The organism is Calothrix sp. FACHB-168 (genome assembly GCF_963889195.1).
GTDB classification, from domain to species: domain Bacteria; phylum Cyanobacteriota; class Cyanobacteriia; order Cyanobacteriales; family Nostocaceae; genus Aulosira; species Aulosira anomala_A.
Map to the genome: position 1 here is coordinate 57672 of NZ_CAWPNJ010000017.1, position 111389 is coordinate 169060.

General features: G+C 40.0%; 80 protein-coding genes, 1 tRNA gene and 2 pseudogenes (1 of these 83 only partly in view). 33 read left to right on the forward strand and 50 right to left on the reverse strand.

Going from position 1 to position 111389, the window contains the following annotated elements:
- Positions 1–777: the 3' portion of a tetratricopeptide repeat protein gene (locus tag AACW45_RS09690; protein ID WP_190632784.1), read on the forward strand. 249 nt of this gene lie to the left of the window's left edge; 777 of the gene's 1026 nt are visible here — the last part of the coding sequence; its start codon lies beyond the left edge, outside the window; its stop codon occupies positions 775–777.
- 437 nt (positions 778–1214) lie between these two features.
- Here AACW45_RS09690 and AACW45_RS09695 read toward each other — a convergent pair whose 3' ends face one another.
- Positions 1215–1679 (reverse strand): CYTH domain-containing protein, encoded by a 465-nt coding sequence (locus tag AACW45_RS09695; protein WP_190632785.1) that lies wholly within the window; start codon positions 1677–1679, stop codon positions 1215–1217.
- 399 nt (positions 1680–2078) lie between these two features.
- On the opposite strand from AACW45_RS09695, the gene AACW45_RS09700 reads away from it, so the two are divergent.
- From AACW45_RS09700 to AACW45_RS09710, 3 genes are all read left to right on the forward strand, one after another.
- Positions 2079–2741 (forward strand): bifunctional 4-hydroxy-2-oxoglutarate aldolase/2-dehydro-3-deoxy-phosphogluconate aldolase, encoded by a 663-nt coding sequence (locus AACW45_RS09700; protein WP_190632786.1) that lies wholly within the window; start codon positions 2079–2081, stop codon positions 2739–2741.
- Positions 2742–2764: 23 nt separating this feature from the next.
- Entirely contained in the window at positions 2765–3277 is a 513-nt protein-coding gene (locus AACW45_RS09705; RefSeq protein ID WP_190632787.1) for a L,D-transpeptidase, read from the forward strand.
- 93 nt (positions 3278–3370) lie between these two features.
- Entirely contained in the window at positions 3371–4495 is a 1125-nt protein-coding gene (locus tag AACW45_RS09710) for an amidohydrolase family protein (RefSeq protein WP_242045501.1), read from the forward strand.
- 115 nt (positions 4496–4610) lie between these two features.
- On the opposite strand, the gene AACW45_RS09715 is transcribed toward AACW45_RS09710, so the two are convergent.
- Both AACW45_RS09715 and AACW45_RS09720 read right to left on the reverse strand, forming a co-directional pair.
- Positions 4611–5072, reverse strand: a complete 462-nt coding sequence (locus AACW45_RS09715; protein ID WP_190632788.1) for a hypothetical protein — start codon at positions 5070–5072, stop codon at positions 4611–4613.
- Between the two features lie 468 nt (positions 5073–5540).
- A complete protein-coding gene (locus AACW45_RS09720; RefSeq protein ID WP_190632789.1) occupies positions 5541–6395 on the reverse strand; it encodes a DUF72 domain-containing protein in 855 nt (284 codons plus the stop codon).
- Positions 6396–6819: 424 nt separating this feature from the next.
- Here AACW45_RS09720 and AACW45_RS09725 point away from each other — a divergent pair, with 424 nt between their 5' ends.
- The gene (locus AACW45_RS09725; protein ID WP_242045500.1) at positions 6820–7146 is read left to right on the forward strand and encodes a PadR family transcriptional regulator; all 327 of its coding nucleotides are present in this window, start codon (positions 6820–6822) and stop codon (positions 7144–7146) included.
- Positions 7147–7149: 3 nt separating this feature from the next.
- On the opposite strand, the gene AACW45_RS09730 is transcribed toward AACW45_RS09725, so the two are convergent.
- From AACW45_RS09730 to AACW45_RS09760, 7 genes are all read right to left on the reverse strand, one after another.
- Entirely contained in the window at positions 7150–8235 is a 1086-nt protein-coding gene (locus tag AACW45_RS09730) for an AI-2E family transporter (RefSeq protein ID WP_190632790.1), read from the reverse strand.
- Between the two features lie 326 nt (positions 8236–8561).
- The gene (locus AACW45_RS09735) at positions 8562–9995 is read right to left on the reverse strand and encodes a bifunctional orotidine-5'-phosphate decarboxylase/orotate phosphoribosyltransferase (protein WP_190632791.1); all 1434 of its coding nucleotides are present in this window, start codon (positions 9993–9995) and stop codon (positions 8562–8564) included.
- A gap of 198 nt (positions 9996–10193) precedes the next feature.
- Positions 10194–10916: a molybdopterin-dependent oxidoreductase gene (locus AACW45_RS09740; protein WP_190632792.1), complete on the reverse strand. Its 723-nt coding sequence runs from the start codon at positions 10914–10916 to the stop codon at positions 10194–10196.
- 640 nt (positions 10917–11556) lie between these two features.
- Positions 11557–12027 (reverse strand): response regulator, encoded by a 471-nt coding sequence (locus tag AACW45_RS09745; protein WP_190632793.1) that lies wholly within the window; start codon positions 12025–12027, stop codon positions 11557–11559.
- A gap of 267 nt (positions 12028–12294) precedes the next feature.
- A complete protein-coding gene (locus AACW45_RS09750; protein ID WP_190632794.1) occupies positions 12295–12888 on the reverse strand; it encodes a chemotaxis protein CheB in 594 nt (197 codons plus the stop codon).
- Entirely contained in the window at positions 12888–13718 is an 831-nt protein-coding gene (locus tag AACW45_RS09755) for a CheR family methyltransferase (RefSeq protein ID WP_190632795.1), read from the reverse strand. Before AACW45_RS09755 ends, AACW45_RS09750 begins: the two co-directional genes overlap by 1 nt.
- A gap of 472 nt (positions 13719–14190) precedes the next feature.
- Positions 14191–17814, reverse strand: a complete 3624-nt coding sequence (locus AACW45_RS09760; protein WP_190632796.1) for a response regulator — start codon at positions 17812–17814, stop codon at positions 14191–14193.
- A gap of 506 nt (positions 17815–18320) precedes the next feature.
- On the opposite strand from AACW45_RS09760, the gene AACW45_RS09765 reads away from it, so the two are divergent.
- The 3 genes from AACW45_RS09765 (at position 18321) to AACW45_RS09775 (ending at position 24088) form a co-directional block, all read left to right on the forward strand.
- Positions 18321–18890: a heme NO-binding domain-containing protein gene (locus AACW45_RS09765; protein WP_190632797.1), complete on the forward strand. Its 570-nt coding sequence runs from the start codon at positions 18321–18323 to the stop codon at positions 18888–18890.
- Positions 18844–22797: a response regulator gene (locus AACW45_RS09770; RefSeq protein WP_242045499.1), complete on the forward strand. Its 3954-nt coding sequence runs from the start codon at positions 18844–18846 to the stop codon at positions 22795–22797. The genes AACW45_RS09765 and AACW45_RS09770 overlap by 47 nt, the downstream gene beginning before the upstream one ends.
- Positions 22798–22891: 94 nt before the next feature.
- The gene (locus AACW45_RS09775) at positions 22892–24088 is read left to right on the forward strand and encodes a PP2C family protein-serine/threonine phosphatase (protein ID WP_190632798.1); all 1197 of its coding nucleotides are present in this window, start codon (positions 22892–22894) and stop codon (positions 24086–24088) included.
- Here AACW45_RS09775 and AACW45_RS09780 read toward each other — a convergent pair.
- From AACW45_RS09780 to pssD, 5 genes are all read right to left on the reverse strand, one after another.
- Positions 24063–24386, reverse strand: coding sequence for an STAS domain-containing protein (locus AACW45_RS09780; RefSeq protein WP_190632799.1), 324 nt, complete (start codon positions 24384–24386; stop codon positions 24063–24065). The genes AACW45_RS09775 and AACW45_RS09780 overlap by 26 nt on opposite strands.
- Before the next feature lie 149 nt (positions 24387–24535).
- Positions 24536–25006: an ATP-binding protein gene (locus tag AACW45_RS09785; protein ID WP_190632800.1), complete on the reverse strand. Its 471-nt coding sequence runs from the start codon at positions 25004–25006 to the stop codon at positions 24536–24538.
- On the reverse strand, positions 25007–26017 hold the full coding sequence (locus AACW45_RS09790) for a sugar transferase (RefSeq protein ID WP_190632801.1): 1011 nt from the start codon (positions 26015–26017) through the stop codon (positions 25007–25009).
- Positions 26014–26529 (reverse strand): glycosyltransferase, encoded by a 516-nt coding sequence (locus tag AACW45_RS09795; protein WP_190632802.1) that lies wholly within the window; start codon positions 26527–26529, stop codon positions 26014–26016. Before AACW45_RS09795 ends, AACW45_RS09790 begins: the two co-directional genes overlap by 4 nt.
- Positions 26526–26981 (reverse strand): PssD/Cps14F family polysaccharide biosynthesis glycosyltransferase, encoded by a 456-nt coding sequence (gene pssD, locus AACW45_RS09800; protein WP_190632803.1) that lies wholly within the window; start codon positions 26979–26981, stop codon positions 26526–26528. Before pssD ends, AACW45_RS09795 begins: the two co-directional genes overlap by 4 nt.
- Before the next feature lie 429 nt (positions 26982–27410).
- Here pssD and AACW45_RS09805 point away from each other — a divergent pair, with 429 nt between their 5' ends.
- From AACW45_RS09805 to AACW45_RS09820, 4 genes are all read left to right on the forward strand, one after another.
- A complete protein-coding gene (locus AACW45_RS09805) occupies positions 27411–28442 on the forward strand; it encodes a glycosyltransferase family 2 protein (protein WP_190632804.1) in 1032 nt (343 codons plus the stop codon).
- A gap of 231 nt (positions 28443–28673) precedes the next feature.
- A complete protein-coding gene (locus tag AACW45_RS09810) occupies positions 28674–29603 on the forward strand; it encodes a glycosyltransferase family 4 protein (RefSeq protein ID WP_190632805.1) in 930 nt (309 codons plus the stop codon).
- 31 nt (positions 29604–29634) lie between these two features.
- Positions 29635–30930 (forward strand): lipopolysaccharide biosynthesis protein, encoded by a 1296-nt coding sequence (locus AACW45_RS09815; RefSeq protein ID WP_190632806.1) that lies wholly within the window; start codon positions 29635–29637, stop codon positions 30928–30930.
- 21 nt (positions 30931–30951) lie between these two features.
- Entirely contained in the window at positions 30952–31983 is a 1032-nt protein-coding gene (locus tag AACW45_RS09820; protein ID WP_190632807.1) for a glycosyltransferase family 2 protein, read from the forward strand.
- An 82-nt stretch (positions 31984–32065) separates the two neighbouring features.
- Here the strand turns inward: AACW45_RS09820 and AACW45_RS09825 are convergent, their stop codons facing one another.
- Positions 32066–33271 carry a glycosyltransferase family 61 protein gene (locus AACW45_RS09825; RefSeq protein WP_190632808.1) on the reverse strand — a complete coding sequence of 402 codons (1206 nt, stop codon included), beginning with the start codon at positions 33269–33271 and terminating at the stop codon, positions 32066–32068.
- A 779-nt stretch (positions 33272–34050) separates the two neighbouring features.
- On the opposite strand from AACW45_RS09825, the gene AACW45_RS09830 reads away from it, so the two are divergent.
- From AACW45_RS09830 to AACW45_RS09840, 3 genes are all read left to right on the forward strand, one after another.
- Positions 34051–35070, forward strand: coding sequence for a polysaccharide biosynthesis/export family protein (locus AACW45_RS09830; protein ID WP_199331106.1), 1020 nt, complete (start codon positions 34051–34053; stop codon positions 35068–35070).
- A gap of 197 nt (positions 35071–35267) precedes the next feature.
- On the forward strand, positions 35268–36683 hold the full coding sequence (locus AACW45_RS09835) for a GumC family protein (protein ID WP_190632810.1): 1416 nt from the start codon (positions 35268–35270) through the stop codon (positions 36681–36683).
- Positions 36684–36690: 7 nt separating this feature from the next.
- Positions 36691–37974, forward strand: a complete 1284-nt coding sequence (locus AACW45_RS09840; RefSeq protein ID WP_190632811.1) for an O-antigen ligase family protein — start codon at positions 36691–36693, stop codon at positions 37972–37974.
- Between the two features lie 170 nt (positions 37975–38144).
- Here AACW45_RS09840 and AACW45_RS09845 read toward each other — a convergent pair whose 3' ends face one another.
- From AACW45_RS09845 to AACW45_RS09880, 8 genes are all read right to left on the reverse strand, one after another.
- Positions 38145–38546 carry a phosphomannose isomerase type II C-terminal cupin domain gene (locus AACW45_RS09845; RefSeq protein ID WP_190632812.1) on the reverse strand — a complete coding sequence of 134 codons (402 nt, stop codon included), beginning with the start codon at positions 38544–38546 and terminating at the stop codon, positions 38145–38147.
- Between the two features lie 90 nt (positions 38547–38636).
- Positions 38637–39986, reverse strand: coding sequence for a PQQ-dependent sugar dehydrogenase (locus AACW45_RS09850; protein ID WP_190632854.1), 1350 nt, complete (start codon positions 39984–39986; stop codon positions 38637–38639).
- A 193-nt stretch (positions 39987–40179) separates the two neighbouring features.
- On the reverse strand, positions 40180–42486 hold the full coding sequence (locus AACW45_RS09855; protein ID WP_190632813.1) for an NACHT domain-containing protein: 2307 nt from the start codon (positions 42484–42486) through the stop codon (positions 40180–40182).
- A gap of 244 nt (positions 42487–42730) precedes the next feature.
- A complete protein-coding gene (locus tag AACW45_RS09860; RefSeq protein ID WP_190632814.1) occupies positions 42731–43924 on the reverse strand; it encodes a two-component system response regulator in 1194 nt (397 codons plus the stop codon).
- A gap of 5 nt (positions 43925–43929) precedes the next feature.
- Positions 43930–46992: a PAS domain S-box protein gene (locus tag AACW45_RS09865; RefSeq protein WP_190632815.1), complete on the reverse strand. Its 3063-nt coding sequence runs from the start codon at positions 46990–46992 to the stop codon at positions 43930–43932.
- Between the two features lie 1479 nt (positions 46993–48471).
- Positions 48472–51318, reverse strand: coding sequence for a family 10 glycosylhydrolase (locus AACW45_RS09870; protein ID WP_190632816.1), 2847 nt, complete (start codon positions 51316–51318; stop codon positions 48472–48474).
- 586 nt (positions 51319–51904) lie between these two features.
- Positions 51905–53227 (reverse strand): TIGR03279 family radical SAM protein, encoded by a 1323-nt coding sequence (locus AACW45_RS09875; RefSeq protein ID WP_190632817.1) that lies wholly within the window; start codon positions 53225–53227, stop codon positions 51905–51907.
- Positions 53228–53354: 127 nt separating this feature from the next.
- On the reverse strand, positions 53355–54320 hold the full coding sequence (locus AACW45_RS09880; protein WP_190632818.1) for an undecaprenyl-diphosphate phosphatase: 966 nt from the start codon (positions 54318–54320) through the stop codon (positions 53355–53357).
- A 418-nt stretch (positions 54321–54738) separates the two neighbouring features.
- On the opposite strand from AACW45_RS09880, the gene AACW45_RS09885 reads away from it, so the two are divergent.
- Both AACW45_RS09885 and AACW45_RS09890 read left to right on the forward strand, forming a co-directional pair.
- On the forward strand, positions 54739–55518 hold the full coding sequence (locus AACW45_RS09885) for a DUF3120 domain-containing protein (RefSeq protein ID WP_190632819.1): 780 nt from the start codon (positions 54739–54741) through the stop codon (positions 55516–55518).
- Positions 55519–56198: 680 nt separating this feature from the next.
- Complete coding sequence (locus AACW45_RS09890; protein WP_190632820.1) at positions 56199–56954, forward strand: hypothetical protein; 756 nt, start codon at positions 56199–56201, stop codon at positions 56952–56954.
- A gap of 439 nt (positions 56955–57393) precedes the next feature.
- Here AACW45_RS09890 and thrC read toward each other — a convergent pair whose 3' ends face one another.
- The gene (gene thrC / locus AACW45_RS09895) at positions 57394–58485 is read right to left on the reverse strand and encodes a threonine synthase (RefSeq protein WP_190632821.1); all 1092 of its coding nucleotides are present in this window, start codon (positions 58483–58485) and stop codon (positions 57394–57396) included.
- 316 nt (positions 58486–58801) lie between these two features.
- Between thrC and AACW45_RS09900 the strand changes: the two genes are divergently transcribed.
- Positions 58802–58993 (forward strand): hypothetical protein, encoded by a 192-nt coding sequence (locus AACW45_RS09900; protein WP_190542514.1) that lies wholly within the window; start codon positions 58802–58804, stop codon positions 58991–58993.
- 139 nt (positions 58994–59132) lie between these two features.
- On the opposite strand, the gene AACW45_RS09905 is transcribed toward AACW45_RS09900, so the two are convergent.
- The gene (locus AACW45_RS09905; protein WP_190632822.1) at positions 59133–61499 is read right to left on the reverse strand and encodes a hypothetical protein; all 2367 of its coding nucleotides are present in this window, start codon (positions 61497–61499) and stop codon (positions 59133–59135) included.
- 197 nt (positions 61500–61696) lie between these two features.
- On the opposite strand from AACW45_RS09905, the gene AACW45_RS09910 reads away from it, so the two are divergent.
- The gene (locus tag AACW45_RS09910; protein ID WP_242045509.1) at positions 61697–63346 is read left to right on the forward strand and encodes an iron uptake porin; all 1650 of its coding nucleotides are present in this window, start codon (positions 61697–61699) and stop codon (positions 63344–63346) included.
- Between the two features lie 264 nt (positions 63347–63610).
- Here AACW45_RS09910 and AACW45_RS09915 read toward each other — a convergent pair whose 3' ends face one another.
- From AACW45_RS09915 to AACW45_RS09945, 7 genes are all read right to left on the reverse strand, one after another.
- Positions 63611–65272, reverse strand: a complete 1662-nt coding sequence (locus AACW45_RS09915) for an iron uptake porin (RefSeq protein ID WP_190632823.1) — start codon at positions 65270–65272, stop codon at positions 63611–63613.
- Between the two features lie 846 nt (positions 65273–66118).
- A complete protein-coding gene (locus AACW45_RS09920) occupies positions 66119–67852 on the reverse strand; it encodes a diflavin flavoprotein (protein WP_190632856.1) in 1734 nt (577 codons plus the stop codon).
- A 110-nt stretch (positions 67853–67962) separates the two neighbouring features.
- A complete protein-coding gene (locus AACW45_RS09925; protein ID WP_190632824.1) occupies positions 67963–68475 on the reverse strand; it encodes a phosphate-starvation-inducible PsiE family protein in 513 nt (170 codons plus the stop codon).
- A gap of 193 nt (positions 68476–68668) precedes the next feature.
- Positions 68669–70399: a diflavin flavoprotein gene (locus AACW45_RS09930; protein ID WP_190632825.1), complete on the reverse strand. Its 1731-nt coding sequence runs from the start codon at positions 70397–70399 to the stop codon at positions 68669–68671.
- Between the two features lie 901 nt (positions 70400–71300).
- The gene (locus tag AACW45_RS09935) at positions 71301–72326 is read right to left on the reverse strand and encodes a 2-hydroxyacid dehydrogenase (protein WP_190632826.1); all 1026 of its coding nucleotides are present in this window, start codon (positions 72324–72326) and stop codon (positions 71301–71303) included.
- A gap of 365 nt (positions 72327–72691) precedes the next feature.
- Complete coding sequence (locus AACW45_RS09940) at positions 72692–73372, reverse strand: PAS domain-containing protein (protein ID WP_096646305.1); 681 nt, start codon at positions 73370–73372, stop codon at positions 72692–72694.
- Positions 73353–73808 carry a hypothetical protein gene (locus tag AACW45_RS09945; protein WP_190632827.1) on the reverse strand — a complete coding sequence of 152 codons (456 nt, stop codon included), beginning with the start codon at positions 73806–73808 and terminating at the stop codon, positions 73353–73355. The genes AACW45_RS09940 and AACW45_RS09945 overlap by 20 nt, the downstream gene beginning before the upstream one ends.
- Positions 73809–74341: 533 nt before the next feature.
- Here AACW45_RS09945 and AACW45_RS09950 point away from each other — a divergent pair.
- The 3 genes from AACW45_RS09950 to AACW45_RS09960 all read left to right on the forward strand — a co-directional run bounded on the left by AACW45_RS09950 (position 74342) and on the right by AACW45_RS09960 (position 75701).
- Positions 74342–74653, forward strand: coding sequence for a hypothetical protein (locus tag AACW45_RS09950; RefSeq protein WP_190632828.1), 312 nt, complete (start codon positions 74342–74344; stop codon positions 74651–74653).
- Positions 74654–74880: 227 nt separating this feature from the next.
- A complete protein-coding gene (locus tag AACW45_RS09955; protein ID WP_190632829.1) occupies positions 74881–75429 on the forward strand; it encodes a GAF domain-containing protein in 549 nt (182 codons plus the stop codon).
- 2 nt (positions 75430–75431) lie between these two features.
- Positions 75432–75701, forward strand: coding sequence for a Precorrin-3B methylase (locus AACW45_RS09960; RefSeq protein WP_190542543.1), 270 nt, complete (start codon positions 75432–75434; stop codon positions 75699–75701).
- 4 nt (positions 75702–75705) lie between these two features.
- Here AACW45_RS09960 and AACW45_RS09965 read toward each other — a convergent pair whose 3' ends face one another.
- The 3 genes from AACW45_RS09965 to AACW45_RS09975 all read right to left on the reverse strand — a co-directional run bounded on the left by AACW45_RS09965 (position 75706) and on the right by AACW45_RS09975 (position 78311).
- Complete coding sequence (locus AACW45_RS09965; protein WP_199331107.1) at positions 75706–76308, reverse strand: class I SAM-dependent methyltransferase; 603 nt, start codon at positions 76306–76308, stop codon at positions 75706–75708.
- Between the two features lie 143 nt (positions 76309–76451).
- Positions 76452–76904, reverse strand: coding sequence for a response regulator (locus AACW45_RS09970; protein WP_190542553.1), 453 nt, complete (start codon positions 76902–76904; stop codon positions 76452–76454).
- Between the two features lie 441 nt (positions 76905–77345).
- Positions 77346–78311, reverse strand: a complete 966-nt coding sequence (locus AACW45_RS09975; RefSeq protein ID WP_190632830.1) for a cobalamin-binding protein — start codon at positions 78309–78311, stop codon at positions 77346–77348.
- Positions 78312–78546: 235 nt separating this feature from the next.
- Between AACW45_RS09975 and AACW45_RS09980 the strand changes: the two genes are divergently transcribed.
- From AACW45_RS09980 to AACW45_RS09990, 4 genes are all read left to right on the forward strand, one after another.
- Positions 78547–80562: a PAS domain S-box protein gene (locus tag AACW45_RS09980; RefSeq protein WP_190632831.1), complete on the forward strand. Its 2016-nt coding sequence runs from the start codon at positions 78547–78549 to the stop codon at positions 80560–80562.
- A gap of 426 nt (positions 80563–80988) precedes the next feature.
- On the forward strand, positions 80989–81201 hold the full coding sequence (locus AACW45_RS09985) for a hypothetical protein (protein WP_190632832.1): 213 nt from the start codon (positions 80989–80991) through the stop codon (positions 81199–81201).
- A gap of 6 nt (positions 81202–81207) precedes the next feature.
- Positions 81208–81381, forward strand: coding sequence for a DUF6888 family protein (locus AACW45_RS38400; RefSeq protein ID WP_373462020.1), 174 nt, complete (start codon positions 81208–81210; stop codon positions 81379–81381).
- Positions 81378–81572, forward strand: coding sequence for a DUF6887 family protein (locus AACW45_RS09990; RefSeq protein WP_190632833.1), 195 nt, complete (start codon positions 81378–81380; stop codon positions 81570–81572). Before AACW45_RS38400 ends, AACW45_RS09990 begins: the two co-directional genes overlap by 4 nt.
- 126 nt (positions 81573–81698) lie before the next feature.
- On the opposite strand, the gene pruA is transcribed toward AACW45_RS09990, so the two are convergent.
- A complete protein-coding gene (pruA, locus tag AACW45_RS09995; RefSeq protein WP_190632834.1) occupies positions 81699–84674 on the reverse strand; it encodes an L-glutamate gamma-semialdehyde dehydrogenase in 2976 nt (991 codons plus the stop codon).
- Positions 84675–84802: 128 nt separating this feature from the next.
- On the opposite strand from pruA, the gene AACW45_RS10000 reads away from it, so the two are divergent.
- Positions 84803–85690 carry a class I SAM-dependent methyltransferase gene (locus AACW45_RS10000; RefSeq protein ID WP_242045498.1) on the forward strand — a complete coding sequence of 296 codons (888 nt, stop codon included), beginning with the start codon at positions 84803–84805 and terminating at the stop codon, positions 85688–85690.
- Positions 85691–86722: 1032 nt separating this feature from the next.
- Positions 86723–87391, forward strand: coding sequence for an HD domain-containing protein (locus tag AACW45_RS10005; protein WP_190632835.1), 669 nt, complete (start codon positions 86723–86725; stop codon positions 87389–87391).
- Here the strand turns inward: AACW45_RS10005 and AACW45_RS10010 are convergent, their stop codons facing one another.
- Positions 87392–88357, reverse strand: coding sequence for an RluA family pseudouridine synthase (locus AACW45_RS10010; protein WP_190632859.1), 966 nt, complete (start codon positions 88355–88357; stop codon positions 87392–87394).
- Between the two features lie 1438 nt (positions 88358–89795).
- Between AACW45_RS10010 and AACW45_RS10015 the strand changes: the two genes are divergently transcribed.
- Both AACW45_RS10015 and AACW45_RS10020 read left to right on the forward strand, forming a co-directional pair.
- The gene (locus AACW45_RS10015) at positions 89796–90893 is read left to right on the forward strand and encodes a response regulator (protein ID WP_190632836.1); all 1098 of its coding nucleotides are present in this window, start codon (positions 89796–89798) and stop codon (positions 90891–90893) included.
- Between the two features lie 84 nt (positions 90894–90977).
- Positions 90978–91388, forward strand: coding sequence for a response regulator (locus AACW45_RS10020; protein WP_190632837.1), 411 nt, complete (start codon positions 90978–90980; stop codon positions 91386–91388).
- 74 nt (positions 91389–91462) lie between these two features.
- Here the strand turns inward: AACW45_RS10020 and cobA are convergent, their stop codons facing one another.
- The 6 genes and pseudogenes from cobA to AACW45_RS10050 form a co-directional block, all read right to left on the reverse strand.
- Positions 91463–92242: a uroporphyrinogen-III C-methyltransferase gene (cobA, locus tag AACW45_RS10025; RefSeq protein WP_190632838.1), complete on the reverse strand. Its 780-nt coding sequence runs from the start codon at positions 92240–92242 to the stop codon at positions 91463–91465.
- On the reverse strand, positions 92239–92949 hold the full coding sequence (locus AACW45_RS10030; protein ID WP_190632839.1) for a sirohydrochlorin chelatase: 711 nt from the start codon (positions 92947–92949) through the stop codon (positions 92239–92241). Before AACW45_RS10030 ends, cobA begins: the two co-directional genes overlap by 4 nt.
- A 53-nt stretch (positions 92950–93002) precedes the next feature.
- Positions 93003–94229 (reverse strand): RNA-guided endonuclease InsQ/TnpB family protein, encoded by a 1227-nt coding sequence (locus AACW45_RS10035; protein WP_190632840.1) that lies wholly within the window; start codon positions 94227–94229, stop codon positions 93003–93005.
- A 578-nt stretch (positions 94230–94807) separates the two neighbouring features.
- Positions 94808–95440 (reverse strand): annotated as a pseudogene (locus AACW45_RS10040) (GUN4 domain-containing protein).
- Positions 95441–95871: 431 nt separating this feature from the next.
- Positions 95872–96603, reverse strand: a pseudogene (locus tag AACW45_RS10045) (protein kinase domain-containing protein); the annotation flags it as partial.
- Positions 96604–96657: 54 nt separating this feature from the next.
- Complete coding sequence (locus tag AACW45_RS10050) at positions 96658–97038, reverse strand: DUF4359 domain-containing protein (protein ID WP_190632842.1); 381 nt, start codon at positions 97036–97038, stop codon at positions 96658–96660.
- A 117-nt stretch (positions 97039–97155) separates the two neighbouring features.
- On the opposite strand from AACW45_RS10050, the gene AACW45_RS10055 reads away from it, so the two are divergent.
- Positions 97156–97228 (forward strand) — tRNA-His (locus AACW45_RS10055).
- A gap of 176 nt (positions 97229–97404) precedes the next feature.
- Here the strand turns inward: AACW45_RS10055 and AACW45_RS10060 are convergent.
- Positions 97405–99771: a hybrid sensor histidine kinase/response regulator gene (locus AACW45_RS10060; protein ID WP_190632843.1), complete on the reverse strand. Its 2367-nt coding sequence runs from the start codon at positions 99769–99771 to the stop codon at positions 97405–97407.
- A complete protein-coding gene (locus AACW45_RS10065) occupies positions 99768–101156 on the reverse strand; it encodes an ABC transporter substrate-binding protein (protein WP_339381962.1) in 1389 nt (462 codons plus the stop codon). The genes AACW45_RS10060 and AACW45_RS10065 overlap by 4 nt, the downstream gene beginning before the upstream one ends.
- A 471-nt stretch (positions 101157–101627) precedes the next feature.
- On the opposite strand from AACW45_RS10065, the gene AACW45_RS10070 reads away from it, so the two are divergent.
- Entirely contained in the window at positions 101628–104048 is a 2421-nt protein-coding gene (locus tag AACW45_RS10070; protein WP_190632845.1) for a sucrose synthase, read from the forward strand.
- Between the two features lie 463 nt (positions 104049–104511).
- Here the strand turns inward: AACW45_RS10070 and AACW45_RS10075 are convergent, their stop codons facing one another.
- The 3 genes from AACW45_RS10075 to cax form a co-directional block, all read right to left on the reverse strand.
- Positions 104512–105042 carry a peptidoglycan-binding domain-containing protein gene (locus AACW45_RS10075; RefSeq protein WP_190632846.1) on the reverse strand — a complete coding sequence of 177 codons (531 nt, stop codon included), beginning with the start codon at positions 105040–105042 and terminating at the stop codon, positions 104512–104514.
- A gap of 438 nt (positions 105043–105480) precedes the next feature.
- A complete protein-coding gene (locus AACW45_RS10080) occupies positions 105481–105876 on the reverse strand; it encodes a peptidoglycan-binding domain-containing protein (protein WP_242045497.1) in 396 nt (131 codons plus the stop codon).
- Positions 105869–106960, reverse strand: a complete 1092-nt coding sequence (cax, locus tag AACW45_RS10085) for a calcium/proton exchanger (protein ID WP_190632847.1) — start codon at positions 106958–106960, stop codon at positions 105869–105871. The genes AACW45_RS10080 and cax overlap by 8 nt, the downstream gene beginning before the upstream one ends.
- A gap of 647 nt (positions 106961–107607) precedes the next feature.
- On the opposite strand from cax, the gene AACW45_RS10090 reads away from it, so the two are divergent.
- On the forward strand, positions 107608–110337 hold the full coding sequence (locus tag AACW45_RS10090; RefSeq protein ID WP_190632848.1) for a DUF3536 domain-containing protein: 2730 nt from the start codon (positions 107608–107610) through the stop codon (positions 110335–110337).
- 244 nt (positions 110338–110581) lie between these two features.
- On the opposite strand, the gene psb34 is transcribed toward AACW45_RS10090, so the two are convergent.
- The gene (psb34, locus tag AACW45_RS10095) at positions 110582–110752 is read right to left on the reverse strand and encodes a photosystem II assembly protein Psb34 (protein WP_190542618.1); all 171 of its coding nucleotides are present in this window, start codon (positions 110750–110752) and stop codon (positions 110582–110584) included.
- Between the last annotated feature and the right edge of the window lie 637 nt (positions 110753–111389).

The window sequence follows — 111389 nt, forward strand, 5'->3', positions numbered from 1 at the left end:
TTTGGCAATTTGCGAGCTGAAGCCACAGCAATGAGTAATTTAGGCTCTACCTACAGCCGTTTAGGCATGTTTTCGCCCGCACTAGAGTATTTTGAAGGTGCGCTGCAAATTTTCCGCAAATTAGAAGATCCTCAAGGTGAAATCTCCACACTCAATGATGTGGCGTTGATTTACACCAAATTAGGAGAACCAAAGCGATCGCTATTACTGCAAAACCAAATTTTAAGAATGCGGCGCTTGCTGGGAGATTTTTCTGGTGAAGCCACTACACTTAATGGAATTGGCTTTGCCTACAGTACTTTAGGCGATTATCAGCAAGCTCTAGAATATTTTGAAGCTGCGTTACCAATTCAACGCGCCGTCAAAAATTTAGTTGGCGAAGCTACCACCATGAATAATATTGCTTCTATGTATAACGATTTAGGAGAACCTAAACAAGCATTGTTGATTTACCATCAAGTGCTATTAACACGTAGAGCATTAAAAGACAGAGCCGGAGAAGCTACAACCCTCAATAACCTTGGTTTCGCCTACAATAATGTCGCAAATCATTGGCAAGCACTGAAATGCTATAAACAAGCTGTAGCCATTTATCAAGAATTAGGCGATCGCTTAGGGGAAGGTTCTACTTTGTTAAATATGGGTAGCCTGTACGCTAAAAGAAGACGCAAAAAATTGGCTCTCTCTTGCTACAACAACGCCCAGGAACTAGCTAAACAAATCGAATATCAACCATTGCTCGAAAAAGTAGAAAAGTTTATTCAGGCTTTATCTTAGATTTATCGCCAACCTAAAGGGATTTCCTAGTCATACAGCAGATTGCCCGTTGGTGAGGTACAGATTATCGTTGATTGTAGGGGCACTGGCACTGCCATGCCCTGAAGCGCGTACCTCATTTACGGGAAATATTCTGTAACTTTAGTCCTTAAATCAAAAACTAAAGTTCTGACTATGAATTCACCCAAAAAATTGTCTAACAATTTAAATATTGTTGGCGGTAAGTCGATATATTCTAGAGGGCATGGCAGTGTTCAAATTAAGCAAAAAATAGCCTCTTTCTTAGCTTTGTCATCCGCCTGAGAATAAATTCTCAGGCTAATAGCCCAAGTCTACTAAAGTAGACTCAAGATTTTGAGGATGGCTAATGGGTAAAGAAATTTATTCCCCAAAAAATCTGTATTTCCAGTCAACCGTCAACCGTCAACAGTCAACAATTACCATTGAGAAAAAGGATGTTTGACTAAATTACTGTTGTAATACTTGGGATTATCGGAAACCTCTTCACCAATCCAATCTGGTAGTTCAATTTGTTGTTTTTCGTCAGTGAGTTCAACTTCTGCAATTATTAGCCCTTTGTTGACACCTTCAAATTCATCGATTTCCCAAATCAAATTACCGTATGGAATTTTGTAGCGCGTTTTCTCAATTAAAGGGCGATCGCATAAAGTATCGAGCATTTCTTGCGCGTCTTCTACAGGGATAGGGTACTCAAACTCCGATCTGCTATATTGGACAGTCGCCCCTTTAATTGTCAAGTAACCTTGATTACCAACGATGCGAACGCGAACAGTAGCTTGTTTGGCTGTCGAAATATATCCCTGAACATATCGACTACCTTCAGCTAGCTTTCTCCAGCTATCGCCTTTGACTAAAAATTTGCGCTCTATCTCTGCTGCCATTGTATTTTAAAGGGACAAGGAGGACAAGGGAGACAAGGAGAGAAGTCTGAGCGCCGGAAGCCGGCGCTCAGAACTTCGGAGGGACAAGGAAGATAAGTATTTGTGGCTAATAAACGGATTGTTATATATCGCAATCCTAATTTAATACTAATTTGCAAAAATAATGCGACAAGTATACTACTAAAACCTGATGATAGGGACATCCAATTTTTTAAATACCCAATCAATTTGTAGTGCGAGCAGCGCTCAGTCGAACGCTGCTCGCACTACGGAATTTTGGTAATTTATTTTTTGTAAGTCCCATATCTAGCTTTGTTAATTTTGAATACTACCCTTCGGGAACGACTTCGTCGAACGACAGGCTCAGTACAAGTTTTGAATTTTGAATTTTGAATTGTAATGTCTAATCTAGTTTGGTTATCACAATTGCAACAACACCGGGCGATCGCAGTTATCCGGGCGTCAAAGTTAGAATTGGCAAAGCAAATGGCTTTGACTGTCGCATCTGGGGGAATGCAGCTGATTGAGATTACTTGGAATAGCGATCGCGCTGGGCAATTAATTAGCCAACTGCGTCAAGAATTACCACATTGTACAATTGGTACGGGTACTCTCTTTAATGTCACTCAGTTAAAAGATGCGATCGCATCTGGGGCGCAATTTCTCTTTACACCCCATGTAGATTTAGCGATGATTAAAGCCGCAGTGGCGCAAGATGTACCGATTATTCCCGGTGCGCTGTCGCCTACAGAAATTGTTACCGCCTGGAATTATGGCGCTAGCTGTGTCAAAGTCTTTCCCGTAGAAGCAATGGGTGGCGCTAATTATATCAAAAGCCTCCAAGGGCCATTAGGCGAAATTCCTTTAATCCCCACGGGAGGAGTTAATATCGATAATGCTAAAGAATTTTTACAAGCAGGTGCGATCGCGATCGGTTTAAGTAGTCAATTATTTCCCAAGCATTTAGTTACCGAAGGCGATTGGCTGGTGATTGGCGAAAAAGTGCAAAGATTGATACAACAGTTAGAATACTTTAGGGTAAAAACAGAAACTTTATCCTAAGCTTTCTCTTAAGTGTATTTACGATGAAAAGCTTAATTGATCGTCAATTGATGCGCCGTCTAGGTATAATTTTTGCCAGTATATCTATCACAGTAGGCGTAGCAAATGTAGGACTGTGTGGAGTTTCCGCCAAAGCAAAAGATAATACCACTACCCAAAGCATCGACACACTCAAAAAATCTGCGGAACGTTGGATTCAAATCGATTTGACAAAACAAAAGCTAATTGCTTGGGAAGGTAAAACGCCTGTTTATGCAATTATTATTTCCACAGGTAAAAAATCTACTCCTACCCGCGTAGGTACTTTTAAAATTCAAACCAAACTGAAATCTACCAGAATGCGTGGTAGAGACTACGATGTACCTAACGTTCCCTATGCCATGTTTTACCAGGGTAATTACGGAATTCACGGTGCTTATTGGCATCGCAGATTTGGTACTCCCGTTAGTCACGGTTGCGTGAATGTTGCCCCAAATCATGCAAAATGGTTATTTGATTGGGCATCAGTAGGCACAGCAGTATTTATTCATAGGTAATGGGCATTGGGCATGGGGCATTGGGTATGGGATATTAGACTTGAAAGCCTTTGTACAGAGGCGATTAATCGCGTCTCTAACAACTGACAAATTATGATGAATTTGGCTGACATTCCCTTAATCGATCAACATGCCCATAATGTGTTACGCCCGGAGGTAGCGGCGCGTTATCCTTTTGCGGCTGCTTTTACAGAAGGATATGACGAGGAAATAGTTAATTATCATGCGCGTCATACTTTATTTTATCGGCGCAGTCTGAGGGAAATTGCCGCGTTATTAGAATGTGATGCTACAGAAAGTGCGATCGCAGCGCGACGAAATAATTTAGGCTTAGAAAAGCTTACCCAGCTTTATTTTCAAGCGGCAAATTTAGAAGCAATTTATCTCGATGATGGTTTAGAAACTGAAAGTATTTTACCTATCTCCTGGCACGAAAAATTGATTCCTGTCCGCAGAATTCTGCGGTTGGAGGTGCTAGCAGAACAATTAATTCCCCAAAGCGAAGATTTTGCTTCTTTCCTCGCTAGATTTCACAGCGAAATCGATCCCCCACCATCGGGGGTTATTGGCTTTAAGAGTATTGTTTGTTATCGTACTGGCTTGAACGTGCAACCTGTAACTTTTGAACTGGCTGCATCTCGCTTTGACGAAATTAAACAACAGTTAAATAATCAACCACTACGCTTAGTTGATAAACCTCTGATTGATTTTTTGTTACAACAAGCTTTATTAATTGCGGCGAAATATCGCTTACCAGTACAATTACATACAGGCTTTGGCGATCCAGATTTAGATTTACGTTTAGCTAATCCTCTCAATTTGCGATCGCTTTTAGAACAACCCCAGTATCGTCATGCACCATTAGTCTTACTACACGCTTCTTATCCCTACATGCAAGAAGCTGGATATTTAGCTGCTGTCTATCCTCAAGTTTATTTAGATTTTGGTTTGGCAATACCTTCTTTAAGTGTATCGGGAATGCGAGCAGCCATCGGTCAATTACTGGAATTAACGCCAACTACTAAACTAATGTATTCTTCCGATGCACATTCAATACCCGAATTATATTATTTAGGGGCTAAATGGGGGCGTCAGTTATTAAAAGAAGTGCTAGAACAAGCAATTCAAGATGGGGATTTAACAGGGGATGAAGCTTTTGCGATCGCTACAGCAATTTTACGCGAAAATGCTTTATCTCTCTATAATTCTCAGTTGTGAAAAATATCAATTTTGGCTGTCAACAGTCAACCGCGCCGCACTGCGATGCCCTGAGCTTGTCGAAGGGAGCTTGTCGAAGTGTCAACAGCCAATAGAATTTTCCTAAAGAGTATTGTTAATTTACTCTTGGTCTAATATACTGGCGGTCAACTCCTTTATATTGACCTTCTAGACCTTGTTTAATCCAATTGATGCATTCAAATTCGGATTTGAATAATTTTGGTGCTGCAATATTATTCAGCAACTCTGGTGGGTAGTGGTCGTAAAAATATTTACCCTCCTGTTGAGAGATAATTATCAAATTGTAGCGGTAAAGATAGCGAGATTGAAAACTATCCCCGCAATTGATGAAATCTGCATTTTTGTTAATATGCTCCTTGGCAGTCTCAATAATATTATTGATGCTACTGCCGTAAATTCCTGCTGGATTCTCTGCTTTATGAAATTGGCTCTTATCTCCAATTTCTGCCAATAATTTATAGGAATAGATTTCGTAATTATCGGCTTTACCAAAAACGAATGGAATGATGAGATATCCTTTATATGACACTGAATTTTCATAAAGAAGACGACTCATCTCAACCTCCTTTGGTGTAACTGCTCCCTGAGTTTTTATGGCATTCTTTCTATACTAACAGATGATATTTTTCTGTCAGTTAATGTTAGGATGCATATAACTATGTCATCCTTTTGCAAAGGGGGTTATCACCCCTTTTTTTGGAAAAAATAGAAAGAATAGTGTTGGAACACAAAAATGTATAACTACCATTATCCATCTTATTGAAAATAAGCAAGCATGAGATATATTGCAAAAGTCAAAAAATCCTGAATTGAATTCCTTAATATTAATTAATAACTCTGAAAAGCCGATCTAATATAGGTTGATTGATTTAAAGATGTTACATTTTTGTCAAATATTGGTATAATATCTCATCGCAATTTCTTAATTAGCTAGGGGAAATGCTAATTTATTTTGCGCATCTCGATAGATGGCATAAAAAAACTTAATATTTGATTTAAAGCTAGACAATTTAAATTTGAAAAATCACCATAAACTTAACTGGTTTGGTGGTTGTTCCAGGTTATTCCACGGTAGAGGCGGAACTGCGACACCATGCTGTTCTAGTAAATTTTGAAAATGACGGGCAGTGTTAGGCGATCGCTCTTCTATAGGACAATGAACAAAGAAGTAAATTCGCACTCCCGCCTGTAACCATTGCTGAATCTGCGTTACCCACTCTTCCATAAAAGGTTGATTCACAGCTAAATTCGGATGAGAAATAAACCGAATCAAGCTAAAAGGCGCAGTAACGCTAAATTGTACAGGTAATTTCGGCTTGCGTCGCTCCGATTGCAACTGCGGATCGTCATCTCCCGTATAGATAGGGCGTGAATCTAACAGCACTCTCCCCACATTTAACTTTTCTAACAAAGCTGTCAAATTACTGGCGTGGGGTTCTGTAAACCAGTCAGGATGGCGAACTTCTAAAGCCAGAGGTGCTACACTATGCGGCCAAGCTTCTAAAAAACTCACCAAATCTGTCATCAATGTAGGTGCATAACTTGGTGGTAATTGGGCAAATATCGGCCCTAAACGCCCACCTAAAACTTGCATTCCCTCAAGAAATTTTAAAGCCGCCGGAATCTGCGGTTGCAATAAACCCTCATGGGTAATAATTCGCGGTAATTTCAAACAAAATTCAAAACCTGCGGGCGTTTCTGTGCGCCAACGAGTGACAGTTTCTTGATTAGGGATAGCGTAAAAAGTGGTGTTACCCTCAACAGTAGTAAACCGCCGACTGTAAAGAGAAAGAAACTCAGCAGTGCGAGTACCTTGGGGGTAAAGTTCCCCCACCCATCCTTTATAAGCCCAAACTGCACACCCAATAAAAAAATTCACCAGCCTTACGCCCAAAGCATTGATGTATCACGATTAATTGTACAAGGGCATGGGGCATAGGGCATGGGGCATTGGTATCAACTTAACGTGAAACCCTGATTTCATCTAGCTCCCATGCTCTGCGTGGGAGCGAAAATCTGTGGGCTGCTGCCTCAATTTATCAGCTTTCGAGGCAGCAGCCGACGAATATGCATTTCCAGGCAGAGGCTGGAAACGAGATAGATACAGGTTTTAAGCTTAAGTTGACACGTATGGGCACTGCCATACTCCGAAGTGCGTACCTCATACCTCATTTACTACTTGCCTCATTAACCAAACTACCAACTAGCTTTCTCTAACCAATGCCCAATGTCCAATGCCCAATGCCCATTTACCAACTTTTCTGAAAGTCTCTCAATATAGGGGAAAATGAAATCTTAACTGATTGTTACCAAAGCCTTGCGTGATGGATGGTAGAGAGTTCTATTCAAGTTTGATTCGGCTGCATATTCTACATCATGCAGTTAAGGAGCCAATTTTTGGTCTAGGTATTATTGAAGAATTGGCGCGTCACGGTTACAAACTTAGTGCGGGAACACTCTACCCGATGTTACACGATATGGAGCGCAAGGGATACCTGTATTCTGTTGAGGAGCGAATAGGGCGACAAAACCGAAGACTTTACCAAGCTACCGATTTAGGCAAAGTGACTCTAGAAACTGCTAAAGAAAAAGTACGAGAATTATTTGGCGAATTATTCGAGGAATTGTAACCCCTAACCCCTAGCCCCTATCTCCGGTACAGCTTCCCCATCAATCGCCTTGCTGGAAACATTAGATACAAAGCCATCTGCTGCATCTTTAATTAAACCAGCTAAGGGTACAGCAATTAACAAACCCAACAATCCGCCTATATAAGTGCCGATGAGTAAAGAAATGATAACCCAAATCGGTCTCAGTCCTGTGAACTTTCCTAACAACCGAGGCGCGATCGCCTGATCGATTAACTGGTCAATTACAATAGCTACAGCAAACACCTTCACTGCTAGCCAAAAATCATGAGAGGCGATAATTAAAGTCACTACAATCAGACTGACAACATCGCCAAAAGGAATCAAGCTTAAAACGCCAATTCCCAAGCCAAAAAGTAATGCAAACTGCACGTGAAAGGCTAAAAACATTAAAGTTTCGGAAACTCCCATCAGCAACCCTAAACTAACTTGACCAATTAAGTAGTTTTGAAAATTTTGTTGCACGGAATTTTTAATTTTTTGCGCAAAATCCCCAGGTAATTTTTTAAATATTCCTTCCCAAATTCTTTGACCATCTATTAATAGATAAAAAGTTAGCACTACTGTCACTATGGCTTCAGAAATACTATCAATTGTATCAATAATAATACTTAAAAGATGTTTAAATAAATATTGCAACTCATCAGGTAAGTGATTATTTAATTGCGTTAATATTTGCCCAATATTTACTTGCAAATTTTCGCTTACATTCCAAGCGGTTAAACTTTGAAATTTAGCCTCATTCGCATCAATCCATTGGGGTAGTAATTTAGCAATTTCATTAAACTGCTCTAAAACAATCGGTACTAATATCGCAGCTAACGCCAGTATAATTACCAAAGCAGGTATAAATACAGATGCGATCGCATAGTTACGTTGCAGTCCGCGTTTTTCCAAAATAGAAACCGGATAGTTTAAAATAAAAGCAAACAAACTTGCTAAAACTAAAATAATTACTATTGGTTCAAAATAATGGAAAAACTTAAATGCAAGCCATAGATTCAGAAAAATTAAAGGAAATATTAGCGTAAAAATTAATATTTTAATTAGTTGATTGAGAGAAGCATTCATAATTAGTCAGCATTGGTGAGGTAAAATTTCAACCCAAAAAGCATGTCAAATTACAAGAAATTTATCTATGCAACTAACACACTCTTCAATAATATAATGTAATGGATATGAAAAAATATAAAATATGCGTAGGGTGTGTTATGCCATAGGCTAACGCACCTTTAATTATAGAAATTCTTAACAGTACTTTGCGCTAAACTATAGCAATACTATTTGAAATGCAAACAAAAGGGACAAGGAAGACAAGTATTTATAATTCATTTAGGATTGCTATACATCCCTTTTGACTATTGACTATTGACTATTGACTATTGACTGTTGACTTACTACCCTTCTTTAAAAGCTAATAATTGTCCCTCATTAATCCGTCCTGCTTGATACAGAGTTTCTGTAATTTCCGAAAGAGTTAAAACCGCATAACTATTGTAACCATGTTGGCTTAACCTATTTTTTACACCCTGTTCGTGGTCGATAAATACAACAATATCTTGAACATTTAGCCCCGCAGATTTTAATTTCTCCGCGCCTTCCATCACACTTTTACCACTTATCAAAATATCATCCACAACCACAACAGTTTCACCTGGATTATAGTTACCTTCAATTACCTTACGAGTTCCATGTGCTTTAACTTCCTTGCGGGGAAAAATCATCGGACAATGAAGGCGTAAAGCTAAACCAGTAGCTGTAGGTAAAGAACCGTAGGGAATACCCGCAATCCGATCAAAATTGAGTGTTTCTAAAATACTTGCATAGCCACTCAAGACTTGATTAAAAACTTGCGGATTGGAAATAATTTTACGTAAATCGATGTAATAAGGAAAAGTTGCTCCTGATGCTTGCACAAAGCTACCAAACATAATGCAGCCAATATCGTACAATTGTAAAATTAAATCTTGCTGCGGATGTATATTGGAAACACTTACATCTGGTAACCACACATTACAAGTAGAATTCTCATCATTAATATTATTTTTACATTCATTAATTTCTGTGCATAAAGCTGCAATTTCTTGAGATAATTGGGGACTCGATAGCATATCTTGAGGCACAGGAATTATCAACCCCGTACCATTATCATTCAACCCAGCAGCGACAATTTGATTGAGATTGCTACCCTCTACCCAAATACTACGAGCCATAATCAATCTTTCCGGTGCAATGGCGCGAATTAACGCCAAAACTTCTGGATTATTAGTCCCAACTTCTAATCCTAATTGTTCTGGAGTTCCCCAATTTTTTGATTCTTTAACTACTTGCAAATATAAAGGTGTTTCGGTGACTGGATATTGCTGTAAACTCTCCGCACCAGGATTAGATGTACAACATAAAATAAATACTGCATTATCAGGATAAACTAGAAATGGTGCCACATGATCTTGTCCGGTATAAGGACTGAGTGTAATAGCATCAACACCCCATTCTGTAAACACAGTCCGCGCCAAAATAGTACTAGTATTTAAATCGCTATGTTTAGCATCCAAAATAATAGGAATGTGTGGCGGAATAGCTTTTAAAGTTTTGTGTAATAGTTCTAAACCGGGAATACCTAAAGCTTCATAAAACCCGAAAGTTGGCTTATAAGCACAGACATAATCTGCCGTTTCGGCAATAATAAATTGCAACCAATTCCACAAACCATCCATAATATCTAAAGATGCATAACGTTCGGGCATCATCTCAGGATTGGGATCGAGTCCTACAAATAGTAGACTTTGATTGCGGGCAATATTATCATGTAGTTTATCAAAAAATTTCATAGATAATTGGTCATTTGTCAATGGTCAATAGTCAATGGTCATTTGTTAGAGACGCGATTAATCGCGTCTGTACAATTGTCAATAGTCAAGAAGGTGATATTTATTTGTCCTCCTTGTACCCCTTGTCCCCCTTCCCTTGTCTCCGTTGTCTCCCTTGTCCCTTTTTCTTGTTATGATTGTTCAATTAGCCTGACTTTTTCACAGTCCTGCATACCATTCATAACCTTGGTCTTCCCAGTAACCTTTAAAAATTGATAACTGATTAGTCAGGGTAATTTGAGTTACCCACTTACTTTGCTTATATCCTAATTTAATAGGTGAAGCTAAACGCAAAGGCGCACCGTTATCAACTGGTAAAGGTTCACCGTTTTTTTGATAAGCTAATAAAGTTTGTGGATGCAAAACTGATGCTATATCCCAACTTTCATAGTAGCCATCGGCTGATTTAAAATAAGCATACTTGGCATTAGCTTTAGGTTGAGCAAGTGCAATTATTTCTTGCAGACGTACACCACCCCACTGTACAATTGCTGCCCAGCCTTCTACACAAACATGGCGAATAATCATTGAAGTCAGAGGTAAAGCAAAAATTTCTGGCAAACTCAAACTTAAGGGATTATTTACCTCACCATCAACAATTAAACGATACTTTTGCGGATCGATAATTGGCGTACTGCGAAAAGTATTAACTATTAGCGCCTTTGGTTCAATTTGGCTAGGGGAAAATTCTGGTACAGGCTTTTGGGGATTAAATATCAAAGTTTCTAAGCTTTGATTTAGCGGTTCGGAAAGTTTACCTACCAAATCTTCAAAACTTGGCGTACCGCACCCACCAAGTAAAAAACTCGCACCAGACAATCCAGAAATTTGGAAAAATTTACGTCTTGTCAATTGCAGACTATGACTGCGAATTAAACCCATATAGCACCAAAATACATTTTTCTACAGCCAGCGCAGCTAGTCTACCGAGATTTTGCAACATTCTCAATTACCATAGCCAGAGAATGCACACAATTTAATAATTAGGCGCTAGAACATGAGGAGACGCGATTAATTGCGTAATTGTAGAGACGCGATTAATCGCGTCTCTAAAAATAAAAAAAGGTTTGGTTGCGAGCCAAACCTCGATCATTGCTGTGCTTAACAACGTACTAAAATAATTTATACCTACTCTTATGACAGATCATCATCCTATGGGATGTATGCAAATAAGTCACAACCTGCTATCGCTCTAATTGTGCCAAATATTATCTGTTTTCCCAACTTTGCGAAGTAAATTATCATTACAGTATAATTATATACGATTAAAAGATGAAAAAGGCTTGGTTGTGCCAAGCCTCCAGATATACCAGGTGTTTACCATATATATAGATAATTTAGACATACTCTGCTTAGAGATCATCTTTCTCTTTGTAGTGTACAAATATGCTTAAACCTGATATGATATGTGCCAATTAAAATGGGAAAACTTTGCTGTTATCAATCCTGATTTGCTGGCTTTTTCGGTTGTCAATAGCCAAATTCTGATGAAAGTTGAGATTTATCATCACTATCCTTGACATCAGATTGCAGTAGGCGACATGCAAGCAGGATGAGCTTGGTAGCTGTTATTCAGCACGTTTACCACTGAATTAACAAATTCCATTGGTTCTATGGGCTTGACAAAGTAAGCCTGAAATCCTGAAGCTAGTGCTTCTTGTTCAACAGTTTCTTGGGCATAAGCAGTCAGAGCGATCGCCGGAATATGCTTGAATTGATTTGTATACATGGCTCTAATTTTCCGCATCAGAGTACAACCGTCTATTTCCGGTAAGCCAATATCGCACAGCAATACATCCGGTTGCATTTGTTCTAACACTGCTAAGGCTTCATAGGCTGATCCTGTGACTACTACATTTGCACCTGCATCCTCTAGTAAAAAAGTGAGTAAGAGCTGTGTATCCTCATTATCTTCCACTAGCAAAACTCTTAAACCTTCTAAAACTAGAGAATCTTCCGGAATGGTAGGATTAAGGCTTTTTTCGGAAAGCATATTTTATTCTTATCTCCAAATTTTTTTCCGAAAGTTAATAGTTTCTTCAGGATTCTAGCAGATAAAAAAAATATGAGCAAAGTGTGGCAATTGATCTGTGAATATCTCCAAAACTCTGGTTTTGAACGCAAATTTTCTACCCTGGGGTAGATGAAATTTATTATTGGTAATACCATATCCCGAATTTCTTAAAGAAGTCGGGGATCTAATTTTTCATAATTGGTAACTGAATATTCCAGAGAAAATTACAAAATATTTTGTTAAAATTTACTGACCTTTGCATAGGGAACATTGACCCGCACGATGACAAAGGTAAATTAATTTCTGGGCAATGTCTTCTAGGGGTAAAATCCAGTCTACAGCCACAGCATTCATAGCTGCTTTTGGCATCACAGAGCATTCAGCAGTTTTTGGGTCTTGAACAATAGCAAGGCCAAATTTTAATTTTACCATTTTTAAACCTTGCATTCCATCTTCATTTGCGCCTGTTAAGATCACACCAATAACTTGCTCGCCATAAATATCAGCCGCAGACTCAAATAAAACATCTATTGACGGTCGAGCATAGGAAACAGGCTCATCTGTAGACAGTGCAAAAAAACCAGATTCTACCAACAAATGATAATCAGCCGGTGCTAGATAAACATATCCTGGTAAAATTTCGTCTTTATCTTCCACTTCTCGGATTGTTAAAGCTGTATTTTCTTGTAAGATATCTCTCAAGCGATCGCGCGAATCTAGATGGCGATGCTGCACAACTATAATTGGACATGGGAAGTCATTTGGTATATTGTGGAGCAAGATTTTCAGCGCAGATAATCCGCCAATAGATGCACCAATAACCACAACTTTAGCCACCACTAATTCAACCTCCGATAAAGCTTTTCACCTTTGACAAGCTCTTGGTATTGTTGATCGTGAGTGGTAAAACGAATTGATTCTTGCTTGCCTAACCCTAAGATACCAAAAGGACAAAGGCTATGATAAAACAGTTCATGTACGCGCTTTTGTAAATCTTGGTTGAAATAAATTAAAACGTTACGACATATAACGATATGAAACTCATTAAAAGAGCTATCAGTCGCTAAGTTATGTTGAGCAAATATCATATTTTCTCGTAAGGATGCGCGAAAAATAGCATTATCATAAGCTGCCGTGTAATATTCAGAAAAAGAGGCTTTACCACCAGCTTTTAAATACAGTTGGGTGTAATCTTGCATGAGTTTTAAAGAATAAATCCCACTTTTTGCTGTTTGCAGTACTTTTTCATTAAAGTCAGTGGCATAAATCCGGCAACGTCGGTAAAGATTTTCTTCTTGTAGTAAAATTGCCATTGAATATACTTCCTCTCCTGTTGAGCATCCAGCGTGCCAAATGCGAATAAAAGGATAGGTGCGTAATAGGGGAATGACTTCATTTCTCAAGGTGAGATAAAAGCTAGGATCGCGAAACATGGAAGTTACATTTACTGTGAGATTCAGTAAAAATCTTTCTAAACATTCTTGATCGTGCAATACCCGCGCTTGTAAATCGGAAACGCTGCTAAAATTCTCTTTTTTTACAAAATGATGAATGCGACGTTTGAGAGAAGATAAGGCATAATTGCGAAAATCATAACCCCAATAACGATACACTCCTTCCAGTAGTAACTGGATTTCGATATCCTCTAATTTGATTTTTGGTAAACTCATAACAGGCACAACCAACTATTAATTAGTGATTTTGCTGTGAATATAGCAAAGTCAAAATCTCACAGTTGTTGGCTATTTCTAAAGTAATAGACATTAATATAGACCCAATTTCTTTAATAAAACTCATTTTCAATTTATAATTTTTACCGTAGTGTCACGACTGCCTCAAGTCAGATCGCTAAATCCTCTAATAGTTATATGTTTTCAGTTTTTCAACTTTAATATAAATAAAATCTAAAAATATTGAATATTTCGGACAATCAAATGTAAAATCACGACCAATTTACAATTTTTTTAATCAATAGACAAGTTTTAAAAATGGGCATAGGGCATGGGGCATGGGAAGACGTAGGTTGGGTTGAGGAACGAAACCCAACACCAAAGCGGCTTTGTTGGGTTTCGCTGTCGCTCTACCCAACCTACAATTATCTACAATTATCCTAGACAGGCTTCGTATTTATGAAAGAGTATCTTACCGATATAGCCAAACCCGTAATAAAGAAAGTAATTGCTCTGTATCTACAGGTTTAGTAATATAGTCTGAAGCTCCGGCGGCGATGCATTTTTCTCTATCGCCTTGCATAGCTTTTGCAGTTAAAGCAATTATGGGTAGAGAACGGAATTGTACCTGTTGACGGATAGCGCGAGTTGCTTCATAACCGTCCATTTCTGGCATCATTATATCCATCAATACGGCGTTAACATCAGGATTAGCTTGCAATATTGCTATGCCATCTCTACCATTTTCGGCAAAAATTACTTGCATTTGGTAACTTTCTAGCAAGCTGGTGATAGCAAAGATATTGCGGACATCGTCATCAATAATTAAAATCTTTTTATGTGCCAGGATAGTGTCAGAATTGCGAAGTTGCTCTAAAATTTGTCGCTTTGACTGCGGTAAATTAGCCTGGATACGATGGAGAAATAAGGCAGTTTCATCAAGTAAACGTTCAGGCGATCGCACATCTTTAATAATTATAGTCTCCGCTAGCCGTCGTAATTGGGTTTCTTCTGGGCGGGAGAGTTCCTTTCCGGTATAGACAATGATGGGAATCTTGACTAAATCGGGTTGTTGTTTGATTTGCTCAATTAGTTCTAACCCGTTCATATCCGGTAGACCTAAATCTAAGACAATACAATCAATCCGTTGCGATCGCAGTGTCGCTAAAGCCTCAGCTGCTGTATTAACTGCGGTACTTTGCACATCACCATTACCAATCAACTCTATAATACTGCGGGCTTGCACTGGATCGTCTTCGATGATGAGTAAATTTTTAACTTTTCGTTCCAAAAAAGCTTTAATATCAGTTAACGCCCCTGTTAATTGTTCTTTAGAAACAGGTTTTTGTAAATAAGCGATCGCGCCTAACTCTAAACCGCGTTGTTGGCGATCGTCAATAGATAATATATGTACGGGAATATGGCGCGTTTCTCCATTATGCTTGAGACGATCTAACACCATCCAGCCATCCATATCAGGCATACATACATCTAAAGTAATCGCATCTGGTTTAAACTGTTGTGCTAGCGCCAAACCTGCTTGCCCATGTAAAGCTAGCAAAACTTTAAACCCTTGTTGTTGCGCCATATCTTGCAAAATCCGCGCAAATTTTACATCATCTTCAATCACTAGCAATACTTTATCACCTACGCGGATATTTTCTCTATCATCAGGAATTTCTGGCTGAGAATTAGGGAGATTAACTACTGACAAAGAAGGAGAAACTAGAGGAAGAGAAGAAGTTAGTTGTGTAGCTTGCAAATTTTTCTGCTTGACAATTTCACTTGCTTTAGCTGTGACATTGGTTTGCATTTCTTGTAGCGGTAAATAAAGCGTAAAAGTGCTTCCCTCTCCTAGTTGACTTATTAATTCAATTCTCCCACCTAACAAATGAGCTAGTTCTCGACTAATAGATAAACCTAAGCCTGTACCGCCATATTTGCGGCTGGTGGTACCATCTGCTTGTTGAAAGGCTTCAAAAATTAACTGCTGTTTTTCTTTTGCAATGCCAATACCTGTATCGCTAACAGCAAAAGCCACTGTATCGGGAGATATTAACCTCACTTCTAAGCTGACTCTACCTTGTTCAGTAAACTTAAAAGCATTCGCCAATAAATTATTTAATACTTGTTGTAAACGTTTGGGATCAGTATAAAATTCTGGTGGTAAGTTTTGGTCAAATTCTAGATTAAAATTTAATCCTTTATTTTCTGATAATTGGCGAAAGTTAGCTTGCAAGTATCTTTGTAAATCAACAAAATTAACTGGCTTATTTTCTATAGTGAATTTACCAGATTCAACTTTTGCTAAATCTAAAACATCGTTAATTAAGGCTAATAAATCTGTGCCAGCATTATAGATAGTTTGACTATATTCGATTTGTTTTGCAGTTAAATTACCCTCAGAATTTTCCGACATTAACCGCGCCAAAATTAATAGACTATTAAGCGGCGTTCTTAACTCATGAGACATATTGGCTAAAAACTCCGACTTATATTTAGAAGATAAAGTTAATGCTTGAGCTTGTTCTTCTAAAGATAGTCTTGCTTGTTCAATTTGTTGATTTTTAACTTCAACTTCTCGCTTTTGTACCGCCAATAATTCGGCTTTTTCTTCCAACTCTTCATTTAAAGCTTGTAATTCCTCGTTAGATTGTTTTAATTCCTCCTGCTGTTGCTGTAAAAGTAGTTGGGATGCTTCTAAATCTTCTGCTTGTTGTTGTAATAACTGGTTGCTATTTTGCAGTTCTGCTTGTTGCGTTTTTAATTCTTCCGTTAATTCCTGAGATTGCTGGAGGAGTTGCTGAGTTAGCATATCAGCATTAATGGCATTTAAAGCAATACCAATAACTTCACTAACTTGTTCTAAAAAAATTAAATGTAGTTCGCTAAAAGCTTGCAATGATGCTAATTCAATTACAGCATTTACCTGCTTTTCAAATAATACAGGTAAGACTACAATATTTAATGGTGGCGTTTCTCCTAAGCCCGAACTAATGCGGATATAATCAGGCGGTACTTGGGTGAGTAAAATTCTTTGCTTTTCTAAAGCACATTGACCAACTAAACCTTCTCCCAAGCGAAATTGATTGGCTAAATTTTTCCGTTCTTTGTAAGCATAGCTACTAAATAACTTTAATATTGGCTGATTTTCGCGATTTTCCATTAAATAAATTACACCATGTTGGGCGCTAACCAAAGGTGCTAACTTAGATAAAATTGACTCAGTGACATTTACTAAATTTCTTTTTCCTTGCAAGCTATTACTAAATTCAGCCAAGTTAGATTTTAACCAATTTTCCTGTTCATTTTTTTGCTTAGTTTCTTGTAAATTAGCAATCATTTGATTGAAACTGCTTGTCAATATCCCCACTTCATCTTGCCGTTTTGTATCGGGGAGTTTAGCTGATAAATCGCCATCAGCAATTTTCGCAGCTACACGAGAAAATTTTTCTAGAGGTTGGGAAATATCACGAGATAATAAATAGCCAATCAAAGCTATCAAGATAAAAGAGATAGGAATTCCATAAGTAATAGTAGAAATAGTAGCTCTAGCCGCAGATTTTGCTTGGTTTGAACGCTGAATTAATAATTCATTCTCTTCTAATTTCATCTCCTCAGTCAGGTTACGGATTCTATCCATCAACCGCTTACCTTCATCGGTAAGAATGAGCTTTTTAGCTGCTTCTAAGCCTTGACTATCTCGCAATTCCAGCACTTTTTGCATGATAGTTATTCTTTCAGCAATTAGTGGCTGTAACCGTTCGAGCCGATGTTTTTGATTGGGATTATCAGCAGTAAACTCACGGAGTTTTGTTAGAGGTTGGTCTATAGATTCAATCGCTGCTTGATATGGCTCTAAATAACGCTTTTCACCAGTAATTATATAACCGCGCTGTCCTGTTTCCGCTTGTTGTAGCTTGCTATTTAAATCTTGCAGCAATCCTAAAACTTGGTATGTATGGTTTTCTAGGTATGATGTAGCGATCAATTCGTTAGTAGTGCGATGAGAAATGAATCCCAACGCAGTTAAAATGGTCAGGCCTAGAGCGAAACTAGTGCCAATTTTGCTGCCAATCTTCAAACGGTTTAACATTGCTAATGTCAATTATGACTATGTCAGCTTCAACAAATCAGGCATTCTCATGAGCTTACCATCTTTTCTCACTATAGGATTCTTGCCTGATTTTGGAAATATTCCCAGTGGATGCGATCGCCAAAATTTTGGTATGTCAGCTATTGTCTAGCCTACTCTATTGACGATTGACGTTTCATCGTAACGCGATCGTTGCCAAAATCAAATCGGATCTCCAGCAGAACTTAGGTCATGACCATCATGGCTTTAATCTTATTTTATTCCTGATAGCCAAGCAAAATAACGTAACATATATTACTCAAAATTATTAGGCTAATTTTTAATTAAAAGATATATTTTATACTAACAACTTGAAGAAAATATAAAATAAGGTTTGGAGTAATATTTTAATGGCTTGCCAAGCTTAGTTTATGTTAAATTACCTCAAAGAGTTATAGTTAAAAGAATACAATTATTATCTATATTTTCTTGCGTATTAATACTGAAAATAATCAGGAGTTCAGCCAATGTACGGACTAGTCAACAAAGCAATTGAAGACATGATTTGCAAATACCACGGTGAAGATACCTGGGAAACAATCAAGGAAAAAGCGGGACTTGAGGATGTTGATTTTTTTTTGGCGATGGATGCATATTCTGATGATGTTACCTATCGTTTAGTGGAAGCGGTTTGTGAAGTCTTAGGAATGCCTGCACATGAAGTACTCAAAGCTTTTGGGGAATATTGGGTAACCTATACTGCAGAAGAAGGTTATGGAGAACTTTTAGCCACTGCGGGAAATTCCTTACCCCAGTTTATTGAGAATTTGGATAACCTCCATGCGCGGGTGGGTTTGAGTTTTTCCGAGCTGCGCCCCCCATCTTTTGAATGCGAACACACCAGCGATCAATCTCTGCATCTTCATTACCAATCTAGCCGCCACGGATTAGCACCGATGGTAATTGGTTTACTCCACGGATTGGGGAAACGCTTTCACACTGAAGTAGATATCACCCAAATTAGTTTTCGCGATCGCGGTGATGCTCACGATGTCTTCTCGATCAAGTACAACGATTCTCACGCCGATGACAAATAATCAGGTTACTGAGTTCAGAAAATTCAGTCTTAGTGCCGACCAATTTGCAGCTTTGTTTCCCTTCCATCTGGTGATAGATCGCCAACTGAAGATTGTCCAGATGGGTGAGGTACTACAGCGCATTTTAGAACCGATTAAAATTCTTGGTAGTTCCTTAGATGAACATTTCCGGATTAATCGGCCTAGCTGTCCATTTAGCTTTGAAGCGATTAGTCAACAAACGCGATCGCTATTTCTGTTGCAATCTCAGCATAAAGAAATGCAGCTCAAAGGACAAATGGTAAATCTAGAGGATGGCGATCATCTGATGTTTCTTGGCTCTCCCTGGATTACAGAGATTAGCGATCTCAAAAAACTCGAATTGAGCATCGATGATTTTCCTCTCTATGACTCTGTTTCCGATTATTTATTTCTTTTACAAGCAAAAAATTCTGCCCTTGCAGATGCCAAAAAATTAACCACCAAACTCACACAACAACGTTCCGAATTAAGAGCCACAGCTTCGCGACTGCGAACGCTGATTGAAAGTTTACAGGTAGGTATTTTATTGGAAGACGAGAACCGACATGTGATTCTCGCCAATCAAGAGTTTTGCGATCTATTTAGTATTCCCCTGAAGCCAGAAGCTTTACAAGGAACGGATTGTCGCCAATCAGCCGAGATAAGCAAGCAACTTTTTGCTGAACCGGAACGCTTTACACAGCGCGTCCAGGAGATGTTGAGCAACGGTGAAATAGTTATGAATCAAGAATGGCCACTCCAAGATGGACGCATTTTTGAACAAGACTATATACCCATTATTGTCGATCATAAATTTTATGGACATTTGTGGAAATATCGCGATATTACCCAGCGCAAACAATCAGAAAATGCTCTGAGGTTAAGCGAAGAACAGTTAAAATTAGCTCTGGATGCAGTAGATGAAGGACTTTGGGACTGGAATTTAGCGACTGGAGAAGTTTATCGTAGTCCTCGCTGGTTCACCATGCTGGGGTACAATCCACAGGAGTTGGCAGACGATATTAAAGTTAGAAATCAATTAATCCATCCTGAAGACCAAAAGATAGTACAACAACGGCTGATCGATCACATCAAAGGTAAAACACCTTATTATGAAGCCGAAGTCCGCTTACTCACCAAATCTGGGGAATGGAAGTGGATTTTGGATCGGGGTAAGTTGGTGAACCGCAATTTTTCAGAAAAATATTTGCGGATGGTAGGAACCCATCTAGATATTACCGCCCGCAAACAGTCAGAAGCCGAGCTACACCAACAGTACCAACGCGCTTTACTACTCAAGCAAATTACTGAAGAAATTCGTCAGTCTTTGCAGCTGGAAAAAATTCTCCAGACAACAGTAACGGAAGTACAGCGAATTTTGCAAGCCGATCGCGTTTTGATTTACCAAGTTCATGCTGACGGTTCTGGTAAAGTTGTCCAGGAAGCAGTAATTCCTGGCTGGTTAGTTACTTTAGACCAAGATATTTACGATCCTTGTTTTCATAAATACCAAGGCTTGTATCGTCAGGGAAGGATTACAGCCATTTCTGATGTAGAGGAAGCGGGTTTACAACCTTGCCATGTAGCATTTTTACAGCAGTTTCAGGTGAAAGCGAATCTGGTTGTACCGATTATGGTACGGCAAGATTTGTGGGGGTTATTAATTGTGCATCAATGCGATCGCCCCAGACAATGGACGGAATTAGAGTTAGATCTCGTCAAACATCTCGCCGATCAAATGGGTATCGCCCTGACTCAAGCCCAATTACTCACCCAGGAAACCCGCCAAGCCCATTTGTTAGCCCAGCAAAATAAAGAACTCAGCCAAGCTAAACAAGCAGCTGAAGCAGCCAATATGGCTAAGAGTAACTTCCTCGCCACTATGAGCCATGAAATCCGCACGCCGATGAATGCGATTATTGGCATGACAGGATTGCTCTTAGATACTCCCCTACAACCGGAGCAACTTGATTATGTCGAAACCATCCGGAACAGTGGGGATACATTATTAACGATTATCAATGACATTCTCGACTTTTCTAAAATTGAGTCTGGCAATTTAGAACTAGAAGAACAGCCTTTTGATTTGCAAGTTTGTGTGGAGGAAGCCTTAGATTTACTGGCTCCCCAAGCAGCCTTGAAAGGCATTGAACTGATGTACCAATTCCAACCGCGTATGCCAACGCTAATTATTGGTGACATTACCCGCGTGCGCCAAATTCTCTGGAATTTAGTCAGTAATGCCGTTAAATTCACCCAACAAGGTGAAGTTGTCATTACTGTCACCGTACAGCCGCAAATTATCGCCCAGAAAGCCAATAATAGCGATCATGTATATTATGAATTTCTGTTTGCCATCAGCGATACAGGTATTGGCATCCCACGCGATCGCTTAAATCGATTATTTAAGCCCTTTAGTCAGGTTGATGCTTCCATGACTCGACGTTATGGCGGTACCGGCTTAGGATTAGCCATCAGCAAGCGCCTCAGCGAGATTATGGGCGGCAAAATGTGGGTAGATAGTCAACCCGGTCAAGGCTCTACCTTTTATTTCACAGCCACCCTCCAAGTCGATCCTTCTGCCATTGAGAATGCTTGGAATATCTATCCCGAACTGCTGGGTAAGCGATTGCTCTTCGCCACAGGTAACGCCAATTTACGCAAATGCTTAACTTGTCAAATTCAAAGCTTGGGAGTTTATGTCAAACCAGTAGAATCTAGTACAGCAGTTCTACAGTTAATGGCAGAAAATAGTTTTGACATCGCTATCTTAGATATTGATAGTCTCGACTTGCATATTGCCGATTTGACAGCTAAAATCCGGGCAATACCAACACAACAGGATTTACCTTTGGTCATGTTGAGCTTTAAAGGTAAGCAAACTGTAGAAATTAAAGAGGTAGCTACTGAATTTGCTGCCTTTTTGCAGAAACCTGTGCGACATTACCAATTGCACAACACCCTATTACAAATAGTGCGTGGTAACTGGTCTACTCGACGCATCAGTCAGAAAATTACCCTTCCTTCTTATTCCCGCTTGCCAACACCAAATTTACCCAACATTGATGCTCAGATGGGACAAACTTTGCCCCTGAAGATTCTCTTAGTTGAGGATGTGTTAGTAAATCAAAAGATTGCTTTGAAGATGTTGCAGCGCTTAGGTTACCGCGCCGATGTGGCTAATAATGGGCTGGAAGCTCTAGAAGCCTTGCAAAGGCAACTTTATGATGTTGTGTTTATGGACATCCAAATGCCAGAAATGGATGGTTGGGAGACTACTATCCACATTCGTAAGGAATTGTCTGAAAACACCCAACCTTGGATTATCGCCATGACAGCCCATGCGCGTCCGGAGGATCGGCAAGAATGCTTAACTGTGGGTATGGATGATTACGTCAGTAAACCCATTAGTTTAGAAGCTTTAGAAGCAGTGCTGAAAAAGTTTGATATTGCCGCACATCTAGCAGCAGCACCCCCAGAATTGACAGATGTACCGGAATCTGCATTGATTTCTACATCTCCAGAACCGGATCTAGAATCGGATGTTCCAGAGCTAATTGAGGTCATCGATGGGCGTTTTCTCCAAGAACTGCGTGCTATGGCGGGTAGTGATGGCGACGCTTTAATTGCTGAGTTGATCCAGGTTTATTTAGAAGATACTCCAGATAAAATCCAGACAATTAAGGATGCAGTTACCAAGGACGATCGCTCAACCATAGAAAAAGCAGCTCATGCTTTGCGATCGCCTAGCGTCAGTATTGGTGCTGTGCGTCTAGGAAATATTTGTGAAACTCTAGAGAATGGTGCCAAAGAGCGATCGCTAGATCAACTTACAGGACTAGTTAATCAGCTAGAGAAAGAGTATAGTAATGCGATCGCGGCTCTCCAAAGCCGGAATTTCCTCTAATCAACCCGCCCCTAATAAAAATTGTACAGACGCGATTCATCGCGTCTCTGAAAAATAAAAATTGTACAGACGCGATTCATCGCGTCTCTGAAAAATGACAACAATATCTAATTCACCAATAAAAATTTTAGTAATTGATGACGATCGCGTTATTCAACTAGTTTTAAAGCAAACTCTCCAAGCTCAGGGATATGAAGTAATTCTCGCTAACAATGGTCTGCAAGGCGTAGAACAAGCTTATAAACACCAGCCAGCCTTGATTATTTCTGATTGGCAAATGGAAGAAATGGATGGTTTAGAAGTATGCCGCAAAATTAAATCTGAACCTTCTTTATCAACCACATTTTTTATTCTCCTCACCTCACGTAAAGCTGTGGAAGATAAAGTAGAAGGTTTAGATACAGGTGCAGATGACTTTTTAAATAAACCGATTGAAGTCAATGAATTAAAAGCTAGAGTTCGTGCAGGACTGAGACTATACCAAACAAATCAAGAACTGAAAAAAGTAGCCCAAGATTTACAAATCCAAAAACAGCTGCTCGAAGCAGAATTAAATGAAGCTGCGGATTATGTCAAATCTATTCTTCCCGCACCCATAACAGGAGCAGTGACCATCAATTCTCAGTTCTTACCCTCCCGTCAATTGGGAGGTGATTGTTTTGATTACTATTGGTTAGATAGAGATAATTTAGTCATCTATCTTTTAGATGTTTCTGGTCATGGATTAGCCGCAGCCCTACCTTCCATTTCCATCCATAATTTATTGCGATCGCATTCTCTCCCCACAGCCAGTCTTTATAATCCATCTGAAGTGCTACAAGACTTAAATCAAGTCTTTCAAATGGATCAACATAATTCTCAATACTTTACTATTTGGTATGGGGTTTTTAATCTCAGTTCCTCTCAATTAACTTACTCTAGTGCCGGACATCCTCCAGCTTTGTTATTTTCACCCTCAACTGACTCTAGTTTAGAGGTAAAACAATTAGTCATCCGGGGTTTACCCATCGGCGCATTTACTCAAGCTCAATATCACAATGCTGTATGTGATATTCAAGCTGGAAGTAAACTGTATGTTTTTAGCGATGGCGTTTATGAGGTAGAAAAAGCTGATGGTAACATGTGGAATTTTAATGGCTTCATTAATTTATTAACTGTGTGCAATCAACAATTTCACACTAGTGTTAATCAGATTTCCGAAGCAATCAAAAATGTCACAGGTAGTCAAATATTTAACGATGACTTTTCTTTATTAGAAATTGAATTTAAGCCGGAGTCATCTGTTCCATAAACGCAGCTTGGTCAGGTAAAACCTCAAAAATAGTTGTTGTATTGCTGAGTTCTAAAATCATTCTAATTTGTTCGTTAATCGAACAAAGTACTAGCCTACCTTGTTCTTGTTGTACTGTCTTTAGCATTGACAGCAGAGTGCCAAATCCAGAACTATCCATAAAAGTAACAGCTTGAAAATCTAGCAAGAATGTTTTGGCACCCGCCGCCATCAATTTACTCATCTGTTCATAGGTTTCTCGACCTTGTTTACCATTAAAAATTCCGGCTGGCTGAATAACTTTCACTTGCTTTTCCATGAGTTTGATTGCAAAGGTAAGATCCAATAATAGAATAAGATGCAAAAACAAAGTTAAAACGCAAACAGTAAGCTATAGCAATCCTAAATGAGCCATCAATACTTACTCCTCCTTGTCCATGTTGATAAAAACTAATACCAACTCAAAATTTACCGAGTAATATCTTTCTTTAATAACAGGCAGTTTTTATCCCCCGCTTCCCGCGTATAACTAACAGTCCAACCGTAATCTCTTTTAAGCCGTAAAAGAAAAATACAGCCCCAGTGAGCTTCCCGATCTAAAGGGTTAAAACTGCCATTACTCGTTTGTTGATTAAGCTCTTCTAAAACTGCTTCTAGGTCGAAAATATCACCGCAATCCCAAATATAAATCTGGAAAGATTTGGAGTCAATTGTCGCTGCTAAGTCAACAGGAGTTTGTGAACTCAGGTGGCTGTGAGCGTGACGTACCACATTGGTAAAGCCTTCAAGCAAGGCAGTTTGACCTTCTATCCACATTTGGTATGGTAGATGCTTACTGTTAAATTGATCAAACCATTCTACAACTATTGCCATTTCATCTAAATCGCTGGCAACTTGTAAAGCAGAATGATGCAGAAATGAATTTGTTTGCAGTGACATTTAGACTGCCCCAGAATCTTTTTGGAAAAATACAGTAATTGTCTTGAAAATTAACTTTAAATCATAAAGTAAACTCCAATTATTTTGATAACGTAAATCGAGTTCGATTACATCCTCAAAGTTACGGATTTTTGAGCGCCCATTAACTTGCCACTCACCGCTAAGTCCAGGTTTGACATCTAATCTTTGCCAATTAGCAATTTCATATTTTTCCATTTCATCAGGAGTAGGGGGACGAGTACCAATTAAGCTCATATCGCCGATGAGAATATTCCAAAATTGGGGAAATTCATCTAAGCTAGTTTTGCGTAAAATGCGTCCAACACGGGTGATGCGTGGATCGGCATCATTTTTGAAAAAAGCACCAGATGCTTGGTTAGGAATAGTTGCTTTCAGTGCTTCTGCATTTGTCACCATTGAGCGAAACTTCCAAATGCGAAACCGTCTCCCCATCCAGCCACAGCGAGTTTGGCTAAATAATACAGGCCCAGGACTATCGAGTTTAATCGCGATCGCAATTGGCACAAATAAAACAGCAGTGAGCATTAAGCCCAAAATTGCACCGATAATATCAATAGCGCGTTTAATTGGCGATCGCACCGACGGATGGGTTAAGGGGGGACGCTGCTCAACTTTGCGGTTTAACGTCGGGATAATCGCCTCTGTATTAGCTTCAATCTGAAATATCTCTTCTAAACCTACCAAAGAAAAAGCCAGTTGTACCTGGGGTTGCACGCTCCAAAAGACTAATTCAATATTTTTGGCCTGTGCAGATTTATGGTTCGTGATCAATGCACCAACGCCACTACTATCAATCAGTGCAGTCTGGCCAAAGTCTAAGATAATTTTTTTGATTGTATCCTCTTCCAACCAAGTCTGAAACTGCTTACGGAAGGAAACAGCCTCAATCACAGTTAATCTGGCAGGTAGCTGGACTAAGAGCAGACTACCTTTACGAGTCGTCTTGAGAGATGCTGTAGTTGTAGTTTTCGTATTAGTTTGAGAACTCATAATTTAGACACACCTACTGACAATTCGGGAAAACTTTCACCAAAGCGAGCTTGTAGACTATTGCAAAGTGCGATCGCACTCGCTGTAGACACATCTGCAATCGATATCTGTTCGGGAGCCTCAATAAATCGCACCAAATCTCCCGGCGACCAAGCTATAGGTACATTCAACTGCGAAAGTGCTAACGCTAGTTCTACTTGATGATCGTCAACATGTTCCCCATATCTCTGGCTGCGAGGTACCAAAATATAAGGTTTATCCAAAGAATCCAATAGCAGTAAAGTTCCTTCGCCACAATGAGCAATCACGATTCGCGCCTGCTGTATCAATTCCTGAAATTGCTCTTCTTTGACAAAACGATAAACCCTCGCACCAGCAGGTAAAACGGCGTTAGAACTGCCATACTGCACCACAACTTCCTCATCAATGAGTTGTGTTTGCAGTAAAACCTCAATCCAAGACATCAAACGGTTGAAAGGATACTGTTCCGAACCAACTGTGACAAAAATCATAGACTTTCCTGGGGAATTATCAGTTCAGCTTGGGGATAACGAGCTTGTAGTTGAGGCCATTGCACATATAAGACGCTCAAAAAAGGCAAAGTTAACCTCGCAGATAAACTTAACGTCTCAATTCGCGTCACAGATTCAATAAACGCTGTTTTACAACCTAACAACTTACCCAAAATCAAAAAAGGTACAGCAACTCCTGCACCTGTAGAGATAATCAAGTCTGGTCTAGTTTGGTTAATAACTTGAAAAGCTAACAGCAAATTCCGGAAAAAATTCGGTACATTGCGATTAGTTGGACTAAAAGCCCAATACACATTTTCTTCGGACAAAGCTGCTTGTGTAGTTGCGCTTTTAAAAGTTACCCAAACCCGCTCATGCGGTTCCCAAAACGGACGCAATTGCTGCAGACCTTTAAAATGTCCTCCAGAGGAACAAACTAATAATACCTTCATAGATAAAGATAAATTTCCCTGAAAATGCTATTTTGTGGTGATAAAAGTCAGATTCTACCAATTTCTACAAAAATCTTGGTGCAAAATTATTGAACACCTTTTTTGAGAAGTTATAAATTGCTTCCTAACTTCTCACTTATATACCTTTATATACTATTTCACAACTTTCTAGTATTATCCAGAAAATTTTAGACATATTTGCTACAAATTTTTCTGGAAAATATAGCAAGTATTTACTCTTGAGGCGGGATAAACCTTCTGTATTTAGACAATCCACAGATAAACACACTTAATGGAAAACAATATATTTATTTAGGTAAAAAGTACTAAATAAAACGTTGTCAATTACGCAAAGATAAGTGTATGCACCGATGTAGATAAACATGATTTTATTTAATCTGTAGAGACATTAGTGTTATTAATTTGACAATGAGTGGTCATGCTAAAGTTTCTGTGATTGTGCCTGTCTATCAAGTAGAGAAGTACATCCAAGAAACAATTAGTTCAATTTTGCAGCAGACATGGCAGGACTTTGAGCTATTAATTATAGATGACGAATCACGCGATCGCAGTATCGAGATTTGTCGAGAATTTACCGATAGTAGAATCAAAATCATTAGCCAAAAAAATCGCGGATTAGCAGGAGCAAGAAATACAGGGATTCGCCATGCTCAAGGGCAATATTTAGCTTTCCTAGATTCTGACGATTTATGGCTACCACAGAAATTAGAAAAGCATCTACATCATTTAGAAAATAACCCAACTATCGGTGTTAGTTTTAGCCGCTCTGCCTTTATTGATGAACAAGGAAAGCCATTAGGTATCTATCAAATGCCTAAACTCAAAAATATCAGTGCTAGCGATTTATTCTGCCGCAATCCTATCGGTAACGGTTCAGCCGTAGTTATTCGCCGGGAAGTTTTGCAAGAAATTAAATTTGCCAAGACTGTTGATGGCATCTTCGAGGACTGGTATTTTGATGAAAGCTTCCGTCAATCTGAAGATATAGAATGCTGGTTGCGCATCATTCTGCAAACTCAGTGGCAAATTGAAGGTATTCCCGAAGCTTTGACTTTATATCGTGTCAATTCTGGCGGTTTGTCTGCCAATCTCCTCAAGCAACTAGAATCTTGGGAGCGAATTATTGATAAAGCCAAAGTATACGCCCCAGAGTTTATTGCACAATGGGAAAATCCGGCTAGAGCTTATCAACTAAGATATCTAGCGCGACGCGCCGTCAGACAACGCGATAGTAAAGTTGCAGTAGAGCTAGTCAATCGTGCATTGATGACTCATTGGCAAATACTGTTAGCAGAACCTCATCGCACAATCTTGACTATATTGGCAGCTTATTTGCAGCGCTTTCTCCCGCAATCATTCTATTCGCAGATAGAAGCTCTCACTCTGCAAATTACAGGCGCTAACCAAAAACGCCAAATTAACCAAGACCAATTTGTTTAATTGCGTTCATCTTTATTCGTTAAATCTAGCAATTTTCACTCATCTTCTCTTCAGTTTCGCTTTTTTTCAATATTAGCCTAAGCGAAGTCGAAGGCTAACTCCATTTTTAGTCTTGGCTGTTAACTGCTGAGTTAACAGTCAAATTTTGAATGGTTAATTAATAATATCTGAGTTTTCACAATGAAGCCAAAAGTATTCAATTTGATCAGCGACACAAAAATGGGTGGAGTTATGTCTGTCCTCAAAAGTTTGACTGATTCATACTTAAAAAATAAATGTGATTTTGTTATCGGCTCTAGTGAAAAATTATCCGAGAGTAAATCATCATTTCCAGCCATTATCGTTCATGATTCCTGCAATTGGCAACGCTTACTCAAGTTATTAATCATCAAACTTAAAAACCCCCAAAGCAAAATAGTTATTCACGAACATCATTATTCTGAAGGCTTTGTGCAATGTAATGTGCCTAACAAATTTCGATTTTATTTGATGCTCAAGTTATCTTATGGTCTTGCTGACTGGGTAGTAGCTATTTCTTCTGGTCAACAAAAATGGTTGCAAGAAAACCACTTAGTTTCTGCGAAAAAACTAGTTTTAATTCAGCCGTGTCGAGCGCTGAATGATTTTTTCACAGTTCCACCAAAACCTATCGAAAAACCGTTAATTGTCGGAGCATATGGGCGATTTCATCCGCAAAAGGGATTTGATACTTTACTAGAAGCCATGAAATTAATTCCCGATTCACCGATTAAATTACGCATTGCTGGTGAGGGGGATGAAGAATCCAAATTAAAACAATTAGCTCAAGGATTGAATAACGTTGAATTTATTGGCAGAGTTGATAATGTACCTGAATTTCTCCAAACCTGTGATGCGGTAGCAATTCCCTCACGCTGGGAGCCAATGGGACTAGTTGGTATAGAAGCTAAAGCTGCGGGTAGGTTTGTGATTGCTACCGAAATCGATGGTTTAACTGAACAAGTCTCCCACTGTGGCGTTCTGGTTCCCCCGCAAGATCCAGAAAAACTCGCTCAGGCGATCGCCTCTATTCCTGAGCAAGATCTAGAAGCACTAGGTAAAATCGCTCGTCAATCAGTAGAAGGCGCTTGGGAGAAATATTTAGACGAATGGGATACTTTTCTCAGCCAAATAACTCAATAACTTCCCTCATATTTTTCAGGAATAAATCAAGATGAATTTGGCTAAAGATTTCACCAGCAAAATTAGATATAAACTCTCAGATAAATTTATTCAAAATTTTAGTTGGCTAGGGGGAGCGCAAATTGTCTATCGCTTTTTTCGGTTAGCAACTACAATCACATTAGCTCGGTTATTAAACCCTGTTGACTATGGTTTAGCCGCACTCGTATTAACTACCAATGAATTTGTTAATGTATTTGCCCAATCTGGCATTGACGTTAAGCTAATTCAAGCAACAGAAACAGAACTCAATGAATTATGTAACACAGCCTATTGGTTAAATTGGTTGATGTATAGTGGGATTTTTATCATCCAATGTATAGTTGCTTTTATTATTGGCTGGGCTTATGGCGACATGCAACTGATTCTGCCAATTTGTTTAATGGCAACAGTTTATTTAACCATCCCCATTGCCTTAGTACAATGTGTGTTAATTCAGCGCGAAAATCGTATGAGCGTTATAGCTGTAACTCACATGTTGCAGCTCTGCATTGATTGCGTATTAACCATTATCCTGGCTTTTATGGGTTGGGGAATGTGGGCGATTATCTTACCAAAAATCTTAGTAGCTCCTATTTGGGTATGGCGATGTTATGCTCATCATCCTTGGCGAGTCAATAGTAAATTTACATTAAAAAACTGGCAAGAAATAGTCAAATTCGGTCGAAATATATTAGGTTCTCAATTGCTAGGAACTCTCAGGAATAATATTGATTATTTCTTGGTCGGTACATTTTTAGGAGTTGAGCAATTAGGAGTATATTATTTTGCTTTTAATGCAGGATTAGGTATTAGCCTGGGTATTATTACAGCCTTTGGCTCGGCTTTATTTCCTTATTTATGCTCTGTCAGCAATAATCTTGAACGGTTAAAAGAACGATTCTTTAAAGGTTTGAAAACCGTTGCTTTAATTACAATTCCGCTCATCTTACTGCAATCCACTACATCACCTTTTTATGTACCCTTAATCTTTGGCCAAAAGTGGGTAACAGCAGGTGCAGTACCCATTTTAATTCTTATTTGTTTATCTGCTATTCCTCGTCCTTTTGGAGATGCAGCTTCCCAAATTCTGCGTGCAGTTAATAAACCAGATATTGATTTTAAATGGAATGTAATTTTTACAGCCATTTTAGTATTTGGTTTATTCGTAGGTTTACAGTGGGGTTTAGTTGGTGTCGCCGCCGCAGTTTTAATTGTCCATGTTGTCACCATACCTATCTTCACCCTTTGGTCGAGTAGATACGTCATCACCACCCATCCCGATACAATCTTTAAAACATCAATTTAAATCTCAAATGGGATAAATTATATGACGAAAATTTCGGTTATCGTACCAGTTTATCAAGTCGAAGCTTACATTGCAGATACAATCTCTTCAGTTTTGGCGCAAACATACTCAGACTTTGAATTATTACTTATCGATGATGGTTCCCCAGATAAAAGTATAGATATTTGTCGGCAATTTACAGATTCTCGAATTAAAATTATCTCTCAACAAAATAGAGGATTAGCGGGAGCTAGAAACACAGGTATTCGCCACGCACAAGGCGAATATTTAGCATTTTTAGATTCTGACGATCTTTGGACACCCGAAAAACTAGAAAAACATCTCATTCATTTAGAAAACTCACCTTCTGTCGGCGTTAGTTTTAGTCGCTCTGCTTTTATCAATGAGACTGGAGAGTTCATGAATGAATATCAAATGCCGCGACTCAAAGACATTACCCCATTCCATTTACTTCAAGGTAATCATGTTGGTAATGGCTCCGCACCAGTTGTGCGCCGAAAAGTGTTTGAGGAAATTAAATTTACTGCAAATTTGCATGGTACTGTCGAGGATTGTTATTTTGATGAAGCCTTTAAACGTGCAGAAGATATTGAATGTTGGCTGCGTGTAGCTATTCAAACCAATTGGCAGATTGAAGGCATCCCAGAGGCTTTAACATTATACAGAGTCAATTCTCAAGGTCTTTCAGCTAGTTTATTACAGCAATTTGACTCTTGGAAACAAGTATTAGAAAAAACTCGTTCTTATGCACCTGATTTAATTGCTCAATGGGAAAATTTATCTCAAGCATATCAGTTACGATATCTAGCAAGAACATCTGTAAGGTTACGCATGGGCGCTCTCGCCGTCAAATTGATTCACCAAGCAGTAAAAACACATTGGCCTATAGTATTTGAAGAACCTCGATTTACAATTTCTACTTTAGTTGCAGCTTATTTGCTCTGGCTCTTACCAAATAATCTTTATAATAAAATTGAGGTTTATGCTATCGAAAAAATGCGAATTTTACGCAGACAGCCCATTTTTTCAGATAAGCCAGGACTCATACAATAAACAGATTTATCCCATTAATGTCAGAAACGCGACTTTTTGAAAAAGTCGCGTTTCTGATAGAGCGAATTAATGCAATAGATTACTAAACGCTCATTTCTTTCACAATAGCTAATAATTTTTGAGTATCAACAATCATATCTGCATCATGAGTTCTTAAGTCACCTTTAGGAGAATCACCCAGCAACGCCGCATATTCAAACCCCAAGCCGCCGCATAGCTCATAATAAGATGCAACAGGTACAGTTTTAGCAAATAGTTCAATCAGTTTTAAGTTTTTAGAGAAGATAATATTAGTCAATCCTGCTCCATGAGGAGATATGATCATCTTGGCATTAGCAAATAAATGAACTTGTTCGGCAAAACTTAGATCCTCTGTCACATAATCTACAAAACCCAATTTTGCTAATTCTTCAATGACTTCTTGCTCGTTCACAACCTTTCTAACTAACGTATTGCGTCGTGAAACATAAATATGGGTAGGAGTTGGTTTAGCTTTAATATCTGCTGGGAGATTACTAATTATCTTTTCTGCTAACCAACGACAAGAAGCCGGAGAAACATGACAGTAAAATCCATCTTCATCTTTTACAGAACGACGAAAAGAAGGAACTAGTAAATTATTTACTAACATCCTTTTGCTATTCCATACTTGATAATCTGCTTCGCTATAGCCCAATAATTTTAAGCTATCTATCTGATACTGTTGTAAATTTGGGCGAATGAGTAATTTGATTTTGACACCAAATTTTCTTTCATACTCCATTACCCCTTCTAATCTGGTGAGACAATCGATGAGCCAATGAAAATAATTATTATCCCAAGGGCATACTAGAGAAAAGACTGTATCTTGATGTGTACAAGGAAAGAATTTTTTGAGTAACAGAGTTCTCAAAGATAAAATTCTGGATAAATGGTCTGCTGTATATTGAGGCCAGCTTGTTTCTAAAATAACTCTACCTTGACTATCAAACCCAGTAGCATCTTTTCCGGCTAGCTCCCCATTTTTGATACTGGCTACAAATGGTTGAGGAAATACCAGATTTTCAAATTCGGTAAATTTTTCGTGTTCTCTTACATTCTTTCTTTTGAGAGAACTAACCTCATCTGCGTCTTGAAAGAAAAATGGATTAGCCTTTAGTAAATCATTGCGATCTACTACCTGCATTCCTAATAATTGCAATAAATTAATAATAGGCTGACGTAATTTATATTTAAAACCACTCCGATACAAGGCTCTGTAAACGACTCTGAGAGGAACTATTTTCTTGAGTGTGGATTTTAATGACATTTGTTTTTCAGGTTAATTATACGATTGGTAAAGAAACTATATTTAAATTGCATAGCGGAAAACAATCAAGCTCTTATGCTAGGAGACATTTTGACCGCCAAAATTATGCAAAATAAATGTTGCAAAAACTTTCACCAGCTTCTGCATGATAATGTAAACAAAGAATGATATTTTCATTACACGATAAACTTTGAAGCGGCAAATGCTACTTTGATTAATGATTAGCTTACAGCACTATATTTATTAGCCTAAGCTGACAGAAAGACCATTCAAGTTAAGATGCCTTATCAGCACAAGTTAACTATTTTTGCTAACTTATCGCTAACTTATATAGGTCAATTACTATATATAAAATAAAGAAAATCCTCTCAAAATACATCAGCATTTTTACATAACTCACTGTATAATAAATAAAATTTTTGAAAATCTATCAATATAATTAGCTGATTAAATCTGATATGTGATTTATGTCTAATTAGTAGCTACTGCAAATTGCGCATTTATTCATCAAATTAAAATTACCGTAAATTTACGGTTATAGATATTAAGCATCCGCTTTTATAGTTATTATTACCGATGGCTGTTGGCTATGCTTTGTTTATTCTAAGAATTTTCTGGATATATAGAAGGATTTATAGAATAATCAGTGCATATAAATTTTAATAATATTCCGATTAATAATGTGATTCAATTCAATCTCATTAATTGAGTGAAATATTATTTATAGCCAGTTTATTATGCTTGATGATTTTTGTAACAAAGCCCTAAGGATTATCAATGTGGCTTTAACAACTCTGGCTTTAGGAACACCTTGTTGTGCCTTACCTCTTTCTAGAGGCGATCGCCTGAATATATTCATGATAGAGGGAGAAGGATTTAGCGGTAGTTACGTAGTTAATCTAGACGGCACGCTAAATATACCCTATCTCCAGCCTTTACTTGTAGAAGGTTTAGAACCGCCACAAGTAGAACAAGCGATTTCTCAGGCTTTACTGGCGGCGCGGATATTTAAACCTAATGTTCTTCAGGTGAGCGTTCAAGTTGTTTATTGGGCACCTGTGCAAGTTAGTGTTGCAGGCGAGCTGTTTCAGCCTGGTACTGTGTTAATTAATGCTGCCTCTGATGCTCAAGCTTCTCTGGCTCAACAATCGACTCAAATATCTGGTAATTATCCAAGCGATCGCTATCTCACTTCTGCTCTACGTTCAGCTGGGGGAGTGATGCCAGATGCAAATATCAAAGAAGTTCGCCTAATTCGTGGTAATCAAGAAAAAATTATTGATGTATCAGCTGTATTTACTGGTGAATTCTTTGATGATGTACCGTTGATTTCTGGGGATAAAATTATAGTTCCTAAAACTGAAAAATTTCAAAATGAGCTAATGCGTCCATCTCGCATTACTCCACCAGGAATTAAAGTATATATGTCTAATTTAACAGTTCCAGCTACTAGTAATTCAACTGCTTCCATTAATCAAGATTCTAGTAGCTTTCCTTATGGTTCTCGCTTCTCTCAAGCTGTAATTGCCGCAAATTGTGCCGGAGGAACTCGTTCTACTAATGCCCATAGACGAGCTACTTTAGTCCGCACCGATCGCATGACTGGTGAGACAAAATATTTAGATCGTCCTGTAGAAGAACTGTTGCGAAAGTCCCACAATGATATGGATAATCCATTCTTAATGCCTTACGACGGTGTTATTTGCTATGATTCAAGGTTTACCAATATTAAAGATTTTCTAAATACTATTGGTGGGTGGATATCACCATTTTTATTACCATTTTCTATTTTTAAATAAGCTTAATATATTAAAATTTATGAAAAATATGTAAAAAATGCGATTTTATCCTAATTGTGAACACAAACAACAAAACCGTTGTATTTATTATTCGTTTTCAGGAAAAGAGCGAAAAATAAAAATGCTTCTACCAGTCATACAAATAACAAAAATTTTATGCTTATTATTCGATTCGATCAAGAGAGCGAAAGTTAAAAATGAGTACGCAGAAGACAGTTTATTCTTCTCATTGGATCTTGAGAATAAATCTATGGCGACAATTTCGTTACATAGGTTTAGGTTTAATTTTTAATTCTTTAATCTGGGGTTTGGCGATAACTTCTTTAAAAAAAGCAAAGCCAGTGTATACCAGCGATTGGGCTTTGATTGTACCAGGTTCGGGAGCAGGAGTGAATTTTAACATACCTGATATTGGTCAAGCTTCATCTTCTAGTGTCTCTGCATTTGGTAGTTCTTCATCAGATCCTAGAGCTAACTACAACTACATCATCACTAGTGAACCTCTTTTAAATGCAGCTGCTGCTTCTCTAAAACTACCTCCTGATAAATTTGGTAAACCACATATCAAATTAATCGATAACACAACAGTGATTCAACTTGAAGTTACTGGTTCTAGTGCAAAAGAAGCTCAACAAAAATCCTGGGCTATTTATAACGCTTTAAACAATAGACTTAATAAGCTAAGAACTGAAGTAGCTGCTAGCCGTGATGAAGGAACTAAATCGGCCTTATTAGCTTCTCAAACTAAGCTAAAAGAAGCTCAAAACCGTCTCTCTCAATATAAGGCGCGTTCTGCTTTAACTTCAGTTGAACAAATTAAAGACCTTTTAACTAATATAGAACAACTGCGTAAACAACGCTCTGAAACATTAGCGCAACAAAAATCAATTTCTAATCGTCTTCAACAGTTATCTACGAACTTGCGTTTATCACCCCAGCAAGCGGCTGATGCTTTAGCTCTACAATCAGATCAAGTTTTTCAACAATATTTAAAAGACTATAGTGAAAGCAGTGGAGCTTTAGAAATTTTGCTGTCTAAATGGGGGATGAATCATCCCCAAGTTATTAGCGAGCAGGCTAAGTGGATGGGTATTCAAGATGCTATAATTACCCGCGCTCGTTATATCTTAAAAAGAAATATAGATAAAGAAAGCATAGAACAATTATATTTAACAACTGGTTCTGGTAGAGTCTCTTTATTTGAGAGTTTAGTAGGATTAAACGCAGAAATGGAGGGAGTAGCTGCTGAAGCTCAGGCTTTAGACGAGCAAATTAAATTGTTAGAAAAAAGACAAAATATCTTGTCGCAAAAAGAAGTGACTTTAGATAGTCTTGAGAGAAATGTCAAAATTGCTGAGGCTGTTTTTAGTTCTACTTTAGCTAAGGTAGATTTGAGCAAAACTGATATTTTTGTTGACTATCCATTATTGCAAATGTTAGTAGAACCGACCTTACCTGATAAGCCTAGTTCACCGCGACCTCCTTTTGTCTATGCAGGAGCATTATTCGGTTCTATATGTACTACATCTGCACTGGTTATATTATGGTGGCGGAAAAAATTAAAAGAGAGAGTTTCCCAAATGATATCTAAAACTAAACCAGAACCCGAGTAATTTAATTATGGCTAAAAACGAAGAAATAACTCCTCGTAATTTTGAGGAACGTGTGGTTTGGTACACGATAACTTGGACATATGGCTTGTATGTAGTTGGTGGACTTTATATTGCTGCACCAGTTGTTGCTTGGATATTAGTATTTTATTTGTGCAAAAAACTTATCCTCCAAAATTCTCAAACTCCTGTGGAAGAGCGAATCACAATTCCCTTTGGAGTTTGGGTTTGGATAATCAGCATGATAGTAATGTTAGTGGCATTATTTATGGGTCACTTTGATTATAATTTGAGTAATGGAGAGATAATTAAATCAGCCATAGGTTGGGCTAAGGGTTGGGCATTGTTAGCAATATTTCCCCTCATTGGCTGCTTAAATATTCGTCCTGAGTTGGTATATCGTGCTGGTTGTGTTGTTTGTTATCAAACGTTGCTATACTTTCCGATATTTTATATAGCCTATATTGCACGTTTACCTGCAACCTTGTATGTTTCTCCCTTGAAAGCTGTGGGAGGCCCCGGGCCAGACTTTTTTGCGATGAATCTTTATGAAGTTGATCCGGAAGCGGGTTCAGCTCGATGGCGACTATTTACGCCTTGGGCCCCAGCTGTAGGATTTGTAGCGAATATCTACTTTATTTTTGCTTTTCAAGAAAAGTCTAAAAAATGGCGTCGGTTGGGAATAATTGGTAGCCTACTCATGTGTCAGGTTTCTGCTTCCCGATTGGCTCTAGTTAATTTGATAGTGGTGTCATCTTTAACCTGGGTGTTATCTAGGATGACTCGACCTAGAGTTTTAATGATATTAGGTTTTGCTTCGCCTGTAATCGGTCTAGTTGCGCCATCAATTATCAAAGCAATTCAAAACTTCAACGATGCTTTTAAAGCGGCTCGTGCTGGTTCATCTAGGGTACGTGCGGCTTTAGGGCGAATTGCTTATGACCGATGGGAGAGTGAAGCGCCAATTTGGGGACATGGAGTTGTGGAAAAAGGGCCCCATGTGGCAGAACACATGCCAATTGGTTCTCATCACTCTTGGTTTGGGCTACTATTTGTCAAAGGAATTGTCGGCTTTTTCGCTTTGGCTGTGCCAATGTTTTGGACTTTTCTTGAATGTTTAATTAAATGCCAAACAAGCAGTGTAGCTAAGTCAGGATTAAGTATAATTTTTACATTATTTCTGTATACATTTGGTGAGAATTTAGAAATATTAGCTTATCTTTTTTGGCCAGCTTTAGTCATTTTAGGAATTGCATTTAAAGAAAAGGTAGGTAATCCTTTTAATCAGATATGATAGGGCGTTGCAATTAAAGATAACTAGCGATTGGTCATTAGTCAGAGACGCGATGAATCGCGTCTGTACAAGGGTCATTTGTCATTAGTCATTAGTCATTTGTCATTGGTAAGGGTTGCAAGGGTGTAGCCTTGCAGATATAGTTTGATTGATTTCTACCTATTTACTAATTAAATTTCGTTGACAGGTTTAACTAAATTTAAATCGTAAGGGCGTTCAATATCGTCTTCACCTAAATACTCACCATTTTGAATTTCTAAAATTACTAAAGGAATGGAACCGGGATTTTCTACTTTATGGAGTGTTGCGGCGGGAACATAGGTAGATTCGTTGCGATTCAAGAATATTTCTTGTTGTCCACAAGTTATTTTAGCTACACCAGAGACTACTACCCAATGTTCATTACGGTGATAATGAATTTGTGGTTTAATACTATGTCTTGGCTTGATTTCTACCCGACTAATTCTATAGTTATCGCCTTCTTCCACAACTTCTACATTTCCCCAATATCTTGCACCAGAATGGGAAGATTGGCTGCTATTTGATTGATTATCGCGTTCTTGGTCTGTCATATCTAATTTTTATACCCGCTCGCTTTAACTAGATGTTTTTTCCTAATTTAGCTTACAAGCATGAGAAACATCAAAACCATTTCTCAATCCTTAATCTTTAATGCCTGTATATTGAATCCTGTAGATGCGATTATTGGCTTCTTCTGTGACTAATAAACTACCATCAGGTAATACCAGTAAACCGACAGGTCGCCCCCAAGTAGTTGGTACTGATGGATTGAGTAAGAAGCCTGTGAGGAAGTCTTCATAGTAATTTTGCGATCGCCCATTTTGATCGAAAGGCACAAATACTACTTTATAACCTGTACCGCGATCGCGGTTCCAAGAACCACGAAAAGCTACAAAAGCACCATTACGATATTTTGCAGGAAAGGTTTTACCATCGTAAAACTGCAAACCCAATGCGGCTGAGTGGGCTTGAAACAATACATCTGGTGTTTTGGTTTGGGCTACTAAATCGGGGCGTTTACTTTTGTTATTGGTTGTCTGGCGCGGATCGAGATTATTTGGTGCAAGATAAGCATAAGGCCAGCCGTAAAATTCTCCTTGTCGCAGGCTTGTCAAATAATCTGGTACTAAATCATCGCCAATCCCATCGCGTTCGTTAACCGTAGCGTACAGTTCTTTGGTTACCGGATGGAAATCTAATCCCACTGGGTTACGCAAGCCATAAGCAAAAGTCTGCTGTTGCGAACCATCCAAATTCATCTGCTGTACTGAAGCTCTGGGTAGGGATTCTTCATCTACATTCGATTGTGAACCTACAGAAACATAGAGTTTGTTACCATCCGGTGAAACTACTACGTTACGTGTCCAATGTTGGTTATAACCACCGCCAGGTAAATCAGCAATTTTTTTACCAGTACCGCTAAGTTGCTGTTGACTGGGATTATAGGGAAACCGTAGCACAGCGTCAGTATTCCCCAAAAAGAAGGAATTACCCGCAAAAGCCATACCAAAAGGAATATTTACGCCATTTTTCTCATCTGCAAAAGTCTGGCGGACATCAGCTACCCCATCACCGTTGTTGTCACGTAACAGCAGAATGCGATTTTGTCGAGTTTCGGTTACCAGCACATCACCATTAGGAGTTAAAGCCAGCCAACGAGGTGCATTTAAATTTTCAGCAAAGATATTCACTGTAAACCCCGGTGGTACGCGCAGCACTGGATTTTGGGGAATTGTTACAACCTCTGGGCTTTTGGAAGCGCTATCTGTAGCAAACGGCGCTGGTAAGTTCTTGAGGTTAATCCGGATTGGTGTGGGTAATAGTGGTTCAGTTGGGATGATATTTTTGGCTGCTGTGGAATTCTGTGCTACCGGAACCGGAGATGTAGATGGTTGCGGTGTGAACTCATCTAAGGAAGCGCGAGTCTGGTTACAAGCTGTCAGTGCAGTCCATAACAATAGCAGGGGAAAGAAACGCTGTGGGAATGTCATCATGAAACGCTTCCAAAAGTAGCAACACAATCACAACAAGCGATCGCTATTTTTGAGTTTAGCGAAAACACCCTAATTATCTATCCCTCTCAGGAAAGGCAATTCAGAATTCAAAATTCAAAATTCAAAATTCAAAATCAATATAATATTGTTATCCCATGCCCAATGCCCCATGCCCAATGCCCCAAAACTATTAATTCCCAGGCAACAGCAAACTATTCTTAATCGCTTCCCGCACCTTGGGTGTAATTTCCGCAGAACTATTGAGACAATCTAATAATAGTTGATTAGCGTACCAATACTGTTGTAACTGTTGCCAATCTTGTTGATTAAATTGCCAATCATGGCCAATTTTGCGCTCATCAATCATCAATTTTCGTAGGTTTTCAATCCACGCTTCTCCATGATTCTGCCACCAAATTTTTAGGGTTTCTCTACTTTGTTTTTGTGAGGGTAGCTGTTTTTTTAAATCTTGCAGCAATGTTTGTAAAGCTGGCTTTTCCTTCAACAAATGTTTTAAATCCAGGGCTAAACTTAAAGCAAACAACCGTTGAAAAAATATCTCTGCCGTCATGGTTAAGCTGACAGCTAAAGCGTGAGTTAAGGCTAAATCTAAGGCTAAATCAGTGCAGAGATTTCCGGCTAAACGCCCATCTAAAGATATCGCAAAAATTTGGTTACGAGCTAGAGGATGCTCTGGTGGTAAGGCTATGGTAAAATAAAATGCCCGGATACTGGCTGGATGATAAGATGCTTGAATATCAACAGATTTTTCTGTTACCCAATTCATAAAATCATTTAATTGACCCTTGACACTGGCTAAAGCCGCAATTTTTTGCTGCATGAGCTGCAATAAATCATCAGCAGGCTTTAACATCCCAACAGTGAGTAAAAATATTTCTCGCCAACGTTCTTCATGAATATGACTAACTAGTTCTTGCAGTGTTAAGCTATTGGCATTCGCAAAAATTTCTCTGGCTGTAAAATATTCTTGAAATGTTAAATGAGAAAAAGAATAAATTCCTCTAGCTCTTTCAATTAATAATCCATGTTGCGCTTCAATTGCTTTTAATACTGCTTCGCTTTCTAATTCCAAAGCATCTGTATCTTGTATGGCTTGGGGAAGCTGAGATAAATAGTCAGCAATCAGTTGGCGCATTTTATTTTCTGGTAGAAAATACTGCCCTTGGGTAAAGGTAACTGCTGCTACGTGACTCAGGAGTTTAATTTTTTGCAGGAGTGATAAATTGCGATAAAGGCGATCGCGTTTAATTCCTCTAGCTTCATCCCAACGGACTAAGAGTAAGTCTAACCCTTGTTTATATAGTTCAGCACGTTGCGAGGGAAAATCTTCGGCAAATTGAAATAACAAACAGGTGAGATTTAATAAAATTGGTGTAGCTGCCAATTCGAGAATGGGGGCATTTTCTGGCAGTTCCAATTTTTGCATAAACTTCTGTGCCAATTCCTGAGCTTTAGCTGGGGTTTTCTTGGCAATGACTAAAAACCATTTGTAGGCAAAGGTGATAATTTGTAATTTAGTAAAATCAGCTATTTCAACTTCTGTAAATCCTTGGAATCTATAATGTTGGGCAGCAATGCGGCAACTAATAATAATTTTATTTTGATGAAATATTTCCAAAAATTGGCGGATAATTTTGGTGATTCTTTCGCTATCCTTTTCGGCAACTTCATCTAAAGCATCTAACAAAATTAAAGCTTTACCGTGAGATAATATGGTAATTATTTGCTGTTCGCTAATATTAAAATGAACAAAGCTGTTATGAATATAATTTACTAAATTAGTTTGCGGTGTATCTTTAGTGTCTTCCGCCAAATTTTTTAAATTAATAAAAATTGGCAAGCAGTCCGCTTGAAATAATCCTTGATTACAGCTAATAGCCACTGACTGTAAAAAGGTCGTTTTTCCTGAGCCTGGTTTACCTAATATCATCAGCTTAGAATATTGGACAACTGCTTCTAGTCCGCTTACCCGTTGTTGTTGGACTTGACCTAAGCCGAAGCGCTCAAATTTATCAGATTGACAGTTTTGTAATTCATTAATATCTATCCAAGTTTTACTACTCATTTCCTCCAAAATATTCACATCTACATATAGTTCATTTAAGGCGATGGGACGAGCGATATCTAAAAGATGCAAGGTTCCGCACTGGGCTTGAATTTTCCCATAGTGCAGAGACCTTAGCCTGTCTACTAAATTATTAATATCTAAAGTCGCCTGAGTTGGTTTATCTGCTGGGACTGCTTCTTCTTCTGTAGACTGTTGCAATATTTCTGCTGGGTCTAATTCTAACGCCAAGCAAATTTCATTAAAAGCTTGGCGATCAATAGGTTTACCAGTGAAGAATTTCCAAATTGGTTGGCGGGTTTCCAAACCAACAGTTGCGGCTAAATATTCTTGTGTCCAGCCTTTACGTTTAAAGGCTTGTTTAGCTTTTCTAATACCTTCTACAGATGCTTGTAGCGATCGCTTTGCCATTAGTTTTATTAAAAAATAGATATTGTTTTAGTTTTTCGTATACAAAATATACAACTTATACAAATTGGACGTAATCTTATACTGAAAACATAACACAACTAGGAAGACGACTTATTTATAATAGTCTCAAGTCAGCCAATTCTACATACCCAACTAGCTTATGGCATTGCTAAACAATATTTTGCCTTGTAGAGCAATGCCGAAGCTTTTATTTTAAACAAACTGGTGTTATCTAGAAAAAATTTTAGAAGAAATTTTCTAACTCTGCTGCTGGTAATGGACGACTTAAGAGAAATCCTTGCATAGCATCACAGTTATTTTGGCGTAAGAAATCTAGTTCTGCTTCTGTGTCCACACCTTCAGCTATGACTCGCAAATTAAGATTATGAGCCATTTTCATGACAGCTATTGTCAGTGCGGCTTTTTCTTGATTGGAGTTGACATTATGAATGTAGTATCTGCCTATTTTTAAGGTATTAAGCGGTAATTCTTTGAGATTGGTTAAGGAAGAATAGCCGATACCAAAGTCATCTAGGGCAATTTTCACACCTAAAGCACTGATTTTTTGCAGAATTGCGATCGCTCTATTTAAATTCTGCATAACTATACTTTCACTAATTTCTATTTCTATCCGTTCTGGTGCGACTTTCTTTTGCAGGAGAATGGCAGAGATATCTTCAATAAACTGGGGACAGTAAAATAAACTGCTGGAAACATTGATATTAATAGTCAATGACAAGAAATCTAGATTGTACTGCCACATTTTAATTTGTTCGCAGATGCTAGTGAATACCCAGTTTTCTAGGGGGAGAATTAAACCTTTAGCTTCGGCGACTTCGATAAATTCTAAAGATGGGACTGAACCTAGTTCTGGACTTTGCCAGATCAGAACATTTTCGGCAGCAATAATTTTACCTGAGCCAATATCTACTATTGGTTGATAATATAATTCAAATTCTTGAAATTTATCTTGTTTAACTACTCGCTGTAAATAAACTTCTAACAATTGCATTTTGGGTGAGCTAGCCGTTGTTGCTGACTGAGTTGATAGCAAGTGCTTTTTCAAAGCCGCCTGTTTTTCTAGGCGATTCACAATCGCACTTAATAATTCAGCCCTGGTAAATGGCTTGGTTAGGTAGTCATCTGCTCCCATATCCATTCCTTGACGAAAATCGGCTTTAGCAGATTTAGCGGTGAGAAAGATAAAGGGAATTGTCGCCGTTGAAGGATCTTGACGTAATGTGGTTAACACGCCATAACCATCCAATTCGGGCATCATCATGTCACATAAAATTAAATCGGGAATTTCTGATAATGCTAAATTTAGCCCAATTTTGCCATTAGCAGCCGCAAGGGTATCAAAATCTTCGGCTTCTAGTAAATCTAAAATATTTTCTCTGACTAATTCTTCATCTTCAATTACTAAAATTTTCGTCATAATTTTTAACCTATGGTAATTTGATTATTTAAGGGGATAGTAACTTTAAATTTTGTGCCTACTCCTAATGTGCTGTCAACAGAAATTTTCCCATTATGGATATCAACACACTTTTTCACAATAGCCAGTCCTAATCCTGTACCCAGGATATTATCTACATTGCTGGCTCGATGAAATGATTCAAACAAATATGGTATATCTTCAGGAGGAATACCAATGCCTTGGTCTTGAATTTCAAATATTACTTGCCCTCCTTGAGAATTTAGCGTAAATTCGACGAGGCGATTAGATGGCGAATATTTGATAGCATTGTTCAGTAAATTACTGAGGATATATTTCAGTAATTTTTTATCCATCAAACATGATATAGTTTCTAACTGACTAGTAAAAGAGATCAGATGGGGATTGTTGTGTTCTATGCCCACTTCTTCTACAAGTTGATGGCAGTATTGCACTAAATCAAAGGCTGTGGGTTTTAGTTCTAAGATTCCAGCTTCAGCGTTACCAATAAACAAAACATCGTGCAACATATCGGTCATGCGCTTCACAGCAGTTTGAATCCGTTGCAAGTGTGTAATTTGTTTTTCTTCAGTCCATTTATGGCGATAATGTTCTAATAATTCCGCAGAAGACAGGATAGTGCTTAAAGGCGTGCGGAATTCATGGGAAGTCATGGAAATAAACCGCGATTTGAGGTCGTTGAGTTCTTTTTCTTTTTCTAAGGCTAGGATCAGTTCTTGCTCTAATTGCTTTTGTTCGGTAATATCTGCGCAATATCCAACAAATTCTACAAGCTCACCAGTTTTATCTCGGACTAATCTACCTGTATCATATATCCAACGATAGCTGCCGTCTTTATGTAGAAAACGGTATTTTAATTTATAGTAACCTCGCTCTACGGCAGATGAAAGTTGAGTTGACACCTGGGGTATATCGTCTGAGTGAATATGACTCATCCAAAAACTGCTATCTTCAAGAAATTCCCTGGCTTCATAACCCATAATTGTTTTGACGTTTTCGCTGAGAAAGGTAGTGCCAAAATCTCCTGATGTTTTGCAAGTATAGATGACGGCGGGGGTAGAAGAGAGTAGGTATTGCAGCCTTTGTTGACTGACAAGTAGTGCTATTTCTGCTTGCTGGCGTTTGGTAATATCTGTTTGAATGCCGATGTAGTGAGTTAGATTACCTGTAGCATCATAAACAGGAGAAATATTTAACTCATGCCAAGCTAGTTCTTTATCTCTGCGATAATTACGGAGAATCACGGTACAATCTTGACCGGCTTGCATTGCAGCATTCAATTCTTGTAAATCTTGCGGATGAATTTCATCATTTTGGAACAAACAAAAGCTTTGTCCTATGACATCGGCGGCGCTGTAGCCTGTCATTTGTTCGTAAGCCGAATTAACATAAATGATGGGGCCGTTAGGGATGCTGGCATCAGCAATGATAATACCATTACTACTGGCAGCGATCGCGCGATCGCGTAGTCTTAAACTTTCCTCTGCTAGCTTACGTTGGGTAATATCTGTATATATACAAACTGTACCCACTGTTTTGTTTGTAGCATCTTTAATCGCATCAGCACATAAATATACCTGCACCATCTGACCGCTACGGACTTGCATTGTGACTTCACCACGCCAAGATTCACCCTGTTGGAGACTATGCATTACCTGTTGATAGTCTGCTAGTTCGGTAAAAATTGCAGATAGGCCGCCAATGGTTTGTAGTTCCTCTAAACTGTATTCATAGAGTTTGATAAATGCGGGGTTAATATAAGAAGTTTCCCCAGCAATATTACCCATAGAAATAGCATCGCTGGCGCTTTCAATCGCTTTGCGAAAGCGTAATAAAGATTCTTCTTGTGATTGTCGCTCGGTAATATCTGTACAGATACCACATACAGCATAAGCTACACCACACTCATTTTTTAAAGGGAAATTAATTGTTAAATAATTATGTAATCTATCCGACTGGGGAACTACTTCTTCTACAGTGATGGCGATGTCATTAGTAATTACCCGATGGTGATTACCTGCAAATTGATCGGCAATTTCTGGACTCCAAATTTCGTAGATGCTTTTGCCCAATATTTCTGCTTGCTGAATATTAAACAGTTGTTCGTATTGGCGATTAATGAGTAAGTATTTATTGTCAGTATCGACAATATAAATCACTGTTGAGGAATTATCTAAAATTGCTTTTAGCAGCTGTTGACTGTTTTGCAATGATATTGCTGCTTGTTGTTTTTGGGTAACATCACGACTGATACCCCGATAGCCTTGGAATTCACCTGCTGAGTCAAAGAAGGGTATACCAGTAGTTTCTAGCTCTACTAGACTACCATTTTGATGAATTTGGGTATTTTCTAAACATTGGAATGCTTGGGGTGTCACAAAAATTTTGGCAAAATCTGCACTCAGATGCGATCGCCTTGGCAATAGCATAAACTCTAGAGGGCTTTTTCCTAAAACTTCCTCTGGTTCATAGCCTAAAATATCTCGTATTTTCGGACTAACATAGGTATAGAGTCCGTTTTTATCTACTTCCCAAATTAAATCGCTGCTGGTTTCTACTAAGTGGCGAAACCGTTCTTCACTATTTCTTAGTGCTTCTAGGTTAACTTGGCGATCGCTATTTGCTGGTTGCTGTTGGTTAAGATCGCTATCTAACAGTTGATAACTGCTTTCTTTTGTGATTGTACCAATGAGTCGCTCTTGTTCATCTACAACTAACAGCAAATTCAACGGTGATTGACGCAACTGAGTCAGCAATATTGCTAAATTCTCTAGTTGAGACTGCTTAACAGTCATTGTTACCGGATGCATCACTTGAGAAATTTTTGTGTCTTTGAGGTCAATTTCTGAAGCTAACAGCCTGACAATATCTTTTTCGGTTAAGCAGCCGAAGATTCTTGCAGATGAGGCAACTACAGCAATTTTACCTTGCTGCGACATCAAGGCGATCGCATCTAATAATGATGTTTCTGGTTCAACTGTTAAAGGCGAAAAATCAATTATTGACTCTAAGCATTTTATCCACAGCAGCTGCGGTATGGCTTGCATATGTTATTTCAAGCAAATCCTGGTTGTATGTTTTGTATTTTTTTAAGTCAACTCAATCTCATATTTTGGATATTTACAGGCTATGAAGATAAAAATCATCATTCTCAAGCAGTAAATCTGGCAAATTTGGGCAGGCAATAAAATTGTCATGAACCATCAATGATGTTTTTAGAATTTAGCATTTTTTTCCTCAGAAAGTGTCAATCTTTATAAACTTAAATAGGAACAGATCGTCAATCATCTCGTCTTTGCATCACTAATGAACGTCAAAGTAGCAGAACAAGCCAAGCAAAAGGTAGACTAGTGGCACAAGAGAGGTAAGCTAATCTGCTTTTAAGTTGCACAATCAATTGTGAGGGCTGTTGACTGTTGACTGTTGTACGGGCGGGTTCACAAATATCTTCGATTGTTAACGAGAATCTCGGTTAACCCGCCTCTACAGACTGTTGACAGCCCTGATTAGTAGTTATGCAATTTAGATGCACATTAGTTTATGACTAATTAACCGCACTCTAGTAGTCTGTCAAGGGAGCATCCCAGTTTTGACGCAATACCCTAGAAGGGTATTGCTATAGCAACAAAGCCTGCCTACCCTTCGGGAACGTCTTCGACGAACGCAGGCTATCAAACTTTTAGCCTGCTCAGGCAGGCTTCGTATTTCTAGCCCCACCCTTATAGGGTGAGGGCGTTTTTGCACATTTGGGATGCTCCCTCTGTCAATTTTGTTTTGAGGGGTTTTTGGTAGTGCGGGCAGCGTTCGACTGAGCGCTCACGCCGAAGTCTTGCCCGCGTGAGCGAGACGCTCACACTACTGTCCCTCATTTCAACCCTGACAGACTACTAGGACTCATATTTGATTTGGAGAAAAAAACCAGTACACTTTTATTCCTTCTTACCTGTTCCCTGTTTCCTGTTCCCTGTTCCCTGTTCCCTCCCTACGCAAATAATGTCAGTAATCAAAGCGGATTCCTATAGATACGAATAATTATCTATTGCAATCTTCTTTCAATTATGAAAAATATCGGTTTTGACTCTTGACTGCTAACAGTCAACGACAATATATGTAATATTTCACAAATCCAGAAACGGATTGCCATAGTAATTTTATGACATGCTGAAGTTAACCATAAAGTATGGTTATCAAGAAAAAAACGCCTGTATTGCTTGATTTCCGAGATAGTCAATTAAATATAAATCTACATACACACAGATAAATACTAGCGTTTGTTCGCGTCGATCGGCAGTAATTGAACCATCAATAATTCAATTGCATCATCAATAGAGAAATCAAGCCCCTACCAATATATTTGTATTTTTTTTACAGAAATTGGTACAGTAAATTCACTGTATAAGTGTAGCCAATTGATATAAGTATGGCAAGGGGCAGGGGGACAAGGAGGACAAGGAGGACAATTGTACAGACAAGGGTTCATCGCGTCTCTGACAATTGACAATTGACAATTGACCATTGACAATTAACTATTTACCAATACGCGATAACATGTGACGTTCGCCGTAACGCAATAGTCTTTCAATAGTTGCTAGGCGATTTTCCCAAACTTTGACTTGATAGGGATTGTCTGTAGCTTCTTGGCGCATCCAGATTCTAAATTGAGATTGGAAACGAGTTAGGGAAGCCTTAGCCGCAATAAATCTACTGGCTGAAGGTGCATCTGCAAGCTGAGTTAATGCTGTTTGTAAACTTTGTGCTTGCTTATTAAATTCAGCAATTTCTGTTGCAGACATGCTTAATTGTTCATTTTGTGACATCATCTGCCATTCTTTTTGTAAGGCGGCGTAACGCACAGCCGCAGTTTGAAAAGGTTGGCGGTGGGGAATGGGTTCGTTAGTTCTCGGTTGTACTTTACCTTGGGTATTACTAAAGACTTGGTGTAATTCATTATTTAAGTTTTCAACCGCAAAGAGTGCATAACCGCTAACTGGTAAATCCCTAACTAATTGCAGCTGATCGAATGCGCCAACTGTGGGTAAGGAAAGTAGGCGAATTCCTGGGACTAGTAAAGTTGCGCCTAATTTGGTAGAGATAATCCAAGGTTGGGCGAGGCGTTGGAAACGTGGGGTATCTAAGGCGTAAGTCATGGGTACAACTAAATCGATATCTCCCTGTCTCGCCCAAACTTCCCAATTTTGTTGAATTTTCTGTACCCGTTCGATTTCTGGTAGGGGAAAGACGGCGACTGAGATGATGAGATTCGATCGCTTTTGGCGTAATTGTTGAGAAACTTGGGCGACAAAGCTATTGACTTGTTCGGTGCGAAATGCTGTCCATTGTTGCCACAAATCGCGATCGCTTGGGGAAATTTTCAACGGATCTACGCCTGTCCGTTGCTGAAACTGCTCTCTAGCAGCTTTACCATAACCGTAAACCCGCCCTGCTGCTGGATCTTGGAAGGGATAGCGAATGTAGTCTAGCTGAATTCCATCGACTTGATAACGAGTAACAATTTCTTCGTAGAGTTTGAGTAAATACTGCCGCAGTTGGGGATTGGCTGGATCGAAAAATGGCTTGGTTTGCCCTGGGGGAATGATGTTACCGCGATTATCGTAATTTGCCCAATCGGGATTAGCTGCTAAAACTGGGCCGAGATAATTAGACGGTTGGTTGAGAATTTGGTTATGGCGTTGATTACCCGCCGCAAATACCCATACCCAAGCGTGTAATTCCATACCTCTGGCGTGAGCTAATTTCACTGCCGAGGCTAACGGGTCCCAACCGCGAACTAAGGGGTTTTGTTGGGGTGCTACTTGGCTGGGATAAATGGGATAACTGGCGTTGAGTGTTTCAAAAAATACAGTGTTAATGCCTGCTTGTGACAGTCGATCAAAAATTTGTGCCAGTCCTTGTTCGCTACCTGCGCGGATAATTGTGCCTCGATCCAACCACACAGAACGGATTTCAGGTTGAGCTAATGGGCGATCGAGGGGAAACTGTTTCCATAACAAAGCTTTGGCTTTCAACCACTGCTGACGGGCTAAAGCGTAGTTTCCTTGGGCGACTAATTGGGGTAAATTTTTGGCGATTTCTCTAGCTTGGGCGATCGCTTGCTCGCTATCGGGAATGGTAACACCAGATCTGCTGGCAATAAAACCCACCCGGTCTACCTTCAATCCTGGGGGGTTACTGGCTGTGCTTTCAGGGTTACCACTGGCGGAAACAACGGCGGCGGCGATATGGGCACTTTGGACGCGCCCAATCAGATTTTCTAACTCTTGCTGTAAGGCGATCGCTTCTCCTCTCCCAATAGGTGCATTAGAATTGGGCACAACATCCAACCTGACTGTGTCTTCTAATTGGTCAATTGCTTCCCGGGAATTTTGGGGGATGACGTTTATTAGGGGTCTAGGTTGGGGCGCAGTGGCGATCGCTCCTGATGTGGGGGGATTATTCGGTGGTGAGGTTTGGGGGCTGGGTGTGGGCGATTTTGGCGTGGTTGGTTGTAAAGCTGTGGGCGATGGCGCTGGTTTAGGGATGACTGGTTGTAAAGCTGCGGGTACTCCTGGTTGGGGATTAGTTTTCAGAGCAACTTCGGCAGAATTAGCGCAGCTAGGTGCGCCACCTTCAACTTTGCGGCTAGCGCTGGGGGGTAATTTTGTATGACGCTGAATCGCCGCTTGTAACCACGCCCGATCTAATTCGGCTGAGGTGACTGTATTCACTCCCCAACGCCAACCTAATAAGGTAGAACGATCGGTTGTAACAACGGCGGCTGGTTTATCTTGAGCATTCCACACTGCGGCTGGTGCGCTCAAGCTTTCGGCGACGAGAACACCGCCATAAACTTTACCAAACAGTCCATCTTGATTGAGCCAATCTTCGGGGAGTTTGGTTTTGGTGGGTTGTAACTGCTGAGTTTGACTGAGGCTAAATCCCCAATAACCGCCTAACAGCGTCCGCAACAATTGTCTTACCCCTGGTGCTGACAAACTCCCCACAGGGCCGCTAGCTATTAAGCGTCCACCTTTACTCATCCATTCTTCTAAGGCGATCGCTTGGGCTGGTGTTAATGTCTCCACATTCGGCAAAAATAACACCCGGCGATCGCCCCAATCTGCCGGACTTCTAACATTATCTAAAGCAATTACACAATATTTCACCCCTGCTGCTTGCAAGCGGTTAGTAATTGTTGACCATTGATTACTATTATCTTGACTATAAACAATACTCAATATAGGTTCTTCATTTGCGGCATTTGCTGGTAAAATGCCCAAACTATTTAATAGTAAAAATTGCAAATTAAAAATGAGGAATCCGGCTTTTTTAATTTTTCGCTGTATATTCTTAAATCGCTCTTCCTGATGCTTCACTCCCCACTCCTCACTTTATTAGTTAGTTATGAACCGTCAACCAGCAACGCTTCAGCTTGGCAGCAATCAAGCGTAGTTGAAACTAAGTAACTAGTAGTTAATAGTTACTTTTTATACTGTTGACGTTTAAATTTTGACCTTAGCAATTTGAGATTTTCGATTTTAGATTTTAGAATATTTAGGTTCCTGCGAAGGCTTTTGTCGAACAAATCCTTGCAGGGGAAAATTTTCGATTTATAGCTGTAGTAGTCTGTCAATTTTATGTTGAGGGGTTGGTAGTGCGGGCAGCGTTCGACTGAGCGCTCACGCCGAAGTCTTGCCCGCGTGAGCGAGACGCTCACACTACAGTCCCTCATTTCAATCCTCACAGACTAGTAGCCAGATAGATTAGGATATTCAGCTAAGATAAAACCCTAACAACAAAAGGCTTTCTAGTCTGTCAACAGTCAAAAGTCTGTAGGGGCGGGTTAACCGAGATTTCCGTTAAAAATCGAAGATATTTGTGAACCCGCCCGTACAACAGTCAACAGCTATAAGATTTAGGCATGTTTCAGCCACAATCCAAAATCGCTGGATTAGTTATCGTTTAAGCAATACAGGTATCGAGCAATTCTGCAATTCCGGCTACAGGAAAGATTTTAGTTCCGAGTTTGCTGGCGACTTCTGCAATACTCATATCATCTAAAAATAACGATTCACCATGTTTTAGCATGACACTTGGCAACAAAATGCCATCACCTAAATCTTGGTCTTGTAAATTTAAAAGTAGATCGTGCCCTGTCAATAAACCTGTAACGCTAATCTGCTGTCCCCAGTAATCGCTAGCTAATGCTCGCATATTTACCTGCAAACCTCTCACAGCATTTAACTGTTGGAGAAGCGGTTGAAATGCTTTTTCTACTGCATTACCAACTACCCAAGTTAATTTTTTATTGGGAGAAATTTCTGACGGTAATGATTGAGCCGCAGCAGTGAATTGCTTAATAAATAACCGAATCGAACCAACACCATTATCAATTTGGGGATATTCTTCATATTCTTCTTCACTAGGCAATTCCTCACCTGCAATTAAAAACCATTCATCAGCTAACCAAACCACACTGGAACCGAACTTCTGCCGCAAGTCAACAGAAAGCGATCGCACTTGGGAAATCACTTCTTGAGCTTTTGCTGGGGTTACCGGGATGAGTTCATCTTCTTGGGGACGAAACTTTGTTAACCCTACTGGTACCACCGCCACGGATGCGATCGTTGGGACTTCACCAGTATAAAATGACGCTAAATCCCTGATTGTGTGTTCCAAATGTATACCATCATTTATACCCGGACAAACGACAACTTGGGCATGAATTTGCAATCTTCTTGCTTGAAACCACTTAAGTTGTGACAAAATTTGCCCAGCGCGGGGATTTTTTAATAATCTAGTTCTAATTTCTGGTTCTGTAGCATGAACCGATACATATAAAGGAGACAGGCGCATTTGTTCAATTCGCTGCCATTCTTTTTCAGGTAAATTAGTCAGAGTTAAATAAGAACCATATAAAAAGCTTAAGCGGTAATCGTCATCTTTAAAATACAAGCTAGAGCGCTTACCCGGTGGTTGTTGATCGATAAAGCAAAATGGGCAGTGGTTATTGCACTGAATTAACCCATCAAATAAAGCCGATTCAAATTCTAGCCCTAAATCATCATCGTAATCTTTTTCAATTTCCAGGTGATGAGTTTTACCAGCAGCATCTAAAACTTCGAGTTCGAGAACTTCATCTGCACATAAATATTGATAATCAATTAAATCGCGGGGACGAGTACCGTTAATTGCAACGATCGCATCTCCCGCTTCAAAGCCAATTTCAGCAGCGATGGAATCTGGTAATACTTTGCTAATTCGGGCGGGATGGATTGTACTCATGAGTTAAGAGTCAAGGATCAAGGATCAGAGACGCGATTAATCGCGTCTGTACTAGGGGTGGGTTTAACTAACATATCTGTTTTTTTGTGAAGATTTCACACAACCCACCCCTACGGACTAGGGACTATTAACTATTTTTCAACAAACCGGCACTAATTGCCCCTAAGATGACGATACCAAATACCAATCGATACCAAATAAACACCCAGGTGCTACGAGTTTTCAGGAAGCGCAGCAAGCCGGCGATCGCAATATAAGAAAAAATCCCCGCCGAAATTACACCTGCAACTAAGGGAATGATTTGATCGTTGCTTAATCCGGCTTCCACAACACTTTTTAACTCAACCAAGCCGGCTAAGGTAATGGCGGGAATACCCAGCAAAAACGAAAACCTGGCGGCGGTTTCCCGTTCTAATCCCATAAATAATCCCCCCGTCAGGGTAGAACCAGAACGGGATACACCAGGAATTAAGGCTAAAGATTGGGCTAAACCCATCAATAAGCCATCTTTCATCCTCAGTTTCTCAAAATTGCGTTCCCGCTTACCGATTTGTTCCGCCAATCCCAATAACAGCGACATCACTATAGAAGCAATGCCAATTGAACCTAAGCTTCTAATGGGAGAATTATCAAAATCAGGAATAAATTTTTTAATTAACAGTCCAAAGAAAATAATCGGTACAGTGCCTAAAATTATTCCTAAAGCCAAGCGTAAGTCATAGTCATGATAATCTTTTAAAGCGATCGCTCTCACCGAACCTTTAACAATCCGTGATAAATCCGGCCAGAAATACCACAGTACCGCCGCAATACTACCCAGTTGAATAATTGCTGTAAAAGCTACCCCCGGATCGCCCCAACCCAGTACCACAGGCACAACTTTTAAATGAGCGGTACTACTAATTGGTAGAAATTCGGTCATTCCTTGGACAAAACCTAAAATAATCGCTTGCAATATATTCATTTGTTGCACCCCTTCACCCACCACTGGGGTAGGCTGGGTGCTGAGAACTTGCAGAGGAAATGCAGCTACCGAGAGGCTAGCAGATAGCGCACTCAACATTAAGAATTTTTGACGTTTCACTAAAGCCATTACGTTACCTGAGATCGCTGAAAATACAACCAATTACACAAATCAACCACCTGGGAAACCTACCAGGATAATCACAAAACACAGTTATAGGGTTATACATTTATCCCCACCAAGACGCGCCATTAATTTAGCACTCTCAAAGAGATTAGCGGTTAATAGCTAGAGTTTCCCTGAATTAGATTAAGTCTTGACGACAATCTTTTAAAGTTTTTGCGATCGCTAATTAATCAATAGTCATTTCTTAGAGACGCGATTAATCGCGTCTCTACAATTTTCATTTGTCCCCCTGCTCCCTGCTCCCTGCCCCTGCCCCTCACCCATTTCTCGCAAAATCATGTATGATAAATATGCCCCAGGGGGGGATTTTTCAGTGTGATATCTTAAGTAAGATAAAGTTTAGTAACAATTATTAAAAACGTTGATTAATAATACATTGTCATCTTACGGTACTTCTACCAACTCTATAGATACTGAGTTACACAGCATTACTCAGGGGCGTAATAGCATCGGTGAGTTAGAAACAACACTCGCGCAATCGCCCAATCTGCCAATTACACCTACTTCCACAAAGCTTTGGCTAGTATTAGCGGCGGCGGTATTTTTGGTATCAGTACCGGTATTTATTGAAGCGCCATTAGTGCGATCGCTTCCCAGTTTGAGTTTAGCGATGACAGGATTGTGGGTATGGCTGAGTTTTACCTTAATGTCACGTTCTGCAACTTATCTTTGGGGCGATTTGTTGTTGGGTTTTAGCTGGAGTTGGCTAGCAGGGGCAATTTATTGGGGATGGTTCCGTTGGGAACCCTTATGGCATTTACCAGTAGAATCTATTGGATTACCCTTTGCTTGTTGGTGTCTGGCGCGAAATTGGCACAAAGTTGGTAGCTGGTTTTATTTAGGTTCTTTATTCGGTACAGTCTTAACGGATGTGTACTTTTATGTAGTAGATTTAATGCCCTATTGGCGTCAAATCATGCGCGTAGAGCCTGAAGCTGTCCCCGCAATTTTACAAACCGCTCTCATCCAAGTACAAACACCTTGGGGACAAACTTGGGCAGGAATTCTAGCTTTGTTACTATTAACCTTGGGAATTTTACCTTTATTCAACCAAAAACGACATTGGTATGCCTTTGGTGGTGCAGTGTTAAGCACCATTTTGGTAGACAGCTTATTTTTGTTAGCAGCAATTTTCGCTTAATCAATTCCTATTAATACCAATTCAATATGAAGATGCATATAATTTAGCCTGCTTAGGCAGGCTTTGTTTATTTATGACCAAATTTGGAGCCTTATAGCTTTAATGCGCAGCTTCGCTTTAGTGCTGACTATTAACCTACTTAAAATCCTCATTAAAATCTGATACTAATTTAAAAAAAGAATGCGACAGATGGTAGAGGCATGGCAGTGCCATAAACTCTAGAATATGGAGATGTGCCGCAAAATTTAAATTTCACTCTAAAAAAGCATTTACACCAGTACAATCACGCAAAAAATCGCTAAAAAATAGTCAATTGTATTACAGTTATCTTTCAACCTATAAAATTATTTGTAAGATTGATTGCTGTAAAGCCAGAAGCTACGCTGATACATATTCATTAATTACAGGGTATTTCAGGTAAATGAGGTACAAGGGTAGGAGTGCGATCGCGGCTGTGGCTTTACAATTATCTGTACCTCACCAATTTGCAATCTGCTACATTTGTCAATAGGGCAGTCAGCAAAAAAGTCAAGTAATACCAATTTAAAAAAAGAAGGCGACAGAAGCTAGGGGCATGGCAGTGCCATAAACTCTAGAATATATTGATGTGTCGCTAACATTATTTGAATTGGTATAAACGCAGAATTATACCTAAAAACTATCAATAATTCTTCATAGTCGTGATTCAAAACTTACTCAGCAATATTAGTGAACTGCTACAATCAGAACTTACTGGATTAATTACCCAGACAGCACAACATATTCTGGATATACCAATCTCAGCTACGGAAGCTGAATTATTACCATTAATTGCTATTTATCCCGGTAATTTAGAAATTAGTCCCAAGTTTAAACAAAGTAGTTCCAGTCACCCAAGTCTGCAAGAAGTACATCAAGAAATTATTCTTGATAATTCACCAGCAAATTTTACTTATCAATTGGATAAAACACCTGTTCAAGGTTTTACTTTATGCCATCTTGTGATTGATGGAGAAGATAATCTGCTTGAGGAAAATATTGATTTTTTTATCGATTACCAACAAGCAACAATTACTTTGAAAACAAATTTATCAACAGCTAGTAAGCTGCTGATAGATTATTCTTTTATGAGTATTCTGGTAATTCAGGAATTCATGCAAGAATTTTTTATAGATATATGGAACGATAGCTTAACTAATATCGATAAATATTCTTCCTTGATTATGGGGATTATTCTTACTAATAATGATGAATTAATTAATGATTATAATCTCAATTCTCAATTAACCCCATACCAAACACATCACATTTTTAATACCCACCAGATTAACCAAATTCGGGTAATGAATGGTAGTTACAGCAGTTTCTCTAGACCATTTAAATTGCAATTAAAATTCCAAGTAATTGGCCAATTAAGGATTAGGAAAACAGTTAGCGAATCTGGAGCGCCAATTTAAAAAATGCTAATTTATCGGGAATATCGAGTACAAATTATATTCATCGTAAAACCAATTTACCGCAAGAAACGTAATACCAATTCAAATAATCTTTGCGACACATCAAAATATTCTAGAGGGCATGGCGGTGCCAGTGCCCCTACAATCTGTCGCATTCTTTTTTCCAATTGGTATAAGTTTCTTGCTGATAGCTGAAGTCATCTCAAGATGACTAGATATTCTGAAAATCTTGAGTCTACTTCAGTAGGGGCGGGTTCACAGATACGCTCCAATAATTCACGACTATCTCGCTTAACCCGCCCCTACTTGGGCTATTAGCCTTGAGCGTAAAGCCTGCGGCATAGCTTCGCTTAACGCGCAGCGCCTCGTTCGCGCAGCGTCTCCCCTTGGGAGAAGAGAAGTCGAAAGGCGGGCGAATCAGCCTACTTTGATATTTGCCTTAAAATCCCATCGCCTGGGCTACGGCTCCTAATTCGGCGGCAATTCCCTGTTTAAATTGGCTATTGCTGTGCTTAATAGCTGTATCTGGGTCTTTTAAACCATTGCCGGTGAGGACGCAAACTACAGTGGCTCCTGAGGGAATTTGGTCTTTAACTTGCAATAGTCCGGCGACAGAAGCGGCGCTAGCTGGTTCGCAAAATACACCTTCGCTGGAAGCTAACAAGCGGTAAGCATCGAGAATTTCTTCATCGGTGACGGCGCGAAACTCTCCTTGGCTAGCTGATTTAACAGCGATCGCTTTTTCCCAACTGGCTGGATTACCAATGCGAATCGCTGTAGCGATGGTTTCTGGGTGCGCTACTGGCTGTCCGTTTACCAAGGGGGCTGCACCTGCGGCTTGGAAGCCCATGACTTTGGGTAGGCGATCGCATTTCCCAGCTTGGTGATATTGACAAAAGCCCATCCAATAGGCGGAAATATTCCCCGCATTGCCTACAGGAATACACAGCCAATCGGGAGCATTACCTAAGGCATCGACAATTTCAAATGCGCCTGTTTTTTGCCCTTCTAGGCGGTAGGGATTGACCGAATTTACCAAGGTAATCGGATAGCTTTCCGCCATCTCTCGGACAATTTCCAAAGCGCGGTCAAAATTTCCTTTAATTGCTAAGACTTCCGCACCGTAAAGTAAAGCTTGGGCTAATTTCCCTAAAGCTACATAACCATCAGGAATTAGCACAAAGGCCTTCATTCCTCCCCTTCTGGCGTAAGCGGCGGCTGCGGCTGAAGTGTTACCCGTACTGGCACAAATTACCGCCTTAGCGCCTGCTTCCTTCGCCTTAGATATGGCCATAGTCATCCCCCGGTCTTTGAAGCTACCAGTGGGGTTAAGACCATCGTATTTCACATATACACGTACTTGTCTACCAATGCGTTCGGCGATCGCTGGTACGGGAATTAGTGGCGTGTTACCTTCCAACAAGGTAACTACCGGCGTTTGTTCGCTGACAGGCAAGTATTGACGATAGGCTTCTATCAGTCCAGGCCAAGGTTGGCGATAAGATTTAGCAACAGACGGGCTTACAGTCACGGTGATTTATACAAATTTTTTAGTGCAAACAGAAAAATACCAGTGGTACACATCTTGCACCACTAAAGGCTCTTAACACAAGAATCTAGTAATTTCTTATGGGTTTGGCGTTTAACCATAAGTTTTATTTACTACTTTCCTCCCAGTTTGGCGATGTTTTCCCTGGAACACATCTTGGGTAATTGGAGTCTCTTATCACATAACTCCAAATCTATTAGAGTAAATGATAGAAACGATACAATTATTTAACAAAGCTTAAAACTACATTATTATAATATCTCTAATGGTGTGAGTTGAGTTGTGGATCGAGTTAACTATGTCTACCTATTCATCTAGTGTTTCTGACCGCTCTTCCCAGCAAGCTTTAGCAAGCAAGTTAAACAAGTCTTATTACCAAGACGATCAGCAAATCAAGTTCATGCACTTACAAGCAGAGATTGATTCTTTGCTGATGCAGTTGCAGAACCTCAAAGAACAGCGCCAATCTAGCAATAGCCAAGAACAATAAGCAAATCACAGTCTGAAGTCTGGAGGCTCAAGGGACATGAAAAATGTCCGCAATTCCATGCAGTAAATTTACTGAATACATTCTCGCCTCTAGCAAGGCACCCTCCGGGTGTCTACATACTTCAGCCTGATTGCTGTCACTACTCAAAGCGTTGATTTTTCTGAGACCAGCGCTTGAGGCTGTACTGATTGCCATTCTCTACCAACAAAGATAGAGAGTGACTGTTTGCCAGTTTAGCGATCGCTGTCAGTGCTTGTTCGGAATCGGATTGAAAATCAGTATAAAGTACTTTACCGCTATCAGACAAGATGATAGTGCGGGGAAGGGATAAATTTTTTGGCTGTATAGTTTCTGGCTGTAAGGATTCTTTCAATAAAGCGATCGCTTCTGCGGAAATAGTCAGGATAGTTTCTGGTCGGGAATTATTGGTTAAATTCATTACCTGTACGGGCCAGTAACTCAATTGTTGCTGCATTTGCTGCAAACTAGGCATAGTACCTAGCGGAATTTGACCAGATTTTTGTAAAGTTCGCCACACCGTAGGTAACATAGCCTTAACTCTGGCGGGATCTTGTTGGGCTAGTTGTTCCACTGTCAAGGGTGATGGTTGTACCCATTCTAAAGCTGCATCTGTTAAAGCTAAAGGCTGGGGTTGCAGTAAGTTATTGCCATCGTGAGCAATTTTTTCTCCCGCTACTAGTAGGCGCAAAGCCCCATCCTGTAATTTGATACCTTGAATAGTCGCAGTAGCGATTTGTTGTTCGCCATTGGGTAACCAAACTACAAGTAAAATCTCTGGGTCAGAATAAATACCCAAAGTTTCCCAAATATATTTTGCAGGCGAAATTTTTGGTAGCTGTAAATTAGCAAAGGGGAAATTTAGCCAGCGTTTACCGTCATGAAATGCACTCACTTCTACTTGATACCAAACTTCGCTATCGGAAAGTTGCAAGCTTGCTTGGGGGTTTGGTCTAAGCCATTCTGTACTAACTACCTTGGTAATTGGTTGGACTGCACCAATAATGCGGCTGAGGTGAGTAGAGATGATTCTGGGTTTAACCCCTTGATTATTCAGCATGACTAATAACTCTTGAATCCGCACCAGAGTATCGGCGCTAATTTTTGGTTGTGCTTGCAACCAAGAAATCGCTCTTTCTTCCCCCCGTTGTACGGCTAAAATTAAGGCTCCCCAAGCTGCAACTTCTGGGCGATTGGGATTAACTCGCAATGCAGTGGTGGTGCGATTCCATAACCTACCCCCATCCATTTGTAAGAGAGTAGCTATTTCTTGGACATTCTCAGCAGATGCAGCAAATACTTCTAAAGCCTTCTCCCAACGACCATCAATCAAATCTGCAAGTACTTCTTGACTGGGAATCGCCCAAATTTGATCGGCTTGGCTTTTAGTAATTTGCGAATGCATTTGCATCAGCGCCATTTGTCCTTGGACTTCTGGCGGAAATGGCTGTTTTCGCTGTTTTTCTAAAGATTTCAACCATTTATATGCTGGTGTCCACAGACCATTGCGGGCGAGTAATAAAGCATCTTGGTAAGAATTATCTGGTAAGAATGGTGTTTTTAGGGAAATTTCTGCTAAGTGAATCGATTTAGCTGCTAATTTTGCCGATTTAACTTGATAAACGCGGATTTGTGGTTCTAAGCCGACTGTTTGGTCAATAACTAATTCTTTGGTAGCGTCGCCGGTTACTTGCTGCCATTTAGGTACTTGTCCATTGGGGCTTTTCCAAGCCAACATTTCATGCAGCTGGTGGCGCTGTGGATCGTAATAGACAATTTTACCGTAGGCGATCGCACCTGCGCCTTGGGGTACTTTACCTTGTAAATCAAACCAAATACCTGTTAATGGGGTTTCTCCGGTAAAGCGGTTTAATTCATTTAACGATAAGGGGAGGCTGTTTTCGGAATTGTCTGCTTCACTATCTTCATTATTGCTAGCCCGAACAAAAGCTTCATCTGGCCCCGCGATCGCTAATTGGGAAACCAGATGGTAATATTTTTCCGGTTGGGCTTGTAACTCTACATCTTGGGATTCTTGATACACCCGCATTTCGACAATTACTTGGCAATCTAATTGACAATTGACACGCTGTTGGATAACTGGGAGTAAAAACCTGTTTTGTCGATCCTTAGCCAAAGCGATGATTTCCCCTGCTACCAGTTTTTTTTGAATCAGGCTGGCTTTAATTTGTTTGAGGGTTTGGGGTTTTGCTCCCACATTGGCGACTGTAATTTGCGCCCATTCCGGTAAATATTTATTTAGCCAAATAATCTTCTCTGGATTGAAGATAAAAAGAATGCTAATCCAGCTAAAAGCAATCAGTAAACCAGCACTGCTGAATAATGCCGCGATCGCTATGATTGAGATTAACCAATTTCCCAGCTGACTATTGCTTTGGGGTTTGACAAACAGAAAGTTGATTTTACCTGCACGAGGCTGAATTTTCCCTGAGGGTTTGGGTGTCAGTTTTCGCAACCGATTTACCATGCTAATTTTCACTCGATCCAGAGAGTCTATAGATACTAAGTAATTTATCTTTTATACTCGCGCCGCAGAAATATTGCCCAGAAATTTTTTATTTTTATTTGGCAAATAGTAGTGATTTTACTCAAGATGTTTAGCAATAAAGTTACATATACTGAAATTTCACCTGTGTAACTAGAGTAAAAAAGTTGAACAAAAAAATGATTAGCCACAGTAAGAGTAAAGCCTGGATGCTCGCATGGTTAATCATGGCGGGCGTCAATGGTGTTGTACAAAAAGCCACTGCGCAAGAATACAGCTTACCGTCCTCCACGAATCAGCCCGATCTAGAAACAGTAGATCCGATGTCACAAATCACATCGGTGTCTCAACTCAAAGATGTACAGCCTACAGATTGGGCTTTTGGTGCATTGCAATCATTAGTGGAACGCTACGGTTGCATAGCAGGTTATCCTAACAGTACCTATCGCGGCGATCGCGCTTTGACTCGCTATGAATTCGCCGCAGGTTTGAATGCTTGTTTAGATAGAGTTAATGAGTTAATTGCAACAGCAACTACTGATGCTGTGACTCGCGAAGAACTCGACAAAATTCAAAAATTACAGTCAGAATTTGCTCCCGAATTAGCCAATTTACGGGGTAGAGTTGATAATTTAGAAGCACGCACTGCTGAACTAGAAGCTAATAAATTCTCCCCCACAAGTAAACTTTCAGGAATTGTTATCTCTGGTGTTCAAGGACGGACTAGCAATCGCGGTGACGTTAATCCTCGCGATGGAATTAAAGATTCCAATGATGCTGGTACAAATATTAATGTTGTCTCTCAAGCACAAATATATTTAACCACCCAATTTAACCCTCGCGGTTACCTATTTACAGGTCTGTTATATGGTATTGGTAATACAGATCCGCGATTTACTGCCAATAACGTTTCTCGTAATGATTTTTTTCTCGGTTATGAATTTAATACTAATAATGAATTAATTATCAGTGACCTCAATTATCACTGGCTAGTTACTGATAATTTAGCAGTGATGGCGGGAACAGAAGGCGTCAATATGACAACTGCTTTTCGCGGCCCTAATCGCGTAGAAAGCGCCGCTACAGGGCCGCTATCTTATTTTGCTCAACGCAACCCAATTTTAAATATGGGTTTTGGTCATGGTGGGATAGCTGTGGATTGGCAATTTGCTAAACGTGCCAGCTTACAAGCAATATATTCTAGTTATAATCCTGGCAATCCTGGTAAAGGTAGTGGCTTATTTGATGGCAGCACTACTACAGGGGTACAGTTACTGCTAACGCCAATTAAGACTCTAGATTTGAGTTTATATTACGTCAATAATTACTCTACAGATGGTTGTTTGCTAACTTTTGTTGGGGATGAATGTTTAAGCGCCAACTCAGAACCTTTACAAACAAATGCTGTGGGTGCAACTGTCACATGGCAAATTTCACCTAAAATCACCCTTGGTGCTTGGGGTGGTTACACTAGTTCTTACATTCCCGGACAAACTGGGAGTGTAGAAACTACAAATTATATGGCATTTCTCAACTTTCCCGATTTATTTGGTAGAGGAAATCTGGGGGGAATTTATGTGGGACAACCACCAAAAATTACTAGCAGTACCTTACCTGATGGTAGCAATGTACCTGATTTGATTAATACAGGTTTAGGCCGTGCGGGTGGACAACCAGGAACTACAACGCAAATTGAAGCTTTTTATCGCATTCGCCTGACAGATAATATTAGTATTACACCAGGAATTATTCATATTATAGAACCTGGTCATACACCTAATAATGAGTCGGTGACTGTGGGTATTCTGAGAAGCACATTTCTTTTTTAATATTGGTCATTGGTCATTTGTCAGTGGTCAGGGTTTTATACAAATTTTATGTGAGGCTGCACATAACGCCCTCAGGCTGTAAGCCTGGGGCTAGAATTACAAAGCCTGCCTTTGCAGGCTAGATTATATGCATCTTCATGTTGAATTGGTATTAGGTGTATTAACGTTTCTTAATATGGTTGGGTTGATTCTCCCCGACTTAATGAAAAAAGGCGGTGAGGAACATACCCCACCGCCTTTTTGCTTTTTCCTATCTCGAAGAATTTAGAAGGTGAAAGTGGTTCTTAAAGTACCAATCAGTGCATCGTCGCTATTAGCAACTTGACCGGGACTGGTTAACCAAATCACGCCGGGAGTGATGGAGATATTGTCGCTGACGCGGTATTTATAGAACCCTTCAATATGGTAAGGGCGATCGCCACTGATACTACCTAAATATGGTTGGGCACCTGCAAAAATACCCAAAAGGTTGCCTTTTTTACCAAAATCTGGTAAGGCTACACCCACACCATAGCTCCAAACTTCATCGTTACTATTGCCAATTAAGCTGTTAATGTCGCTGTACATTAAAAAGCCACTAATTGACAGTTTATCGCTGGGTTTGAAAGCAGCTGCCACACCATAGGAGTTACTGTTATAGGGATTACCACCACCAACAAAGTTAGCTGGTGCGGTACCTACAACACCAGAGGTTAATCCACCGAAATCAAATAAAGCAGTGTTAGCATCATGATAACCATGAACGTAGGTGGCGGCAAAAGATAAGCGATCGCCAACGTTCAAGTTTAACTGCGCTAAAGCTGCATAGTTACCTTCAAATAAACCTGTGCGTGGTGCGGGGTTATTAGCTTGAGATGCTAGATAACCTAAGGTTATAGAAGGTTGGAAACCACCATTACCACTACCAAAAACAAAGTTTAAGCCACCACCAGCACCACCGCCAATCCGGTAAATTGGGCTTTCAGATGCAAAGGTAGATAAAGCACCGTTACCACTGTCATAACCTTCAAAGTAGGGGTTAACGGTAGGCGCGTAATCGCTGTGAATACCGCCAGTTGCGGCTATATAAACTTGGGAGTTACCCAAGGGGAAGTAATAGGATAACCAGTCGATAATCGCGCTGTTACTACCAGTATTGCCCAGGTTAAAGGTTTGGGTACTTTCAAAGCTGTTACCGGGCAAACGTAACAAATTGGCGTTACCAGCCGCAATCCGGGTGTGTAAGGTATCTCTACCGGTAAAGCTGGTTTGTAAGTCTAAACGTACCCTGTCTTGAAAAACAGTTTTGTTATTGTTGTTTTCGCCAAAGGTATCAGTAACGACGAAAATTGCTTCACCAACTAACTTGGTGGTAGTCGAAAATTGATTTGCTTCTAGTTCTGCTGTCCGCGCTTCTAAAGAATCTACTCGACCGCGTAAGGTTGCTAATTCGGCGGAGAATTCTTCTTGTAAACGCTGGAGGGTAGCTAAATCTTGTTTGGTTACCAAGTCGGCTGTTGCTGTCGCAATCAGTTCGTTAACTCGATCTAAACAAGCATTTAAACCTGCTGCAAATTCATAACGAGTTAATGCTCTATTTCCTCGATAAGTTCCGTTAGGATAACCGGCAATACAACCATAGCGTTCAACGAGAGATTGTAATGCTTGGAATGCCCAATCGGTTGGTTGTACGTCAGAAAATTGCGATACTGACGTAACTTGAGACATCGAGTCTTGATTAATTGCTTGACTAACTAAAACTTGATTTTCTTCTGTTTTAGCTGGTTTTGCTGGCTCTAAGGCAGTTGTAGCATCGCTAGAATTTGTGGCTGCTGCTGAGTTAGCAGAATTTAATAATTCCGCAGCCATGACACTAGATGAGGCTAATGCATTTGCACCCAAAAACACTGGTAGTAATACCAGATTTTTCCAAAATAAATGAGACATATTTCCGTTTTCCTCTCCACGAAATATCCATAATTAATTGCTGGTTTTAGCAATTAATCTGGGAATTTCTGCACACCTATAAAGTAAGATACGTTACATTGAGTTATGATGTAAAGTCAAGACTCATAACTTAGCTTTTCTCGTTTTCAGAGCAACTGTTGTTATCAGTGATTTTACATATTTGCTCTAATGCAACCTAAAATCAAGGGTTATCAATAGTTATTTGCAGCTAAATTAGCTATAAAGAGTGTTAGCTCTGGCTAACTCATGCTGAAATCAAATTTTAGCCCAAGATAGTTGTATCTATTATGCATAAAAATTTGTAATTTGCTACACAAAGTTTTACTTTTCTATTCCTAAAATTCATTCTTTTGATGCAGAAAAATCAACCAAAAATTTCTGTAGCAAAACTTACAAAATTTTAGTACAACAACTGATGTAGAATAAACCATCTCTCAGTCACTTTTATAAAAAAACCACATCTATTTTGAGAACCATAGTTTTAAAAGTAGTGGGAGCATCTTGCTCCCTACTCTTCGTAGCAGGCTTCTAGCCCGCACTACTCCAGGTTTGAAAATAGACGAAGTGTAATTGAAACAATATCTCAATAATCAATAATAAGCTGCGATGCATCTAATTTGTATATCAGACGCGGGCAAGACTTCGGCGTGAGCGCTCAGTCGAACGCTGCCCGCACTACAATTATTTTGCGTTTTCGACCTATATAATTTAGCTGTGCAGCTTACTTAAATTTTCGGAAAAAATTGTTATTAGTCAAAGAACCCCGACTTTTTCAAAAAATCGGGGATATTAACAACAGTAAGCTGTGAAATTAACCGTGAAAGGTTAATACTGACTGCCAGATTTACGGTGTTCGATGGCGGTGACACCTTCATGTTCTAATACTTCACCCTTATCAACTACAGCATAAATTAAATATCTGTCGCCGCATTCGAGTTGATTTTGGACGGTACATTCTAAATAAGCTAAGGCTTCAGTGAGAATCAAACAGCCATTATCGGCGGTTTGGGTGGGAAGATGAGCAAAGGGATTTTCGCCTAAACTGCTTTGACGGGAAAAATAGCGGCGGACATTTCTACCTTCTTTGAGGATATTCAGAACAAATTTATCCCCAGGATGACACATTAAATCGGCATTTTGTTCTTGAGCGATCGCAATCATAATTCCTGGCGGGTTAAAGGTTGCTTGAGATATCCAAGAAGTTAAGATACCTTTATGATTATCGCGATCGCGAGTTGTGACGACAGATAAGGAACCAATAATTCTACCTACAGCTTGTTCTGTGCGATCTACATGGGTTTCTGTGACTACCTGGCGAGAAGTCCGCAGTTTTTTGGTTTTTTTGAGGTTTTGGGCAAAGCTAGCACCTGCATCTTGACATTGCTGTAAAACAAAAGGAGTCGGGCTGAAGCGGACTCTAATTGTCTCAAAGCCTAAGCGATAATTGGCATCTTTGAGCTTATTTTCCAGTAAATCAATCGCCTCGCCACTCCAACCGTAAGAACCAAATACCCCAGCTAGCTTAGTTTTCGCTGCCGATGAGAGGACAATTCCTAAAGCTGTTTGAACTTGCGTCGGTGCGTGTCCGCCTAAAGTAGGCGAACCGATAATAAAGCCATCGCAAGCTTCGACAATGCGAGTAATTTCTGCTGGTTCTGTGAGTTCACAGTTGATCGATTCCACATTAATGCCATTTTCAATTAAACCTTGAGCGATCGCATTAGCGAGAATGGCTGTATTTCCATAAGCTGAGGCGTAAAGTAAAGCGACGCTTAACTCTTGAGACTTTTGACCTTGACACCATTGACGGTAATCATAGGTAAAACGACTCAAACTATAACGTACCACCGGGCCATGTGCGGGAGCGTAACATTTAGCACCCAAAACTGTGAATTTATCTAAAGCAACTTCCACCTGCTTAGTTTGGGGCGCATGAAGACATTCAAAATAGTATTTACGTTCCGCATCTAAAGCTTTCCAATCTTCATCGAATAAAGTATCTTCACAGATATGAGCGCCAAAAAACTTATCAGTGTAGAGAATTTTCGTAGCGGAATCGTAGGTACATAGCCCATCAGCCCAACGGGGAGTAGGAACGGTAATAAATGAGAGTTGATGTCCTTGGCCTAAATCCAGGGTATCTTGCGATCGCACAGACTGAATATGGGATTCCCATTCCGGAAAAGCAGTTTTTAAAGCATTAGCCGCCGGACGAGAACAAATTAAAGTTACTTGGGGCGCTAAAGACAGCAACTCCTTTAAAGTGGCTCTACGGTTGGGGTTGACATGACCAAGCACAATGTAATCTAAGGTAGTTAAGTCTATATGCTGTGCTATTTGTTCTAAAAAAATCTCCGTAAAAGACTCACCAGGAGGATCAATTAAAACCTTTTTGTCGGCTTGAATCAAATAAGAATTTGCTGTCGTACCGCGTTGACGAGAATATTCAATCTCAAATTTCAGACGTTCCCAAGTACGCGATCGCAATATCAAAGTATTAACACCAATCTCTGCAACCTGAACATCTCTACTGCGGTTGGGTATTAAAGTAGCATTCATAGTAACCTCTTGATATGGGCATGGGGCATTGGGCATTGGGCATTGGTTAGAGACGCGATTAATCGCGTCTCTACAATAGTCATTTGTTATTTGTCTCCCTTCCTTTCTTCTTAACGTCCGTTGTTTTTGGCTAATTCTTCTAGATAGCGACGTTTATAACGTTTGGATACTTCTTGTTCTGGATCGATACCTTCAAAGGTGGGGGGTAACCAAACTCGCAAGAAAAGTAGGATTCCTAAAACTAGTAAAAATGCACAAGTTGCTAACACTTGACTAGAAGTTATTTCTAATACGCCTTTAACAATTACTTCTCGCAAGGCGGAAACAATAGAAACTTCAACAGCTACACCAATAGATATGCGTTGTTCTTGAAGATAAATAATCAGCAGTCGGAATAATTCAACGAGGATCAGTAAAAAGAGAATATCAGCAGTGACAACATGAAAATCTAGGGGAGGAAGCAAGGAGAGAAACATATCTCTCACCTGAATCACCATGAAACTAAATAACCCAATACATAAAGAAATCACAATTATGTCTTGGATAAATTCCAAGCTACGCACAATCCGACCCCGATTAATTTGGTACATGGAAATTGGGTTATTTTCAGCAGGCTGATACATATAGCACTCTCAATTATTGTGTGAAGCGGTAGTTATGAGAAGGCAGAAGGAAGACAAGGGAGACAAGGGAGACAAGGAGGACAAAGAATTTTAGATTTTAGATTTGCAATTTTGGATTCTAATCTAAATCTAAAATCCAAAATCCAAAATCCAAAATTGTTTCAATGCCCCATGCCCAATGCCCCATTCCCAATTAATAATGATTACCAATTTTGCGGTGGTGGACTGCTGTTAATCCATCGATTTTGGCGACTCTTCCTGTTTGCACAGTGCTATAAATAATCCAATGATCGCCACAATCTATGCGGCTGGTGATTTCGCATTCCATATAGGCTAAAGCTTCAGCTAAGATGGGCGATCCATTAATTGCCGGATAAGTTTTGACGCCAGCAAAACGATCTGCACCGGGAGCAAAACGCTTGAGGAAATGTTTCATTAAGCCTTGATATTTGCCCTCTTCTAATACGTTTAATACGAAGCGATCGCCTACATGCATCAAAGATTCTATGGCTCTATCTTTAGAAACTGCAATGGCTACACCTAAAGGATTGAGGCTAGCTTGAGTTACCCAAGAGGCAAACATAGCACTTTGCACTTCGCCTTTTTTGGCTGTAATAATATACAGTCCGTTGCTAATGCGACCGAGGGCTTTTTCTAAATCTGTGTTGATAGATTTGATTTGTTTAATAGTGCGATCGCGGGTTAACCATTGACCTAAATCTGTACCTGCTTCTTCACACAATTGTTCTGTAGATTGGCTAGGATGTTCTTTAATTAAGATAGGTGGAAAGCCTTCAGTTAAACCTAATTCTTGAAATTTGTTACGTAAGGGATAAACTGGTTCATCTTCGCCACCACCTGATTCTAATAAGCCGATGGTTTGTTTTTGATGCACCGCCGCTAAGATAGTACCAATCGCTGCATGTGCTGTAACTGAATTTTGGGATGGCATACTAATGACTAAACCCGCAGCTTGTCCGACTAATTCCCGGACTTCTTGGGGTTCAGCGCTATTAATATCGACTAATTCGACAGCGACACCTGTTTTGGTACAACCATGTGCGATCGCTCTCACTAATTGTTCGCTATAGCCATAATCTTCAGCATAAAACATAGCTACTAATGTTTCTGTTTTTGCTTGTTCTAGGCTCCAAGTTCCATATCTACCCAACCATTCAGAAATATGGTGTTGTAGTAAAGGCCCGTGTCCTGTCGCTACTGTACCAATTTCTAATTTTTCAATTCGCTTTAATGCTGCTAAAACCGAACGCGCATTAGGCCCCATCAGGCAATCATAGTAATATTTAAAATCTTCTTCGATGACAGTAAAATTCTCATCATAGGTGTGATCGTCGCAGTAATGCATTCCAAAGACATCACAGGTATAGAGAATTTTAGTTTTATGATCGTATGTCAAAATGGTGTCTGGCCAGTGTAAATTCGGCGTAGAAATAAATTCTAATTCATGTCCATTCCCTAAGTTTAAACGTTCGCCACTTTTCACTAATTTTGATTTAAATGGTTGGTGAACCATATTTTCTAAAAATTGAATTGCGACCTTAGCACCAACTATGGTGATATCAGGAGCCAATTCTAAAATGTTTCTCACCAAACCACTATGATCGGGTTCTGTGTGGCTCACAATTAAGTAATCTATCTGTGCTGGGTCAATTAATCCAGTCAACAATTCTAGATATAAGTTCTCAAATTTGCGGTGAGAAGTATCTACCAAAGCGATTTTTTCGCCTTGAATTAAAAAAGAGTTATAGGTTGTGCCGTTCCGCAATCCAAATTCAATATCAAAACGTTCTCTATCCCAATCAAGACAGCGAATAGCAGTAGTTTCTGCACCTATTTCCGCAGTCTCAATCGTCAACAGTCCAGGTGCTTTTGTAATTGGATTAGCTTCTGTAAGTAATGCCATGTGTTTTTACCAAAAAGATATTTTCTATAGTTAAAGTTCTTACTCTTATATTGACTGCAAACTAGTCAATTAGTAAAATGTTAATTTATAAAGGTAGTTATCAGTAAGACTTATTATTCCTCGGATTGAATAATCATTGATTTGAGTCAATATGTAGCATTGAAGTTTTAAATACTAATAAATCTGTTACTTAGGCTCTAGTTTAGACATTACTTATTTATTCAGAAAATAGAAACTAAGGGCTACAATATGAGAGATTTTTTCCCAAAATGATGCGTCACAGGTGCGTAAAATACAGAATATTTCAAGTAACACCAATTGGAAAAAAGAATGCGTCAGATTGTAGGGGCACTGGCACTGCCATGCCCTCTAAAATATTTTGATGTGTCGCAAATATTATTTGTATGCAAATAGAGGCATAAGTATTACTTTGCCCCTACAGCGTGGTATTTTTACCTGATACCAATTTAAAAAGACAGACAAATATACAAGCCTAAACCCTTGTCCTGTCCGCATTCTTATCCCAATTTACAACATATTTCAGGTAAATGAGGTACGCGCTTCGGGGCATGGCAGTGCCAGTGCCCCTACAATCAACGATCATCTGTACCGCACCAACTGGCAATCTGCTGTAGTGTTTGCGCTACATCAATATATTCTAGAGGGTATGGCATTGCCATACCCCTAGCATCTGGCGTATTCTTTTATAATTCGTAATTAATGAATTATTACAGCAGTTTTCACCTATTTGAACCATATCTGTCGTAGGGGCACGGCAACAGTAAAATTATTGTATGTACCAAAAGATTGTCGGTGCCGTGCCCCTACCGCGTGGTCTATTTACAGGAAGATGCTGTAATTACGAATTACGAATTACGAATTACGAATTACGAGTTATTGCTCAATTCACCAGCACCTTATTGTCTGCTGGTAGTTGGGCGCGAATTTCATTTTGACAGGGGCGACCTTGTTCAATATCAGTAATATTAGATATGGTTGCCTCAGAAATATTACGCAAAGCTTCTTCTGTAAAGAAGGCTTGGTGTCCGGTGATTAGTACGTTGGGAAATGTTGTGAGATATTGGAACACATCATCTTGGATGATTTCATCAGATAAATCCTCAAAGAATAATTCTGATTCTTGCTCGTATACATCGACACCAAGATAGCCAATTTGCCCAGATTTTAACCCAGCAATTACTGCTTCGGTATCAATCAGCGCACCTCGGCTAGTGTTAATAATCATGATGCCAGGTTTCATGTGGGCGATCGCTTGCTCGTTGATTAAGTGATAAGTGTCTTCTGTCAGGGGACAATGTAGGGAGATGATATCAGAGTTAGCAAATAATTCTGGTAATTCTACATACTTACCACCGATGGCTTCTAATTCTTGGTTGCGAAACACATCATAGGCGAGGAGGTGACAGCCAAACCCTTTCATGATTTGTCCGAGAATTAAGCCGATTTTTCCCGTACCGATAATTCCCACAGTACGCCCGTTGAGGTTGAATCCGAGTAATTTATCTAGGGAAAAATTACCTTCTCGTACCCGGTTGTAGGCGCGATGAATTTTGCGATTGAGGCTTAAAATTAAGCCTACTGCGTGTTCTGCAACCCCATAGGGTGAGTAAGCAGGTACGCGCACAACGGTAATACCTAAAGCGGCGGCGGTTTTTAAGTCTACATTGTTGAAACCAGCACAGCGCAGAGCTATCAGGTGAGTTCCATGTGAAGCGAGAATCTCTAAAGTCGAAGCATCTACCTGATCATGTACAAATGCACAAACCGCAGGAAATCCGGCGGCTAAGATGGCTGTATCTCGATTTAGTCGGGGTTCAAAGAAGGCTAAATCGTGCTGTTTGGGATTATTTGCAGCTTCTAAAAACTGCCGATCGTAGGCTTTGGTACTGAAGACTGCTACTTTCATGCAAAAGTTGAGTTTGACGCTGCATTATTTACAAACTAAATAATAGCTTGATTTTATAAAGCGCGATCGCTGTTGTGATGTTGTCAGAGCTAGACTTTCACCGCGATGTCAGCAAGTGTGGAATTACAGCAAAACTTTAGAATTCCTGATTATCTTTGCATCACAGCAATAAGAGTAAGACTTACGCACCAAATACAAAAACCCTCACAAGGGTGGTCAAAAGTCAAAAGTCAATGGTCAAAATTCCGGTTTTTGGACTATGGACTATTGACCATTGACAAAAAGCATAAAAACTATCTGACACTGTGTAAGTCCTAAAGAGTTAAAAAATAATCCCCTCCATTTTTACAGGAGGGGATATGAATTTAAGCGGGTTCAAATACCCCTGAAGGAATCGGTACTAGTTGCGGCGTTGATAAACAGATTCCCTGTCTGTACCAAATCCCCTCAACTTCAAAAGCTTCAAACTGTGTGGTTAAAATTGCCCAAGCTTTTTCATTGAGTCCAGCAGAATAAGTCCAAGTGAATCCCCTATCGTTGTGCAATCTTTGTTCTAGTTCGGCTAAATCTTGCGGTAACCAAAACTGTGTCATAACTCTGTGTGTCGCAATTTCTGGTGGTGTTTCTAGCATCTCAACCATTGGCTGATTCACAATGATTTGTTTGCGAGTATCTTGTCTCACTATACTTACAGGGCGATCGTTTTCTGCAGCCGCAACCATGCGGTATAACAACTCTGACGGGACATGTAGCTGGCTGCAAAATACCGCACCCTGATATTGCAAAATCCGCTCGGCTGTCTGTGAGGTTGTAGGCGCTGCTTTGGTAGCCATCCACCCAAAAAATTCAATCGGTTGCTTACAGCCTCGCCATTTAATCCGCACTTTACCATTAATTTTGTATGCAGTTTCGCTGAGTGCTTCTCCGTAGCTTTGCGCCAAGTAAGTGGCATCCCGCTTGGTTGGGGCTAAAATTGAAACCCCTTCATAAGACATTTTATAGTTCCACCCCGGTAAGTTGAGGATTTTAAGAATACTCGCACTCATCTTGTTTGACACCTTGAGAATCTTTAAATACTTTTACACCCTGTGTATCTTGATATACGGAAATTTTAAAAGTTTCTTCCCAGATTTTTTTTCTTTCTTCTTCTGGGATAGCTAAAGCGGATGTAATAATCGCAAAATCTCCTGGTGTTGGTAGTACTTCGCCTTTGGCTAAGGCGGGTAAGTTTTTCACCCCACAACGCTTGAGTTTTGCCATGTTGATTCTGACGACATCAGCAATGGTTTTTGGCGCTGCTTTTTGCATGTTGAGCGCATATACATCTGTTTTTTTAGCTATCCACTCTTGAGCCATCTCTTCTAAAGCGTCGCTTTGAGAAATGCCTAAGCGGGCACAAATACTTTTAAACTCTAGGGCTAATTCCAGGGGGATATAGCCGCTAATTTGTTTGTAATCTTCAGAGCGCCTTCTGTCAGTCATAAGTCAAAATTGTGAATATTGTCCTTGTCTCTATTTTCTCTCATGAATTCCAAAAAGCAAGACATTCGTATCTGTCACATTTAAATGACAGCTTGACAAAAAAAAATGACAAGCTTAATATGATGACTAGGAGCAGTAAACAGCTGAAGATCAAAGAAACGGTAGACCACCCAGAAGCTAGCTGCTTTTTTTGCTAGTTAGCTTCTCACCTTTATTTAGGAATCCAAAGGGTTTTTTAGACCCTTAAGTTCAGTATATATGCTCGTATTCATTCCGCAAGCAGAGATCGTCAGATCTTTAAATTTGCCTAGTTTAATTTACAGTTACATTACGGTATTAATGGTCTGTCTCCTGAATTTTGCTAGTTTGTCAGCACTGCAAACCTCATGAAACAAACTACCAAAGTCTATCGCACAAAGAATTTCGCGCCGTTTAAAGTAAGTCAAATTATTCGCACTCAACCACAGTAGACACCGTAATAGCGGCTTATTTGGGGTTGGAACCTATTCATAACATCGACTCGGCTAGAAAATATGACACAATTAACTTTCGATCAATTCGTTCATCCTTTATCTGAGTTTCCCAGCATTGTCCATTTGGAAGATAGCGATGAGCCGATGTTAGATATGTATACTATGGCAGGTGTGTTACTGTATGCGGCTTGTGCCAATGGTAATTTAAAGGCGCAAGAAAATATTTTAGAAACATTAGCAGCCCATAGAGAATTAGATGGGAATGTTTTATTTGAGCGGTGTAGAATGGGCGATCGCGCGGCAATTTTACAAACCACAAGTTTGATAGTTGCTGGCTTAGAAAACAGTATGGAGACAGTGGAAGTATTCTAGATTGTAGGACTTACGCACCGAACACAAAAACCCTCACAAGGGTGGTCAAAAGTCAAAAGTCAATGGTCAAAATTCACGTTTTTGGATTATGGACTATTGACCATTGACAAAAAGCATGAAAAATATCTGACACTGCGTAAGTCCTAGATTGGTGATTTGTATCGGTAGGGTGATGTTTTCCCTAGCCCAGACTAGAGAAAATATGATAAAAACTTACCGATCTATTGATGAATAGCTTAGTTCTGCCAAAAAATATTCAATCTGTGCTAGAGAGAAACAGCGATCCTGACGTTATTTTTAGGGAAATTTTACCCCTAATTGGCGAAGCGTTACAGTGCGATCGCTGTTTTCTATATTTACGTAATCCAGACAAAAAGCTGGCGCAAGTCGCTTATTATTGGCGACGCCATCCAGATATACCAGAGGCGACAACTTTCGACTGGGGATTAGAATCAGAGTCTTTACCCCAAGAAGATCCTTTATTTGCGGCGGCACTCCGCGCCGATCCTTCAGTTTATGTTGAAGATATAGAAATTGCTAGTCCAGAAGTTGTCAATAAAGACTTTGAGCATCAGCACATGGGACATAGAGCCTTAATTCATGCTCATTTGCGATATAATCAGCAATTATGGGGAATTTTGCAACCTGCTGTTTATGGGAAACCGCGAATTTGGTCACAAAGCGATCGCGCTTTGGTGACAGAATTAGAAAATAAACTTACACCCATAGCGATCGCTTATGTCAAAGCGGTAACTGAATCTGAATTTGGTAATTAAGTATGGCAAAGCCAGATACTCCACTCACAGGAGAAGCGTTAATTAAAGAAGTTTGTCGTCGCATTCGCGTGGCTCGCAGCTATTGGGACGCTCATAACAATGCAGCTTGTCGAGGTGAACGCGATCGCGCATTGACTCTTTACAATACATTAACCAAAGAGCAAAAACAGCAGATACCGCAAGTTTTACGGGTGTGGCTGCGTTATCGCAGTGAAAAATATTTTGGCGCACATCGAACGCAGCCTAAGTCAGCACGAAATCGAAATATATAAAATTTCACTGCTTTTCTAGGATGCAGAAAAGTGCTTTGGGAAGGGGATCTAGTGTCCCATGATAGACCGTTTGTTTAGCCGAATGCAGAGCAAATTGCTGTTTGAATATCTGCTGAATTTCCTCTAGAGTAAAGCGATAAGGGCCTTGTTCTCTTGTCTCTTCTTGAGAAAAGCATTTCAGTAACAGATAGCGCTTTGGCTTTAATAAGTTTGCGACTGTTTGCACGTAAGTATCATAGCTGTGGGGTGGTAGAACATGGAAGCAGCCTCTATCTAAAATCAAGTCAAAAGATTGTTGTAGATGACTGTTAAGAATATCATCTTGCTCAAACGAAATTTGTAATCCCTTCTGATTTGCTTTGACTGCTGCTTGACGAATAGCAGCCTCTGATAAATCTGTCCCCATCACCTGAAAGCCGCGTTCAGCTAGCGCGATCGCTTGGGTTCCCGGCCCGGTTCCTAAATCTAGGACTGAACCATTGCTCAGTTCCAGCTTGAGCAGGGCTTCCTCAACATCTGGATCTAAGCTAGAGTTGAACCAGGGCATGTTTTCAACGGCTTGTTCTTGATAGAGCGCTTCCCAATTCGGAAATTCTCGTTGAGTCATTATTAGTTCCCTTTTTTTATTTCGCTTCTCTACGAGACGCTACGCGAACGTGTGTCAGTTGTCATTTTACAAATCTTTGCTACTAACCACTGACTACTGACTACTGACAAAACTCCATTTATGGGTGGAGTTTTTGATATATTTTAAATAGTCGCTTTAGTTGGTGGGGGAATCCAGTAAACGCTGAGTGCATGAATAATGCTGACTAACATCTCAACTTCTGCTGGCTTAACTAAGCAAAAATTTACGCCTAACTCGTAAGCTGATTCAATATCTTCATCCAAAGCCGAGCCAGTTAACATTACTATCGGCATTTGCTCAAATTCTGCTTGTTTTTTTACCCAGTTCACAAGATATAATCCTGATTTTCCCGGTAGGCGTAAATCTGTTAACAGCAGACTTGGCAAAGGATGAGCTAATCTGTCTTGATAAGGAGGTTGTCCTGATAGATAACGTATAGCTTCTTCTGATGTTGTGAAGACTCGTAAATTAGGCAATTTACCTAATTTTGAGCGTTGCAAGGCACGCCTCACCAATAAAATGTAAGCAGCATCATCTTCAATATATAAGACAGTTCTGGCATCCAAATCTGCCATTGTTCTCACCTTAACTTCAGGCTCAATTGAAAAATAGGGGCTATTGCAAGTGATACCTTGGGTATGGCATCAAGTAAAAATAAGTAGTGCGAGCATCTTGCTCGCGCGGGCAAGACTTCGGCGTGAGCGCTCAGTCGAACGCTGCCCGCACTACAAAAATTACAGCTATTTTCAGGTAAATAGACCACACTGTAGGGGCACGGCATCCACAATCTTCTCATATATACAATAATTTTACTGGTGCCGTGCCCCTACGACAGATGTGGTTCAAATAGGTGAAAACTGCTGTAAATTGTTCAACTTATTTTTACACGACTCCTAAGCTTGGCTAACGCAGATCAACAAGACAATCTAGATCGGCAAGTTCCGGAATGTGGATGGAACCGCGATCGCTTTTATCTTGTTGTGGTTAGAGTTGAAAAATACGCCCTAGCCCCTAGCCTAAGCGCCCCTTACCGCCATCGCCGCCACCTCATCAGCCGCTAAAACTTCCCAAGCTGTACCTTTGTAACCATAAGCAAAAATTTCTGGATGTAACATTTCTGCCAAAATTTCTAGGGAATCTACCAACCTGGGGCCGGGACGGTTAAAGTAAGCATTGCCATCAGTAATGTAGACTCTACCAGTTTGCACAGCATGAAGTCCCTGCCATTCTGGAAGTTTGGTTAATAACCGCGCTTCTTGGCGAGTGCGCTGTAAATCCCAACCACAAGGCATAAAAATAATTACATCGGGATTGCTGGCTACAAGTGTTTCCCAAGTTATGGTAGCTGATGGCTGACCGGAAGAACTAAATAAGCTTTGTCCGCCTACCAAATTGACTAATTCCGGAATCCAATTAGCACCTACCATCAAAGGATCTATCCATTCAATGCAAGCGACAGTGGGTAGTTCTGTTAAAGACAATCCTTGGATTCTTTGCTGACAAATCTTCACCCGTGCTTCCAGGTCTTCTAGCAATTTTACTGAGTCTACTTCAAAAATATTACCAACCCGCTCAATATCTTGCCAAACATCTGCCAGTAAATTTGGCTGCAAAGAAATGATTTGTGGTGAGGTGTCAATCAGATTGGCAACTGCTTTTTCTACTTCTTGCAGACTCACAGCACAGACATCACACTGGTCTTGAGTCACAATATGGGTGGGCTTGACTTGCTGGAGAATCTCAGTATTAATTTCGTAGATACTCACAGCCGATTGCAATAAATTATTCACCTGTTGATCAATTTCCTGACTGGAAGCATTGCTATTTAACCGTGCTTTGGTACAAATCGGGCGATTTTGGATTTCTGGGGGATAGTCACATTCATGCGATCGCCCGACAATAGCATCAGTCAAACCCAGTGCCGCTAAAATCTCTGTTCCACTGGGAATGAGAGAGACAATTCTTATACTGCTATCTTTCATCGCTCCACCTCTGCAACAGCTGCTCTAATCTAATTGTCGCAAAATATATGAGGTCGCGTATCTCTATCTAAAGAAATAGACCAGTGTTTTTCATTAACATTTAGTAATAAACTGAGATGGTTACCGATCTAAAGGTAAAATTTCTATACCTCAAAGGCTTGAATTTCTGCCTAAAGGATGATAAAGATTTAAAAACCATCTCTGATGCGCGCTTGCTAACTCAAAATGGCGTTTTATGTCTGAAGCAACGTTTGAAGGCATAATAATACAAGATCGGGGAATAATTTTCAATGCTAATTATGTCCTGGTAGAAATGACTGATTATGAACTTGCAGAAGCGATCGGTAAAAACGGCCGGGAACTGATTGCGCTAGAATCACAAGAGTTAATGACAAAAAATATACTTTCTGGTTCGGAAATCCCTTGTGAAGTCATTGTAGTCAGAAAGGATGGCTCTACTTTTTCAGCAGAATTTCAAGGCAAAGTGATTTCTCACTCAGGTCAAAAAATGCAGGTAGTTGCGGCTAGAGATATTACAGAATCTAAAAATTCCCAAGAAGTGTTGCAAATCCGAGAAAATGCGCGCCGAAAACAAAGCCAAACCCTAGTGCAACTAGCAAGAAGTAAGACATTTCAACAAGGTAATCTCAAAGCCGCCTTCCAAGAGATTACAGAAGCTGCTGCACGTACCATCTCAGTAGAGCGAGTAGGGGTGTGGTTATATAATCAAGACCACTCTACTTTGGAATGCGTAGATTTGTATGATGTCAGAAGTAAAGAACACCGCAATGGTTTATCACTCCTCAAAGCTAATTACCCTAATTATTTCCAAGCTTTAGAAGCAGAGCGTAGCCTTGCGGTTGATGATGCCATCAACGATAGTAGAACTGAAGAATTATCTCAATCTTATCTTTTTGAATTAGGAATTGCATCTCTATTGAATGCTCCAATTTGGTTGGGAGGTAGATTAGTCGGCGTAGTCTCCCACGAACATTGCGGTGAAGTTCGTCAATGGACATTAGAAGAAGAGAACTTTGCCGGTTCTATTGCAGATTTTGTCACTCTCGCCATAGAAGCCAGCGAACGCAACGCCGCAGAAGCCGCACTACGTCAAAGTGAAGCAAAATTCCGAGCAATTTTTGAATGTTCTTCTATCGGGATTGGACTGATAGATATGCAAGCGCAAATAGTCGATGTCAATCCCGCGCTATGTCAAATGCTGGGTTATAGCCGTGAAGAATTATGTGGTAAACAATTCACAAATTATGTCTCTCCGCAAACTGGCGATTTAGAACTGTTAGAACAACTAATTTCGGGAATTAGTGCAGATCCACAACAGCTAATTGAAAGACATCGCCTGGAAATGGAAAGGCTGTTTTTACATAAACAGGGAGGATTAGTTTGGACTCATTTATCAGTTTCTGTTATTCCCGATAGTTATGGTAAACCGGAATATTTCTTAACTATTATTGAAGACATTACCGAACGCAAGCAAACAGAATTAAAATTGCGTGCATCCCAAGCTGCGGCTGAAGCTGGGAGTCGTGCTAAAAGCGAATTTTTAGCTACCATGAGTCACGAATTACGCACGCCTCTGAATGCAATTATGGGTTTATCTCAATTGCTGCAACAGGAAATGGTAGGGCCTCTGAATGACAAGCAAAAAGAGTACATTAGTTGTGTGTATAGTAGTGGCGAACATTTATTAGCACTGATCAACGATATTCTTGATTTGTCGAAGGTAGAAGCAGGTAAAGAAGAACTTTTTTTATTACCTTTACGAGTGATAGATATATGTAATTCTGTAATTTCTACAGTTGGCGATCAAGCTTTAGATAAAGGATTACAAATCACCAGCCATATAGCACCCCAAGCTGATATTTGTGTTGCTGATGAACGGCGGATTAAACAAATGCTGTTAAATTTACTTACTAATGCGATTAAATTTACTTCTAAGGGAGAAGTTGCTTTAGAAGTGAAAAAAGTTAGCAATGGAATTACATTTACAGTTGCAGATACTGGTATTGGGATTGATGCTAATCAATTTCATTTTCTGTTTGAGCCTTTTAAACAACTTGATAGTCGGTTAAATCGTCAATATGAAGGTACTGGTTTAGGTTTAGCTTTAACGCGCAAATTAGCAAGGTTACATGGTGGTGATGTAACAGTAGAATCGACTTTAGGTAAAGGTAGTAGATTTACTCTGTTTTTACCGGATCGAGCATATTCGATGGATGAGGATAGTAGATGATTCGGCTTGCTATTTTATGGAAAAGCTAGCTATAGCAATCATAAATGATTTATGAGAAAACACGTAAATATTTAAGCGTGATTTATAAAACTTGTTTTTAGTCTATATATTATGCAAAGTATATAATTTTAACCTCAAACTTCAATTAATACGAGTATTTGAAAAGACATTAGCATGTTCAGTGTTTTCTCACGTATGATTCCGGATTGCTATATCAAATTCAGTCTTTCAAGATAGCTCGAATCGCTAGCAATTACAATGCTGTTGCTATAAACATAACTTATATGTTATGGAGTTACTGACTAAGCAATAATATAGCAACAGCTATGCTATTGCTGTGTTTATGAGTTACAATCGGTTAGCAGAAGTCAAGCAAATGTATGATTATACAAAGAAGTTGTAAAAATGGTAGCCCTATTCAAGTTTATGAGTCGAAAAAGAAAACCAGTAGGTTATCGGCTTGATGAAGTCGTTATAGATGCCCTTAAAACACTGGCTAGAAATGAGAATACTAGTGTTAACAGATATATAGAAACTCACTTTTTTAAATTAGCAAAAGAAAAAGGTTTAATATCTAATGATACTGAATTGTTAGGTGAAACCCGTGGAGGAGATACCAGTAATAAAGAGGAAAATTAAAAATCAGTGCCTACGACAGAACAATTAAAAACCTTTTTTCGTATATGTGTACGGGCAAGTAATTTATTAAGGTCAATTGAGTTAACAAGATACGATACACGCTCACAGCGAATCGTTGTTTTAATAGGTGAAGAAATTCAAGTAGAAATTTTGACTAATGGCGAGGAAATAATTCAATGAGTGATATTAACTATCAACAATTAACAGAAGTTGAACTAAGAAATTATGTTAAACAACATCCGGAAGATGAAGACGCTTTTCAGCACTACCTTGCTATTATGCGAGCAAAACCGGGTAGGGTTGTAGTTAGCACAGAAGAACAAGCTGTAATTGAATTTCAAAAGAGAATACAAGCTAAATCAACACAATAATCATAAGTGCTATGTTTGAAAAGTCGGGTATGTTGTAAAAAAGCTCTCTCAGTATAGGCTGTGAATAGATAATAAACAGCACCGAGAGAGCGATATAACTAAAGCTTAGTAGGGGAATGGCTCAATTTAATCTGCGCCTTCGATGGGTGCGAAACCTTGGCGTTGAATGTTTTCTGTGATGGTGCGGGGTTCTAGGAATTGTAGCAGGTAGTCGGGGCCGCCTGCTTTAGAACCAACGCCAGAAAGATTGAAGCCACCAAAGGGTTGACGAGCAACGATCGCACCTGTGATGGTACGGTTAATGTATAAATTCCCGACTTCAAATTCTTGCTGTGCTTGCTGGATGTGGGATGGGGTACGCGAATACAGTCCCCCAGTTAAAGCATAGTTAGTACCGTTAGCTACGGCTAATGCTTCCTCAAAGTTTTTGACGCGAATTACAGCGAGTACAGGGCCGAATATTTCCTGTTGAGCAATTATCCCATTGGGAGGGACTTCGCTAAAGATAACGGGGCCGATAAAATATCCTTGTTCTGGTGCTGGTAACTCTAAAGCTAATTTTGCTTCTGATTTACCTTTTTCAATATACTCGCGAATGCGATCGCGGGCGTTGGCATCAATTACCGGGCCGACTTGGGTACCTGGTAACTCGGTTTCGCCAATATTTAGCGATTTTGTGGCTTCTACTAACCTTTCCACAAAGCTATCGTAAATTGATTCTAGGACAATTACTCTAGAACAAGCAGAACATTTTTGTCCGCTATAACCAAAGGCTGATTGCACTACCCCGACAACAGCTTGGTCTAAATCAGCACTTTCATCAACAATGATGGCATTCTTCCCACCCATCTCGGCAATTACCCGTTTCATGTGCTTTTGACCGGGTTTAAGGATAGATGCTTCTGCGTATATTCTACAGCCTACTTCTTGAGAGCCAGTAAAAGCAATGACATGGGTATCGGGATGATTTACCAAATATGCACCAACTTGGGAACCTTTACCGGGTACATATTGATAAACACCTTGGGGAATCCCCGCTTCTACTAAAATTTCTGTGAGTTTGGCGGTAATTACTGAAGATGTTTCCGCAGGTTTGAGGAGAGTACAATTACCAGCAACTAAGGCTGCTACAGTCATACCACAGGCGATCGCTAAAGGGAAGTTCCAAGGCGAAATTACTACCGCAATTCCCCGTGGTTGGTAAAGATAACGGTTGGTTTCTCCCGAAACATCATAATTTACCCCTTTATCCAACCGTTCCATTTCATCGGCGTAGTACTTACAAAAGTCTATCGCCTCGGAAACTTCTGCATCTGCTTCCTTTACCGGCTTGCCAACTTCCAACACAATCCAAGCCGAAAGTTCAGCGCGTCGTTGTTCCATTAAATCACCAGCTTTGCGTAAAATATCCGCGCGTTGCTTCGCTGGTGTTTTCCGCCAAGCAGGAAAAGCCGCCTTCGCTGCTTTCATCGCCTGTTCAGCTTGTTCAATACTGATGAGTCCAACCTTACCAATTACCTGACTAAAATTAGAAGGATTGAGAGAATCAATAAATATCGAAGTGTTAGTATACTCACCATTAATCAACGGTAAATATGTCTTACCTAACTGCTGGTGAACCGCAGCAAAAGCCGCAGAGGATTTCTTTCTCTCTTCCTCTTCTGCATAATCAGTATCCGCCGCACCCACAAATCCTGAACTATATTCTTTAGGGTTTTGCGGAGATAATTTAGCTGCTGGCGGTGCTATTAATTCCTCAACAGGTCTATTCTCCAAATTTTGCCGTAAAAACGAACTATTCGCCGTATTTTCCAACAACCGCCGAATTAAATAAGCCATCCCCGGTAATAAATCACCGTAGGGACAATAAACGCGAACTCGGTAACCCTTATCCACCAAAGCCTTCGCCAGTTTATCGCCCATACCGTAGAGAACTTGCATTTCAAAACAACGGCGGGGAACTTTTAAACTTTCGGCTATGGCAATTGCTCTAGCTTGCGATCGCACATTATGACTACCAATGGCAGCATACACATATTGATGATTCTCTAGCAATAGCTGAGTTATTGCCTCAAAATTAGCATCGCTAGCAGCTTTGTCATTATATACAGGCTGAGGCCAATGTTTTTGCGCAGCTTTAATAGTTTCCTGATCCCAATATGCGCCTTTAACTAAACGAATAGTTAACGGATAACCGCGCTGTTTCAACCAAGCAATAACATCTCTCGCATCTTGCTCGCTATCGCGTAAATATGCTTGGATGGTAATGCCAATATCTGTTCTTTGTCTAAACTCTTCCTCCATTAATAAATTTTTCAGGATGTGAAGAGTTATATCTTTATAAGCATACTGTTCCATATCAAAATGGACAGCCGCGCCTAATTCTTTAGCATGACGTAAAAGAGTCCGAATGCGATCGCTAACTCTCGCCTCGCTACCAAGAGCATCTAAAGGATCGAATTGGGAATAAAACGCCGTTAACTTTACAGAAACCTGGACTTTTGCTAGCTGTTCCCCATCCGCTTCATCAATTGCGGGAATTGTTTTCCAATTTTGCGCAGCAGCTACCAATTGGGTAATTAATTCTGAATAGCGTTCTAAGTAAGATTTAGCTTCTGTTTCCGTAATTACCGCTTCACCAAGTAAATCAATGGTGAAAGCCATTTTATCTTTACGTAACCGTTCAACGGTTTTGATAACTTGTGTAATATTTTCCCCAGCAATATATTTATGGGCGAGAGTTTCTACTGCTGTTGCAACTGTTGTAGCTGCGACTTGTCCCGGCATAGAATCAGGGTTAGCAAAATTCAGCATTCCCTTTAAAGCTGCGGGTAATTCTACAGATTCATCCCCTAAATATTCTTGTAAATGGGCAGCAATTTCCGGTTTGCTGCGTAAAGCCGGTAATGTATCGATAAAGCGAAACAATTGCACCCGTAAACCTGGATTGCTCATCGCCCAGCCTAGTAATTTATCATCCCAGCGCATTTGATCGCGCAAGGAAGCAAAAAACGAGCGATTTTCTTGGGTAACTTCAAGAAGTTGTTTAGCAATTTCTTGGGTTTTAGCTTCGTAAGTGCTGGTTTGTACTTGTAATACCACGGATAGTAAACTCCTAATTCCAGGTAAAGCTTGTTATTCCAAGCCTCTGTATTCTATTTTGACTCTTAGATTTTGTACTCACCATATTTCCAGAGTGTAAAGTTCACTTCCACAATCGCCAAACAGATATGCTACCCAATCGTGGTAGAAATTGGGGAGAGTTAGAGAAAAATTACATGATTAACAATCAGCAGGTGGATCTACCTTATTTTGACCAGTTATTGGCAGACATCGGTAAAGGAAATACAGAAGTTATCAAAGCTTTTGGTTTACATGTACACTGGGGTTATTGGGCGAATCCTGCATTAGCAGATGGTTCCATTGATGACTTTGCTACCGCCGCAGAAAATTTAACCAGAAGAGTCTGCGATGCTGGCGGTGCTGCGCATGGACAAAGTATTTTAGATTGTGGTTGTGGCTTTGGGGGGACTATTGCCAGTTTAAGCGATCGCTTCCATCATTTAGAGTTAACTGGTGTAAATATTGACAATCGCCAACTCGAAAGAGCGAGAGATCAAGTTAAACCTCGCAACCACAACCAGATAAAATTTGTCCAAGGAGATGCTTGTCAGCTAAGTTTTGCCGATAATTCCTTTGATTTAGTCTTAGCTGTGGAATGTATCTTCCATTTTCCCAGCCGGGAGCGTTTTTTCCAGGAAGCGTGGCGAGTTCTCAAACCAGGCGGAAAACTCGCTATATGTGACTTTGTCCCCCAAGACTTTGTCAGTCCCCTGATGAAGATTGGCGGAAAAGTACTGCGCCCAGTAATTGGTAATACCTACGGACAAGTTGATAGTACTTTTACCCTTTCTGATTACCGTCAACTAGCTAAAAATACAGGCTTTAAATCACTCATTGAAGAAGACATTACTACCAATACTATACCTACTTATCCACTGCTAAGACGACTGCAAACGGAAACAGGAAATCCAGAATCAGCAAATTCTACTTTTGTGACTGAAATCATTAGTCGTTTAGGAATACTGCGTTATTTGATTCTGTCTTTTCAAAAGTAAAAAATACTAAGAGAAAATAATTCATAATGAGGACTTTAGTCCTCATATTTAAAAAATTTAACTTTGACAGATAGCAGTGGTATTTACTTTATGAAAATCAATATCTTTAGTTCCTGACTTATCCCGAAATACCGCCGTCACCCTATAAGGGTGCGGCTAATTGAACAAAAAATGTTAAAGCAGGCTCTAAAATTCAGCCCATGAACATGGGCTTCGTAACCTTAGCCCCAGGCTTTGAGCCTGCGGGCGTTCTTTGGTGTCAGCGCGAGAACTAGATTTCCCACTGATCCCGAAATCCCGCCGTCACCCTATAAGGGTGCGGCTAATTGAACAAAGCCTGTATTTACAGGCTCTAAAATTCAGCCCATGAACATGGGCTTCGTAACCTTAGCCCCAGGCTTTGAGCCTGCGGGCGTTCTTTCGTGTCAACGCGAGAACTAGATTTCCCACTGATCCCGAAAAACCGCCGTCACCCTATAAGGGTGCGGCTAATTGAACAAAAAATGTTAAAGCAGGCTCTAAAATTCAGCCCATGAATATGGGCTTCGTACCGTTAGCCCCAGGCTTTGAGCCTGCGGGCGTTCTTTCGTGTCAGCGCGAGAACTAGATTTCCCAATTATCCCGAAAAACCGCCGTCACCCTATAAGGGTGCGGCTAATTGAACAAAGCCTGTCAAGCAGGCTCTAAAATTCAGCCCATGAATATGGGCTTCGTACCGTTAGCCCCAGGCTTTGAGCCTGCGGGCGTTCTTTCGTGTCAGCGCGAGAAATTTTTTAATTCGCTACCATTATCAATTGAAAAATACTAATTTAAAAGCAGAATGCGTAGATTGCATTGCCATGCCCTCTAAAATACATTGATGTGTCGCCAATATGATATGAATTGGTATAAATATGTGGGGAAGAATTTAAGGCTTTCCTAGAAATAAATTATCAAATTTTGTAAGGTTGACATCCAACCTTTGTCTATGGGCGGGCGAGACGCCCACCCCACAAGAAAAGTTGTATATTTTCCCGATGGTTATGAGAAGCTATGCACCAAGAAAATTTACACGATATTTTATCGTCTCGCTGGCAAGAAACAATTAAACATTTACCATTTAATCAAATAGCTGCTAATCAAATATTTAATGACATAATCACAGCCTATTCTACTCCTGACCGTTACTACCATACATGCAAACATCTTCTACACATTCTCATTACTATTGATAATTTAAAAACCTATGTTAAAGACAGACAATCTGTAGAGTTTGCTGCTTGGTTTCACGATATAATTTATGACACTCAGGCTAAAGATAATGAAGAAAAAAGCGCAGAATACGCTGGTGAATTATTGCCTATTTTGGGAATAACAAATAATAATATTGACCAAATAAAACATCTCATTCTCAATACCAAACACCATCAAGCGGCGACAGATGATGTTGATAGCCAAGTCTTACTCGATGCAGATTTAGCAATATTAGCTGCTGACCCAATACAATATCAGGAATACGCCACAGCCATCCGCCAAGAATATGCATGGGTTCCCGAAGCTGAGTATATTGTAGGTCGCCAGCAAGTATTAGAGCGCTTTTTACAACGCGATCGCATTTATTTTACCCCCTTGATGTACACAACAGCCGAACAACCCGCCCGCAGGAATCTTCAGGGAGAGGTTGAGTATCTGCAAGGGAAAGGGGATAAGGCGGAAAAATAACTATTCCCAATGCCCAATGCCCAATGCCCCATGCCCAATATCAGAACGCCGGCGCAAAACTTCCAGCAGCTTTAAAAATGTTGGCGGTGGGGGTGCTGTAACTTCAATGAGGTTTCCTGAGAGGGGATGTTGTAACTTGAGTTTCCACGCATGTAAGGCTTGTCCTGGTAAATTTACACCCACGGAACGACCAGAACCATAAACAGAATCGCCTACTATGGGGTGTCCTATCTTGGCGCTGTGGACGCGGATTTGATGGGTGCGTCCGGTTTCGAGTTGGAAGTGAATTAAGGTATAGTTTCCCAGCCTTTCTTGAATTTGCCAATGGGTGACAGCATTACGTCCCCCTTCTTCAATGGGAACTACAGCCATTTTTTTGCGGTCTTGGCGGTTACGACCGACGGGTAAATCTATTGTACCACTTTCGGTTTTTGGCGCACCGTAAACTACGCCTAAATATTCCCGTCTAGCTGTTTTGGCTTGAAGTTGGGCTTGCAAATGTTGATAGGCGATATCTGTTTTGGCGATCGCGATCGCGCCTGTTGTATCCTTGTCTAAACGATGGACAATTCCCGGACGCTGTACGCCCCCAATTCCAGGGAGGTTGGGACAATGGGCTAATAAAGCATTCACTAAGGTACCATCAGGATGACCGGGCGCAGGATGAACAACTAAACCTGCGGGTTTGTTGAGAATGATAATTTGGTCATCTTCATAGAGAATATCTAAAGCAATAGCTTCTGCTTGCAGTTCTAGCGGTTGGGCTTCGGGAATTTCTAAATAAATGCGATCGCCTACTTTTACATTGATTTTTTTGGACGTACAAACTGTACCATTAAGTTGGACGTTACCTTGCTCAATTAACTGTTGAATCCGGGAACGTGATAAATCAGGTAATTCTTGCGAAAGGTAGCGATCGAGGCGTTCGCTGTTGGCTTGAACTTGTAAATTAAATTCGCTCACAATCTATCTAAATTAATTCCCCTGTCTTGAACTGTTGTTAGTCAAGTTTTAGCTATTTAATTTTAACAAACCACAGCTTTTTTGCAGCCCTTAATTATAGCTAATAAATTATATTTAACCATGAGGTGCTTCACCCCTCATTTAGATATTAGTAATTTATCTATAATTTCTAGGTCTAAATTTTATTGCCCTGCTCCTGTCATTTTTTCATTCATGCTGAAGCCTTAGAATCTATGTAGTGGCTTGGTAAGGCTAAAATGTTGCAAAAAAATGTAGGTTGGGTTGACGTAAGGAAACCCAACATATGCATCTATGTTGAGTTTCTGAAATTCATGTTGGGTTTCGCAAAGCCTCAACCCAACCTACATCTGACAATTGACAACTAACAACTGACAACTGACAACTGACAAATATCAAAAATGATAAATTACTGCACATTTTTGCTGAGTCCGATAGCAATGATTAAATAAATTTTTTTTCATATTTCCGAGATTGACTTATCATAAATTTCATATATTTTCTTTCCCACTGCCTAAGTTTTGCAGTAACCTAGTTTTTATTGAGCAAATTAATTAATATCTACCATTTAGCTGAAAAATTCTATATTTCAGCTACTTACTATGTAAATATCCTTTAATCTCTAAAATTAGCCTATGGATCGATGAAACTAAAAAACGTTGCTTGTAGGCGCTACTGAAATTAATTTCTTGTTGACAGTTGACGGTTGACGGTTGACTGTAAACGACATCAATGTAAAGTTTAAATTCGTGGTAATTTATTGTAAAAGTAATAATTTTATCCCAGAATACAGAGAAAATCTCCACAATCTCCCCCTGGGATCGAATCATTACGACTTACGAAAATGGCTCTGTAAATCAAGGCGAAGGTTGTCAAAAGTCCACAGAGAACTAGGGAATATCGACAGCCTCAACTATAAATTCCCAGACACTTACGTAAGCCGGATCAGCAATTGGTTCTTCACTTAGTTACAATAAATACGGTGAGTTTAAAAGGAGTTAGAGCCAAGGCTAAATTAGCTGTAATCTCAAAGTGTCAAAACCTCCAGCAGTAGCGCTGTCATCGGTTTGAGACTGAAGGTGGTACTTTAGTTGTCAAGGCTAGGGTAACCGCGATATGAGCGAGATTAGCCAAAGATACAGAATGTAAAGCTGATTTTTGGAATACTATTTCCTAGCAAGAAGTATAGCCATTTTGCTACTGAGCGATCGCATGGCTGTTTTACTTCAGCACGAGTGCAGCCTAATGCACTATAGTGTGACAGGGAGTGGGGAGTTGGAGATTGGGCAAATTGCCTACACTCATGCAATAGTCAAGCGCTATGTTTAACTGAAGGCGCTTGTGACTTTATCCCTGGAATGCTGAGAAAGGGTTTCCACAAAATTCAACTGCAAATATTGCTTTTATATTAGAGCCGTTCCCAATGAAGACACTTCCTATTAGTAGATATCGGTTTTTTCAAAAGATTCAGCCCCTATCGCTTTTAAAGAAAATAACTAATAAGTCTGTTAGCGGATGCTTACAAGTATTTACTCAATCAGGTTCTTGGTCAATATATATAGATGAAGGTAAACTCATATATGCTTCCTATTCCGAAAAGATGTTTGAGCCGCTTTATCGGAATTTGCAGCGTTTAAGTAAACAAATTCCCACGATTCCCCCCAAAATTAACGAGCAGTTACGCGCCATATTTGAAACGGGAATTGAAAACCAAGCCATACCCAATCCTGATTATTTAGCTATTTGTTGGTTAGTCAATCAAAAATATATTACTCCTACCCATGCGGGAATTTTGATTGAACAATTAGCCAGAGAATTTTTAGAAGCATTTTTACAACTAGAAGAAGGTAGTTACGAATTTATTCCCGAAAGTTTTTTAGACGATTTACCCAAATTCTGCCATTTAAATGTGCGCTTACTAGTAGAACATAGTCAAACATATCGGGGAGATTCTGTTGGGCGTGTCACATCATCACCTCATCACTCAAAACCAGGGGCATTTACTAGCCCAAAACCATCCCAACCTGGAGTAAAAGTACCATCATCACTCAACTACCCGACGACTCAGTTAGCAGAAAGACCGCACTATATGCCCAATTATACCCACAATCGCGGTCATAGTTTGGAACAAGTTTCTCCTCCAATTAACGACACAAAAACATACACGATTTTTTGCATTGATGATAGCCCCAGTGTTTTGAATATCATCAAAAACTTTTTGGACGAGCAAATGTTTTCTGTGGTTGGTGTCACCGATTCCTTAAAAGCTTTAATGGAAATTCTCCGCACCAAACCAGACTTAATTTTATTAGACATTACCATGCCTAATTTAGATGGGTATGAGTTATGTTCGCTATTGCGAAAACATTCACAATTCAAAAACATACCTATAATCATGGTGACGGGAAAAACCGGGTTAATTGATAGAGCCAAAGCCAAAATGGTGAAAGCCTCAGGTTATTTAACCAAACCTTTTACCCAAGGCGATTTACTCAAAACCATTTTTCACCACATGGTATAAGCAAGTGGTGTAAGCAAGTGGTGTAATTTCTAAATCAGCAGTATAACGATACCAAGCCAATACATTTTTGTAGGGGGTTGAGGTTTGAGTATTACTTGGGCTGGGAAAATTTTGATTATCAAAGATTCTCTGCGAGAATGGCAAGTAATTAGTCATTATCTCGAAGATGGGGGATACAACATTGTTAAAGCTTCTCATGCTCAAGAGGCTTTAGAAATAGCGTTAGAAGAAAAACCAGATGCGATCGTTACCGACGTAGTTAGTCCAGCAAAAAGCGGTTTTGAATTATGCCGCTTTTTGAAAATCCATTTAACTCATCAAAAAGTGCCAATAGTTGTCTGTAGCAATAAAAATCAGGCAATTGATAACTTATGGGCGAGGAAACAAGGTGCCGATGTTTATTTAACTAAGCCTTTCACTCCTGAAGATTTACTGAGGGCAATTCAATCAGCAACCAGGTGGAATTATATTGTACCACGAATAGTAACAATTTAACAATAGGGAATGGGGCATTGGGCATTGGGTAGAGACGCGATTAATCGCGTCTCTACAATAGTCTTCCTCTGCCCTCACGTTGGACGACAGCCAGATAAAATACTGTGCATGTTCACGACTGCGCCAATAACAGCGATCGCGGGGGCTTCAAATCCGGTGTTTTCGACTTGCTCGACTATGGTGCCGATTTTGCCAATTAATTCTTCTTGATCTGGGCGCGTACCCCAACGGACTAAACCAATAGGGGTATCTAAACTTAAGCCTGCGGCGGTCAATTGCTCGACAATATAAGGTAAATTGTGAATCCCCATGTAAATCACAATGGTTTCGGAACCTTGAGCGATCGCACTCCAATTAATGCTCGGTCTATACTTACCTGCTGACTCGTGGCCAGTCACAAAAGTTACAGATGAACTATATAATCTATGGGTTAAGGGTATCCCTGCATAGGCTGGGGCGGCAATACCCGATGTAATTCCCGGCACAACTTCTACAGGAATTCCCGCTTCTACCAATTCTGCCATTTCCTCGCCACCGCGACCAAAAATAAACGGATCGCCACCTTTTAGCCGTACAACTATGGCGTGTTCCTGGGCTTTCTCAATTAGCAGCTTGGTTGTATCTTCTTGTAAAAGCGAATGTCTTCCCATCCGCTTACCCGCATTGATTTGTTCTGCTTGGGAATTAATCATCGCCAGAATTGCGGGACTCACCAATGCATCATAAATTACCACATCGGCGCATTCCAGCAGACCTTTACCTTTGAGTGTCATTAATCCTGGATCTCCAGGCCCCGCACCTAACAAATATACTTTTCCCAAAAACTTATTCTCCTGCGTATCTGTAGAGTTCATGTATTAATTAAATCCCAGATTAACTGGGCTAATTCTTGTGTATTGGCACCCAAGGGCGGTGCTAAATAAAAATTTACAAGGGGAAATTGTAATTTTAACTGGTCTATGGATTGGGCGATCGCATCGGTGATGCTACCAGGGAATAAAAAGTATGGCAAAATTGCAATTTCTCTTTTACCAACAGCAATCAAATCTTTGACTTTTGCTTCTAAACTCGGATCTATAGACCAATAAGCGACAAATGCACCCAAATTTTCTGCTATTGCTTCTACTTGCGCTTGCGAGCTAGGGCGACGGCTACCATGTGCTAAAATAATCCATGAAGCTGTATTTTTTTGCGAAATTTGTTTGGCGAGTAAGCTTTTTAAATTGGGATGAGTGCCTATATATGGTTGTAAGTCCACAATCATATTTTCACCAAGGGCTTGTTGCGCTAAAGCTATTTCATCGGGAATATCTTTCATAGCATGTACTCCCGGCGCTAGAAATAAGGGTATCACCTCGAGGCGATCGCACCCAGCAGTTAAAGCAGTGACAGCAAATTTTTTAATCTGCTGATGCAAAGGTTCCGGCTGCAATTCTAAACAAGCACTATCAAAGATACCTTCTTTTGCTTGCTCCCGGATCAACCCCAACAACTGCTGGACAGCAATTTCCGGACGGGGATCGCGACTTCCGTGAGATACCAGCAGATATGCACAAGACATGGGCAAGGGTTGAGGGTTTAACAGTTATCTTTAATATGTTACTTAATAGTGAACTACCCACACTGACCTGACGGTACAGTGTGGGCTTCTGTACTCACGGGGGAGTGCCGCAGATGAGACTTTCGCCCCATCTTTGGTCTTACCTCCCCTCCTACAGCAGAGACGGCTGAACCTTCCGCCTTTAGCATTCTGACACCCTCTGCTCTAATGTTTATCGCAGCGTTTCCATCGCGGTCATGATGTGCGCCACAGTGAGGACAAGTCCATTCCCTCACATCCAGTGACATCTCGCTAACCTGATAGAAACAATTAGAGCAGAGCTTGGAACTTGGGAACCATCTGTCAATTTCTACCAACTTCGCACCTTTGCGTTCTAGTTTGTAGGCTAAGAAGTTGGTAAACGTTCCCCATCCAGCATCAGATATTGCTTTTGCTAACTTGTGATTAAGAACCATGCCCTTGACATGAAGATTCTCTACTATGACAGCTTGGCTATCGCTGACCAACTTGTAACTAAGTTTATGTAAAAAATCTTGCCTTGAGTTACTAACCCGTTCGTACACTTTAGCGACAACTTTACGATATCTATTCCTTGAATTACTCCCCTTTTGTTTACGCGCTAATTTTTTCTGCTTACGCTTCAAATTACGCTCATGCTTGGCAATATGTCTTGGGTTGTCGTATTTAGAAATCTTTTCGCCATCAGTGACAACAGCAAAATGCTTCAAACCTAAATCAACACCATAAATCTTGCCTTCTGCAACCGTTGGAGCATCTCCCTCCAATTCAGTCAGGATAGATGCAAAATACTTTCCTGACGGGGACTTGCTGACGGTTAAGGTTTTAATTTTCCCCTCAATTGGTCTGTGGATTTTGGCTCTAACTATCCCGATGTTACCGGGAAGTTTGACATTACCATCCACAATTTTGACGTTTTGTGGGTATTGAATCGACTGCTTGCCGTGCTTAGATTTGAATCTAGGAAACCCCGCACGCTTATCAAAAAAGTTCTTATACGCAGTGGTCAGGTTGAGAGTTGTAGCCTGCAAAACTTGACTATAACAATCAGCCAGCCAGTTGGTATCCTCTGCTTTTTTAAGCTTGGGTAAAAGCGCATTGAGTGCCGACTGTCCCAGTCCCTTACCCGTCTGTTTGTAAGTCTCAATTGATTTATTTAGAGCGTAATTCCACCACCAGCGAGAACATCCAAATGCCTGCGCCAATAGTGTTTCTTGCTCTTTTGATGGGTATAAACGAACTTGAACAGCTTTATGTAGCACTCAATATCACCTCCTTGATTTTTATATTTTACTACTATATACACTTACTAGTAAAGCAAAACCGAAAAATATTTGGCTACTCCTCATGCATCTTCTCTCTTACCAAAGAGCGGTTGATGATGATCAAAGATGCAATTGTCGCAGCCCGCCTTATATCCCGCCATTGATTCTGAGTACAGAATTCAGTGGGGGACGAGGGCGCGATTCAGTTAAGTAGGCGATCGCATTTTCAACCAATCCGCCCTCCAATTACACCATCCCCGTAGGGGCGGGATTTCCCCCATAGGTGTTAACTTAAGTTCAAAATAGCCTTTTTCTTAGCTTTGTTGCCCGCCTTTCGACTTCGCTCAAGGCTAATAGTCCAAGTCTACTGAAGTAGACTCAAGATTTTGAGGATATTTAGGAATCTGACGATGACTTTGGCTATTAGCAAGGAACTTCAGTTCCTTGCGGTAACTGAGTTTCGCCTTAAGTTAACACAGGTGGGTTTCCCTAATCCACCTTGCAATTACACCATCCCCGTAGGGGCGGGGTTTCCCCGCCCTTTGCGACTCAATCTATTACTAAGTTTCATTTAATTAACAGTTCGCCAATTTTGCATTTAACGCATTCAAATGTCGCCATATTTGAGTCCCCGCAGCCCAAATATGAGAGGGTAAATGTCCTGGCGGTGCTGACAAGCGAAACGATAATTGCTGCACAGAAGAAGGAGAAAGGGCTAAACTCCAGCCAATTGTCGCGCAAAACTTAGCATAATCGCCGTCTACGCTGTCGTAAATTTGCTTCTGGACGCTAAAACCAAACCTTCCCTTACTATATTTTTTCCACAATTAGTCAATTATTTGTAAATCTTCACAAGGTAAATTTTCAATATCGCCAGTAAATAGATAGCTATGTATCGGCTTTTTAATAGCTTGACACATCAGCGCCCAAGTTTGTTTATCTGCTGCTTGCCATTGTCGTAAAGCTAGCAAATCTCTCAGGTGATGATAATCAACGCCAGCTTGAGATTTTAAATTATCACCTGACTTTGGCTTCCCACCTTGGGAAGACTCAAGTTTAATGGCGCAGTTGAGTGCGACTAAAGCTTCCGCCGCCGATTTGTAGCGTTGAGGAAGGGAATTTTGCAGAAGTTTATCGAGAATTGCGGCGAGGCGTAGATGCGAAGCATCTTGTCGCCAGACATCGCTTACCGCATCTTTATTTAAAATTTGACACTCTCCTGCCTAAAGGCGAGGAGATTCTTGATTCAACGAGTCCACTTAGATTAGACCCCTTGCGGTATCTAAGCTAGAGGTGGTTCTCTCCTCAAGCGTTAACTTTCCGAGTGCCCCTCGGTAGTTGGATTACTCCAAAGAATTTGTTTGAGTTAATTCTGTGTCGTCTAGCCCCCATGAAGATTTTACCTATTCCTGGGCAGGAACTAGAACTATGGAATAGAACTCCATGTCTTCAATTGTCAAGGTACAGATTGCCGTTAGGCAGTTAGGTTTTTATACAGGTTGATTACCATTCCTGTTTGTACTATTTTACCAAAACGTGGCTGAGGCGTAAACACCTCTAACCGTTTTCATCCCTTGCCTGAAGTATGGAATACGTCGCTGTGCGACTGTTCCTCAAGGGTTTTCAACGAGTGTTTTTATAAATCAAAGGGAGAAATCCCCGTTAACAAATAAATACAACTTACCCCTAAACCGTAAATATCGCTAGCTGGAAGCGCTTTCCCCCGCATTTGCTCCGGAGCCATATATCCGGGACTTCCCACCGTTGTCCCCGTATACAGCAAAGCGGTAGCTGTAATTTGTTTCGCCACGCCAAAATCAATCAACACCAAATCCTTCCCAGTTCCCGCAACAGCAGTTCGGCGCATGATATTTGCTGGCTTAATATCCCGGTGGATGACTTGGCGCACATGAATAAATTGCAGCACTGGTAACAACTGTTGCAGAATTTCCCAAATTTGCGCTTCGCTAAAAAGTCCTTGGGTTTCTAATTCCTGTGCTAAAGTCTGTCCCGGAATCCATTCTTCCACCAAATATAAATCGGTGTCTAATTCAAAGTATTCTAGCAGTTGGGGAATTTGGGGATGCTGCAACTCTCTCAAGCGGACTGCTTCTTGACGAAATAATTCCACCGCCTTCTCAAAGCTTTTCCCCGTAGCACTTTCACAGCAAAATTGTTTAATTACACAACGGGATTTACTAGGATCTTGCTCATCCACAGCTAAAAAAGTTACGCCAAAACCACCGCGTCCAATTAGATGTAGTAAATGATAGCGGTCTTTGAGCAGCAGTTGTCTACCACACCTAATACAAAATTTGGCTGTGTCAACATTGTGCGGATATAGACAGTCAATATTAGGACAGAGTTTCATTACAAGGTAGAGTTTCCTTGGGTCTACTTAAAAGTATTCCCAACTCATTACCGATCATCGCTGTTGTGCTGAGTAGGTATAAAAGTTATTAAAAGCTCCCACAGTCTCAAACTTATAAGAAGGTATCAGAGAACTCACTTTTAAGTCTGTTTGATAAATACTAAACAGTAGATAATCTTGTCTTTGCGTCGTAGCGGCAATAATATCTCGCATTTGTGGTTGGATCGAATCTACAGTTTTTTCGCAATTAAACTTGACTAAAGTTTCCAAAAAGTTCTGAGTTTTCTGGCAAACATCGGTTTTGAGATATAAGCTCAAGCGTTGTACAGCATAGTCTTGATATGCAGCCCCAGAGGGATTGGTCTTAGCCATAATCAAGCCCATAACAGCTAGACCTGCTACTCCTAGATATGCAATAATATTTAATGGTTTCATGTTTTTCAGCTATGATTTGTTTTGGTCATCAGACTACAAATTAACTGAGTCCGTTCCAAGAAAAAAACATTCTCTTGATCAAATTAGCAGAGACGTGTTATACTCAGGTAGTTAATGGCGAGCGTAGCCAAGTGGTTAAGGCAGTGGTTTGTGGTACCACCATTCGTGGGTTCGAGTCCCATCGTTCGCCCTCTAAAAAAATAGACTTAAACATTCTCGCCCATGAGTGAGATACAGACTGTTTTCAGCAATACTAACATGGGTGTAGGGCATTGGGCATCCCTTCGACTTCGCTCAGGGCAAGTGGGCATGGGGCATTGCTTAACAGTCAACAGTCAACACTTCGACAAGCTCAGTGCGTCGCAGTCAACAGTCAACCAATTGCTTTATAGTAGTTTCCAGTTGTTTAAGTTTGACTGGTTTGGCTAGATAATGGTTAGCGCCAGCAGCAAGACAACGATCGCGATCGCCTGACATGGCTAAAGCGGTGAGGGCAATAATGGGGATATGGGCGATTTGGCTATCTTGGCGGATGCGGGCGATCGCTTGTATGCCGTCTAATCCTGGCATTTGAATGTCCATGAGAATAATATCGGGATGTTGGTTTTGGGCAATTGCGATCGCTTCTTCTCCGTTTTGAGCCACCAGCAACCGAAAGCCTCTAGCTATGAGATATTGGGAAATAGTGCCGATATTGTCTTCGTTATCTTCTGCTAATAACACTAAAGGCGCTTTTTTCCCGGTTACTAGGGTATCTGTGTCCCTGGGTGCTAAATTTTCTGGTGCAGTCGGGGAATTAGGTAAAGATATCTCTGTTTGACAACAGCTAGCAGGTAACTGAATGGTAAAACAACTACCCTTTCCCAGTTCGCTGACTAAACTGACTGAACCTCCATGTAGTTCAGCAATTTGTCTGACTAAGGTTAATCCTAAACCAGTTCCCTCATATTGACGGTTGAGTTTGCTGTCTACCTGGACGAATGGTTGAAACAGTTTATCTTGATAAGATTCGGGTATCCCAATTCCCGTATCGCTGACGGCGAAACACAGCCAATCTTCTTCTGTTTGTTGTTGTCGGTAAACATTTAAGTTGACTCTTCCACCATTGGGGGTAAATTTGATGGCGTTGGTGAGTAAATTAATCAGCAATTGACGCATCCGCAGTTCGTCTAAGCTAATATATTCGCCGCAATCTGCTTCTATATGGGTTTTTATGGTAATTTCTTTGTTTCGCGCCTGTTGTGTGACAAATGCCAAACTTGATTCACACAAATAAGCGATCGCAACTGGGGAAATTCTCAATTCTAAATGACCGGCTTCAATTTTAGAAACATCTAAAATATCGTTAATTAAAGCTAAAAGATGTTGTCCGCTATTTTCTACAGTCAAAATTGACTGTTTTTGTAGCTCGTTCACTGCTCCATAAATTCCTTCGAGCAATAACTCGCAATTACCCAAAATCACATTCAGGGGAGTGCGCAATTCATGACTCATGTTAGCGAGAAATTCACTCTTGGCTTGGTTCGCAAATTCCGCTTGTCCTTTAGCTACAGCTAGTTCAAAGGTGCGTTCTTCTACCCGTTGTTCTAAATGTTCTCGATCTAACTTTAATTGCTCGGCCATTGTGTTAAAAGTCTGGGCGAGAATACTGACTTCATTGTTCCCAGTTACAGGTACATACTGATTTAAATCTCCCTGGGTTAAACGTTCAGCAGCTTGGCTAATGTTGAGAATCGGTTGGGTAATCTGTCGCGATAGCAAGTAAATCGCTAACATTAACAGCGCAGATGCTAAACAGCCACACAGCAATAAGCTCAAGACTAAACTATCAGCAGGCGCAAAGGCTTCGGCTTGAGTCATTTCGGCAATTAATCCCAAGTTATATTTGGGTAACCAACGATACACGCCAATTACAGGCGAGCCATATTGATTGCGGTATAAAGCCATACCATTTTCTTGAGCGATCGCGCGATCGATGGCTGCGCTTTTCATTGGTACATCCACAACCGAATCTGCTGCATTCGGAGATTTATCTGTTCTTGTATTTAAGAAAGCAACGGCTTTTAAATTAGATTCTCCTACCAAGTAAAAAGCTTGAGTTTCCGTTTTTAAGGTACTGGCTAACAATAGCTGGCGCAATTCAGTAATATTCAGATCCACCGCTAAGACTCCCATCTGTATCCCGGAACGATCTTTTAAAGGAGTGGCTACTGTAATTACTGGTTTGCGTTCTGAGTTCAAATAAAAATTAGGTGTAATTGAATTGAGATTTTCTTGAGTCAGAAAAGTAACAGGATAACCACTAGGTGAATACTTATTTTCTTTGCCAGGAGAGAGAGAACAAAAAGCCACAAAACCGCTATTTCTAGTAATACAAACATTGCTCAGATTAGTTTTAATCTTTGCGGTTTGATGTAAATATTGTTTGAGATTATTGTACGCTGCTTGACGACTGGGAGAATTTTGTTCGGAGATTAGTTTGGGTACACCCTCAACAATATCAGTTTGTTGGGCAAGTTGGAGTACATCGCGCAATTGAAAGTTAATCCAGTAGTCTAGTTCTTGGGATTTAAAATCTAGGGAATTGTTTAAACGCCTGACAACTTCTGTCTGTAAATTTTGACGAGAATACCAGCAAGCGCTCGCAGCAGCTACCCCAATTGCCACCCAAGAAATAATCGAAAATCGATAGACCAACTGAGACAATAAACTATGGCGATTCCAAGAAATCATGGTTTTTTCTCATATTTTTGCCAAAAATTGGCGATTTGTTCAATTCCCCAATCAGCAGCTTGCTTAGGCGAAGCATTGGTGAGAATAACACGATGTATAATTTGAGACCAAAGTTGTTGTGTGTAAATTTGGCTCCAAACGGGGTGGAGTTTGTCATATTCAGGTAGGCGAGACTGATTGTAAATCGCCAAAGCTGCGGCTGAATGAGGATCGGCTGGTTCTTGCCACATGGGATCTTTTAACAATTGAGTCATAGTTGGTAAAATTCGCCCATTAAATCCTTGAATGAGGCGCTGGAGATTATCAGGTTGCAGCAGATATCGCAGAAAGTCTATGGTGTTTTGTGACTTACGCTCTTGTTTAATCGCCAAAATTTGATTAAGTACTCTAGGTACTTGCAAAGTGGTACCGTTCATTGTTTTGGGGTAAGTTATTAATGTGCCAATATCTTGATAACGCTGCCTAGCACTTTGATTATATTGGTTATTCTCTAATTTTTGGGTTCTGGGAATAGATAAAGTCATGTTGACAGTCATCAGGACTTGACGATTGAGAAATGCGATATTATTGCCTGAACCTGACCAATCTAAAGCATTTGCTGGGATGTAGCCTTGGCGGTAAAGGTTTGTAAATTCAGCGATCGCTTCGGTAAACCGCTCTCGGTTTTGAGTTTCAACTATAACTAAACCATCTTGATGATTAGCGATCGCTACATTATGCGCATCTAAAAACAGTTGAAAAGCGGCTGCGGTGTCGAAACCGCTTGCAGACATACACAAACCCAAGCCATAAATGTTAGGGTATTGACGCGATCGCAATTTGGTTTGTGCTGTTTGCCAAAATTGCCAAAATTCATGCCATTCTTGGGGAATATCGCTCTCCTCATAGCCAATTTCAGCTAGAGAGTCTTGCCAATAATGAATGTAAGCATCCGATTGCCCAATGGGTAAGGCATAATAACTGCGATCGCCTTGGACTCGATTTTGATACAGTACTTGAGTTAATACATCAGCTTGAAAATTTGACGCGATCGGCTCAATTACCTCAGATAAATCCAGCAGTTTATCTTCCCATGCCAATAAAGGAGCAATAATTTTATTAAAGGTAATGGAAAATACAATGTCAGGTTCTTTGCCGTTATTGGGATTTGTCAAAGTTTCCCATAATGTTTGTTCAATAAAATCATCGGAAACTAACTTTAAATTGACTTTTTGACCAGTATAACGCTGCCATCCGGCAACTATCTGCATAATGCCTTGATTTTCTTCGCTTAGGTAGCCGCGCTCCCATAAAATAAATAGTTCTTGACTAGTCGCGGAATTAACTCTCTCATCAGTTTTTTTGCTATGAGTACAACTTTTGACACCAGAAAACAAAAGGCTCAAAAAAAATAACTTTTTGAATTGTCTTCTGGTTAGCATTGCAGTTTACAATCACAGGATCAAGATAAAGTAATCTTTCATTATGGCATTACTATTTTATTTGGGGTTAATTCTTCATATTAGTATTTGCCTGAATTCCTGACTAATTAACTTTCAAAATCGAATGATAAAAAAATAACTATATTTTTCTGGCAAAAGTTTATTTTCATCAGATTTATCAGTCAAATTATTTTTATTAAAAAACAATATTTTTATTAATAAGCTTGCCAGTTTATTTATCTTGACTGTGAAATATGCACTACATTTTAAATTAATTTAATATCACAAAAATCTAGTCGTTCAAATATTTACACAGCAAGACTTTCAGCGCTCGCACCTATAAAAAGTACATAAAATTCTCTGCCTTTAGTTAGAGTGCAATCAATTAGACAATAGATATTTTAAGTAAAGTAACGCAAGTTTTCAGGAGATACTATGTCTGAATTAATCCAAACAGTTCTCAATAGTGAAGAAAAAAGTGATTTGCGTTCCTTTATCAGCGAACTGCGCCATCAAGAAAATAAATATCTATTACGTAATGATATTATTAATTCATATAGTGAATATTGCACAAAATATGATAAGTCTGAAGAATATCGCCATTCTTCACATTTAGCAAAATTAATTTACTATACGCAAGAAATCATTCAAGAAGATTCAAATCTCTGCTTTATTATTCGCCCGAAAATAGCTAGCCAAGAAATTTATCGGCTGACAGAAGACTTAAAAGTTGAGAAAATGACTGTGCAGGAATTGTTAGATATGCGCGATCGCATAGTCAACAGATATCATCCCAATGAAGGTGACTTGCTAGAACTAGACTTTGGGCCATTTTATGATTATTCTCCAGTTATTCGCGATCCCAAAAATATTGGTAAAGGTGTAAACTTCCTCAACCGCTATCTCTCCAGCAAATTATTACAAGACGCAAAACAATGGTTAGAAAGTTTATTTAATTTTTTGCGCTTGCATCAATATAATGGCATACAATTACTGATCAACGATCGCATTACATCACAGCAACAACTTTCCGAGCAAGTAAAAAACGCTATCAGCTTTGTGAGCGATCGGCCTGCTGATGAACCCTATGAAAATTTCCGCTTCACCTTGCAAACAATGGGTTTTGAGCCGGGTTGGGGAAATACAGCCCAGCGCACCCTAGAAACCTTAAACATTCTCGATGAATTAATCGATTCTCCCGATCCCCAAGCTTTAGAAGCCTTTATTTCTCGCATACCGATGATTTTTAAAATCGTCCTGGTATCTCCCCACGGTTGGTTTGGACAAGAAGGAGTATTAGGGCGTCCCGATACTGGGGGACAAGTAGTTTATGTCCTCGATCAAGCCAAATCCTTAGAAAAGCAACTCCAAGAAGATGTCACCCTCGCTGGTTTAGAAGGCTTAAATGTCCAGCCAAAGGTGATTATTTTAACCAGATTAATTCCTAACAGCGATGGTACTCTTTGTAACCAGCGTTTAGAAAAAGTTCACGGTACAGAAAACGCTTGGATATTGCGCGTACCGTTGCGAGAATTTAATCCGAATATGACCCAAAATTGGATTTCCCGGTTTGAGTTTTGGCCTTATTTAGAAACCTACGCCATCGATGCAGAAAAAGAACTCAGAGCAGAATTTCAAGGAAGACCAGATTTAATTGTTGGTAACTATTCTGATGGTAATTTAGTCGCATTTCTCCTCGCGCGCAAGATGAAAGTTACCCAATGTAATATTGCTCACGCCTTAGAAAAATCCAAATATTTATTCAGTAACTTGTACTGGAACGATTTAGAAGAAAAATATCATTTTTCCTTGCAATTTACTGCTGATTTAATTGCCATGAATGCTGCTAACTTTGTGATTAGCAGTACTTATCAAGAAATTGTCGGAACGCCCGATAGTGTAGGACAATATGAATCATATAAATGCTTTACCATGCCAGATTTATATCATGTAGTAAATGGCATTGAATTATTCAGTCCTAAGTTTAATGTTGTGCCCCCAGGAGTCAACGAAAATTACTATTTTCCCTATACCAAAAATCAAGACCGAGTAGAGAGCGATCGCTTGCGAATTCAAGACATGCTTTTTACCCTAGACGATCCCAGTCAAATATTTGGTAAACTCGACAATCCCGACAAACGCCCCATCTTTTCAATGGCGCGTCTCGATAGAATTAAAAACCTCACTGGTTTAGCAGAATGCTTCGGTAAAAGTCCCGAATTACAAGAGCATTGTAACTTAATTTTAGTAGCAGGTAAATTGCGCGTTGAAGAATCAGGAGATAACGAAGAAAAAGACGAAATTATCAAACTTTACCAAATAATTGACCAATACAATCTTCACGGTAAAATTCGCTGGTTAGGCGTGCGTTTATCGAAAACCGACTCAGGAGAAATTTACCGCGTCATCGCCGATCGTCAAGGTATATTTGTCCAACCAGCTTTATTTGAAGCTTTTGGTTTGACAATTCTTGAAGCCATGATTTCCGGGATACCAACTTTCGCCACACAATTTGGCGGCCCCTTAGAAATTATTCAAGACAAGGTAAATGGATTTTATATCAATCCCACCCAATTAGAAGAAACCGCCGCCAAAATTTTAGAATTTGTCAGCAAGTGCGAACATAATCCTGATTATTGGCACCAAATTTCTCACCAAAGTATTGAGCGAGTTTACAGTACCTATACTTGGCGAATTCACACAAACAAGTTGCTATCTCTAGCCCGAATTTATGGCTTTTGGAACTTTACCTCTCACGAAAACCGCGAAGACTTGCTGCGCTACATCGAGACTTTATTCTATTTAATTTATAAGCCAAGAGCGCAACAACTATTAGAGCAGCATAAGTATCGGTAGTTGGTCAATAGTTAATAGTCAATAGTCAATGGTAATTGATAGTAGGGGGAAATTTTTCTTCCTACTTTTTCTTATTTAGTTCAAAAAAAATGTAGATAAATTAGTAGATAAATTGTAGGTTGGGTTGAACAAAGTGAAACCCAACATAAGAGGTTGTTTGAAAAGTTTTTGGCTGTACCTTTTCACTTATTGATCCCCCCTACCCCCCTTAAAAAAGGGGGGAAATACAATCAAAGTCCCCCTTTTTAAGGGGAGCCACTGCGTTGGGCGGGTTTCCCGACTTGAAGCAAGTGGCGTGGATTTAGGGGGATCTAAAACTTTTTGCTACCAACGACAGGACTTTTAAAACATCCTCTAAAGACAGAAATATTAGCTTAACTTACTAGCTATTTTACAAACATCAATATCCTGATAATATTTACCAATAACAAATGACTATTGACTATTGACCATTGACCATTGACTATAATGTCAACTCTCGCCAAGTTCTTTGACCAACAATTCCATCTACTAATAAACTTCGCCGATTTTGAAATGCTTTTACAGCTGCTTCTGTCAAAGGGCCAAATATCCCATCAATGCGCATTCCATAGCCATTAGCAATTAGTAGCTTTTGCAAGACTCTTACAGAAATACCTGAACTACCAAAACGTAAAATTGGCAAGGTTTGACTATTATAATTTTTGACTCTGGCTTTGACGATTAAACTATCTGCAATAACAGAGCGAGGATAGCGTATAAGATTTCTGTCAAGTTCTTTCAATAAATGTTCTTGCTGTACTTGAGGAGATAATGGCTGACTTAGAGAATTACCATTTGTCTCGATAAATTCTGGTGGTGTAATTTGCGCAGTGGAAACTACCTGAGGTGACTGACTCTGGATAAAGTTCTGTATCTCGTTTTCTTCATGAAGCGTTTGCTGCTCTGGTATATCCAGTAAATATACTTGTCCTGTTGTTACCAAGCCCGTCATTAGCAGGCCAATTTCACTCATATAGTTCGTTCTACTAACACCAATATTCCTTTTGACATCAATAGCTGCTATTATTCCGGAATAAAGTATAGACGAAAATAAAAAAGATTCGGAGAATAATAGCAATTCATAATTAATAAATGTCAGATTGAATCTGGATTGACACTGGTTATACCAAATCAAATAATGTTGGCGACACATCCTTATATTCTAGAGGTCATGGCACTGCCATAACCCTACAATCTGTTACATTATTTTTTTAAATTCTGATTAAATTTTTTATTGGTTAAAAATTGCGATTTAATATTTGTAGTGCGGGCATCTTGCCCGCGCGAGCAAGATGCTCGCACTACTTATTTTTACTTGATGCCTTATTAGTTGGATTGGAGATTATATAATTTGATGTTAATTAGCATACAGTTACTTGAGGGTTAATTTCTCTGCTGAGTTCGACTGATGCTAATTAGCTAACTCGCGCCAAGTTTTTTGACCGACTATACCATCTGCCTTTAAATTTCGCTGGCTTTGAAAAGCTTTAACCGCAGTTTCAGTTAACGCACCAAAAGCACCGTCAACTTTAATCGCATAGCGGTTATTTATTAACAGCCGTTGCAAAACTCTGACAGCATCACCTGCATCACCAAAACGTAGGTTTGGCAAACCAACGTTAGATGTAGCCTGTGTATTTAAAGGTTGTGCTTGATTTGTGTCCATAATTAGGGGGACAAAGGGGACAAGGAGGACAATTGTACAGACGCGATGAATCGCGTCTCTAATGACCAATAAAAAACGATCGCTCTGGATCAAAGTGTAGGCGATCGCTTCTAAAATTGAAGTTTGTTGGTAACTAACCAATACCCTCAATGATAGGATGGAAGTAGAAGGCTATACCTAAAACTGTATAAGCGGCTAATAATAGAGTTCCTTCCAGCCAATTAGATTTACCATCAGAACTGATACTATTGGCAATTAGCACCGATACTGCCACCGCGACTAATTCAAAAGGTTGAAAATTTAAATCCATTGGTTGACCTAGCACCCAGCCAGCTATCACTAATACGGGAGCAACAAATAAAGCTATTTGCATACTCGATCCTACAGCGACGGAAAGAGAAAGATCCATTTTATCTTTCATCGCTACAGTTACGGCGGTAGCATGTTCCGCAGCATTACCCACAATGGGGACAATAATTACCCCAGTAAATAGTGCTGTTAAACCTAACTGCGATGTCGCTACTTCTAAAGAATCAACGAGCATTTCTGACTCTAAGGCAACAAAGAGCGTACATACGAGCAATACACCACTCCATAACCAAAGATTTGGCTTTTTATGGTTAATTTCTTCTTCTTCTACCTCTACCATACCCACATCATATAAATAAGAGTGGGTTTTCATGGAAAATAGCAGGGTGAGAGCATAGACCAAAATTAATACTATAGCCACAGCTACCGAGAAATTTTGGATAGTTTGTTCGCCAATACCAGTAGAGGTAATTTGCATCGCTGTGGGTAATAATATGGCAATTACCGCCAAATTCATAGCCGAAGCATTTACCCGCGCGACAATAGGCTGAAATGTCTGTTCTTTATGACGCAGTCCACCTAAAAGCATAGAAAGACCCATCACTAGTAGTAAGTTACCAATAATCGACCCGGTAATACTGGCTTTAACTACATTGACAAATCCTGCCTTTAGCGCCACCAGAGCAATAATTAGTTCCGTAGCATTCCCAAAAGTTGCATTCAACAACCCCCCTAGAGAAGGGCCGACAACTACAGCTATTTCTTCTGTGGCTGTACCCATCCAAGCTGCTAAGGGGAGAATTGCCAATCCAGCTGTGATGAATACTACCAGTTCTCCCCATTCCAAATAATGAGCAGCCAAGGAAACTGGTATAAACAATAACAGTACGAGAAAGATAAGGTTTTTAACTGACATCGATCGCTTTAAGTTAAGGGCATTTAGTCACTGATTTACTAGTCAATGGTCAATGGTCAAGGGTCAATAGTCAACAGTATGGGGCATTGGGCATTGGGCATGGGGCATTGGGCATGGGGCAGGGGGCAGGGGGACAAGGAAGACAAGGAGGACAAGGAGGACAAGGAAGACAAGGGGGACAAGGAGGACTAATGACTAATGACTAATGACCATTGACCATTGACCATTGACTATTGACTATTGACTATTGACAATTCCGCGATTTTACGGTTTCGGTTTTGCTGGCAGATATGTAATATAAGATTGAGTTTTAAGTAGGTTTTGCAATGTTTTGTAGCAAAACTATAACTAGAGGTCGATATTTTATCGTAAAAATGCGGTTTAATATATTAAAAGACAATTAAGTTTATTGGCTCGACCAAATAAATTCCCAATTAGGGGTTTTTCGATGGATAATAATTTAATTGCTTTTGGGAAAGGTCTGTGCGATAACGCAGATTTCCCGCTATACTAAAACCGCTTTCTTGGAAGGGCTGTATACCATAGTTGTTATCGGTACGGATTTTGGGTTAAAGCCTGTGAAGAAAGTTTTATAGACCCGTTTTTGTCGTAATTGCAAGTTTTTTTTGATTTTGGATAACAGATACATGACTTCTGCTGCTGAACTGCCAGCTAGCTCTGGCTCTACATTTACGTCACAATACGATGCGAAACACACCCCGCAAAGCGATCCCTTGAGAACGGCGACGGGTGTGTATGTCACGGTACATGGTCATTTTTACCAGCCACCGCGTGAAAATCCTTATCTAGACGCCATTGAACGCCAACCTAGCGCGTCGCCTTTTCACGATTGGAATGAGCGGATTCACTGGGAATGCTATCGTCCGAATGCCTTTGCCAGGGTGTTAAATGACCGGGGCGAAGTCATTGATATTGTGAATAATTACGAGTATTTGAGCTTTAATATTGGCCCCACGTTGATGTCGTGGCTAGAACGCTACGATGTGGAGGTTTATCAGCGAATTTTGGAGGCTGATGCTAAAAGTTCCCAGCGCTTGAACGGTCATGGTAATGCGATCGCGCAAGTATACAATCACATCATCATGCCTCTGGCTAACGAACGCGATAAGTATACGCAAATTCGTTGGGGCAAAGAAGACTTCCGCTCCCGCTTTGGGCGCGATCCCGAAGGTATGTGGTTGGCAGAAGCGGCTGTAGATTATGCCACTTTAGAGGCTTTAGTAGAGGAAGGAATTCGCTTTATTGTTCTCGCACCATCGCAAGCACAACGCTGTCGTCCGCTACCAACAAAAGACGATCCCCAGCCAGAATGGCATGAGGTTGGGGGTAGTCAGATTGATCCCACCCGTCCCTATCGTTGTTATTTAAAGCCGACATTGAGTATTGCATCCTCACCTCTCAATGCAGTCTCTGACAAGGCTACCTTAGATGATGCAGAATCCTTAGCTCGATTACCTTATATTGATATTTTCTTCTACGATGGCCCGATATCACGGGATATGGGTTTTAGTGATGTTGTCTATAGTTCTAGTCACTTTGCTGGACGCATCGGTTCTGCAGTCCGTGGGGATCATCGTCCAGCGCAATTAATTTCTGTCGCCACCGATGGGGAAACTTTTGGACATCATAAAAAGGGAACTGAGAAAACCTTAGCCTACGCTTTTATCGGTGAGTTTCCTCAGCACGGTTGGACAGTAACTAACTATGCACATTACCTAAGTTTAAACAGTCCCGCTTGGGAAGTAGAATTAAAGCCCATCACCGCTTGGAGTTGTGCCCACGGTGTCGATAGATGGCAAGATGATTGTGGTTGCGGTGGTGAAGGCAGTCTTTGGCATCAAAAATGGCGTCGTCCCCTGCGAAATGCCTTAAATTGGCTGCGGGATCGGTTAATTGAAGTGTATGAAGAGTATGGAAAGCAATTTTTCCGCGATCCCTGGCTAGCTAGAGATGAATATATTCAAGTAATTCGCGATCGCTCTGCTGCCAATGTTACTCGTTTTCTCAATCACCATCAAACTCACAAACTCACCGCCGCCGAACAAGTAGATGCTTTGCGTCTATTAGAAATGCAGCGTCATGCTTTGTTAATGTTTACCAGTTGTGGCTGGTTTTTTGAAGAACTTTCTCGCCCAGAAGGGACACAAATTCTCCGTTATGCCGCCCGTGCTTTAGAATTAGCTGGGGATGTGGCGGGGATGCAGTTAGAAAAAGGCTTCCTTAAACGTTTAGCTTTAGCCCCTAGTAATATCGATCATTTCAAACATGGTGCGGAAGTTTATCGCCAATCAGTGCTAACTGCCCAAATTAGTTTAAAGCAGGTAGCCGCCCATTATGCGATTACTTCTTTGTTTGCCAATCATCGACCGACAGAAAGCTATAATTTCCTAACTGCACAAGATACTCATGGCAAACATCCCCATGTATCCCAAAAACATGTTTACTGCTACAGCGCTAATGAGTTAGATTACCAGCTACAACGTATGGGATCGCTAACTTTGGCGGTTGGTCATTTGCGGTTAGTGTCAGATATTACTTGGGAAAGTGAAGATTTAGTGTTTGCAGTTCTCCATTTAGGCGGCTGGGATTTTCACTGCTGCATTCAGCCTTTTGCTGGGAGACGAGACTACAGCCAAATTAAAGAAAAGCTGTTTGTGTCTTTAGAACAAGCTAGTGCAGCCAAAACTATCTTGATGATGACGCAGTTATTTAGTGACGAAACCTTTAGCTTAGAAAATCTCTTTGCTGAGGAACGCCACAGAATTATGCGGTTGTTGAGTCAAGAAACACTGACAAGACTAGACCAGCTTTATACTCAAACATACCGGGATAATTACGGCATTATTGCAGCCTTTCACCGAGATGAATTAGCTGTACCGCGAGAATTGCAAGTAGCGGCGGAGATTGCCTTAGGTTATCGTTCTATGACAACATTGCGATCGCTTGAGCAAGATATCACCGATGTGCAGTTAAGCTTAAGTTATATCGTGGAATTAGAAGCGATCGCCAACGAAGCCAAGCACATGCGCTGTCAGCTAGATATTCCCGAAGGCAAACAGATATTAGAACAGTTGATTATGCGCCTACTTTGGCAATTGTTGCACGATCCCAACGGCAACTGGGATGCAGATATCCAAGTTCTAGAACGGTTAATTGATACCGCATATCAGCTAAACTTGGGCATCTCCTTGCATCGATCCCAAGAACTGTATTTCAACTGCTTGCAAACTCAAATCTTACCCCTGTGTATCTCAAATATTAATCATGGGCGAGGTAATTCACAATGCGATCGCTTGTTGAAGCTAGGACAAAAATTAGGCGTTGACATGAATGGCATGATCAATCAATTGCGTTAGTTAATCCCACAATCCCGCCGTCACCCTCCAAGGGTGCGGCTAATTGAACAAAACCCACCTGCGTGGGCTAAAAAAATTCAGCCTGCTTGAGCAGGCTTTGTAACGATAGCCCCAGGCTTCCAGCCTGCGGGCGTTATTTCGGTTATGCGAGAGAACTGTCCCCATAAATAAAACCCCGGTGACTAGCCGAGGCTGATGGGAGAAGTTTCAATGACGATTTGATAGCGATTAAGAAGGAAAAATTTTAGCTAACACCACAAGCAAACAATATCAACGCTGTAACTAATAAGGTTGCAACTGCGCCTTGAAAAGCGTAGCGACTTTGCTGTTCATCTGAAGGGTAAGCCGCGTAGTAAATTTCTGGTTCAGTCGCGTAGTTGTTGAGAATGCCTTCTTCGTTAGTTGTTGTATACATGGTTTGCTGTTCCTGGTTATTACCTTATGTAACTAAATTTAACGATTTTGTTACGAATGGTCAATAGGAGTTGACAACAAAAGCCTGATAGTATCCATAAGGGTGACTTATTACAATTAGGACTTACGCAGTGTCAGATATTTTTCATGCTTTTTGTCAATGGTCAAAAGTCAATAGTCCAAAAACCTGAATTTTGACTATTGACTATTGACTTTTGACTACCCTTGTGAGGGTTTTTGTGTTCGGTGCGTAAGTCCTAACAATTTTCAGCTAAAAATACCACGCTCTCAGGGCACAGCAGTGCTCATACGTGTCAGCTTATACCATTTTGAAAAAAGAACGCGACAGATGGGTAGTAGGGGCACGGCACCAGTAAGATAATTTGATATGCCAAAAGATTGCGGATGCCGTGCCCCTACAAAGAATTTATCTGTCTAAAAATAGCCTCTGTCTTATACCAATTTGAAGAATGATCGCTACAAATGTAGGTTGGGTTGAGGAACGAAACCCAACACCCCAACGCCTTGTATATGTTGGTGAAGTACCTACAGTGACGCTTCGCGTACACAGTAGGCTTCCCGTCTCATTCGCCGTTGCCTCGTTAAACTCATGTTTAATTTGGTCTTACACAGCGTCT

Excerpts from the sequence above, each read along its gene's own strand:
- AACW45_RS09820 (WP_190632807.1), top strand. The coding sequence starts at position 30,952 with ATGACGAAAATTTCGGTTATCGTACCAGTTTATCAAGTCGAAGCTTAC.
- AACW45_RS09980 (WP_190632831.1), top strand. The coding sequence starts at position 78,547 with ATGTCTGAAGCAACGTTTGAAGGCATAATAATACAAGATCGGGGAATA.
- cobA (WP_190632838.1), bottom strand. The coding sequence starts at position 92,242 with ATGAACTCTACAGATACGCAGGAGAATAAGTTTTTGGGAAAAGTATAT.
- AACW45_RS09940 (WP_096646305.1), bottom strand. The coding sequence starts at position 73,372 with ATGAGTGCGAGTATTCTTAAAATCCTCAACTTACCGGGGTGGAACTAT.
- AACW45_RS10015 (WP_190632836.1), top strand. The coding sequence starts at position 89,796 with ATGAAGACACTTCCTATTAGTAGATATCGGTTTTTTCAAAAGATTCAG.
- AACW45_RS09780 (WP_190632799.1), bottom strand. The coding sequence starts at position 24,386 with ATGGAAAAGCAAGTGAAAGTTATTCAGCCAGCCGGAATTTTTAATGGT.
- AACW45_RS10075 (WP_190632846.1), bottom strand. The coding sequence starts at position 105,042 with ATGAGTGAAATTGGCCTGCTAATGACGGGCTTGGTAACAACAGGACAA.
- AACW45_RS09970 (WP_190542553.1), bottom strand. The coding sequence starts at position 76,904 with ATGGCAGATTTGGATGCCAGAACTGTCTTATATATTGAAGATGATGCT.
- AACW45_RS09930 (WP_190632825.1), bottom strand. The coding sequence starts at position 70,399 with ATGGCATTACTTACAGAAGCTAATCCAATTACAAAAGCACCTGGACTG.
- AACW45_RS10090 (WP_190632848.1), top strand. The coding sequence starts at position 107,608 with ATGACTTCTGCTGCTGAACTGCCAGCTAGCTCTGGCTCTACATTTACG.
- AACW45_RS09880 (WP_190632818.1), bottom strand. The coding sequence starts at position 54,320 with ATGGCTTTAGTGAAACGTCAAAAATTCTTAATGTTGAGTGCGCTATCT.
- AACW45_RS09920 (WP_190632856.1), bottom strand. The coding sequence starts at position 67,852 with ATGAATGCTACTTTAATACCCAACCGCAGTAGAGATGTTCAGGTTGCA.
- AACW45_RS09875 (WP_190632817.1), bottom strand. The coding sequence starts at position 53,227 with ATGAGTACAATCCATCCCGCCCGAATTAGCAAAGTATTACCAGATTCC.
- AACW45_RS09760 (WP_190632796.1), bottom strand. The coding sequence starts at position 17,814 with ATGTTAAACCGTTTGAAGATTGGCAGCAAAATTGGCACTAGTTTCGCT.
- AACW45_RS09730 (WP_190632790.1), bottom strand. The coding sequence starts at position 8,235 with ATGAATGCTTCTCTCAATCAACTAATTAAAATATTAATTTTTACGCTA.
- AACW45_RS09950 (WP_190632828.1), top strand. The coding sequence starts at position 74,342 with ATGACACAATTAACTTTCGATCAATTCGTTCATCCTTTATCTGAGTTT.
- AACW45_RS09910 (WP_242045509.1), top strand. The coding sequence starts at position 61,697 with ATGATTAGCCACAGTAAGAGTAAAGCCTGGATGCTCGCATGGTTAATC.
- AACW45_RS09850 (WP_190632854.1), bottom strand. The coding sequence starts at position 39,986 with ATGACATTCCCACAGCGTTTCTTTCCCCTGCTATTGTTATGGACTGCA.
- AACW45_RS10050 (WP_190632842.1), bottom strand. The coding sequence starts at position 97,038 with ATGAAACCATTAAATATTATTGCATATCTAGGAGTAGCAGGTCTAGCT.
- AACW45_RS09965 (WP_199331107.1), bottom strand. The coding sequence starts at position 76,308 with ATGACTCAACGAGAATTTCCGAATTGGGAAGCGCTCTATCAAGAACAA.
- AACW45_RS09785 (WP_190632800.1), bottom strand. The coding sequence starts at position 25,006 with ATGTCACTGCAAACAAATTCATTTCTGCATCATTCTGCTTTACAAGTT.
- AACW45_RS09775 (WP_190632798.1), top strand. The coding sequence starts at position 22,892 with ATGACAACAATATCTAATTCACCAATAAAAATTTTAGTAATTGATGAC.
- AACW45_RS09975 (WP_190632830.1), bottom strand. The coding sequence starts at position 78,311 with ATGAAAGATAGCAGTATAAGAATTGTCTCTCTCATTCCCAGTGGAACA.
- AACW45_RS10030 (WP_190632839.1), bottom strand. The coding sequence starts at position 92,949 with ATGTCTTGTGCATATCTGCTGGTATCTCACGGAAGTCGCGATCCCCGT.
- AACW45_RS09825 (WP_190632808.1), bottom strand. The coding sequence starts at position 33,271 with ATGTCATTAAAATCCACACTCAAGAAAATAGTTCCTCTCAGAGTCGTT.
- AACW45_RS09740 (WP_190632792.1), bottom strand. The coding sequence starts at position 10,916 with ATGGGTTTAATTCGCAGTCATAGTCTGCAATTGACAAGACGTAAATTT.
- AACW45_RS09810 (WP_190632805.1), top strand. The coding sequence starts at position 28,674 with ATGTCTGTCCTCAAAAGTTTGACTGATTCATACTTAAAAAATAAATGT.
- AACW45_RS09955 (WP_190632829.1), top strand. The coding sequence starts at position 74,881 with ATGAATAGCTTAGTTCTGCCAAAAAATATTCAATCTGTGCTAGAGAGA.
- AACW45_RS09755 (WP_190632795.1), bottom strand. The coding sequence starts at position 13,718 with ATGAGTTTACCAAAAATCAAATTAGAGGATATCGAAATCCAGTTACTA.
- AACW45_RS09705 (WP_190632787.1), top strand. The coding sequence starts at position 2,765 with ATGAAAAGCTTAATTGATCGTCAATTGATGCGCCGTCTAGGTATAATT.
- AACW45_RS09765 (WP_190632797.1), top strand. The coding sequence starts at position 18,321 with ATGTACGGACTAGTCAACAAAGCAATTGAAGACATGATTTGCAAATAC.
- AACW45_RS09770 (WP_242045499.1), top strand. The coding sequence starts at position 18,844 with ATGTCTTCTCGATCAAGTACAACGATTCTCACGCCGATGACAAATAAT.
- AACW45_RS10060 (WP_190632843.1), bottom strand. The coding sequence starts at position 99,771 with ATGATTTCTTGGAATCGCCATAGTTTATTGTCTCAGTTGGTCTATCGA.
- AACW45_RS09790 (WP_190632801.1), bottom strand. The coding sequence starts at position 26,017 with ATGAGTTCTCAAACTAATACGAAAACTACAACTACAGCATCTCTCAAG.
- AACW45_RS09945 (WP_190632827.1), bottom strand. The coding sequence starts at position 73,808 with ATGACTGACAGAAGGCGCTCTGAAGATTACAAACAAATTAGCGGCTAT.
- AACW45_RS10000 (WP_242045498.1), top strand. The coding sequence starts at position 84,803 with ATGCTACCCAATCGTGGTAGAAATTGGGGAGAGTTAGAGAAAAATTAC.
- AACW45_RS09935 (WP_190632826.1), bottom strand. The coding sequence starts at position 72,326 with ATGAAAGTAGCAGTCTTCAGTACCAAAGCCTACGATCGGCAGTTTTTA.
- AACW45_RS09715 (WP_190632788.1), bottom strand. The coding sequence starts at position 5,072 with ATGAGTCGTCTTCTTTATGAAAATTCAGTGTCATATAAAGGATATCTC.
- AACW45_RS09695 (WP_190632785.1), bottom strand. The coding sequence starts at position 1,679 with ATGGCAGCAGAGATAGAGCGCAAATTTTTAGTCAAAGGCGATAGCTGG.
- AACW45_RS09735 (WP_190632791.1), bottom strand. The coding sequence starts at position 9,995 with ATGAAATTTTTTGATAAACTACATGATAATATTGCCCGCAATCAAAGT.
- AACW45_RS09915 (WP_190632823.1), bottom strand. The coding sequence starts at position 65,272 with ATGTCTCATTTATTTTGGAAAAATCTGGTATTACTACCAGTGTTTTTG.
- AACW45_RS09835 (WP_190632810.1), top strand. The coding sequence starts at position 35,268 with ATGAGTACGCAGAAGACAGTTTATTCTTCTCATTGGATCTTGAGAATA.
- AACW45_RS09840 (WP_190632811.1), top strand. The coding sequence starts at position 36,691 with ATGGCTAAAAACGAAGAAATAACTCCTCGTAATTTTGAGGAACGTGTG.
- AACW45_RS09960 (WP_190542543.1), top strand. The coding sequence starts at position 75,432 with ATGGCAAAGCCAGATACTCCACTCACAGGAGAAGCGTTAATTAAAGAA.
- AACW45_RS09700 (WP_190632786.1), top strand. The coding sequence starts at position 2,079 with ATGTCTAATCTAGTTTGGTTATCACAATTGCAACAACACCGGGCGATC.
- AACW45_RS09805 (WP_190632804.1), top strand. The coding sequence starts at position 27,411 with ATGAGTGGTCATGCTAAAGTTTCTGTGATTGTGCCTGTCTATCAAGTA.
- AACW45_RS09710 (WP_242045501.1), top strand. The coding sequence starts at position 3,371 with ATGATGAATTTGGCTGACATTCCCTTAATCGATCAACATGCCCATAAT.
- AACW45_RS09795 (WP_190632802.1), bottom strand. The coding sequence starts at position 26,529 with ATGATTTTTGTCACAGTTGGTTCGGAACAGTATCCTTTCAACCGTTTG.
- AACW45_RS10070 (WP_190632845.1), top strand. The coding sequence starts at position 101,628 with ATGTCTGAATTAATCCAAACAGTTCTCAATAGTGAAGAAAAAAGTGAT.
- AACW45_RS09860 (WP_190632814.1), bottom strand. The coding sequence starts at position 43,924 with ATGACGAAAATTTTAGTAATTGAAGATGAAGAATTAGTCAGAGAAAAT.
- AACW45_RS09865 (WP_190632815.1), bottom strand. The coding sequence starts at position 46,992 with ATGCAAGCCATACCGCAGCTGCTGTGGATAAAATGCTTAGAGTCAATA.
- psb34 (WP_190542618.1), bottom strand. The coding sequence starts at position 110,752 with ATGTATACAACAACTAACGAAGAAGGCATTCTCAACAACTACGCGACT.
- AACW45_RS09925 (WP_190632824.1), bottom strand. The coding sequence starts at position 68,475 with ATGTATCAGCCTGCTGAAAATAACCCAATTTCCATGTACCAAATTAAT.
- AACW45_RS09845 (WP_190632812.1), bottom strand. The coding sequence starts at position 38,546 with ATGACAGACCAAGAACGCGATAATCAATCAAATAGCAGCCAATCTTCC.
- AACW45_RS09990 (WP_190632833.1), top strand. The coding sequence starts at position 81,378 with ATGAGTGATATTAACTATCAACAATTAACAGAAGTTGAACTAAGAAAT.
- AACW45_RS09815 (WP_190632806.1), top strand. The coding sequence starts at position 29,635 with ATGAATTTGGCTAAAGATTTCACCAGCAAAATTAGATATAAACTCTCA.
- AACW45_RS09985 (WP_190632832.1), top strand. The coding sequence starts at position 80,989 with ATGAGTCGAAAAAGAAAACCAGTAGGTTATCGGCTTGATGAAGTCGTT.
- AACW45_RS09745 (WP_190632793.1), bottom strand. The coding sequence starts at position 12,027 with ATGCTTTCCGAAAAAAGCCTTAATCCTACCATTCCGGAAGATTCTCTA.
- pssD (WP_190632803.1), bottom strand. The coding sequence starts at position 26,981 with ATGAAGGTATTATTAGTTTGTTCCTCTGGAGGACATTTTAAAGGTCTG.
- AACW45_RS09905 (WP_190632822.1), bottom strand. The coding sequence starts at position 61,499 with ATGGTAAATCGGTTGCGAAAACTGACACCCAAACCCTCAGGGAAAATT.
- AACW45_RS09855 (WP_190632813.1), bottom strand. The coding sequence starts at position 42,486 with ATGGCAAAGCGATCGCTACAAGCATCTGTAGAAGGTATTAGAAAAGCT.
- AACW45_RS10005 (WP_190632835.1), top strand. The coding sequence starts at position 86,723 with ATGCACCAAGAAAATTTACACGATATTTTATCGTCTCGCTGGCAAGAA.
- AACW45_RS09900 (WP_190542514.1), top strand. The coding sequence starts at position 58,802 with ATGTCTACCTATTCATCTAGTGTTTCTGACCGCTCTTCCCAGCAAGCT.
- cax (WP_190632847.1), bottom strand. The coding sequence starts at position 106,960 with ATGTCAGTTAAAAACCTTATCTTTCTCGTACTGTTATTGTTTATACCA.